General features: G+C 47.4%; 91 protein-coding genes and 3 pseudogenes (2 of these 94 running past the window's edge). 74 read left to right on the top strand and 20 right to left on the bottom strand.

Annotation, left to right across the window (positions count from 1 at the left end):
* Together DCMF_RS22870 and DCMF_RS30550 are read left to right on the top strand one after the other, a co-directional pair.
* A protein-coding gene (locus DCMF_RS22870; RefSeq protein WP_236860095.1) for an MFS transporter crosses the window boundary here: on the top strand, positions 1-204 show its 3' end. 1044 nt of this gene lie to the left of the window's left edge; the window shows 204 of its 1248 coding nt (coding positions 1045-1248); its start codon lies beyond the left edge, outside the window; its stop codon occupies positions 202-204.
* A gap of 378 nt (positions 205-582) precedes the next feature.
* Positions 583-915, top strand: a pseudogene (locus tag DCMF_RS30550) (transposase); the annotation flags it as partial.
* Between the two features lie 122 nt (positions 916-1037).
* On the opposite strand, the gene DCMF_RS22880 reads toward DCMF_RS30550, so the two are convergent.
* Positions 1038-2198, bottom strand: coding sequence for a HEAT repeat domain-containing protein (locus DCMF_RS22880; RefSeq protein ID WP_148136569.1), 1161 nt, complete (start codon positions 2196-2198; stop codon positions 1038-1040).
* A gap of 65 nt (positions 2199-2263) precedes the next feature.
* The gene (locus DCMF_RS22885) at positions 2264-10048 is read right to left on the bottom strand and encodes an RHS repeat-associated core domain-containing protein (RefSeq protein WP_148136570.1); all 7785 of its coding nucleotides are present in this window, start codon (positions 10046-10048) and stop codon (positions 2264-2266) included.
* 382 nt (positions 10049-10430) lie between these two features.
* Between DCMF_RS22885 and DCMF_RS22890 the strand changes: the two genes are divergently transcribed.
* Complete coding sequence (locus DCMF_RS22890) at positions 10431-11066, top strand: isochorismatase family protein (protein WP_148136571.1); 636 nt, start codon at positions 10431-10433, stop codon at positions 11064-11066.
* Here the strand turns inward: DCMF_RS22890 and DCMF_RS22895 are convergent.
* Positions 11061-12476 (bottom strand): MFS transporter, encoded by a 1416-nt coding sequence (locus DCMF_RS22895; RefSeq protein WP_148136572.1) that lies wholly within the window; start codon positions 12474-12476, stop codon positions 11061-11063. The genes DCMF_RS22890 and DCMF_RS22895 overlap by 6 nt on opposite strands.
* A 110-nt stretch (positions 12477-12586) precedes the next feature.
* Complete coding sequence (locus tag DCMF_RS22900; protein ID WP_148136573.1) at positions 12587-12904, bottom strand: demethoxyubiquinone hydroxylase family protein; 318 nt, start codon at positions 12902-12904, stop codon at positions 12587-12589.
* Between the two features lie 222 nt (positions 12905-13126).
* On the opposite strand from DCMF_RS22900, the gene moaC reads away from it, so the two are divergent.
* From moaC to nagA, 9 genes are all read left to right on the top strand, one after another.
* Positions 13127-13624 (top strand): cyclic pyranopterin monophosphate synthase MoaC, encoded by a 498-nt coding sequence (gene moaC / locus DCMF_RS22905; protein WP_148136574.1) that lies wholly within the window; start codon positions 13127-13129, stop codon positions 13622-13624.
* On the top strand, positions 13612-14052 hold the full coding sequence (locus DCMF_RS22910; RefSeq protein WP_148136575.1) for an MOSC domain-containing protein: 441 nt from the start codon (positions 13612-13614) through the stop codon (positions 14050-14052). The genes moaC and DCMF_RS22910 overlap by 13 nt, the downstream gene beginning before the upstream one ends.
* Positions 14045-14536, top strand: coding sequence for a MogA/MoaB family molybdenum cofactor biosynthesis protein (locus tag DCMF_RS22915; protein WP_148136576.1), 492 nt, complete (start codon positions 14045-14047; stop codon positions 14534-14536). The genes DCMF_RS22910 and DCMF_RS22915 overlap by 8 nt, the downstream gene beginning before the upstream one ends.
* A gap of 120 nt (positions 14537-14656) precedes the next feature.
* A complete protein-coding gene (locus DCMF_RS22920) occupies positions 14657-15367 on the top strand; it encodes an N-acetylmuramoyl-L-alanine amidase (protein ID WP_148136577.1) in 711 nt (236 codons plus the stop codon).
* 171 nt (positions 15368-15538) lie between these two features.
* A complete protein-coding gene (locus tag DCMF_RS22925; RefSeq protein WP_148136578.1) occupies positions 15539-16033 on the top strand; it encodes a methylated-DNA--[protein]-cysteine S-methyltransferase in 495 nt (164 codons plus the stop codon).
* A gap of 45 nt (positions 16034-16078) precedes the next feature.
* Positions 16079-17482 (top strand): AmmeMemoRadiSam system protein A, encoded by a 1404-nt coding sequence (gene amrA, locus DCMF_RS22930; protein WP_148136579.1) that lies wholly within the window; start codon positions 16079-16081, stop codon positions 17480-17482.
* Positions 17483-17491: 9 nt separating this feature from the next.
* Positions 17492-18355 (top strand): AmmeMemoRadiSam system radical SAM enzyme, encoded by an 864-nt coding sequence (gene amrS, locus DCMF_RS22935; protein WP_236860096.1) that lies wholly within the window; start codon positions 17492-17494, stop codon positions 18353-18355.
* A gap of 68 nt (positions 18356-18423) precedes the next feature.
* The gene (locus DCMF_RS22940) at positions 18424-19380 is read left to right on the top strand and encodes an aminopeptidase (protein WP_148136580.1); all 957 of its coding nucleotides are present in this window, start codon (positions 18424-18426) and stop codon (positions 19378-19380) included.
* On the top strand, positions 19381-20517 hold the full coding sequence (nagA, locus tag DCMF_RS22945) for an N-acetylglucosamine-6-phosphate deacetylase (RefSeq protein WP_148136581.1): 1137 nt from the start codon (positions 19381-19383) through the stop codon (positions 20515-20517).
* Between the two features lie 128 nt (positions 20518-20645).
* On the opposite strand, the gene DCMF_RS22950 is transcribed toward nagA, so the two are convergent.
* Positions 20646-21941 carry an IS110 family RNA-guided transposase gene (locus DCMF_RS22950; protein ID WP_148134993.1) on the bottom strand — a complete coding sequence of 432 codons (1296 nt, stop codon included), beginning with the start codon at positions 21939-21941 and terminating at the stop codon, positions 20646-20648.
* A 375-nt stretch (positions 21942-22316) separates the two neighbouring features.
* On the opposite strand from DCMF_RS22950, the gene DCMF_RS22955 reads away from it, so the two are divergent.
* Positions 22317-22808: a YajQ family cyclic di-GMP-binding protein gene (locus DCMF_RS22955; RefSeq protein ID WP_148136582.1), complete on the top strand. Its 492-nt coding sequence runs from the start codon at positions 22317-22319 to the stop codon at positions 22806-22808.
* A 162-nt stretch (positions 22809-22970) separates the two neighbouring features.
* Here the strand turns inward: DCMF_RS22955 and DCMF_RS29375 are convergent, their stop codons facing one another.
* Together DCMF_RS29375 and DCMF_RS22960 are read right to left on the bottom strand one after the other, a co-directional pair.
* Complete coding sequence (locus DCMF_RS29375; protein WP_214658832.1) at positions 22971-23135, bottom strand: hypothetical protein; 165 nt, start codon at positions 23133-23135, stop codon at positions 22971-22973.
* Positions 23128-23310, bottom strand: coding sequence for a hypothetical protein (locus tag DCMF_RS22960; RefSeq protein WP_148136583.1), 183 nt, complete (start codon positions 23308-23310; stop codon positions 23128-23130). The genes DCMF_RS29375 and DCMF_RS22960 overlap by 8 nt, the downstream gene beginning before the upstream one ends.
* A 192-nt stretch (positions 23311-23502) precedes the next feature.
* Here DCMF_RS22960 and argC point away from each other — a divergent pair, with 192 nt between their 5' ends.
* From argC to DCMF_RS22990, 6 genes are all read left to right on the top strand, one after another.
* Positions 23503-24543: an N-acetyl-gamma-glutamyl-phosphate reductase gene (argC, locus tag DCMF_RS22965; RefSeq protein WP_148136584.1), complete on the top strand. Its 1041-nt coding sequence runs from the start codon at positions 23503-23505 to the stop codon at positions 24541-24543.
* A gap of 42 nt (positions 24544-24585) precedes the next feature.
* Positions 24586-25827 (top strand): bifunctional glutamate N-acetyltransferase/amino-acid acetyltransferase ArgJ, encoded by a 1242-nt coding sequence (gene argJ, locus DCMF_RS22970; RefSeq protein WP_236860097.1) that lies wholly within the window; start codon positions 24586-24588, stop codon positions 25825-25827.
* Positions 25828-25925: 98 nt separating this feature from the next.
* Positions 25926-26816 carry an acetylglutamate kinase gene (gene argB / locus DCMF_RS22975; RefSeq protein ID WP_148136585.1) on the top strand — a complete coding sequence of 297 codons (891 nt, stop codon included), beginning with the start codon at positions 25926-25928 and terminating at the stop codon, positions 26814-26816.
* A 15-nt stretch (positions 26817-26831) separates the two neighbouring features.
* Positions 26832-28019 carry an acetylornithine transaminase gene (locus DCMF_RS22980; RefSeq protein WP_148136586.1) on the top strand — a complete coding sequence of 396 codons (1188 nt, stop codon included), beginning with the start codon at positions 26832-26834 and terminating at the stop codon, positions 28017-28019.
* A gap of 27 nt (positions 28020-28046) precedes the next feature.
* Positions 28047-31253 carry a carbamoyl-phosphate synthase large subunit gene (carB, locus tag DCMF_RS22985; RefSeq protein ID WP_148136587.1) on the top strand — a complete coding sequence of 1069 codons (3207 nt, stop codon included), beginning with the start codon at positions 28047-28049 and terminating at the stop codon, positions 31251-31253.
* 155 nt (positions 31254-31408) lie between these two features.
* Complete coding sequence (locus DCMF_RS22990; protein ID WP_148136588.1) at positions 31409-32617, top strand: argininosuccinate synthase; 1209 nt, start codon at positions 31409-31411, stop codon at positions 32615-32617.
* A 234-nt stretch (positions 32618-32851) separates the two neighbouring features.
* Here the strand turns inward: DCMF_RS22990 and DCMF_RS22995 are convergent, their stop codons facing one another.
* Both DCMF_RS22995 and DCMF_RS23000 read right to left on the bottom strand, forming a co-directional pair.
* Complete coding sequence (locus DCMF_RS22995) at positions 32852-33487, bottom strand: hypothetical protein (RefSeq protein WP_148136589.1); 636 nt, start codon at positions 33485-33487, stop codon at positions 32852-32854.
* 69 nt (positions 33488-33556) lie between these two features.
* The gene (locus DCMF_RS23000; protein ID WP_214658833.1) at positions 33557-34465 is read right to left on the bottom strand and encodes a LysR family transcriptional regulator; all 909 of its coding nucleotides are present in this window, start codon (positions 34463-34465) and stop codon (positions 33557-33559) included.
* Between the two features lie 239 nt (positions 34466-34704).
* Here DCMF_RS23000 and DCMF_RS23005 point away from each other — a divergent pair, with 239 nt between their 5' ends.
* The 3 genes from DCMF_RS23005 to DCMF_RS23015 all read left to right on the top strand — a co-directional run bounded on the left by DCMF_RS23005 (position 34705) and on the right by DCMF_RS23015 (position 36799).
* Positions 34705-35847, top strand: a complete 1143-nt coding sequence (locus tag DCMF_RS23005) for a sodium ion-translocating decarboxylase subunit beta (protein WP_148136591.1) — start codon at positions 34705-34707, stop codon at positions 35845-35847.
* Between the two features lie 24 nt (positions 35848-35871).
* A complete protein-coding gene (locus DCMF_RS23010) occupies positions 35872-35997 on the top strand; it encodes an OadG family protein (protein WP_236860098.1) in 126 nt (41 codons plus the stop codon).
* A 124-nt stretch (positions 35998-36121) separates the two neighbouring features.
* On the top strand, positions 36122-36799 hold the full coding sequence (locus tag DCMF_RS23015; RefSeq protein ID WP_148136592.1) for a TerC family protein: 678 nt from the start codon (positions 36122-36124) through the stop codon (positions 36797-36799).
* Between the two features lie 59 nt (positions 36800-36858).
* On the opposite strand, the gene DCMF_RS23020 is transcribed toward DCMF_RS23015, so the two are convergent.
* Positions 36859-37470 (bottom strand): DedA family protein, encoded by a 612-nt coding sequence (locus tag DCMF_RS23020; RefSeq protein ID WP_148136593.1) that lies wholly within the window; start codon positions 37468-37470, stop codon positions 36859-36861.
* 456 nt (positions 37471-37926) lie between these two features.
* Here DCMF_RS23020 and DCMF_RS23025 point away from each other — a divergent pair, with 456 nt between their 5' ends.
* The 25 genes and pseudogenes from DCMF_RS23025 to DCMF_RS23145 all read left to right on the top strand — a co-directional run bounded on the left by DCMF_RS23025 (position 37927) and on the right by DCMF_RS23145 (position 73663).
* Positions 37927-39684 carry a formate--tetrahydrofolate ligase gene (locus tag DCMF_RS23025; protein ID WP_148136594.1) on the top strand — a complete coding sequence of 586 codons (1758 nt, stop codon included), beginning with the start codon at positions 37927-37929 and terminating at the stop codon, positions 39682-39684.
* A 259-nt stretch (positions 39685-39943) separates the two neighbouring features.
* Positions 39944-40756, top strand: a complete 813-nt coding sequence (gene pylD / locus DCMF_RS23030) for a 3-methylornithyl-N6-L-lysine dehydrogenase PylD (protein WP_148136595.1) — start codon at positions 39944-39946, stop codon at positions 40754-40756.
* A gap of 164 nt (positions 40757-40920) precedes the next feature.
* On the top strand, positions 40921-42675 hold the full coding sequence (locus DCMF_RS23035) for a sigma-54 interaction domain-containing protein (RefSeq protein ID WP_148136596.1): 1755 nt from the start codon (positions 40921-40923) through the stop codon (positions 42673-42675).
* A gap of 565 nt (positions 42676-43240) precedes the next feature.
* Entirely contained in the window at positions 43241-44722 is a 1482-nt protein-coding gene (gene mttB, locus DCMF_RS23040) for a [trimethylamine--corrinoid protein] Co-methyltransferase (RefSeq protein WP_148136597.1), read from the top strand.
* A gap of 382 nt (positions 44723-45104) precedes the next feature.
* Positions 45105-46499, top strand: a pseudogene (mtbB, locus tag DCMF_RS23045) ([dimethylamine--corrinoid protein] Co-methyltransferase).
* A 30-nt stretch (positions 46500-46529) separates the two neighbouring features.
* Positions 46530-47174, top strand: coding sequence for a corrinoid protein (locus DCMF_RS23050; protein ID WP_148136598.1), 645 nt, complete (start codon positions 46530-46532; stop codon positions 47172-47174).
* 195 nt (positions 47175-47369) lie between these two features.
* Positions 47370-48845, top strand: a pseudogene (mttB, locus tag DCMF_RS29845) ([trimethylamine--corrinoid protein] Co-methyltransferase).
* A 158-nt stretch (positions 48846-49003) separates the two neighbouring features.
* Positions 49004-50602, top strand: a complete 1599-nt coding sequence (locus tag DCMF_RS23065; RefSeq protein WP_148136601.1) for a BCCT family transporter — start codon at positions 49004-49006, stop codon at positions 50600-50602.
* Between the two features lie 187 nt (positions 50603-50789).
* A complete protein-coding gene (gabT, locus tag DCMF_RS23070; protein ID WP_148136602.1) occupies positions 50790-52136 on the top strand; it encodes a 4-aminobutyrate--2-oxoglutarate transaminase in 1347 nt (448 codons plus the stop codon).
* 149 nt (positions 52137-52285) lie between these two features.
* Positions 52286-53539, top strand: a complete 1254-nt coding sequence (gene larAH6, locus DCMF_RS23075; RefSeq protein WP_148136603.1) for a nickel-dependent malate racemase, LarAH6 family — start codon at positions 52286-52288, stop codon at positions 53537-53539.
* A gap of 506 nt (positions 53540-54045) precedes the next feature.
* Positions 54046-54678 carry a cobalamin B12-binding domain-containing protein gene (locus tag DCMF_RS23080; RefSeq protein WP_148136604.1) on the top strand — a complete coding sequence of 211 codons (633 nt, stop codon included), beginning with the start codon at positions 54046-54048 and terminating at the stop codon, positions 54676-54678.
* A gap of 4 nt (positions 54679-54682) precedes the next feature.
* Positions 54683-56167 carry a trimethylamine methyltransferase family protein gene (locus DCMF_RS23085; RefSeq protein ID WP_148136605.1) on the top strand — a complete coding sequence of 495 codons (1485 nt, stop codon included), beginning with the start codon at positions 54683-54685 and terminating at the stop codon, positions 56165-56167.
* A 45-nt stretch (positions 56168-56212) separates the two neighbouring features.
* Positions 56213-56845 carry a cobalamin B12-binding domain-containing protein gene (locus tag DCMF_RS23090; RefSeq protein WP_148136606.1) on the top strand — a complete coding sequence of 211 codons (633 nt, stop codon included), beginning with the start codon at positions 56213-56215 and terminating at the stop codon, positions 56843-56845.
* A gap of 31 nt (positions 56846-56876) precedes the next feature.
* Complete coding sequence (locus DCMF_RS23095) at positions 56877-58343, top strand: trimethylamine methyltransferase family protein (RefSeq protein ID WP_236860100.1); 1467 nt, start codon at positions 56877-56879, stop codon at positions 58341-58343.
* 128 nt (positions 58344-58471) lie between these two features.
* Positions 58472-60478, top strand: coding sequence for a hydantoinase/oxoprolinase N-terminal domain-containing protein (locus DCMF_RS23100; RefSeq protein ID WP_148136607.1), 2007 nt, complete (start codon positions 58472-58474; stop codon positions 60476-60478).
* A gap of 217 nt (positions 60479-60695) precedes the next feature.
* Complete coding sequence (locus DCMF_RS23105) at positions 60696-61493, top strand: methyltetrahydrofolate cobalamin methyltransferase (protein WP_148136608.1); 798 nt, start codon at positions 60696-60698, stop codon at positions 61491-61493.
* Positions 61494-61532: 39 nt separating this feature from the next.
* On the top strand, positions 61533-62948 hold the full coding sequence (locus DCMF_RS23110; RefSeq protein ID WP_148136609.1) for a trimethylamine methyltransferase family protein: 1416 nt from the start codon (positions 61533-61535) through the stop codon (positions 62946-62948).
* Between the two features lie 654 nt (positions 62949-63602).
* Positions 63603-65225 carry a BCCT family transporter gene (locus DCMF_RS23115; protein WP_148136610.1) on the top strand — a complete coding sequence of 541 codons (1623 nt, stop codon included), beginning with the start codon at positions 63603-63605 and terminating at the stop codon, positions 65223-65225.
* Between the two features lie 757 nt (positions 65226-65982).
* Positions 65983-67599, top strand: a complete 1617-nt coding sequence (locus DCMF_RS23120; protein WP_148136611.1) for a BCCT family transporter — start codon at positions 65983-65985, stop codon at positions 67597-67599.
* A 311-nt stretch (positions 67600-67910) separates the two neighbouring features.
* Positions 67911-68297: a prenylated flavin chaperone LpdD gene (gene lpdD / locus DCMF_RS23125; protein ID WP_148136612.1), complete on the top strand. Its 387-nt coding sequence runs from the start codon at positions 67911-67913 to the stop codon at positions 68295-68297.
* A gap of 23 nt (positions 68298-68320) precedes the next feature.
* On the top strand, positions 68321-70093 hold the full coding sequence (locus DCMF_RS23130; RefSeq protein WP_148136613.1) for a UbiD family decarboxylase: 1773 nt from the start codon (positions 68321-68323) through the stop codon (positions 70091-70093).
* 15 nt (positions 70094-70108) lie between these two features.
* Positions 70109-70621 carry a nitroreductase family protein gene (locus DCMF_RS23135; protein WP_148136614.1) on the top strand — a complete coding sequence of 171 codons (513 nt, stop codon included), beginning with the start codon at positions 70109-70111 and terminating at the stop codon, positions 70619-70621.
* Entirely contained in the window at positions 70590-70727 is a 138-nt protein-coding gene (locus tag DCMF_RS29385) for a hypothetical protein (protein ID WP_214658837.1), read from the top strand. Before DCMF_RS23135 ends, DCMF_RS29385 begins: the two co-directional genes overlap by 32 nt.
* A 225-nt stretch (positions 70728-70952) precedes the next feature.
* Complete coding sequence (locus tag DCMF_RS23140; protein ID WP_148136615.1) at positions 70953-71822, top strand: hypothetical protein; 870 nt, start codon at positions 70953-70955, stop codon at positions 71820-71822.
* Positions 71823-71884: 62 nt separating this feature from the next.
* Positions 71885-73663 (top strand): ASKHA domain-containing protein, encoded by a 1779-nt coding sequence (locus tag DCMF_RS23145; RefSeq protein WP_236860101.1) that lies wholly within the window; start codon positions 71885-71887, stop codon positions 73661-73663.
* A gap of 443 nt (positions 73664-74106) precedes the next feature.
* Here the strand turns inward: DCMF_RS23145 and DCMF_RS23150 are convergent, their stop codons facing one another.
* Positions 74107-74769, bottom strand: coding sequence for a DUF1638 domain-containing protein (locus tag DCMF_RS23150; protein ID WP_148136616.1), 663 nt, complete (start codon positions 74767-74769; stop codon positions 74107-74109).
* 143 nt (positions 74770-74912) lie between these two features.
* Here DCMF_RS23150 and amt point away from each other — a divergent pair, with 143 nt between their 5' ends.
* The 3 genes from amt to DCMF_RS23165 all read left to right on the top strand — a co-directional run bounded on the left by amt (position 74913) and on the right by DCMF_RS23165 (position 78846).
* Positions 74913-76907, top strand: a complete 1995-nt coding sequence (gene amt, locus DCMF_RS23155) for an ammonium transporter (RefSeq protein WP_148136617.1) — start codon at positions 74913-74915, stop codon at positions 76905-76907.
* A complete protein-coding gene (locus DCMF_RS23160) occupies positions 76879-77523 on the top strand; it encodes a response regulator (protein ID WP_148136618.1) in 645 nt (214 codons plus the stop codon). Before amt ends, DCMF_RS23160 begins: the two co-directional genes overlap by 29 nt.
* Before the next feature lie 108 nt (positions 77524-77631).
* Positions 77632-78846, top strand: a complete 1215-nt coding sequence (locus DCMF_RS23165; protein ID WP_148136619.1) for an ammonium transporter — start codon at positions 77632-77634, stop codon at positions 78844-78846.
* Positions 78847-79110: 264 nt separating this feature from the next.
* On the opposite strand, the gene nadE is transcribed toward DCMF_RS23165, so the two are convergent.
* Positions 79111-81012 (bottom strand): NAD(+) synthase, encoded by a 1902-nt coding sequence (nadE, locus tag DCMF_RS23170; protein WP_257790932.1) that lies wholly within the window; start codon positions 81010-81012, stop codon positions 79111-79113.
* 183 nt (positions 81013-81195) lie between these two features.
* On the opposite strand from nadE, the gene argH reads away from it, so the two are divergent.
* The 6 genes from argH (at position 81196) to mutT (ending at position 85421) form a co-directional block, all read left to right on the top strand.
* Complete coding sequence (argH, locus tag DCMF_RS23175) at positions 81196-82581, top strand: argininosuccinate lyase (protein ID WP_148136620.1); 1386 nt, start codon at positions 81196-81198, stop codon at positions 82579-82581.
* A gap of 70 nt (positions 82582-82651) precedes the next feature.
* Positions 82652-82852 carry a 4Fe-4S binding protein gene (locus tag DCMF_RS23180; RefSeq protein ID WP_148136621.1) on the top strand — a complete coding sequence of 67 codons (201 nt, stop codon included), beginning with the start codon at positions 82652-82654 and terminating at the stop codon, positions 82850-82852.
* Between the two features lie 78 nt (positions 82853-82930).
* Entirely contained in the window at positions 82931-83704 is a 774-nt protein-coding gene (locus tag DCMF_RS23185) for an Mrp/NBP35 family ATP-binding protein (protein ID WP_236860102.1), read from the top strand.
* Positions 83705-83794: 90 nt separating this feature from the next.
* The gene (locus tag DCMF_RS23190; RefSeq protein WP_148136622.1) at positions 83795-84082 is read left to right on the top strand and encodes a hypothetical protein; all 288 of its coding nucleotides are present in this window, start codon (positions 83795-83797) and stop codon (positions 84080-84082) included.
* 78 nt (positions 84083-84160) lie between these two features.
* Positions 84161-85006 (top strand): DegV family protein, encoded by an 846-nt coding sequence (locus DCMF_RS23195; RefSeq protein ID WP_148136623.1) that lies wholly within the window; start codon positions 84161-84163, stop codon positions 85004-85006.
* Between the two features lie 28 nt (positions 85007-85034).
* Entirely contained in the window at positions 85035-85421 is a 387-nt protein-coding gene (mutT, locus tag DCMF_RS23200) for an 8-oxo-dGTP diphosphatase MutT (RefSeq protein WP_148136624.1), read from the top strand.
* 148 nt (positions 85422-85569) lie between these two features.
* Here mutT and DCMF_RS23205 read toward each other — a convergent pair whose 3' ends face one another.
* The 4 genes from DCMF_RS23205 to DCMF_RS23220 form a co-directional block, all read right to left on the bottom strand.
* Positions 85570-90483 carry an S-layer homology domain-containing protein gene (locus DCMF_RS23205; protein ID WP_214658838.1) on the bottom strand — a complete coding sequence of 1638 codons (4914 nt, stop codon included), beginning with the start codon at positions 90481-90483 and terminating at the stop codon, positions 85570-85572.
* Positions 90484-90929: 446 nt separating this feature from the next.
* Positions 90930-91298 (bottom strand): metal-dependent transcriptional regulator, encoded by a 369-nt coding sequence (locus DCMF_RS23210; RefSeq protein WP_148136626.1) that lies wholly within the window; start codon positions 91296-91298, stop codon positions 90930-90932.
* A gap of 161 nt (positions 91299-91459) precedes the next feature.
* Positions 91460-92206: a 2-phosphosulfolactate phosphatase gene (locus tag DCMF_RS23215; protein WP_148136627.1), complete on the bottom strand. Its 747-nt coding sequence runs from the start codon at positions 92204-92206 to the stop codon at positions 91460-91462.
* A 101-nt stretch (positions 92207-92307) separates the two neighbouring features.
* A complete protein-coding gene (locus tag DCMF_RS23220; protein ID WP_148136628.1) occupies positions 92308-92982 on the bottom strand; it encodes a Crp/Fnr family transcriptional regulator in 675 nt (224 codons plus the stop codon).
* A gap of 107 nt (positions 92983-93089) precedes the next feature.
* Between DCMF_RS23220 and DCMF_RS23225 the strand changes: the two genes are divergently transcribed.
* Together DCMF_RS23225 and ltrA are read left to right on the top strand one after the other, a co-directional pair.
* Complete coding sequence (locus DCMF_RS23225) at positions 93090-93827, top strand: ATP-binding protein (RefSeq protein ID WP_148136629.1); 738 nt, start codon at positions 93090-93092, stop codon at positions 93825-93827.
* A gap of 473 nt (positions 93828-94300) precedes the next feature.
* Positions 94301-95719, top strand: coding sequence for a group II intron reverse transcriptase/maturase (gene ltrA, locus DCMF_RS23235; protein ID WP_148136630.1), 1419 nt, complete (start codon positions 94301-94303; stop codon positions 95717-95719).
* A 134-nt stretch (positions 95720-95853) separates the two neighbouring features.
* Here the strand turns inward: ltrA and tatC are convergent, their stop codons facing one another.
* Complete coding sequence (gene tatC / locus DCMF_RS23240) at positions 95854-96594, bottom strand: twin-arginine translocase subunit TatC (protein WP_148136631.1); 741 nt, start codon at positions 96592-96594, stop codon at positions 95854-95856.
* 263 nt (positions 96595-96857) lie between these two features.
* On the opposite strand from tatC, the gene DCMF_RS23245 reads away from it, so the two are divergent.
* From DCMF_RS23245 to DCMF_RS29390, 5 genes are all read left to right on the top strand, one after another.
* On the top strand, positions 96858-97616 hold the full coding sequence (locus DCMF_RS23245) for a GntR family transcriptional regulator (RefSeq protein ID WP_148136632.1): 759 nt from the start codon (positions 96858-96860) through the stop codon (positions 97614-97616).
* Positions 97617-97633: 17 nt separating this feature from the next.
* Positions 97634-98299, top strand: a complete 666-nt coding sequence (locus DCMF_RS23250; protein ID WP_148136633.1) for a cobalamin B12-binding domain-containing protein — start codon at positions 97634-97636, stop codon at positions 98297-98299.
* 251 nt (positions 98300-98550) lie between these two features.
* The gene (locus tag DCMF_RS23255) at positions 98551-99186 is read left to right on the top strand and encodes a cobalamin B12-binding domain-containing protein (protein WP_148136634.1); all 636 of its coding nucleotides are present in this window, start codon (positions 98551-98553) and stop codon (positions 99184-99186) included.
* Position 99187: 1 nt separating this feature from the next.
* A complete protein-coding gene (locus DCMF_RS23260) occupies positions 99188-100432 on the top strand; it encodes a uroporphyrinogen decarboxylase family protein (RefSeq protein WP_148136635.1) in 1245 nt (414 codons plus the stop codon).
* 9 nt (positions 100433-100441) lie between these two features.
* Positions 100442-100600: a hypothetical protein gene (locus DCMF_RS29390; RefSeq protein WP_214658839.1), complete on the top strand. Its 159-nt coding sequence runs from the start codon at positions 100442-100444 to the stop codon at positions 100598-100600.
* A gap of 27 nt (positions 100601-100627) precedes the next feature.
* On the opposite strand, the gene DCMF_RS23265 is transcribed toward DCMF_RS29390, so the two are convergent.
* The 3 genes from DCMF_RS23265 to DCMF_RS23275 form a co-directional block, all read right to left on the bottom strand.
* The gene (locus tag DCMF_RS23265) at positions 100628-100843 is read right to left on the bottom strand and encodes a Sec-independent protein translocase subunit TatA/TatB (RefSeq protein ID WP_148136636.1); all 216 of its coding nucleotides are present in this window, start codon (positions 100841-100843) and stop codon (positions 100628-100630) included.
* Positions 100844-100872: 29 nt separating this feature from the next.
* Positions 100873-101070 (bottom strand): twin-arginine translocase TatA/TatE family subunit, encoded by a 198-nt coding sequence (tatA, locus tag DCMF_RS23270; protein ID WP_148136637.1) that lies wholly within the window; start codon positions 101068-101070, stop codon positions 100873-100875.
* A 223-nt stretch (positions 101071-101293) separates the two neighbouring features.
* Positions 101294-101842 carry a pyruvate kinase alpha/beta domain-containing protein gene (locus DCMF_RS23275; protein WP_148136638.1) on the bottom strand — a complete coding sequence of 183 codons (549 nt, stop codon included), beginning with the start codon at positions 101840-101842 and terminating at the stop codon, positions 101294-101296.
* Positions 101843-102211: 369 nt separating this feature from the next.
* On the opposite strand from DCMF_RS23275, the gene fbp reads away from it, so the two are divergent.
* The 11 genes from fbp to nspC form a co-directional block, all read left to right on the top strand.
* A complete protein-coding gene (fbp, locus tag DCMF_RS23280) occupies positions 102212-103300 on the top strand; it encodes a fructose-1,6-bisphosphate aldolase/phosphatase (RefSeq protein ID WP_148136639.1) in 1089 nt (362 codons plus the stop codon).
* Between the two features lie 244 nt (positions 103301-103544).
* The gene (locus DCMF_RS23285) at positions 103545-104111 is read left to right on the top strand and encodes a helix-turn-helix domain-containing protein (protein ID WP_214658840.1); all 567 of its coding nucleotides are present in this window, start codon (positions 103545-103547) and stop codon (positions 104109-104111) included.
* Between the two features lie 29 nt (positions 104112-104140).
* The gene (locus tag DCMF_RS23290; protein ID WP_148136641.1) at positions 104141-106186 is read left to right on the top strand and encodes a hydantoinase/oxoprolinase family protein; all 2046 of its coding nucleotides are present in this window, start codon (positions 104141-104143) and stop codon (positions 106184-106186) included.
* Positions 106187-106189: 3 nt separating this feature from the next.
* The gene (locus DCMF_RS23295) at positions 106190-107941 is read left to right on the top strand and encodes a hydantoinase B/oxoprolinase family protein (protein WP_148136642.1); all 1752 of its coding nucleotides are present in this window, start codon (positions 106190-106192) and stop codon (positions 107939-107941) included.
* A 143-nt stretch (positions 107942-108084) separates the two neighbouring features.
* Positions 108085-109779: an ABC transporter substrate-binding protein gene (locus tag DCMF_RS23300; RefSeq protein WP_148136643.1), complete on the top strand. Its 1695-nt coding sequence runs from the start codon at positions 108085-108087 to the stop codon at positions 109777-109779.
* An 87-nt stretch (positions 109780-109866) separates the two neighbouring features.
* Positions 109867-110889 (top strand): ABC transporter permease, encoded by a 1023-nt coding sequence (locus DCMF_RS23305; RefSeq protein WP_148136644.1) that lies wholly within the window; start codon positions 109867-109869, stop codon positions 110887-110889.
* A gap of 1 nt (position 110890) precedes the next feature.
* A complete protein-coding gene (locus DCMF_RS23310) occupies positions 110891-111778 on the top strand; it encodes an ABC transporter permease (RefSeq protein WP_236860103.1) in 888 nt (295 codons plus the stop codon).
* Positions 111779-111781: 3 nt separating this feature from the next.
* Complete coding sequence (locus DCMF_RS23315; RefSeq protein ID WP_148136645.1) at positions 111782-112798, top strand: ABC transporter ATP-binding protein; 1017 nt, start codon at positions 111782-111784, stop codon at positions 112796-112798.
* A complete protein-coding gene (locus DCMF_RS23320; RefSeq protein ID WP_236860104.1) occupies positions 112782-113762 on the top strand; it encodes an ABC transporter ATP-binding protein in 981 nt (326 codons plus the stop codon). Before DCMF_RS23315 ends, DCMF_RS23320 begins: the two co-directional genes overlap by 17 nt.
* A gap of 159 nt (positions 113763-113921) precedes the next feature.
* On the top strand, positions 113922-115121 hold the full coding sequence (locus DCMF_RS23325; RefSeq protein WP_148136646.1) for a saccharopine dehydrogenase family protein: 1200 nt from the start codon (positions 113922-113924) through the stop codon (positions 115119-115121).
* A 14-nt stretch (positions 115122-115135) separates the two neighbouring features.
* Positions 115136-115343 carry the 5' end (the start) of a carboxynorspermidine decarboxylase gene (gene nspC, locus DCMF_RS23330; protein ID WP_148136647.1) on the top strand. It continues 932 nt past the right edge of the window, so only the first 208 of its 1140 coding nucleotides appear in the window; it begins with the start codon at positions 115136-115138; its stop codon lies beyond the right edge, outside the window.

Raw genomic sequence — 115343 nt, forward strand, 5'->3', positions numbered from 1 at the left:
GAATTCAGAGGGCGGGTAATGAGCTTATACACGCTTGCCAATTATGGTACGACCCCCATCGGTAATATGTTTGCGGGTAGTATTATTGAAAAAGGGGGACCGGGTATGGGATTTTTTATCTGTGGTGCAGTGTCAGGCATCTCCATCATCTTAACAATCCTTAAGGTTTCAAGTAAGAAACGCGCCAATTATTTGGCAGAATGACAGGGGGGACAGAGTTGCCGACATTGCCGAGCATTCCAAATAAGTTACGTCAAAACCCTATCCCTTCGACATAAATTCAGAACCCCGGAATACAAGAACTCAAAAATTATGAGTCGGGAGAAGAAAAGAGTATCAGAAATAAAAATGATGCGGAAAAATATATTAATGGATACCCCCAAACTAAATAGTATTTGAATGACTTTTTTAAAAAAACGGAATCAGATCAAAGAGATGAATTGATTCGTTAACTTAAAACAACAATCAAATTTTCTATTAGATAGCTGGCAGAGATGCTGGAGCTAGACAGAAATCTTACAACGGATTTTGTAGTGAGTCAGAGAACCGTCCCCTGACTCATACAGAAATTATGATGCCTGCAAAGAATGCGAATTTAAAAATAGATGTACAAAAAGCAAAAAAGGCAGAGTTGTATGCCGGCATGTAGATCGGGATTTTTTTGACACCATTGACTTACCAACCGAAATGAACATGGAAAAATACAAACTCCGCCAAATGATTGTTGAGCACCCATTTGGTACGATAAAACGAAGTTGGGACGCATATTATTTTCTCACCAAAGGGAAAATTTCTGTTACTGTAGAGATTGGGTTATCATTTCTATCCTATAACTTTAGACGGGCCATAAATATTCTAGGAACGAAAGAAATATTGGGATTGTTGATGGAAAGAAGAAAACCGATACTGGTATGAGTACCGGTTTCCCCTATTAATAAGTAATTTATTGTGGATGATAGACAGTTTTAGAGGCCCACACCTTAGAGTTTAGCATGACTTTTCACACGGCCTGCTGTCCCCTGATTCATGTGTTTTACTTAAAAATTGATGTTTTCCAAATAATCAATTCCTTTGAGGATTAGATTACGCACTTCTTCATTTTTTTCTTTAAGAAGACCATTATAAAAACTTTTTTTCATTTTATCAAGATTACTTCTATCCACTATTTCGGGAAGATAGTAAGCAGCCGCCATTCTAACTAAATAAGAACGACTATGAAGTTGCTTAAGTATTAGATCAAAAAACTCTGTTTGTCCTAGATAAAATAAACCAATATAGACCCTAAGTTTTGCTGCATTACGTTTTTCATTCTTTAACATGTTTTTTAATATATCTACAATATCACTATCACCAAGGATTCCCAATGAAACCGCTGCATATCCCCTTACTAACTCATCCTTATCACCAAGCGCATTAATAAGATGAGGTATCGAATTTTTATTTCCTATATCCCGCAATACCTCTGCTGCACGAATTCTCACCAAACTATTATCATCATTTAAACAATTAACACAAATCTCGTTTATTTCGGAATCCCCTTCAAAATAACTTAGTGATAATACAGCTTGAGAACGGATTATATAGTTTTTATTTTTTACTTGTTGTAGAAGAAATGTTTTTACCTTTTCGGATTGATTAAAATTGGCGAATTCCTTAATTATCAATATTTGGATATTTTCGTTTCCTTTTTCAAAAATGCTGATTAGCTCATCTTCAGCATTTTTAATTCTTTTTGATTTTAAGGCGGATACTCTAATTAATAATTTTTCTTCAAGAAATTGTAGATAACTTATTACAATTTCCCGTGCCTTTTTTTTTGCCTCACGTTCTCCGTTTTTAAATCGTGGATTAATTAACCACTGTTGATAATGAATCAACTCGTGTGTAATAGAATTTAGGGTTGCTGCAATTGCACTATATTTTCCCATTTGGCATACCAAATCCTCGAAATCTCCTGTTGCAACCTTTATATAAGGTTTTTCTTCTAAACTATAAGGACCCCAGAAAACGGCACTTACCAATTCTTTTGTTTGTTTAGTCGTAATTTGATAATTATTTGTTAAGAAAATTGTTAATTGAATTGGGAATTCCATATTCCCTCGAATCCATTTAACAAAATTGATGCTACCCCGTCTTACATCATAATTTACACCTTTTTCATATTGAACATAAAGGCCACCCGCATTATTATTTTTCATAAAGCCTCCAAATGATTGTTTAAGTTATCACATTTTTGATTCCAGAAATTTACAAAATAAATTACTTATTTTCTAATATACTTTTGATGATCTTTAGACGGAGTATGTTTATTGGGTCTTATTGGCCTATCCTGTGGTTTGTTTGATTTGTCTTTCCACTTCTTTTCAGGGTTGTTTTTCTTTTTTTCGATTCGTTCCCTTCCCTGTTTTTTCATTCCGATGTCGCCTTTAACTATACTTGTAATCGCATCCTTAATTGCCTTCTCAGTTAATTTATAAGAAACATAAATTATTGTAATCACTACGGCTTCTACAACTATAACTGTATTTTGTGCAGCATTTTGAAAATTTCCATCCGGGTCAACATTATTTACCGGATCATTCCCGCAATAAGTGTACAAGTTAAGTGTCTGAGGATCTTCATGCTTTATATATTCAATGGAATCTTTCGTCAAGAACCTGCCCAATGCCGGGCTATAGTATCCGCTCTTTAGATAATACAATCCTGTTTCATCATCAAAGTAGTAAGACGCATATCGGAAAGGCTGTGTTAAACTACCGGAATAGGTGATCTGATTCCCCCAGGGATCGAAATGGTACTGAGCAACGATATTTCCGCTTGTATCCGTTATAGATTCTATATCACCTCTCAGGTTGTTATGCACGATATAAGTAGTGTTGTTCTTTTTCAGCCCGATAAAGGCGCTGGATGTATCGTAATAGTAGTAATTGGTACCAGAAGGCGTAACCTCTCGTACGAGATTCCCGGAAGCATCCCAGCTGTAATTGGTTGTCCCCTGGCTGGATCCCACATATACGGTTTTGCTCCTTCTTAGACCATCATGATTGTAGGTGTAATCGGCTATCAGGCTATTGTCGGATGCTTTCTTCACCTGGATCAGTTGATTTAGAGCGTTGTAGCTGTAAATGTAGGTGCCGTCTCCGGTCATGTTACCGTTGTTGTCATAGGTATAACCGGTGTTGGTGATTTGATTTGCGCTATTGTAGGTGAAGGTCCGGCTTCCTTTAGTCAACAGGTTTCCGGCATGATCGTAGGAATAATTCTCCTGGATGCTATTTCCGCTCGTAGGACTATAGCGCCAATAAGTTAGCCTGCCGTCTGCATCATAACTGAAGGAGTCCGAACCTACCCATGAGGTGTACGAGGAGATAGTCCCATCATTGTTATAATCGTAATTGTAATTATACTGTCCGGGAAAACAAGGATCCTGAATTTTTATGCACCAGCCGTTTGCCAGATAGCTATATTTTCTATAGTTATAACTGCCGGGATATCTCACCTGGAAGACCCGTCCGTTTTCGTCATAATCGTAGTATATGTATGAACCGTCAGGCAGATTTATAAACAGTAATTCGTTATCACTTCCGTAGGCGTATTGGCAGCTACCCATGCCACTTGCTGTTAAGGAAGTCAGGTTGTTACTTTTATCCCACTGATAAGTTAAACTATATCCGAAATTATCTGTGGTACTGGTTAGCCTATGGGCTCTGTCATAATCACAGGAAAAACTGTTGTTGTCCTGGTCTGTTACACTGATTAGTTCGTTGGCATTATCGTAGGTATAGGTGAAATATTTTCCATTGCCATAGGAAGTTTTAATGAGACGGTTGGCGTTATCATAATCGAAGTGCTCTGTCAGACCGTTAGGCAGCAGGATGTCCGTAAGATTTCCGCTGCGATCATAAGTATAGGTATAGTTTCGGCTTAATGGATCGGTTAATGTGCCTAATTTATTAAGATTATTCGGCCCGTAGCCCGTTAAATAGGTATTGTCCGTGGGGGAGGAACTTCTGGGATCCCGGGTACTGGTACAGTTATCTGCGGCGTCATACCCGTAGTATGCCGTATGGGACAATGGATCCGTCACCTGGATAAGACGGTTTAGGTTGTCGTAGCCGTAATATGTTGTCCGGTTTCGGGCATCGGTAAAGCTGAGTTCGCTGCCGGTGTTGATATTATAGGTGTAGTTGTTTTGCTTTCCTAAGGCATCTTCGGATGTTGTAATGTAGTTTTTTCCTGTATAGTTTCCATTGGCGGAATCGTAGGTATATTTTTCACTGTTGCGCGGTACGAGTTTTACGGTGTCAAAGTAGATGGTTCCGCTGCCGTCCAGGATCCCCTGCACCCGCGCGTACCGGGCATTGGCCGGGGCCGAGGCTAGACTGGTGAGCATGGTGAAGTCCTGAGTCCCGGTGACATATCCGGTCTGGACGGTTGAGCCGGTGATCAGGTTGTTTCCTGAGTCGTAGTAGTCAATTTTGTAGCAGGCGCCGTTGCCCGTAACATTGCTGGTTTTGACCATTCCGGAAAAGGTAAGGGGCTCTCCCCCATAGACCGGGACGTTCTGGTATATGGTTCCTGCTGCTTGAATTTTTAGTGAATACGCTCCCCCCCAGACCGCTTCGCTGGTCACGGTGGGAGTTGTTCCGGTATAGCTCCAATTATCCAGACTTTCCTCAAAGCCGCTGTTTTCTACGGAGTTAAAATTGCTTAAAATATATCTGCCGCTTGAGTACCCCGTGTCCTCCAGTTGCACCCCGTCTATCCAGACGGTTCCGCTCGCATTGGAGAGGCCTATATAAACAGTTACGGCCTCTGCTGCGGAATTGGAAGTGAGATTAACCGGCACAGTACCACTGCCCCAAATATACCAGTATTCCCATGCCCCATTTACATATAGCAGTCTAATGAGGACTCCTCCATCACTACTGGAAGGCTGGACATTATCAAGTTTGATGTCGGCTCTTAAAACCAGTTTATCTCCTGTACTGATCCCGCCCGCCCTCTGGTAAAACCGGTCTGTAGTGGGGGTGTCACTACTGATTTTGAGGGCAGAGTTGCCGTGGGAATTAAATCCTTCCAGGCTGACGCTGGCCGCCCCGGCAAGCCTGCTCCAGCCGGCCAGGAGGTTGCTTCCCGTCCCGGGGATCTCCATGCTGCCGTTCTCCAATAGGTTGTAGGTGCCCAAGATGGTGGGGCTGTACTCAATGACATTGCCGTACTGGTCATATTTCCTCCCGTTGGACTCTTTGATGTCAGGGGTGGCTGTGGAGAGCAGTTCTCCTTTGTTGCTGTATTTGTATGAGGTAGTACGACCGCTCCCGTCTACTTCCTGGAGAAGTTGGCTGTAGCTGTCGTAAGTCATGGTTTCGATGATGTTGTGGCTGGAACTGCTGTCTACAGTGATGGTTTTACAGGTGATGTTGCCATTAGTGTCATACTGGTAGCTGGTCGTCCCCTTGGCGTCCTGGCTCTGCATAAGGTTGTTGGCGGTCCACGTATACTGCCAGTTATGACCCAGGGCATCCTGGTATTGGGTTAGATTACCTGTGTTGCTATCGTGAGAGAAAATGGATGTTTTGTTTCCCGGGTCGGTCATCATGGTGAGAATGCTGTTTCCCTGAAGGGCCTGGGAAAAAGAAGTCTCATAAACATCCTGGCCGTTGGTCCGGGCATCTCTTAACCGCTGTATTTGTCCGTTAGGGTCGGAGTAGAAAGAGGTTACCCGGTTTAAGGGGTCTGTAAAGGTTAAGACGTGGCCGTTGGCATCATAACTTAAGTTAAACGTTTTGTTATCTGGGTCAGTAACAGAGGTAAGATTACCGTTTTGATATCCGAACTGGTAAGAATGGTTGGCTGGATCGGTGACGGAACTGATATTCCCCAGACCATTATATGTATAAGTAAGTTTCCGTCCGGAGGGATCGCTAACCTGGTAGAGCCGTCCGTTGCTGTCGTATGTAAATGTTGTAATGTTGTTGTTTCTGTCTGTGAACTGGTTCGGTTTTCTGTTTACGTAATTATATGTGTTTTTATATTTGTCGAAAATGGTAAAATTCCCGGTACTGTTTTTCTGCAGGGTGAGATAGACTCCGGCCGGAGCAGTATAGCCGCCGCTTCCGTTGGGAGTGAAGGTATAAGCACCCCCATCTCCTTTGTTATAGGTGACGCTTCCATCCTGATTTTCTACCAGGCTGGTGTTATTGCCGAAGGTCCAGGTTTTACTTATGGAGTTGTAGGCGATGTTTTCTCCAATGGCCAAACCTCGGCCGGGGATAGAGAAGAGGGGTTTGGTTAGAATCAGGTTTTGGTTCCAGGTATTGACCGAGGCGTTCCATCCTCCACCTAGGTTCATGGAGGTATAATTCCAGTAGGATTCCATTCCTGGGCCGGACTGTACTGTCGTGTATCCGCTGGTTCCACCATCGAAATTCAGTTTAAAAGTCGTAAAGATATCGAGCGGGAAAGGCTGATTACTTTGATAATTTGCTAAGATGTCCGAATCGGAGCGGGCGATGGATGAGATCCGGAAGTCATCTAAGATGCTATCGAACTGATTCCCGCTGCACCAACTGCCGATGTAGGCCGTTGAGGTAAATTCAGAGGGTAGATAGGCTGGAGCAACCGAGCCTTTTAGCACCCCATTTAAGTATCCATACCCTCCCACTCCTTGCTGCCATTTAACTCCGAAGCAATACCAACCTGGAGTAGTGATGTTACCTAATGATACGGCACTGCTGGACCCTGCCGCATTAGAAAATAGCACTTCCCATGAAGTTGATAAGGGCAGTCTCCTGATTGAGATCTGATTAAGCTCTGCATAAGGTGAACTTTGTACTGTGGCAACTGAGAAAGGCATCGTCCAACTCTGAATACTGGCCGAGTGTTTACCGTTGGGGTCGATGTATGCCCACTGCTCAATCGTTCCCTGATCTGGGTTTAATATACGGGATGTGGGGATGGTAAGTATTTCATCATTACGTGTACCCTCTATATAAGACGTACAGTATGGTTTTCTCTCCACCTGACACTCGTCTATATAAATTGTTAGGTTGGGTATAACATAAATTCCCCATGTTGAAGCGGTAGTTGTATTTTGAACATTTTCTTTTTTACATAGGTACCAACCATGATCTACTGCTGTAATGCTATCAAAATATTCCTGAGTATTGTTTACAACTACATGGATATCTGTCATTTGTAACGGTAATCCATCAGCTCGTTTAACATAATAACTTTGAGAATAATACAATTGATCCGCTTGGGGTGGGCATTGATATATGAAGGAACCTTCTTTTCCCCCGGAAAGTTGACAACCTACACCACCTATTCTTCTAGCAGTAGATGTCCTTAATTGAGGATAATTTGCACCCCCAAAATCAAAATCAGGCCACTTTCCATCTTCAAAGCTAGGATTGTCAAAAAAGTTTCTAGTCCCTTCTTCTATCGTAATACTTTGGTTAAACTTTCCTGCCTCATAACGGGGTGTGCCGGATGTTACCTCAGTGTTGTCCTGCTTATAGGCTTTAGAAGAACGGGTAAAGATGGCATTAGTTGAATTAATAGTGGGATTTGCATGTAAAGTGTTGTTAAAATTTAACTTACAGGTAGTATATGTATCTACCGGTAAGGGCTGATTGCTCTGATAGGCGGTTAACGCTTCGGCAGCAGTGCGGGCACGATTGGAAATGCGGAGATCATCGATGATGCCGTTGATCTGTGTGCCAGCCAATTCCTGATCGTATCCGATGGTCATTATTGCTGGCAATGTTCCAACAGGCTCGACATATGAAATGTCAGTACCGACTTGAGTGCCGTTAACACATAACCTCAGTACGCTTCCATTACCGGAAAAACTGACAGAATAGCTATTACCAGCCGCTAAAGGCACACTTAAAATGGTACCGTACCAAGTTCCCCCTGTATGAACACCACCATATACTCTACCGGACGGATCTATGAATATAATATAGTCATTGTTAGCATCGATTTTACACCTCCACAACCTGGCGTAACGATTTGTTGTGTTTTGAGGACTACTCGTTGGCGTAAACGTTAATTCTACTGCCCAATTCCCTTTCTGAAATACCCCGGCCGTTGGGATTGTTAAGGTTTCTGGTGAACGGGTGGTACCACTGGGAAGCCATGATGTAGCATAGGATTTTTGCTCAATTTGAGGACAAACCCAATCGATATACACAGTTTCATTTAATTCAACAGTTGGACAACGAAAACTCCAATATTTATTATCGGTGCGATTGGAAGCATCGTACCATTTAGCTGAGCTTCTTTTCCATCCATTGCCTGCATCGTAAGTTCCGATATCGGTCCAGCCGGGAACATTACTGGCAATACCTCCTACCTCCATTGTTTTAGAACCGGCTTGCCGCCAATAAATGCTTGCAGTATATGTATTCCCGCCGGAATACGTCCTATAGGACCCATATACCCCATGACTCCACATTTCAGTTCTGAGGCCATCCCGTGCAGCAATGGTTTTTGGCTTCATTGATAATCTGTATACAGGTTGTCCCATATAAGTTTCACTTAAAGCAACAAGTGAAGTTTCAATATCGGCACCATAGTTATTGTAAATGTACAATGCTTCAGACCAAAGATTGGTTGTCCCTTCTTCTATCATAATCCCCTGATTAAACTTTGTCGTCTCATATCGGGGGGTACCACTCGCTACCTGAGTTCCATCCTGCTTGTAAGCTATAGAGGAACGGGTAAAAGTGGCATCAAAGAGATTGATCGTTGGATCAATGATTACAGGATATGCAGCATGTTCAAGCCAATCAGCATCAACCGAAATTAATAATCCTTCTTCAACAAATTCCATTGTAATATTATCACAGCGATTGCCTTCACTATCTATTGCATAACTTTTGGGGATATAGAATAAAGGCTGCTCTGAGTCGGGATCGGAAAACATGATGATTGAATCGGGTATTACCTGATAAACAGCATTGCTGACACTCAGTTGAAAAGCAAATTCATTCTGTCCGGTGTATCTGTTGACGATTAATTCTTCTTTAAGCCGTAAGGGTTCAACTGTATATCTTAGATCTGTCTCAGGATAGATATCTTCATATATAATACTGTTTTTATAGACCGTACCAGAAACAGAATCGGCATTCTCAGGACCTAACGTCAAATTTGCGTCTTGAAGAGAAAATTGGAGGAGATTGCCTCCTGCCCGGCGGGAAAAGCCTGCGGAAAAATATCCTCCCTTGTTATGGATGGGGAAGGAATCGTCTAATGCATCATAAACCCGGTTGACGATGCTTTCTTGATTTAAGTCTGCCGGTGAGGAGAGTCCTTTACCATAGACACTGCGATATACCGAATCGGAAACACTGGATTCGTTTTGATCGCTGTTTTCCGGTAAGTCGGCGCTGATCAGATTCAGGTCATTTTCATCTATCATACCTTCTTCTGACGTCCTGATGCTGAATGTATTTGGTGAATCATAAACACCTTGGTATCCTAAACCCTGAATAATTGAGCTGCCATTGTTTTGGTCGATAGGTTGATCCGGTATATGTTGATTTATCACAGCGTTATTAGGCGTGAAAGGAACTGGCTTTTCGACCACATCAGGCATATGGATCACGTGCCGCATAAAGACGCCGTCCGTTTGCACATCCTGTTTATCAGGGGTCAGAGATGCCTGAAAGGCGGGATAATCAATTTCTTTATCAATTATTGCAGGTATTTCAGGGTTCAGATCTTTTGCGTAGACACTCTCGCTTAGGCTTTCTTGCAGATCGGGAAGTTCAGGAGAGAGAGCTGTTTGAGATGTACTGGGTTTAAGGGAAGCAACCAGTTGATCGGCTAATCTATACTCTGCTATCCATTTCTCAAAGGAACCGGTTACAGCCGAACTATCTGATACACTGCTAATGTTTGCAGCGTATGCGTTTGGAATAAATGCGACATTTGAAGCCAGCAGCGCCAGTATGGTTATGATACCGATAAATTTCTTCCCGGCCCTCAGAGCCGGTTTTTTATTAAATATTTTTAAACATATTCTTTGCTTTTTCATCCTAAAGCCTCCCCGAAATCCTTTTCCTCCTTTTTTCTGCTTTTTTGTATGGTTTCCTTTCAGATTTCTGGAATTATTTTCCGACAGTTTTTGACTATTTTCGATTCAGTGTGTAGTTTAATTAAGTTAAAGGATTAAAAGAGTGGCAGGAAATAAGAATAGAAAAGAGAATAGTTTCAAAGACCAGCATGGTAATATGTTCTTCGTGGTACCATACCCAATACCCTTAGATTAACTAAAAGTCCAGCAAAATAAAACAATTTTATGTATACTTGTATACAGATAAGATAAAGAGGTCGTTGAAAAGGCACCGTCTCTGTCGCTGGCACAATAATATTTAATGCTTTGTAAATGAGTTTTTTAGAAAAGGAGGTAAATTGCCATGACCGATTCTATTTCGGAAGAAACCATGGATATTTACCAAAAAAGCGGAATTACGGGGCGTCTGGGATTTGGAAAGAGACCGGCAATTATTGTGGTTGATTTTTCTCAGGGTTTTACCAACTTAGAATCTCCTCTTGCTGCCAATTTGGATAAGGAAGTAATGGCGACCAAAAAACTGATTGATGCGGGCAGAGCAAAGAGGGTACCGGTTATTTTTACAACTGTAGGCTATGAGGCGAATCTGAAAGACGCCGGATTATGGCCGAAAAAAATCCCCAGCCAGAAGTACTTGATCTTGGGCACAAAGTTTGTGGAAATTGATCCCCGGTTAGAACCTATGCCCCAGGATACGACGATAATAAAAAAAGGAGCTTCCGCATTTTTTGGCACGAACCTTTGCGCGATCTTAGCATCTCAGCAGGCAGATACTGTTCTGATCACCGGGACCACTACAAGTGGATGTGTCCGTGCCACCGCAGTCGATGCGATTCAATATGGGTACTACACCATCGTTGTAAAAGAGTGTGTGGGGGATAGAGCAACCGGCCCCCATGAAGCCAGCTTGTTTGATATGGATAGGAAATATGCAGATGTAATTTCTTTGGAAGAAGCGATTAATTATCTGAAGTCATAACCCATTATTTAGGGTGTATCCGTCCTCTTGTCCGGTTCCCGGATGTACTTTTCCCCTGGCGCTGGAAGCAAAGATTCCCCCAAAACAGATCAGGGCAAATACGATAAAGGCAATGCGGGAACTTGAGACCAGTTTGCCGGCAAAGGCAGGGGTAAGCTGCACATTTCCCACAAAAAGAGCCATGACAAGGGTGACGATGGCCATACTAATTGCCTGGCCGATCATACGCATGGTTCCCATGGTGGATGAAGCGGTGGCGTAGAACCTTTTATTCACTGACCCCATTATCGCACTGCTATTGGGGGAGGAAAAGAGGGCAAACCCGGTGCCCAGCAAAGCCAAATTTGCTGTGATGAGCCAAACCGGTGTGGTTTGGGAAATAAAGCAAAAGAAGACCAGGCCCAGAGTGGTTAAGGCCATGCCTGCAGTGGCAAGAATACGCGGTTCTACTCTGTCGGAAAGGGTGCCGGTCACAGGAGAAAGAAGGGCCATAATGACAGGCTGAAAAAGAAGAATCAACCCTGCCATCTGGGAGTCATAGCCCTTTACCTCCTGGAGATAAAGGGAAAGCACGAATCCTACGGCAAAGGTGGCGCTGTAATTGATCAATGCGGCCAGGTTAGAAAAGGCAAAAGGCACGTTTTTAAACAGTGTCAGATTCAGGATGGGATCCTTGATCCTCATTTCATACCAGGCAAACAGGACCAATACAATGATGCCCAGAACGAGCAGGTACTTGGCGGAGGGTGCGGTAACTACAGATGAGATGCCGTACATAAATGAAATCAGACCGGCAATATAAAGAAACGCGCCCAGATAATCAAAACTTTCTTCCGCTCTCCCCGCCCAGGCCCCTTTTAATTTGGTGACCGTCATGCCGATGGCAAATAAAGCGATGAGAGTGGTAAAGAAAAAAATGGACTGCCAGCCAAAATGATGGTTTAACGTACCCCCAAGGACCGGACCTAAGGATAAGCCCGTATAGACTGTGGCGATATTAATGCCTAACACCTTGCCCCGTTCCTGGGGAGGAAAAACAGAGGTTAAAATAGCCATACTGATACTGAAAATCATGGCGCTGCCGATTCCCTGAAAAACCCGGAAAACTAATAAAGCCTGCATAGACCAGGATAATCCGCACATAAGGGAAGAGAAGGCAAAAAGAATAATGCCCAGGGTAAATATTTTTTTTCTGCCGATGATATCGGCCAGCCGGCCAAAGGGTACCAAGAAGGCAGCCGATGCTAAAATGTAGCTTGTAGCGACCCAACTGAGAAATAGGGAACTGCTGTTAAAGTATTTTCCCATGGCCGGGATCGCCAGATTTATTGCACTTCCCATAAAGGGCGTTAAAAATGAGGCCAGAGTTACTACGATTAGAGTGTATTTTTTCATGCGTTCCGTTTCCATCTGCACATCTCCCAAATCAAGATATTTCATACTATATCATAACGCAAAAAAGAGAGATAGGAAATAAAAAAACAACTTCCTAAATCCGGAAGTTGTTTTGGACCGGTTCTCTACTGCATGGGTTGTTGAAAATTGCTTGATTGTTGTTGCTGGACCGCTTGTCTGCCCTTCTCAAAACTCTGTTCTTCCGTGGGGCTTAAGACATAGAGAAGTTGCTGGAGTTCCCCCACATGCTGTTTTTCTTCGTCGGCAATGTGATAAAGCACTTTTTTGACTCGTTCGTCTGTAGTGGCCAGAGCATGGGCTTCGTAACCGATAATGGCCTCCAGCTCACCGGCTATATCTACCCGAATGGCTTGAATTAATTCCTGGGCACTCAATGTTCGGGCAGGCACAGTTGCCACGAAAGGGTTACCTAATATTGCCATGGTTTTTCCTCCTGAGTTTTTTGTTAGTCTCCGCCTCCGGGACGGATTTTATGCAATCCGAAGGAACAATTTGGGATTTCTGCCCGCCGCCGGTTTTCAAGAAGGAAAACCGAAGTCATTGTGGAAAATAATAAAGTTGAGTTGAGAAATCTTGCTTGCATGGGATATTAATCATAAACATCAGGAAAAATCGAGGGAAGCAAATGAAAAGGGGGGAATGTTTTGAGTAAATTAACCCACCTGAATGAGCAGGGCAGAGCCCGGATGGTTGATGTGAGTGCAAAAGGCGATACGGTAAGGGTTGCGGTAGCCAGAGGAGAAGTTCTTATGAACCTTCATACCTTAACATTGATTAAAGAGGGAGCGATATCCAAGGGGGATGTGCTGGCCGTATCTCAAGTGGCGGGAATTATGGGGGCGAAAAAAACCCCTGATTTAATTCCTATGTGCCATCCCCTGTTGCTCTCCGGGATTGATCTTTCTTTTTTGGTCAATGAACAGGAGAGCAAGGTGGAGATTGAGGCAACCGTTAAATTGACCGGAAAAACCGGGGTGGAAATGGAGGCATTAACCGCCGTTTCCCTGGCTGCCCTGACCATTTATGATATGTGTAAGGCCGTGGATAAAGAAATGATGATCGGCAATATCCGGCTGATAAGTAAATCAGGCGGGAAAAGCGGAGAATTCCGAAGGGAAGGTGAAGGGGCATGGGAAAAATAGTCGCTGTGTGCACCAGTGAAAAAAAGGGGACCCGGAAGAAAAACGTAGGCCAGGGAACACTCTTGGAAAATTTCGGCCTGGAAGGAGATGCCCACGGCGGACCCTGGCACCGTCAGGTAAGTCTTCTGGCCCTGGAGAGTATTGAAAAAATGCGCGCCAAGGGATTGGACGTGAACCCGGGTGATTTTGCGGAAAACCTGACTACAGAAGGAATTGAATTAGTGTCCCTGCCTATCGGAACGCAGATCCAGGTGGGGAGCCAGGTGAGGGGAGAAGTAACCCAGATCGGCAAAGAGTGCCACAACCGGTGCGCCATCTACTATCAGGCCGGAGACTGTGTGATGCCGAAAGAAGGAATTTTTATGAAAGTGCTGCAGGGGGGACCGGTAAAAGTCGGAGATACCGTGGAGGTGATATCCCATGATTAAAATAGGTGTCATTACCGCCAGCGATAAAGGGGCGAGAGGAGAACGGGTGGATTTAAGCGGACCCGCCATCAAAGAAATGGTGGCTTCTATCGGGGGGGAGGTTATTGCCTATGCCATTGTGCCGGATGACCAGATCCTGCTTCAGGCCAAACTGAAAGAATATGCGGACGAGCTGAGAGTGGACCTGATTTTTACCACCGGGGGCACCGGGTTTTCCCCCCGGGATGTCACACCCGAAGCCACACTGGCTGTGGTGGACCGTCTGGCCCCGGGAATTGCGGAGGCGATGCGGCTGGCCAGCCTGAAGATCACTCCCAAGGCCATGCTTTCCCGAGCCACGTCAGGTATCAGGGGTAAAACCTTAATTGTAAATTTGCCGGGAAGTCCGAAAGCGGTGAAAGAATGCCTGGAAGTGATTCTGACCGCATTACCCCACGGCATAGAGATATTGCGCGGCGAAGCCCAGGAATGTGCCAGACCATAAAAAGCCCTTAAGGGCTTTTATGGGTATCCGGGATCTTAGGGATACCCATACATTTATTTCGCTTCTATCTTTTCTCTTGCGCGCATAAGATAGTAACGTATGGGCAAGGGAGGGGTAGATATGCGCTTGATCTTTTTTCACACCGTAAAAATTCCCAGGTTCTTGATACCTGCATTAATTTTTCTTACCGCTTTGACTGTGACAGGATATTATTATATTTCGGCATATCTGCTGCACGCCGAGATTGATGCGATTTCCTGGTCCATCGCCAATAAGGTGATCGTGGTGGATCCGGGGCACGGTGGCATCGACCCGGGGGCGGTAGGCCCTTCCGGTTCCCTGGAAAAAGACATCAATTTAGCCATTGCCAAAAGACTTTCTTTGATTCTGAGCCAGGCCGGGGCAGTTGTTATTATGACGAGAGAAGATGACAGCAGTTTTAGCCCGAAGAAAAAAGCCGACCTGGATGCCCGGATCGCTTTGGCGGAAAAACAACAAGCCGATATTTTTGTCAGCATTCAGGGAAATGCCATTAAATCATCCCGCTGGACGGGGGCCCAGACCTTTTATCACCCCCGGTCTGAGGAAAGTAAAAAACTGGCTGTGTGTATCCAGCAGGAAATGGGGAGAATTCTAAAAAATACCAACCGGCTGGCCCGGCCCCATACGGGAGCCTACATTCTGAATCAATTAAAAATCCCCACGGTGGTGGTGGAAGTGGGCTTTATGTCAAACCCTCAGGAAGAAAAAATGTTGAATGATACCTATTACCAAGGGAAGGTGGCCTGGGCTGTTTATGCGGGCATCGTCAAGTATTTTAGTGAGCAGTAAATTAGCTAACTATCAATATTTTTAGTCAAGACTTTTACCCTACATTTTGTGGGGTTTTCTTTTTGGAAAGATTTTCTCATCTAAATAAAACCATTTATGTTTTTTGCAGGATTTTTTTTATCCGGGAAGAAGTGTTCTCTTAATTGATCCTGGGCAAAGGAGAGAAGTTAGATGGGAGAAAAAGTACAAATTTCCCTCAGCTGGGGTGTCATGGATGTGATATGGGATCAAAAGAAGGGAATCCGCTATCTGTCTTTACCGGAGCCGGCACAAAACAGTATTTCGGCATTAGAGGGCGAGATTTTAGCATTAAGAAATGCTTTAGAGGAATATTTTCAAGGGAAAAGGAGAGAGCTGGATTTTCCCCTGGACCTGTCGGGCCTGCCCCCCTTTCAACGGAAGGTGCTGGAAGCGACGGGAAAGATTCCTTATGGAGAGACCCGGTCCTATCAGTGGGTCGCTCAACAGGCCGGTTCCCCCCGGGCCTGCCGGGCTGTTGGAGGTGCCCTGGGGAAAAACCCCGTACCAATCTTAATACCCTGTCATCGGGTTGTAGGGTCCGACGGGTCGCTGTGCGGCTTTTCCGGTCCCGGCGGATTGGACCAGAAAAAGAGATTGCTGGAATTAGAAGGGATTAAGGTGGACAAACAGGGAAAGATAAAATAGGGAGCAACCGGCCCCTGAAAGAGAGAATTTTAAGGAGGTCTTGTGATGAGTATCCTGTGCGGATTAATTTCTCCCCACCCGCCCATTGTGGTGCCTGAAGTGGGAGGAGAGGAGTCGAGGCAAGTGATTGATACGGCTTCCGCTCTGGCGAAAGCGTCTTTGGGGATCAAACAACTGGATCCGGAGGTGCTGATTTTTGTCACGCCTCACGGTACGGTTTTTCAAGACGCTGTGGCCGTATCCGCTGTTTCTGCCTTGAGGGGCGGGCTGGAACGATTTGGCGCCCGCCATACCCAATTTGAATATGCCAACGATACGGAACTGGCAGAGGAAATAATCAGAACGGCAGTAAAAAAAGGTATTCCCGCCGTCGCTCTGGATCATGAACTGGCCAAGGAATATGGCGCTTCCCTCCAGCTGGACCATGGAATTACCGTCCCCCTCTATTTTTTGAACAAGGCGGGAGTGGCATGCCCCATTGTGCCCGTGTCTATGGGTTTTTTGCCCTTTGAAGAATTATATCAGTTTGGCACCGGAATCCGGGAGGCGGTAGAGCGGCTGGGACGCAGGGCCGTTTTCGTGGCCAGCGGGGATTTGTCCCACCGCCTGACTAAAGATGCTCCCGCCGGTTTCCACCCGCGGGGTCAAGAGTACGATCTATTACTGGGTGATCTTTTGCGCAAGCAAGATATCGAAGGAATATTAAAAATGGATCCAGGGTTAATCGAATGTGCCGGCGAATGCGGGATCCGTTCCTTTATCATCATGCTGGGCGCCTTTGACGGATATCGTTTAAAGATTGATGTGCTGTCTTATGAAGGTCCTTTTGGGGTAGGATATTTGGTAGCCCAGGTTACCCCGGAAGAGTTCAGCCCGGACAGGCAGCTGGCAGAAAAACTGTTTCACGAGCGGCGGAGCGTGGTCAAACACTTGCGGGCCGGTGAATCGGAGCCGGTAGCGCTAGCCCGCCGGGCCCTGGAGGAATACATAAAAAGCGGATCCATCATTTCCCCTCCGGAAAAATTAAACGGGGTGCAAAAACAAAGGGCAGGGGTGTTTGTGTCCTTGAAAAAACATGGCCAGCTGCGGGGCTGCATCGGCACCATTGAACCGACTCAGGATTCGGTGGCCCAAGAGATCATTCAAAATGCCTTAAGTGCAGGAACCCGGGATCCCAGGTTTCATGCCGTCACGTTAAGAGAATTGGATGATCTCACTTATTCCGTGGATGTCCTGCATCCGGCGGAAGCTATTTCCGGACTGGAGGAGCTTGACCCCAAGAGATATGGCGTCATTGTAAAAAGCGGACGAAAATCCGGGTTGCTCCTTCCCAATTTGGAGGGGATAGACAGCGCGGAAGAACAGGTGGAAATCGCCAGGAATAAGGCGGGCATCCGGCCGGGAGAGCCCATAGAATTGGAAAGATTTGAAGTCGTCAGGTATTATTAGAGGTGTAGGATGATGCGGGAAGGCATGTATTACCAAACCAGGGAAGATGGATATACGGCGTGCGCATTGTGTCCCCGGGGATGCGTGATTAAACCGGGTGGGACTGGGTTTTGCCGGGTGCGCCAAAATCGGCAGGGCATCTTATATGCCTTAAATTACGGAAAATATACTGCCCTGGCTTTAGATCCCATCGAAAAAAAGCCTTTGTACCACTTTTTTCCGGGCAGCCTGATTTTATCGATTGGGACATTCGGGTGCAGTTTCCACTGCTCCTTTTGCCAGAATTGGCAGATTGCCCATGCCGCCACCGACGGGGAAGAGGTATCGCCCCAAAGGCTGGCCGCTTGGGCGGCAGAAGCGGCAAAACAAGGGTCCATCGGCGTGGCATACACCTACTCGGAGCCTCTCATGTGGTATGAATTTGTTTTGGAGGCGGCCCAAGAGGTGAAAAAGGCCGGGTTAAAGAATGTGCTTGTCACCAACGGTTTTATCCGCCCGGAACCTTTTTCTCGCTTATTGCCCTTTATTGATGCTTTAAACATTGATGTGAAAGGTTTTACCGGGGAATTCTATCAAAAAATTATCAAAGGGGAATTTGAACCGGTGCTGGCCGCCGCGGAGATGGCCTCCCAGGCGGGAAAACATGTGGAGATTACCACCCTGCTCATTCCCGGGTTAAATGACTCCGGGGAAGAATTGACCCAGTTGGTGGATTGGATCGCGGGGAGTCTCGGTCCGGAGGTGCCCCTCCATTTTTCCCGGTATTTTCCCAATTACCGGCTGGATTTGGCGCCGACCCCGATTAAGACGCTGGAGGCTGCACAAGCATTGGCACGTCAAAAACTGCAATATGTTCACTTGGGAAATGTTTGAGGGAGAGACGGAACCGTTGTACAATTTGATCAGGAAACATATTCTTGGGCGAAAGGGAGAGAAAAACCATGAATGAACAGCTAAAATCAGCGGCAGAGATCGCTTTGCTGCGCTGTATGGGTGCCAGACCGGAGGAAAGAGTGCTCATCGTCACGGATACCCACCTGCATGAGTTAGGTTATATTTTTTTTGAGATGGCGCAAAAAATAGGAACGGAAGCCTTATTAATGGAAATGCTTCCCCGCTTTTCCAGCGGAGAGGAGCCCCCTGCCGCTGTCGCCGCCGCGATGAAGGAGGCGGATGTGGTACTGATGGTGACGGAAAAGTCATTATCCCATACCGGGGCAAGAAGGAACGCCAACGCGGCAGGAGCCCGTGTCGCCTCTTTGCCCGGTCTCACCGGAGATATGATGGCACGGGCCCTCAATGCCGATTATGAACAGATCCGTCTTTTAAGTACAGAGATCAGTAAGTTATTGACGAAAGGCCGGACGGCGAGATTGACTTCTCCTGCCGGGACGGATATCGTTTTCGGACTGGGAACCAGAGAAGGCCACGGAGACACAGGAATCTACCAGGAAAAAGGGATGTTCGGAAATCTTCCCGCCGGCGAGGCTTATATTGCTCCCATAGAAGGCAGTGCGGCCGGAATTTTAGTGGTGGACGGATCCATGGCCGGAGTGGGAAAATTAAGGGAGCCTATTGTGATCAAAGTGGCAAAGGGATATGCCATCGATATCAGCGGAGGAGAAGAAGCCCGTCAGCTTAACCTGCTTTTGGAGCCCCACGGCCGGGATGCCCGGAACATTGCGGAATTGGGGATTGGTACCAATCACCAGGCCCGGCTTACCGGGGCGGTGCTGGAGGATGAAAAGGTCTTGGGTACGGTACACGTAGCTTTAGGTGACAACCATACCATCGGGGGTGTGGTGGAAGTATCCAGCCATTTGGATGGTATTGTTTTGCAGCCCACCTTGGAGATTGATGGCGATGTTCTGCTCAAAGACGGGCAGATGATCAAATAAATGAGGCTGGTCATCGGTAATGTTTCTCTGGTCTTGCCGGGAGAAGTAATTTCCGGCCAGGAAATAGTAATAGAAGACGGATTGATGATGGATTACGGATGCACCGGCAAATTTTCCGGTGTAAAATGGGATGGAGAAGGAGGATTTTTGCTTCCCGGCCTGCTGGATCTACACGTCCATGGGGCCATGGGGTACCACTTTTCCGACGGGGCAGGATGGGAAAAAATATTGGCTCACCATTTAAAGGGAGGGACCACCGGCTTACTGGCCACTACCCTTTCCGGCCGGCCGGATGAGTGGCAGGCGGCCGCCCACACCGCAAAGGCCGGGAGAGAGAATTTGCCGGATATTCTAGGCATCCACATGGAAGGGCCTTTGATCAATCCCCAAAATGCCGGCATCCATCAAGGCCACAGGCTGGGCAGGGAACTGCTGCCTGAGGTAAAAAAATTCATTGAAGAGAATCACCCCCTGGTCAAATTGATCACGCTGGCCCCGGAATTGCCGGGCATGGATTTATTTATACCCTGGCTGGAGGAGAAAAAGATTGTGGTCAGTGTAGGCCATTCCCAAGCTGATCTTTCCGCTTTTGAAGATCATATCAGGTCCTGCCTGACCCGAGCCACCCATATTTTTAATGCCATGGCCCCTTTTCATCACCGGAATCCGGGTGTGGCCGGCGCATGTTTGCTGAACCCCAAAATCACCGTGGAAGCGATTGCGGACGGCATTCATCTGCATCCGGACACCGTCCGTCTGGTTTTCGCACTCAAAGGATACGATAAGATGTCTCTGGTCACGGATGCGGTAGCTTTAAGCGGGTTACCGGAAAACAGCAGGGGTAAAATGGGGCATCAAGAGGTGCGGCTGGCAGGGAACGGGGTTTATGACCGGGAAGGAAATCTGGCCGGCACAAATCTGACCATGATGGAGGCAGTAAAAAATACGGTGCAGTATACGGGTTGCCCTCTATGGCAGGCGGTTTATATGGCCAGCGTCAATCCGGCTAAAACCTTGGGCATTTTCCACCGGGTGGGATCCATTGACAGGGGCAAACAAGCGGATTTGGTTTTAATCGATAAAAGCTTTCAAGTAAAAAAGGTGTGGATGAAAGGACAGCTGGTTTTTTCTAATTAAGAAAGACATCTGGTGATATGTCAAGACAATATCTAAATATTCTTGTCTTGGGTTTTGTAAAAAAGGGTATAGCAAACAAACCCGTCCTTAAAAGCATCAAAAAAACAGGACTAAAGGTTTGTATTTAGTTAAGTGGTTGCTTCAACAGCTCCTCTCGTTGAAATATAGAGTTGATTATTGCGTAGCAGTGCATAAATCAACCTGACAAGTTTTCGTGAAGTCAGTGCGAGTGCTCTTTTATGCTGGAAGCGAGTCGCTTCATTACGTTTTTTATGGTAGAAAGCTGTGTATTCGGGATTATGGTTTTTGATTAAACTCATAACGGCTTCGCCCAAATAATAGCGAAGATACTTATTACCTGATTTAGTCATGTAAGTAATATCGCTGGTAAGGCGTCCGGATTGCTTTTTACGCCATGTAAGCCCAGCAAACTTTGCCAGCTTTTCTTCCGATTTGAAACGGTCAATAAAACCAATTTCAGCGATAATACCGGCAGAAATCACAGGCCCAAAGCCAGGTATTGACAGAAGACATTGATAGCCGTTGCTTGATAAACCTTTTACTGCTTTTTCAATAGCAGAATCAATTGTCTTAATTTCCTTCTCAAAAGACTTAATGCAGTTAAAGGAAGCAGCAATCGCAGCGTTTAGCGGTTCATACTGCGCTTTATCCAAACGGTAGGAATCACGTGCAGCACGTTGAAGCAGCTTAGCCTTGGCTTCAGGATCAGAAAAACGGCTTTTACCTTTTTCGCAGAGAAAATCAATAAGTTCTTCTACTGGAGCATATGCAATTTCATCCGGTGATAAATAGTCAGTTAGAACTGCAACAGAAGTTGCACCAAACCTATTGGAAAAAGGATTATCTTCTTTATCTCTTGGATTAAGGACAGCTAGTTCGCTGAATTTAATAAAAATGTTGGTAAGGATATAGGACTTTTCCCTAGCGAGGCTCTCAACCAAATGAAGTCTTACTCTGGTTAGTCGTTGTAGGGCAACGAAAGCAGAACCATTAAAGGGCTCAGAGGTAATCTTGCCGGTTCTTGCAAAATCGGCAATACCATAGGCATCGTTGGGGTCAGTCTTATCCATATCTACAAAAGTATTCTGATAGGCACTTGTCACCTTGGGATTCAGGCAGTAAACCTTGATATTCAAAGCTGCCAGCTCCGGCGACTGAAAAAGATAATTGCAAAGGTGGAAGCTGTAGAAAGAAGTAGCTTCCATTGCAGTGACCACATGAGTAGCTTTGGAAGAAACTGCTGTACGAAGGATCTCCGAAGTGATCAATGAAGCTCCAGATAAATTGTTGTTAAAAGAAACAGAAGCCAGTTGATTTCCAAAGAAGTCAAGAATGACAGCATGGTGAGCGCGTAAGCTCACATCTATACCGATAAAGAGTGTTGATAGCAATTGCTTTTTCATGGTAACACCACCTTTCGTAAGAGAATATTGGAATTACCAAAAGGAGCCTCCTTGGTTCAAATGCATCAACACCCTCGCACAAATCAGAACTCTGTCTGTTGGCTGTCATGCCGGCTGCTACCCACAGCGCCAAGCAGGCAGGAACAACACCTGGGTTTGAAGTTAACAAATTGAACAAGGGAACAGTCTTTCTTTGAAGTCACCATACGGTGCAACAGGATGAATAAGAACTAACCTTTCTGTAACCCGAAGAAAATTATACTTCAAGAAGACCCCTTCTGATAATTCCAATTCAGTTTTCTTATGCAGTCATTTATGGATTGGAATTATAACTAGAAAAATGACTGTAAATATATAATACGAGGATGGATAATTGTGGCGAAAGATGAGTCTTTTGATATCGTGTCCAGAGTAAACATGCAAGAGGTAGACAATGCGGTTAATCAAACGAAAAAAGAAATTTCCCAGCGATATGATTTTAAAAACAGTAAAGCACAGGTAAACATTGAGGATAACGGGATCAAAATCATTGCGGAGGATGATTTCAAACTCAAGAGCATTATTGATATTCTGGAAACGAGACTGATCAATCGAAAGGTTGCGGTGAAGAATTTGGACTTCGGAAAGGCGGAGGAGGCCAGCGGCGGCATGCTGCGCCAGATCATCAAAATCCAGCAGGGCATTGAAACGGAAAAGGCAAAACAGATTGTCAAGGATATTAAAAATCTGAAATTAAAAGTACAGGGACAAATTATGGAGGACCAGGTCCGGGTATCGGGCAAAAGCAGGGATGACCTGCAGGCAGTGATTCAATTTCTCAAGCAAAAAGATTATAATTTGGAATTGCAGTTTATCAATTACCGGTAATCAAATTCATGCGGACAAATATATGATTGAGGATACGCAAAAAGGGCTAAAAGCCCTTTTTTGTACTTTCAGAATTTATAAGTTTTAAAAGGTTGAAAGTATAAGTGCAACTAAGGCTTGCGCCGTCGCCAGAGGCTTGGCGCAAGCCAAGTTTTCTAATAATTAAAGGTTGCCCAGAAAAGCCTTTTCCATGCTTTTAAGGCCGATCCGGTCTTTGGATCTCTTCGGGCATCCCTTGGGGAATTTTCTTGCTCCGGGTGGACGAAGATCCAGATCACATTCCCCGGTGCCCAAACGAAAAGGACAGTCACATAACATGTCATGCATGGCCCTGATCTCCTTGGTCCTCTTTGGTAATGTCTTTGGAGGATTCTTCCTTGTCCTCGTTATGTGCAGCCATTTTTATCAGAGGTTTTCGCAAAGTGGCGCCATTAAAGAAAAGGATAAATGAGCTGCTGATCAGGAACAGTAAAACAAAGGCAACAATGAACCACAGACTCATGAAGAAAAACCTCCTAAATTTAAGTTTAATAATAGTTTTTCCAGATGACAAAATTCTAAACTTTTTCGTAAAAATAATGTTCTAAAAACCGTTGATAAATTATACATTTACATGTATAATTATAAAAAGTTTTTAACTCTAAATTTGCAGAACGTTATTACAGGGGAAAAGGGTATCGAGGGGGAATGTGGCATGGTGAAAGTCAGTATCATCGGAGCTACCGGGTATGCAGGAGTGGAGCTAGTTCGTTTATTGGCGCTTCATTCGGAAGTTGAGTTGATGTTTCTCACCTCTCAAACATATTCCGGGCAAAAAATACAGGATGTCTATCCTCATTTGAGAGGATTTGTTGATAAGGAATTAAGAGAACAGAATATAGAAGAAATTGCCGAAGGGTCCGATCTGGTGTTTTTGGCCTTACCCCATGGGCATGCCGTAGCTGTTGCGGAAAAAGTTTTAAAGATGGGGAAAAAGGTAATTGACCTGGGGGCGGATCTTCGTTTCCGGGATACCAAAACCTATGAAGCATGGTACAAGGTTAGCCATGAAAACCCGGTTCTGTCCCGGGATGCCGTTTACGGACTGCCGGAAATCAACCGGAACAGGATTAAAGAGGCCCAGGCTGTCGGCAACCCGGGCTGTTATCCCACCAGTGCTGTACTGGCCTTGTATCCTTTAATCCGTCAAAATATCGTGGACGTAAAAACCATTATTATTGATTCCAAGTCAGGGGTATCCGGGGCCGGGCGAGGCCTGGTGCTGGGCAGTCTGTATCCGGAATGTGCGGAAAGCGTAAAAGCATATAATGTGGGAAAACATCGGCATACGCCGGAGATCGAGCAAATCTTGAGTGAACTGGCGGGAACGGATGTGACCGTGTCGTTTACACCCCACTTGATTCCCATGACCCGGGGTATTTTATCAACTGTCTATGCCGGCCTGACATGTGCGGCCAAGGATATAGATATAGAAGGGTTATACCGGACCTGTTACCGGGATGAGTATTTTGTCCGGGTTCAGCCGAAAGGGGTTTGGCCTCAGACGAAATGGGTCACGGGAACAAATTTCTGTGATATTGGGGTGGACATTGATGCCAGAACCAACCGGGTGGTCGTGACCGCGGTGATTGATAATCTAGTCAAAGGGGCCGCCGGTCAGGCGGTACAGAATATGAACCTCATGTTCGGTATCCCGGAAAAAACCGGCTTGGATCTGGTGCCCCTCTATCCATAAGAGAGGAAATAGGGGTTGGGGGACTGGACGGAGAATTAGAAAATGGGGGATGAAATGATGGAGATAAAAATAATTCCTGGTGGGATTACGGCGGTGACCGGTTTCATGGCAGCCGGTGTTCATGCCGGGATTAAAAAGAGCAACAAGGAAAAGCCCGATGTGGCGGTGATATTTTCTCAGGCTCCTGCTGCCGTTGGAGGCGTTTTTACCCAAAACCGGGTGAAAGCGGCGCCGGTGATCTTATCACAGAAAGTAACGTCGGCGGGCCGGGCCCAGGCGGTGGTGATCAACAGCGGAAATGCCAATGCCTGTACCGGTAGGGAAGGAGAAGAATCGGCCCAATTAATGGCCGACTGGACTGCCCGGGGATTAAGGATCCAAGAAGATCAGGTTATCGTAGCCTCTACCGGAGTAATTGGGCACCAGCTGCCCCGGGATATTGTCAAATCCGGCATTGAAAAGGCGGTGGGGGCTCTCTCGGCCCAGGGAGGGCATGATGCCGCCGTGGCAATCATGACCACGGATCTGTTTTGCAAAGAAATTTCGGTGCAAGTTCCCCTCGGGGGAGCGACGGTGAAATTTGGCGGTATGTGTAAAGGATCCGGCATGATTCATCCCAATATGGCGACGCTGCTGGCCTTTATTACCACCGATGCTTTGATTGAGCCGGCTGCACTGCAGCAGGCCATGAAAAATGCGGTCAACAAGTCTTTTAATATGATTACCGTGGACGGGGATACCAGCACTAATGATATGGCGGTAGTGCTGGCCAACGGTGCCGCCCGGAATGAAAAGATTACCGTGAACAGCCCCCTTTTCCATGATTTTCAGGAGGTTTTGGATTACGTCTGTATTGCATTGGCAAAAATGCTGGCCAAAGACGGAGAAGGAGCAACTAAACTGATTGAGGTCCATGTTAAGAATGCTTTGAATGAAGACGACGCCAGGACGGTTGCCAAAGCGGTGGTTTCCTCCAGTCTGGTGAAATCAGCCTTTTTCGGGGAAGATGCCAACTGGGGCCGGATTTTATGTGCGGCAGGATACTCCGGAGCAGCCATTAATCCTGAAACAGTGGATATTTGGTTGGAGAGTAAGGCAGGCAGGGAAAAAATGGCCGATCAAGGGACCGGACAGGTTTTTGATGAGGCCAATGCCAAAAAGATTTTGCAGGAAAAAGAGGTTCGGGTGGTCATTGACTTGCATCAGGGCAGTGCGGAAGCAACCGCCTGGGGTTGTGATCTGACCTATGATTATGTAAAGATCAATGCGGATTATCGAACCTGATCTGATCGGGAACCGGGATCCGAAATATACTGAAGCAAAAGATTGGTACAGAGGAGCAAAAGAGGATACCTTTTTGGGAAAGGAAAGATGACATCAACATGTACACGCCGATAGAAAAAGCAAATATATTAATGGAAGCCTTGCCTTACATACAAATGTTTCATGGCAAGACTATCGTCATTAAATATGGCGGCAATGCCATGATCAATGACGATTTAAAAAAAGCCGTGATGAATGATGTGATTTTAATGAAGCTGGTGGGTATGAATCCGGTGCTGGTACACGGCGGAGGCCCGGAAATAAGTCAGTTGCTGAAAAGATTGGATATTAAGTCCTGTTTTGTAAACGGTCTCCGGGTTACCGACGAGGCCACCATGGAGATTGTGGAGATGGTCCTGGTGGGAAAAGTGAACAAAGGAATCGTCGCTCAGATTAACCAGTATGGGGGCAAAGCGGTTGGGTTATCCGGAAAAGACGGCCAATTGATTGTGGCCCGCAAACAATTTGCCATCACGGCGGATGCTCATGGCAACGAAATAGAAGAGGATATCGGGCTGGTAGGGGAAGTGGAAAAACTGAATACCGATATTATCGATGCCATAGTGGAAAAAGGCTATATCCCGGTCATAGCTCCCATTGGAGTGGGCGTGAACGGTGAGAGCTACAATATTAACGCCGATACGGTAGCCGGCGACTTAGCCGTCGCTTTGGGCGCTGAGAAGCTGGTACTGTTAACCGACGTGGAGGGAATTTTTACCGATGTGGCAGATAAGTCGTCGATTATTTCTTCCCTGAGAAGTGATGAAGTGGACGGATTGATCAAAGAAGGAATTATCGCCGGGGGGATGATTCCCAAGGTCCAGTGCTGTGTCAAGGCCCTGGAAGGAGGGGTCAAACGCACCCACATTATCGACGGCCGTATCCCCCATAGTATTTTGTTGGAAGTGTTTACCAACCATGGCATCGGCACCATGGTGGAAAAAGCGTAAAAGGAGGCACAGGCGATGAATAATGAAGAAATTGTGGCGGAAGGCAAAAAATATGTCATGAATACATACGGCCGTTTACCGATGGCCATTGTCAAGGGAAAGGGAGCTTCTGTCTGGGATGCGGACGGCAAGGAATATCTGGATTTTGTGTCCGGCATTGCGGTCAATAATGTGGGCCACTGTCATCCCAAGGTGGTTCAGGCCATTGCCGCCCAGGCGGAGACTTTGTTTCACTGCTCCAACCTGTATTGGATTGAGCCTCAAGTCAAGTTGGCCAAGATCTTAGTAGAAAACTCCGCCTTTGACAAGGTGTTTTTCTGCAACAGCGGGGCGGAAGCCAATGAAGGGGCGCTCAAACTGGCCCGGAAATATGCCAAAAAGCATCTGGGCGAGGATAAATACGAAATCATTACCATGAAAAAGTCTTTTCATGGGAGAACGCTGGCTACGCTGACGGCCACCGGGCAGGACAAATTTCATAAAGGGTATGAACCCCTGCCGGAAGGCTTTCAATATGCTCCTTTTAACGATTTGGACGCTCTTCAGGAGGCCATCGGTCCCCATACCTGCGCGGTGATGCTGGAGCCTGTCCAGGGAGAAGGGGGCGTGATGCCGGGTGAAGAATCCTTTATTAAAGGTGTGCGGGAATTGTGTGACCGGCATCACTTGCTTTTTATCGTTGATGAAGTTCAGTGCGGGTTGGGAAGAACGGGAAAGCTGTTTGCATATCAACATTATGGTGTGGAGCCTGATATCATGACCCTGGCTAAAGCTTTAGGGGGCGGGGCGCCTATCGGGGCTTTACTGGCCAAAGAGGAAGTGGCCAATGCTTTTCAGCCGGGTGATCATGCTTCTACTTTTGGAGGCAACCCCCTGGTTACAGCCGCCGGAGTAGCCGCTCTGACGGCAATTCTGGAAGAAGGTATGGTAGATAATTCAGCGATGGTAGGAGAGTATCTGATCCATAAGCTGGAATGCTTAAGACATAAATTCGATTTTATTAAAGAAGTAAGAGGAAAAGGATTACTGGTGGGGGTGGAGTGCGCGAAAGAAGTGGCTCCCGTAGTGGCGTCCTGTCAAGAAAAGGGTTTGCTGCTTTTGAGTGCAGGACCCCATGTGCTGAGATTTGTGCCTCCCCTGAATATTACCTTTACCCAGGTGGACCAGGCGGTGGCCATCCTGGAGCAAGCATTTGACAGCTAACAAGGAGCATCGACAGGAGGAACAGCAATGCCGATCAAGGCTGGAATAAAAAAGGTGCTGGTGATCGGGTCCGGACCGATTGTGATCGGTCAGGCGGCAGAATTTGATTATGCCGGCACCCAGGCATGTAAGTCTCTCAAAGAAGAAGGGCTGGAAGTGGTTCTGGTGAATTCCAACCCTGCCACGATTATGACGGATGCCCATATGGCCCACCGGGTTTATATTGAACCTTTGGACGGGGAAACCCTGAGCCAGATTATTGCCCAGGAACGTCCGGACGGGCTGGTGCCCAACCTGGGCGGCCAGACCGGGTTAAATCTGGCCGTGGAACTTGCCGCTGCCGGGGTGCTGGAGCAGTACGGCGTGGAATTATTGGGCACTTCCGTGGCATCCATCAAGAAGGCAGAGGACCGGGAACTGTTTAAAGCCACCATGCTGGAGATCGGAGAACCGGTGCCGGAGAGCACCATCGTTACCGATTTAGATGCGGCGGTGGTTTTTGCCCGGACCATCGGCTATCCCATTATCATCCGGCCCGCCTACACCCTGGGTGGCACCGGCGGCGGTATCGCCAAAAACGAAGAGGAACTGTTGCGTATTTGTGATTTAGGATTAAAAAGCTCTTTGATTGGCCAGGTGTTATTGGAACGCAGTGTAGCGGGTTTCAAAGAGATTGAATATGAAGTGATGCGGGATGCGGCAGACAATTGCATTACCATCTGCAATATGGAGAATTTTGACCCCGTAGGGATCCACACCGGAGACAGCATTGTGGTGGCTCCTTGTCAGACCCTATCGGACAGGGAAAACCAGATGCTGCGCCGGGCCTCATTAAACATCATCCGGGCTTTGAAAGTGGAGGGGGGCTGCAATGTGCAGTATGCCCTGGATCCCGCCAGTATGAAATATTATGTGATTGAAGTGAATCCCCGGGTAAGCAGGTCTTCCGCTTTAGCCAGCAAGGCCACCGGCTACCCCATCGCCAAGATTGCGGCGAAAATTGCCGTGGGACTTACCCTGGATGAAATTGTCAATCCGGTGACGGGCAAAACCTCCGCCTGCTTTGAACCTGCTTTGGACTATGTGGTGGTGAAGGTACCCCGGTGGCCTTTCGACAAGTTCGGTTATGCCGACCGGTCCCTGGGTACTCAAATGAAGGCGACGGGCGAGGTGATGGCTTTGGACCGCACCTTTGAAGCCGCTTTAAACAAAGCCGTGCGTAGCCTGGAAATCGGCGTCTATGGTTTAAGGACCCGCGATTCTTTTCAATGGACGGAAATGGAAATGGAAGATCGGATCATCCGGGCCACCGACGACCGCTTGTTTGCCATTGCCGAGGCTTTTCGCCGCAAATGGACGGTGCGGGAGATCCATTTCATTACCGGCATCGACAAGTGGTTTCTCCACAAGATTAAGGATATTATTGCCCTGGAAGAGAGAATTCAAAAGGAACAATTTACTGCGGAACTCCTTCTGGAGGCAAAACGTCTCGGCATGTCGGACTATCAGATCTCCAAATTAGCCGGGATTCATACCCAGATGATCCGGGACATCCGGAAAACCTATCAGATGCAGCCGGTTTACAAGGTAGTGGATACCTGTGCCGCAGAATTTCAAGCGGCAACCGCTTATTATTATTCCACTTATGAAACGGAGAACGAAAGCATCCATTCGGAAGGTAAAAAAATCCTCGTACTGGGATCGGGACCCATTCGGATCGGCCAGGGCATCGAATTTGATTATTGTTCCGTGCACTCTGTGTGGGCCTTGAAAGAAGCGGGAATTGAGGCCATCATCATCAACAATAACCCGGAAACGGTCAGTACCGATTTTGATACTTCCGACAAATTATATTTTGAGCCCTTGACCCTGGAAGATGTCTTCAATGTGATCGACCAGGAAAAACCGGCGGGGGTGGTGGTTCAGTTTGGCGGCCAGACCGCCATTAATCTGGCCCCCGGCTTGGAAGAACACCAGGTGCCCATTTTAGGGACTCCCGTCAAGTTTATCGACATGGCGGAAGATCGGAAAAAATTTGAAGCCTTGCTGCGCAGTCTGGATATTCCCCAGTCCAAAGGAGCGGCGGCTACCGGAATCCAGGAAGCGGTGCTGATTGCCAACAACTTAGGCTACCCCGTATTGGTCCGTCCTTCCTATGTCATTGGGGGAAGGGCGATGGAAGTGGTGCACAATGAGAACGACCTCATCAACTACATGGAAAATGCGGTTCAGGTCAGTCCCAAGCATCCCATCCTGGTTGACAAATATATTTTGGGCAAAGAGGTAGAAGTGGACGCCATCAGCGACGGGATTGATGTCCTGATTCCTTCCGTGATTGAGCACATTGAGCGGGCCGGGGTCCATTCGGGAGACAGTATGGCTGTTTTCCCGCCTCAAACTCTGAGCCAGGAAGAAATAGACCAGATTATCGACCATACGGAAAAGATTGCCCGGGCCCTGCATGTGCAAGGTTTGGTCAACATCCAGTATGTGGTGAAAAACGGCCGGGTCTATGTGCTGGAAGTCAACCCCAGAGCTTCCCGGACGGTGCCTATTTTAAGCAAAGTCACGGGAGTACCCATGGTAAAAGTAGCCACCCAGATTATGCTGGGCCACAGCCTGAAAGATTTAGGCTACTCCGGGGGATTGTGGAAACAACCGGAATTTGTTACCGTCAAAGCACCCGTGTTTTCTTCGGAAAAACTTACCCAGGTAGATATTTCCCTGGGGCCGGAAATGAAATCCACAGGGGAAGTATTGGGCATTGACCATCATTTTGGCCGGGCCGTCTACAAAGCGATGCGGGGCGCAAAGATGCGTCTGGAGCCCAAGGGCCAAGTCCTGTTTTCCCTGGCCAAAAAAGATTTATCCGAGTCCATTGGCGTGGCTAGAGATTTTTTCGCGGCCGGATACCAGTTGGTTGCTACCGGGAACACGGCGGACGCTTTGAGAAAAGCCGGCATGGAGGTAGAAAAGGTGGATCTGGTTCAACACCTGGATGACCTGATGAAAAGAATTGCCCAGGGCGAGATTGTTCTGGTGATCAATACCCCGACGAAGGGGAAAATGATGGAACGGTCCGGATTTAAAATTCGCCGTACCGCGGCAGATTACCGCATACCCTGTTTAACGTCCCTGGATACGGCCCGGGCTTACCTGATGGCCGTGGAAGCAGTGAGGGAAGGGACGCCGGAGTGTCTGCCGGTCCAGCATTACGTAGCGTTACAGCAATGACGGGATAAAAGAGCTTAAAGCTTATTTTATACTTGTCAGAAATATAAATCTAAAGGTAACAAGTATAAGTGCAACTAAGGCTTCCGCCGTCGCCAAAGGCTTGGCGCAAGCCAAGTTTTCTAATAATCAAAAATTACCGGGGGAGGAAAAACAAAATGTCAAAAAAAATTGTTCTTGCGTATTCAGGGGGACTGGATACATCCATTATTATTCCTTGGCTGAAGGAGAACTATGGCTATGAAGTAATCGCCATGGCGGCAGACGTAGGTCAGGGAGAAGAACTGGAACCGTTGCGGGAAAAAGCAATCAAAACCGGTGCCAGCAAGATTTATATTGAGGATGTCAAAGAAGAGTTTGTCACCGACTTTATTTTTCCCACATTAAAAGCCGGGGCGATTTATGAACAGAAATATTTGCTGGGCACTTCCTTTGCCCGTCCCCTCATCGCCAAAAGACTGGTGGAAATTGCCCGTCAAGAGGGAGCGGAGGCGATTTCCCACGGTGCTACGGGAAAGGGCAACGACCAGGTGCGTTTTGAATTGACGGTCAAAGCATTGGCCCCGGACCTCAAAATTATCGCTCCCTGGCGGGAATGGAATATTCGGTCCCGGGAAGATGCCATGGACTATGCGGAAGCCAGGGGGATCCCTGTTCCTGTGACAAAGAAACGTCCCTACAGTATGGACCGTAATTTATGGCACTTGAGCCATGAAGGAGGAGATTTAGAGAACCCGTGGAATGAGCCGCTGGAAGACCTGCTGATGATCATTACGCCACCGGAGAAGGCTCCCGATAAGCCTACCTACATAGAGATAGACTTCGAAAAGGGTATTCCGGTAGCGATCAACGGCGAGGCCCAAAAACCACTGGATCTGGTCTTATATTTGAACGAAGTCGCGGCAGCCAACGGGGTAGGTATTGCGGATATGGTAGAAAACCGGCTGGTAGGCATGAAATCCCGGGGCGTTTATGAGACCCCTGGAGGCACCGTGCTTTATAACGCCCATCGGGAGTTGGAGTACCTGTGCTTGGATCGTCAGACCTTGCATTTTAAAGAAATCGTGGCGGCGAAATATGCCGAACTGGTCTATGACGGCGTCTGGTATGCGCCGATCCGGGAGGCATTAGATGGCTTTGTAGACAAAACTCAGGAATTTGTTACCGGGACTGTGCGCATGAAACTGTACAAAGGAAATTGCACGCCGGCCGGTACGAGAAGCCCCTATTCTCTTTACAATGAGGAATTCGTCACTTTCGGCGAGGATCAGGTATACAACCAAAAGGATGCGGAAGGATTTATCAATCTCTTCGGTCTTCCCTTAAAGGTACGGGCCTTGATGATGCATGGAAAAAATAAGAAGTAAGCTGTAAAAAATACAAAGGGCAGTGTGCTGCAGTAAGCGGTGCACTGCTTTTTTTTATGGAGTTTTCTGATCAGAATTAGCAGACAATTTTTTCCGGTCCCGGATATGACCGGGAAACCGCTATGTTTTTTCTCAAGGGAACAGAACCTTAGAAATACCTTTTTGGTGTGCTGTTATAGTATAGGTGTGAGAGGAATAAACCTCTGTTGTTTCAGATTCTAGGGGCGTTGGCTTTTACTCTTCAGATGTTTTATTAAGTTTTTCAAGTACTAGCCCGAGCACAATTCCCCATAGAATTATTGCCGCTAAGTTTGACAAGAGCCCGGGAAAAGGTTGTTTACCTGATAAGACCGGTACCCTGTAGAAATTGACGACGATTTTAAAAAAGAACCATAATATCATACTATAAAGGGTTGATTTGATCATCAACTCTCTTGAAGTAATTAAGACAAGTAAGTGGGCAAAAATAGCCCCAAGAAACGCATCCCATATTAACTGTACGAATAGACTTATTACCCCTTGGAAAGCGGCTGGTGGCCTGGACCATGTTAACAAAACTGCTGCCCAATCCAGAAACCGGATCTCTGTGATATGAAAAAGATAATAATCCGTTAGATTCCAGATATTCATAGCGATACCGGCGACTGCTCCAGCCACCAGTCCTCGACAAGTTCGGTCCATATCATCATCCTTTCCCATCTCTAGAAGCTGATGAAAGATCAAGATAAAGCAGAAAAGTTGTTTAAGAGTACGAAATTTATTATTTTCAAATATTTTTAAATCGATACGCTTTGCTTGCTTAATTGCAGTTGGTCTCCTACCTCCTGTTCCTGTGGTGCGGCTCTTTTCAAAGGCACGGAAATAGCGCATAAGAATTTTTCTTATGCGCAAATTTATAAAATATACACCTTATTGCAGATGATAAAAGGCTGAGAGAAACTATTTTGGGGGAATCCTTAAGTCATACATTCTGGTTCTTACCATCTCCATGAGCTTTTTCACAGCAGGGGATAAATATTTATTCTTGTGATAGATCAGGCTGTAAGGATAGGACCAGCTTTTGCCTCTGATGCGTAATTCTTTAATTAACCCTGACTTTAGCTCAAAGGATACCGCGGAATAGGGCAGTAAAGATATGCCAAGATCTGCTGAGATTGCTTGTTTGATGGCGTCTATGCCGCCAAATTTCATGGCGATCCGGGACGGGATTTTCATCTCTTGAATAAAGTTTTCCAAAAATTTATGCAGATAGGAGTTTGTCTCATGGGAGACAAAATTGATGTCCGCAAAATCAGACGGTTTCACAAATTCTTTTTCCGAAAGCCTGTTGAGGGGAGAGGCAGCCAGGACCGCTTTATCATCCATCAGTTTTTCGATGCAAATAGAGTGATTGTAGGGTAAATTCCCCCCGTTGACGGCGAAGTCTACCTGGCCGTTAATGACCATGTGGGCAGTTTCGTCCGTATTGGCAATATGCAAATTAACTTCAACTTTTGGATATAAACTTTTAAATTCGCCGATTATTTTGGGCAAAATGTAAGCACCGGGAGTGTTGCTTCCGCCCACATTGACGCTGCCGATAATACATTCAGTTTTATTGAGCAGAATATGCTCCGCTTCGTCTACCAAAGCAAATATTTGTTGGGTGTAGCCGGATAATAATTTGCCGTTTTCATTTAAAGCGATTTTATTACCCACCTTGTCAAATAGTTTCATCCCAAGCTGGCCTTCCAGCTTTTTTATTTGCACAGACAAAGCGGGCTGGCTGATATGCAAGGATTCGGCAGCCTTGGTAAAACTTCCCTGTAAGGCAAGCACGTGAAACAGTTTTAAGTAATGTAGGTCCATATCACATATTCCCCCCATTTTTCAATTGCCATAGATAAAAACGTCCCTTAAGCTATAGTACCATTATACTATAACTCTAAGTTATGCTGTGATTAATTTTTATAAATTGGAACTATAGAATTTTTAGGCATATACTGTATATGCCGTAAAGAATACTTACGCAGATAGGAGGGAAGAGGTGCAGAGATTTTAATGGGTGTGGTATGAAAACAGACTACAGAGTAAAGGGAGAATAGAACATGGAAGAGTTGTTTCAAGGAATTTTATTATTTAAATGGCAATGTTTGGTGATGTACGCAATCGGGGGAATATTGATTTACTTGGCCATAAAAAAGGACTATGAACCTATGCTGCTGCTCCCCATGGGGTTTGGCGCCATTTTAGTAAATATTCCTTTAAGAACAATTTGGGAATTCGGGGGAGAGCCGGGAGTTTTGCAGATATTTTATAATTCCGGGATTTTAACGGAAATCTTTCCCGTACTGATTTTTGTGGCGGTAGGCGCCATGTGTGATTTTACCCCTCTTTTAAAAAATCCCCGCATGATTTTTTTTGGTGCGGCAGCCCAATTCGGCATATTCTTCACCATGCTCACCGTTTTACTGATTGGGGCACTAGGGGTGGAGTCCTTCCAGGACTTAAAACTCGCCGCGTCAATTGGGATCATTGGGGCCGCCGATGGACCGACATCGATTTTCGTGGCGTCTAAATTCGCCATGCAATGGTTAGGGCCCATCTCTGTTGCGGCATATTCCTATATGTCCCTGGTGCCGATTATTCAACCGCCGGTGATTAAAGCCATTACCACGAAAAAAGAGCGGATGATCCGAATGAAATATACTGAGGAAAAAGTTTCCAAAACCGTGTTAATTCTTTTCCCCATCCTGGTGACCGTCATTGCAGGAATTATTGCACCGATCAGCGTTCCCTTAATTGGGCTGCTCATGTTTGGAAATTTGCTCCGGGTGGCGGGATGTGTGGAACGGTTATCCCAGGCAGCCCAAAATGAACTGGCGAATCTTGTAACCTTGCTTTTGGGGATTACCATTGGGGCCAGTATGCGCTATGAACAGTTTTTACAGGTGGAAACATTGATGATTTTGGGTTTAGGACTGGTTGCTTTTATCTTTGATACCGCCGGCGGGGTATTTTTTGCCAAATTTATGAATTTATTTACGAAAGAAAAGGTGAATCCCATGGTGGGAGCGGCGGGAATTTCTGCTTTTCCCATGTCGGCCCGGGTGATCCAAAAGTTGGCCCAAAAAGAAGACCGCACCAATTTTGTTTTAATGCAGGCCATCGGCGCCAACGTAGCCGGCCAAATCGGCTCGATTATCGCTGGCGGTATGGTCCTTGCCCTGGTGCCTTATTTGCTGAAGTAATGAACACGTTAGGGGGTATGAAAAGTGGATCTAGTCGGATTGGGTTTGGAAGTAATGGGAATGGGCCTGGCCGGGGTATTTGTCGTCCTCATTCTCTTCTATTTTATGATCAAACTTTTGATCAAGGTTTTTCCTCCTAAGGAAGAGTGATAAGTGGGGTTGAATAGCTGTAATAGATAGCCCGGGCCTGCAGATATTTTTTGCATCAAGGTAAGTCTCTGAAAAGAAAAGATTTTCTTGTTCAGCTCAATTTTTTCATAGGGGGGCCGAAAAAATGTGGGAAGTTTTAGGGAAGATTTTTTCCATTACGCTGATTGATTTAGTGCTAAGCGGAGATAATGCGGCAGTGGTAGGTTTGGCGATTCGAAATCTGCCGGACAAAATGCGCAGAAAAGCGGCCTTGTTTGGGGCGGGGGGAGCTGTTTTTTTGCAGGTTACTTTGGCTTCCATAGCCACTTTTTTGATGAAAGTCAATTATCTGAGCGCCATTGGCGGCGTAATACTAATCTTTATTACCTATAAATTGATTAAACCAGGGGGAGAAGAAGAGGCAAACGTCAGTGCTTCGGACAAATTTTGGACTGCAGTAGGTACCATCGTGGTAGCGGATATTTCTATGGCCTTTGATAATATTATGGGCGTAGCCGGAGTGGCGGAAGGAAATGTTTTGTATATACTTTTTGGCCTGTCCATGTCCATTCCAATTTTGATCTTTGGGGCAACCTGGTTAGCCACCCTGATGGACAAGTTTCCTATCATTATTTATCTGGGGGCTACGGTCCTGGCCCACACTGCCTCAAGCATGATCATCCACGACAAAGCCCTCCATCTCACCAAATTTATCGGAGAAATATGGGCTACGGCGATTCCCTGGTGCTTAGCGATTCCTGTGCTCATTTATGGAATCGTCGTAGTTCGAAGGATGAAGCGGTCTCAAGTGCCAGGCACTTAACCTATCAATATGGGAACATTATTTACCCTCCTGCGCAGATGGACGCAGGAGGGTATTTTTTAACTTTCTTTTTTATACCATTTTTTAATAATCAAGAGAATCAGTAATGCGATGACGAGAAGGGAAACATAATCTAATTTGTGAAAAATGGGTAAAATGTCCTCCCAATGTTCCCCAAGTTTCATCCCCCCATAAACAAAGGCAAAATTCCAGGGGAAGGATCCCAGCGTGGTAAAAATAATAAATCTCAGTAAATTCATTCTACAGATACCGGCAGGAAGAGAAATGAAAGTTCGGATCCCCGGAAGTAACCTGCTGATAAAGATCATATATTCCCCATAGCGGTTAAACCAGTATTCGGTTCTTCTCAGCCTGTTCGGGGAAATGTGAATGTATTTGCCATATTTTAAGATAAAGGGACTTCCTCCCCAGTAACCCACGGCATAAGCAATTAATGAGCCCGCCAGATTTCCCAAAGTACTTGCCATGACCGCCTCAAACAAGCTCATTTTTCCCAACCAGACTAAATAGCCCGTAAATGGCAGGACCACTTCACTGGGTAGCGGGATACAGGCGCTTTCAATGGTCATGCCAATGAAAACACCAAGCAGGCCATATTGTTCTATGAACGGTTCAATGATGGCAAATAGATAATTTAAAATGCTTTCCATAGCATCTCCTACGATATTTTTTCGGTACTGATGTTATATTATACCATAAATGACCCCATTTGTAGGAGGGCTTTTTTTGATGTTAATTGTCATCCTTGCAAGGATCTGAATAGTTCTTATTCGTATAGCGGATGTTTTTTGGGACATGATAGGATAAGATATAGTTTTTTTATTTTTTTGAAAAGTTAAATTTTTAGTTGCCGGTTAAATAAAAGAGGATTTTAAAGTCTCTTGGAGAAAGATTCCAAATAGAGGTTATGAAAGAAGGCATGTGATTTTTTGCACAAAAAAGGGAAAACTGTCAATCAGCAATATATTTAACTTTTCGCAAAATATTATCACTTGTCTGAAAATAGAGGAAAAGAATAAAATATTAAACAAATATAGGTAAAAGATAAGGCAAAATGGGTAAAAATTATTTATTAGTAAGGTAAAGAATGAAAGGAGAGAAACAGAATGCTTGACCCGACCCAATTTAAAGACTGGCAGATTGCTGAAGAAGCGGAAAAGACTATGCTTTCCCCGGAACAGTGGCAAGAAAAACTTGGTTTGGAAAAGGGTGAGATGATTCCTTTCGGAAAGACGCCCAAACTTGATTTTATCAAAATTATGGACAGACTGAAAGACCGCCCGGACGGAAACTTCGTCGAGGTTACCGCGATTACGCCGACTCCCTTAGGAGAAGGAAAATCGACTACATCATTGGGCCTAATTGAAGGATTGGGTAAGAGAGGAATGAATGTGGGCGGCTGCCTGCGCCAGCCTTCCGGCGGACCTACCATGAATGTGAAAGGAACCGCTGCCGGCGGCGGCAATGCGCTGCTGATTCCCATGACGGAATTTTCTTTGGGCCTCACGGGCGATATTAATGATATTATGAATGCCCACAACCTGGCGATGGTTGCTCTCAATGCCAGAATGCAGCATGAAGCGAATTATAGTGACGCCGAATTAGCGAAAAGGAATTTAAAAAGACTGGATATTGATCCCAAAAACGTAGAAATGGGCTGGATTATCGACTTTTGTGCCCAAGGACTGAGAAACATCATGATCGGACTGGGCGGCAAAAAAGACGGCTTTACCATGCAGTCTAAATTTGGCATTGCCGTTAGTTCCGAGTTAATGGCTATTCTTGCTGTGGCCAGAGATTTGAAGGATTTACGGGAAAGAATTGCCGACATGATCGTTGCTTACGATAAGTACGGCAATCCTGTTACCACGGCTGATTTGGAAGTAGACGGCGCTATGGCCGCCTTCATGCGCAATACCATTAATCCTACCCTGTGCTATACGGTTGAGCATCAGCCTGTACTCGTTCATGCCGGTCCTTTTGCCAATATTGCCATTGGCCAGTCTTCCATTATCGGGGACCGGGTAGGCTTGAAAATGTTTGATTACCATATTACAGAGAGCGGATTTGCTGCCGACATCGGATTTGAAAAATTCTGGAATGTCAAATGCCGCTTAAGCGGATTGACCCCGAATGTTTCCGTGCTGGTCTGTACCGTGCGTGCCCTCAAGATGCATGGAGGCGGCCCTACCGTAGTTCCCGGTCGTCCCTTGCCGGAGGCCTATACCAAACAGGATTTAGGCCTGGTAGAAAAAGGCTTGGAGAACTTGCTCCACCACTTGAAGAACGTGAAGAAATCCGGGATCAATCCGGTGGTTTGTATTAACAGCTTTGCTACCGATACCAAGGAAGAGGTGGCACTGATTAAAAGAGCCGTGGAGCAAGCCGGCGGACGCTGCGCCGTTTCCGAACACTGGAGATACGGCGGCGACGGAGCTCTTGAGCTTGCCGATGCAGTTATTGACGCTTGTAAGGATCCGGTTAATTTCAAATGTCTCTATCCCATCGAAATGCCCTTAAGACAGCGGGTGGAAATAGTTGCCAAAGAAGTATACGGTGCGGACGGTGTTGATTGGGCTCCGGAAGCGGAAGCAAAAGCCAAGAGATTTGAATCTGATCCCAAGTATGCCGATTTCCAAACCATGATGGTGAAGACCCATCTCAGCTTGACCCATGATCCTACTCTGAAAGGTGTGCCGAAAAACTGGAGATTGCCCATCCGTGACGTACTTGTCTACGGCGGCGCCAAGTTCCTTTGCCCGATGGCCGGCACGATCAGCTTGATGCCGGGAACCGGTTCCGATCCGGCCTTCAGAAGAATTGATATTGACGTGAATACCGGAAAAGTAAGCGGGTTATTCTAATCTGAAATATTTCTATCCCATAATCAGGAGGTCTTTTTGAGACCTCCTGATTTTTTTACCACCTTATTTCCTCTCTTCTGCCTGCAGGCAATCAATATTGATTTCATTGATTTTCCCGGTAACCGGTACCCGGATCCCGAATTTTTATATTTCCAAATGTTTTTGTGATAAAAATAAAGGATTTTTTCTGGTTTTGTACAAATACCTTAGGAGAGAAAATAATCGCTGATTTTTTATTTTGGCAAGAGGGAGAAAAAACATGACACGGCTTACTGTAAAAGACATTGATGGGCTTGATCAGGGGTTTTCCGCCTATGATAGGGAACTAATTGAAAAGACCGGTATGACCTTAGGTGAAATTGCCTGTTTTTCCGCAGGAATTTCCCCCCAAGAGTTTCAGGAAGCAGGGGAAGATTACCGGGTTGCCGTCGTGCCGATCACAGCCGGCGAAGGGATCATTGGCGGATTCGCCCAGTCTGTGCAAGGGATCGTAGCCAGTTTAGGGTTTCAAGTATCGGTAACCCGGGAGACGGATGTGGACGGCATCTTTGAGGCGGTGTCTTCCGGCAGTGAAATCATTTTTATGGCGGATGATGTGCGCTTTATCGCCATAAATTTACACAACAAAAGAATAGCAGATAATGGGGAAGCCACCGGCAGGGGCTATGTGGCTGCTCTGAACGGAATGGCAAAAGACCTGAACGGGTGCGAAGTATTGGTTTTAGGGTTTGGTCAAGTGGGTTCCCCGGCGGTAGAATTTCTTTTGGAGTTGGGAGCCAAACCCGCTGTTTATGATATTGACGAGGAAAAATTACATCACATAGATAAAAATAAGGTTCAAGTGGAAAAGGATTTAAGGGCAGCGTTGCCTAAATATCACTATCTTATCGACGCTACACCGGAAAACAGTTTTATCGCCCCGGAGCTATTAGACGGGAAGGCAAAAATTGCTGCCCCGGGAATTCCCCTGGGACTTACTCCGGAAGCATATGGGAAATTTAAGGGCGCAACCATCCATGATCCTTTACAAATCGGAGTAGCAGCGATGCTGGCTTTGGCAGTAAAGCCTTAAATAAACGTGGGGGGTGGATCGGCAGGATCGCATAGACTCTAAATCTATGTAGCCGGGTGTAACTCCCGGACTCCCCGCCATACCTGAAAATGATTTGTTTTATCGTGCCTTGAGACTGTTTTGACGGGTTCTGTCCAGGTTAAGCGGAGCAAGGAGTGGATAAAATGATTAAGCTTGCAGATATTTCTCATGACGATTTTTTTCTTTTGCCCTCCGGGGCAAAAGTGGCCGATGTTCTGGAAGATATTTTAGATCATCACACCCAATATATCATTCGCTGCTCAGAGAAAGAAGTTGGCGCAGTCTACCGGACATCTGTTTTATTGCGGGAAGCTCTGAAAAACGGCTCCGGTTCCCTGGGGGAAAATATCCTGGTCAGTGAGAGATTTGCCGTGATTCAGGAGGGGGATTCTCTCCTGGATTTATTGGCTTTGGAGGATCATCCTGATTTGATTGTTCTGGTCAATGAGGGAACAGTTCCCGTGGGGATGATTGACGGGTTGGAGGCAATTCGGAAACTGCTCCATGATTTTTATGGGATGATACCCGGGACAAAACTTTCTTTGCCGGAATACCGGGATATTGTGGAGCAACTGGAAGAAGAGATATTCGTTACCGATGGTGCCGGATTTATTTTATATCTGAACCCGGAAGGGGAAAAAGTTTGCGGCGTGAAACTGGAAGAGGTGATTGGAAAGCACGTCAGCGATTTGGAAAAGGCCAAGATTTTTACGTCCAGTACCACCGTTGAGGTGCTTAAAACCAAGAAGAAGGCCAATTTACTGCAAAAGCTGAAGTCCGGAAAAACGGTTTTGGCCACGGGCAGACCCATTTTTGATCAGAAAGGCCGGCTCGTCCGGGTTTTAAGTACCACGAAAGATGTCAGAGAGATCAATCATTTAATGGAACAGATTGAACAAAAGAACAAAGAGATTAAGCACAAAAACCAGGAGCTGACTTTGTTGCGGGAAAGTATTTTTGCCCAAGACAACTTTGTGTGCAAAAGCCCTAAAATGACAGGAATTAAAGATACCATCATCAAAATTGCCCCGACGGATATCACTGTCCTGATTCAGGGAGAATCAGGCGTGGGAAAAGAAGTGGTGACAAAATTAATTCACAATTTAGGCCTGAGAAACAGGTACCCTTTGATCAAGATCAATTGTGGCTTAATTCCGGAAAATTTGTTGGAATCCGAATTATTCGGTTATGAGGGCGGGGCTTTTACCGGGGCGAATAAACATGGGAAATTAGGGAAAATCGAATTAGCCAACCAGGGAACCTTATTTCTCGATGAAATTGGCGAGATGCCCTTAAGTCTCCAGGTGAAGCTGTTGGAGTTTTTGCAGGACAGAGAGTTTACCCGGGTGGGAGGCACGCAAAAGATAAAAATTGATACCCGGGTGATTTTAGCCACCAACCGGGATTTGCAGACGATGGTCAATCAAGGCCGCTTCCGCCGGGATCTTTTTTACCGCCTCAATGTCCTGCCCATCAACATTCCTCCTTTAAGGGAGAGAGTGGAGGATATTCCGGTGCTGGCGGAATATTTCCTGGATCAATTCAACAACAAGTATCAAATGAATAAAAAGTTGGCCCCGGACGTGATCGAAGCATTTTATGAGTATGATTGGCCGGGCAATGTCAGGGAATTGGTCCATTTTATTGAGAGAATCATGGTGATCAGTGATGCGGATTTCATTACCCGGGACATGTTGCCGGAAGTGTTCGGGGGAAATCCGTCTCCCCGCCAGACCATTATCTGCACCGACCTGATTCCTTTGAAAAAAGCGAAAAATGAATTGGAGGCCCAGCTCATCAAACGGGCTTACGAGATCTATAAATCTACCTATAAAGTAGGAAAGGTATTAGAGATCGACCAGTCCACGGTGGTGAAACTGCTTAAAAAATATAGATAATCCAGATCCGGAAAAAGGCATCGCGAAAATCCCTTTGTTTGATGATTCTTCAGATGCCTTTTTGTGATCGTGAATCGGAGAAATCCTCTCTGATGATTTATTTCATGATGCAATGAAAAAATTCATCGGCGGGGATTGGTTATTTGTGGGGCCAAACGTGATCATGACAGGAAAAAATCCTTCTCACTAATGAAAATTGTCATGGGATTAGGAAAATTCCGTCTTTTATGAAAGGCTTTTTGCGCTCTCGAAAAAATTCATTTCTTTGGTACTCAGCCCTTGAACTGCCGGGGTTTTCCCTTTTTGCGTTTCCCGAAAAACGGAAACCGAAACCGTCAAATCCCGAAAGTTTCGAGGGCTTTTTCTATTATTTCGTGCTTGGCATATTTTTTGCTTTATTCTAAGGAAGTGGAAGAACAGTTGATGAAGAAAGCCTATAGTATTTATCAAAGCCCCTATAAAGTGGGCGAGGTATTGGAGATTGATCAATCTACGGTGGTAAAAATATTAAAGAAAATATAGATAAACCCAACTTAAAACTAAAAACGGGCGGAGGTAGAAGTTCATGAAAAGAAGTGAAAAATCCGGCATTGAGATCGGCACGGGGTTTGGCTTGAAGTCTTTTTCCCCGGACCAAGTAGAGATGCTTCATGATGCTACATTAAAGGTGCTCCAAGATACGGGAATCAAAGTAGAAAGCGATGCGGCGGCGGAAATATTTTCCGGGGCCGGTGCGCAGGTAGAGCGCTTTTCCAATTATTTTACCGTGAGAATCCCTTCCTATATTGTGGAAGACTGCATCCGCTGGGCGGCCCGTCCGGGAATTTTTTACGGCCGGGTTCCGGAAGATGACTTTCTTGCGGAGCCCCATCGGGTTGGGTTTGCCACCTTTGGTGAATGTATTCAAGTGATCGACCCCGTGACCAGAAGGGTGAGGAAGTCTACCAAAAAAGACTGCGGGGATATCTCCCTGATTTGCGACTATTTTGACGAGATCAGCGTCATGGAACGGCCTTGCTGCTCCTCGGATATGCATCCGGAGACACAGCCCCTGCACAATTTGGAAGCCATTTTTACCAATACTTCCAAACCGGTGTTTCTCGCCGCTGTGAACCCGCGCAATTGCAGAAAAATGGTGGAGATGGCGATCGTCTGTGCCGGAGGAAAGGAAAACTTCCATAAACGTCCCTTCCTAAATATTTTTGTTTGTCCTACCAGCCCCTTGCTTTTAGTGAAAAATTGCTGCGATGTGATTATAGAAGCGGCCGGATTAGGGGCGGGCATTGCTATTATTCCCATGGCTTTAGCCGGCGCCACGTCGACAGCGACTTTGGCCGGGACCATCGTCACCCACAATGCGGAAGTATTAAGTGCTCTTGCCTTGGCCCAGCTGACGAAAAAAGGCTGCCGTTGTGTTTATTGCGGTGTGAGCACGATTATGGATCTCCGGCTCATGGTGGGCCCGGTAGGTGCTCCGGAACAGGCTTTATTGGCTTCCGGGGCCGCAAAACTGGCCCAATATTATCGATTACCCAGTTGGATCGGCGGCGGTGTGTCGGACAGTAAACTGCCTGATGCCCAAGCAGCTTATGAGTTTGCCCTTAACGCTTTAACCGGCGCTTTGGCCGGAGCGAACATTGTCTATGGCGCAGGTGTGCTGGAATTAGGCCTGACCCAAGATTATGCCAAGCTGGTGCTGGACGTGGAAGCCATCCGGTCCATCAAAAGAATCATGAAAGGCGTGGAAATTACCGATGAGACCCTGGCCTTGGATGTGATCCATCAGGTTGGTGCCGGCGGAGAGTTTCTCACCCACGCGCATACCTTTCAGCATATGCGGGAACAGTCCCAACCGGCCCTTTTTGACCGGAAGACCCGGGATTCCTGGCTGAAAAGCGGAGGAAAAGATGCTGCGGAACGGGCTTACGAAGAGGCCTTACATATTTTGGAGAACCATCGGCCCAAGGTCCTACCTCCGGGGGCAGCCGGTATCATGAAAGAAATTATTGCTGATTATGAAAAAGAACTTGGTGTGGCCGGAAAATAAAGCAACGGCAATGAAATTTTTCATGAAAGGGTATGATTTTTTTCATCTGTATTTTCTGATTATTTTGGCTTAATTAATATTTCCATCTGCGCTGCTTGCTCAAAAATAATGAATAATTTCATTAGACCGATCTCTCCCGGCGGAAAAAGGGCCGGCAGGAAAGGCCGCAAGATACCAAGTGGATTGGCAAAGGTTTTGCTATAGGTATGAAACAAGTCAACATAATTTGGGGACATTCCTCGTTACAAGAGTCAAAAGGTAAAAAACAAGATGTTTGCCCTTTTTTCCCGACTCTAGCTTATCTTTCTTTCCTGCTTCCGGCTTCTTGCATCTTGCTTCTTGGATGAGGTGTGTTCCCTAACATTTAAAGGAGGTAAAAGAATTGGATAAGTTTTTTACCAGGATGGGGGATGGTTCCGCGGTCTGGATGAGCGAGGAAGACATTCGCTGGGACTTGGAAGAGGGCATGAAAGATGCGGCAGACCGGGGCAAAATTCCTGAGCTGACCGATGATGAAATGCAACAATTATTTGAAATAGTCACCCATCCCTTAAAGAATGTAAGCTGTGCCCGGGGAAATGAGGCCGTGGTCACCTTTGATGCCGGAACCTTAAAGCTGCCTGTGCGGGCAGGGCTTCCCATGGACCGGATGACCACCATTCTCACCCATGAAAGGGCCTTATGCTCGGATACCATGGAGCTTTGCACCACGGACTACAGTTATAAATCGATTAAGAATTTTGTTCATGAAGAAGCCATGTCTATGGAACTGGCCCAATTAAACAGCATCATCCCGCTGTTTTACGGCGCCATGCCCAATCTGGGCCAGTACACAAAACCGGATGGCCCCATTGATAACTGGTCGGAACTTTTACCGATGGCAAAAATTGCTGAAGCACGGGCCGCGCAAGAGGAAGCGATTGAACATGCGGTGCGGGATATGGTCTTTATTGCCAGCGCCCTTTACGAAGAAGGCGGGGCAGACGGCATCAACTTTGACACGGTAGGCGCGTCAGGAGACGGAGATGTTCTGGCTACGCTCAAAGCAGCCCAAATCCTCAAGGGAAAATATCCGGAAATACCCATTGAAATCGGCATGTCCGGAGAATTTGTCTTGGGGATGCACGGCCAGTTGGCTTTTGACGGTACCAGATTGGCGGGGCTTTATCCCCACCAGCAGGTCAAGGTTTGTGAAAAGGCCGGCGCCACCATCTTTGGTTGTGTGATCAATACCAACAGCAGCATGTCCTTTGCCTGGAATCTGGCCCGAACGGTCACCTTTACCAAAGCCTGCGTAGAAGCGGCCAGCATTCCGGTTCACGTGAATGCCGGGATGGGTGTGGGCGGGGTGCCCTTGACCAATACTTCTCCCACCGATGCTACGTCCCGGGCCTCAAAGGCCATTATTGAAATCGGCAAGGCGGACGGGTTGTAGATTGGTCATGGCGATGCCTACGGGATGGCCGTGATGCATGAGGTGACCACAGGCATGGGCGGAATACGTACTGCCGGAGATCTGGTAGCACGGATGCAGATGCTGAAGGGCATGAAATTGAAGGATGCGAAAGAATATGTAGCAGGGAAACTAGGGGTTGACCTGTTCGATCTTTCCGATTCCTATGTGATGAAAGAGCTGAGGGAACAGCTGGATATCGGCACTGTGCTGGACCGGGCCAACGCTTCTTTTGGTATGGAAGCCAAGTTCAACATCGCCCGGGTCCTGGATATTCCCATCAATTCGGTAAATAAATTTAAACGAAAAGTTGGCATGGTATAAATCAGGAAGATAGAAAAAGGAGGAAGGAACATGAGTCGTGAAGCTTTGATTCAAGAAGCCATTGATACTATTCTGAAATATGACAAGGAGCGGGCGGTGCAGATCGCCCGGCAAGTACTTTCCGAGGGGCTGGATCCGGTGGATATTCTGACCAACGGATTCAGTGTGGGCATCCGGCAGGTGGGAGATCTTTTCGGCCGGGGCGAGGTTTTTCTTCCCGAACTGATGCTCTCCGCGGATGTGATGAAATCTGTCACCGGTGCCTTCGAAGGTGCCATGGACGGCAAGGCGGCCCAGAAAAAGGGGAAGATGATTTTTGCCACCGTGGAAGGAGACGTCCATGACATTGGTAAAGGGATTGTGATCTCTCTCATTAAGACCCAAGGAATAGAGATCATTGACTTAGGCCGGGATGTTCCGGTAAGCAAAATTATTGAGAAGGCGGTAGAGGTCGATGCGGATTTAATCGGCACCAGCGCTTTGTTAACCACCACTTTGGTGGAACAAAAGAAATTGGAAGAGGAGCTTAAGAAGCATGGCCTGCGCAATAAGTTTAAGACCATGGTCGGGGGAGCCCCGGCTACCCAGCGCTGGGCGGACCGGATCGGCGCCGATGCCTATGGAGAAGATGCGGCCGATGCCGTGAACAAAGCCCTGGCATTATTAAACGAATAACGGATGAAGAGTAGAAGGCCAGTTACAGCTTCAATCCTCTGGATAAGGCCGTGATGGGTTTTGTCTACGGGACCCAAGCCCTCCTGAGCAAAGATAAATTCTGCATGGGTTATTTGACCGCCCATAGAAAAGGAATGTACCAAGAGTAATTGTGGTAAGAGATCAAACCGGATCATTCTTTTGGAGGTGAAAGGAGTGTCACGAAATTTACACGCAGGATTTCATCGCATCGACGGTTTTGGCATCAATGTTTTTTCCCGGGACGAATTGTATGCCGTCCACTGCGCTACTTTGGATGTGCTGCAGCATGTGGGAGTAAGAGTGGACAGCAAAGAAGCCCAGGAAATTTTCGCCGGCGGGGGAGCTACGGTGGACCCTCAGACCGACATTGTGAAAATACCTCCCTACATGGTGGAAGATGCGCTGCGTTGGGCTCCCGGCACCTTGCTGCTGGCGGCCCGGGACCCGAAAAAGGATTATATTTTGGAGAGCAACCGGGTGGGATTTGTCAATTTCGGTGAAGGGGTCAATATCATCGATCCTGTGACCCGAAAGTACCGGCCTACCAACAAAAGGGATGTGGCCAACGCCGCCTTGATGAGCGACTATTTATCGGAAATGGATATTTCCTATCGGGCCGTGGTAGCCCAGGATCAACCGGGGCATGTGCAGTCCCTCCATAATGCGGAAGCCATTTTTCCCAATACCGCCAAACACTTTTTCATCGGCGCGGACGGTGTGAAAAACGCCCGGAAGCTGATTAAGATGGGGGCGGCCCTAGCCGGCGGTAAGGATAAATTAAAAGAAAGACCCCTGATCAGTTTCAACGTCTGCCCCACCAGCCTTTTAAAACTAATCCCCGAGTGTACGGATGTGGTCATGGAAGCTGCCCGGGCCGGGATTCCTGTGAATATTATTTCCATGGCCATGGCCGGAGCCACCTCTCCCGTAACCCTGGCAGGAACTTTAGTGACCCATAATGCGGAAGTGCTGGCAACCATCGTACTCAGCCAGTTCACATGCAAGGGCGCTCCCTGTATTTACGGAAGCTCTACGACGATCATGGATATGCGGTATACCACCGCACCCGTAGGGGCGCCGGAACTGGGCATGATTAGCGCGGCGGTGGCCAAAATGGCTCAATATTACTTGCTGCCTAGTTTTGTCGCGGGCGGGTAGGCGGACAGTAAAGTGCCTGACGCTCAAGCAGCTCATGAAAAAACCCTCACCGGTCTTTTGGCTGCCCAGGGTGGCGCCAACCTGATCTATGGGGCCGGGATGCTGGAGCTGGGAATTACTTTTGACTTTGCCCAATTTGTTATGGACAACGAGATCTTTAAAATGATCAGAAAAGCTGTGGGCGGCATCCGCGTCACCGATGCCGACATGGCGGTGGATATCATCAAGGAGATCGGACCCGGCGGAGAATTCATCAGCCATGCCCATACCTTCGAGAACTTTAGAAAAGAGCAGTCCCAAAGCAGATTAATTGACCGCACCATGCGTGATACCTGGTTGCTCAGCGGAGGAAGGGACCTAACGGAGAGAGCCTATGAAGAGGCCAATCATATCCTGAATACGCACAAGGTGGCCCCTTTGGCTCCCGGGACCGAAGGTACGATCCGGTCTATTGTGGAAGAGGCGGAGGAGGAGTACGGAATAAAAAGGTGATCCTCGATTAACAGGCGAGGGAAGATAAAAGAGGGGACCCTGCCTGCTATGACGATAGAAAAATAAAAAGGAAAGGAGTGATGGATGGAAGCGGCACAATGTGTTCAGTCCCTCAAATAAAATGATTTATTAATCAGAGAAAAAAGGGAGGACAGTACATGGAACAACAACAAAGAAAATTGCAAATTGACTGGAGAGTGTTTTGGCCTGCATTAATCGTGGTTTTAGGCGTCAGCCTTCCCCTGGCCATTAACCCGGAGAAAGGCGGAACGGTAGTAAATGCTGCACTGGCATTTTGTACCGGCAAGTTCGGTTGGTTATTCCTTTTGTTTGGTATGTTTTGCTTCGTCCTCTTAATGTGGCTGGCCTTTGGCCGGTATGGCAATGTAAAAATGGGCGGTCCCACTGATGAACCGGAATTTTCTTATTTTAGCTGGATCGCCATGCTGTTTTGCGCCGGGATCGGCAGCGGGATCATGATCTGGTCTGTGATTGAACCCATCTATTATTTGGCCGGACCTCCCCTCAACGTGGAAGCCGGTACCTTTATGGCAAAAGAATGGGCTCATGTGTACGGCCAGTTCCACTGGGGGTTCAGCGCCTGGGCGATTTACTGCCTGCCTACCATTCCCATTGCTTATTATGTCTATGTGCGGAAAGAGAATTCCCTCAAAATGAGCGTTACCTTTAAAGACTTGTTCGGGCCGAAAGTAGTGGACAGCTGGATCGGGGTCGTTATTGACGTGATCGTGATGTTTGGTTTGATTGGTGCTGTAGGCACCTCCCTGGGATTGGCCGTTCCTGTGGTATCGGCCCTGTTCCATGAAATGTTCGGGATTCCTCAAGGGATGGGATTAAACCTTCTGATCATCGCCCTGTGGACGGCCATGTTCGGCACCAGTGTTTTCAAAGGGTTGAGCAAAGGGATAAAAGTGCTCAGCGATATTAACATTTATTTGGCGATTATTCTTGCTGTCTTTGTACTGTTTGTGGGGCCCACGGTATTTACCATGAAGCTTTGGACCAATAGTATGGGACTGTTGTTCTCAAATTTCTTCCATATGAGCTTCTGGATGGATCCCATTAATCAGGGCGGTTTCCCGGAAGGCTGGACCGTATTTTACTGGGCCTGGTGGATTGCTTATACGCCCATGATGGGTCTTTTCGTCGCCCGTATTTCCAGGGGGCGAACCATTAAAGACATCGTTATTGCCGAGTGCCTCTGGGGGACTCTGGGCTGCTGGCTGTTCTTCGGTGTAATCGGCGCTTATTCCATCTATGTTGATATCAATGGAATCGTACCTGTTTCCCAAATTTTAGCTGATCAAGGATCTCAGGCCGCGATTGTGGCAGTGATGGGCTCTTTGCCTCTCGGCAAGCTGGTGATGTTTGTTTACCTGACTTTGATCTTTATCTTCCTGGCCACCACCCTGGATTCTTCAGCCTATACTTTAGCATCCGTGTGTACCAGAGACATCCGGGGAGATGAGCAGCCTGCTACCTGGAACCGGGTATTCTGGGCTCTTTGTATTGGTTTGATTTCCATTGGTTTGTTGGCGGTAGGCGGTCTGGGGCCGGTACAGACCTCCAGTATTGTATCGGCACTGCCTTTAATGCCGGTGCTGTTCCTCCAGGTAATTTCCTTTATGAAAGCGATTAATAAAGATTTTGCCCATCTGAAACCAAGACCGATCGCCATTGATTATCAACCGGAAGCAAGCTCTCAGGTCTCTCAGTCCTCAAATATCAGTGCCTAAAGAGTTCGATGAAGAAGTATGTTCATGGCAGGCGGTCCTTACCCCCGGCTTGGGGGTAAGGATCATGCCGCCGGAATAGTTTTGGAAAATTGCAGATGATCCGTCTGTTCATCATATGTAAGGCTGTTTTGCCCCCCATTGTAGGTTTGTTTAGGCAATTTTAATATAAATCAAGGAGGTCATCAAAATGTTAACAGGAAAAGAGCTGGCAAAGGTCTCGCAGGAGCAAGGAGAAAAAACCAAAGAGTTGTTGGGAAAAGTAAAGGAGAATTTGTCCAGAGGTTTGTCTGTGGGGAATGAAGTATTTGCTGCCGAGGCAAAAGGCGCTGTGATACAGGACCTGGATGGGAATACTTATATTGACTTTTTTGCCGGCGTGGGCGTACTCAACGCGGGCCATCGTCCGGAACCGGTGGTGGAAGCCATTAAAGACCAGGCGGACAAATACCTGCATACTTTCTTTCATCAAGTGATGCATGGGCCCTATGTAGAATTCAGTGAAAAGCTTCTGGACCTGGTACCAATTAACGGTCCCAAGAAGGCTGCCTTATTTAACAGCGGGGCGGAAGCGGTGGAAAATGCCGTCAAGACCGCCCGTTTCTATACCAAAAGGCAGGCTGTGATCTGTTTTGAATCCGCTTTCCATGGCCGCACCTTACTTACTATGACCCTGACCAGTAAAGTGAAACCCTATAAATATGGTTTTGGGCCTTTCGCCCCGGAAATCTATAAAGTTCCTTCCGCCTACTGTTATCGCTGTCCCTGGAACTCCGCCTATCCCGGCTGCGGCATGCATTGCCTGGAGCAGTTCCATCACTTCTTTAAAGCCGAGGTAGACGCGGCCGATGTGGCGGCGATGATCATTGAACCGGTCCAGGGGGAAGGAGGCTTTATCGTACCGCCGAAAGAATTCTTACCCGGATTAAAGAATATCTGCCAAGAGAACGGCATTGTCTTCATCGCTGACGAAATTCAAACCGGATTCTGCCGCACGGGAAAGATGTTTGCCGTGGAGAATTATGGCGTAGAACCGGATCTGATCACCTGTGCCAAATCCATGGCGGCCGGGATGCCGGTCAGTGCTGTCGTGGGCAAAGCGGAAATTATGGACGCGCCGGATCCCGGCCAGTTGGGCGGAACCTACTGCGGAAATCCCGTCGCCTGTGCCGCCGGTATCGCTACCCTGGATTATTTAAAGGCGGCCAACTTGAATGACCGAGCAAGTGCAATCAGCAAGTACACCTTAGGCCGGCTGGGGGCAATGCAGGAGAAATATCCGGAAATCGGTGACGTGAGAGCTTTAGGAGCAATGATTGCCCTGGAATTTGTGAAAGACAGGGGCACCAAGGAACCGGATAAAGACGCCGTGGGCAAAATTGTGAAAGAATGTTTCAAACGGGGCTTGATTATTATTTCCGCAGGTGTCCTGGGCAACGTGATCCGCATGCTCATGCCTCTGGTGATTACCGACGAGCAGTTGACGCAAGCCCTAGATATCCTGGAAGAATCTTGTGCCGTAGTATTGAAAAAATAAATGACGCATGCTTGAAAGGAATGCTGAATAGTTACGGGTAAAAAGTTTCAATTTATCGGGTATGTGATTATAATAATGATTACATACCCTTACTTTTATCCAAAGGATGAAAATGGTGATAGGGGTTCTATTTGTCGGAGGTGTGTCGTATGGAAAGTATTAACCTGGGATACGGGAAAACGCAGCAAAGGGTAGACATTCCCCAAGGCAATTTATTAGGTTGCCTGCGTCCTCATGATATTCGGATTCTAAATGCAGAAAAAGAGATCGTGAGGGCGCTGGAAAATCCCATCGGAACAGCCCGCTTGAAAGATATAGTTGGACAAGGGGACCGGGTGGCGGTGATGATTAGTGATATCACCCGGCCCTGCCCCAGTGCTTTGCTTCTCCCTTATGTCTTAGATGAGCTGAATCAGGGCGGAGTGCCGGACCAAGATATCGTCGTCGTGTCCGCCCTAGGATCCCACCGTCCCCATCGGGTAGACGAGATGAAACGTCTGGTGGGTCAGGTTTACGACCGGGTTACCTGTATAGATTCCTGGGGGAAGGAAGATGATTTTGTGGAAGTTGGCGTCAGCACCCGGGGGACCCCCTTTCAGGTATTCCGGCCGGTGGCGGAGGCCACGAAAAGAGTTTGCTTAGGAAACATTGATTATCATTATTTTGCCGGTTACAGCGGGGGAGCGAAAGCTATTGTTCCCGGGGTGTGCACCCGGGCCACCATTCAGGCAAATCACCGCATGATGCTGCATCCCGCCGCCAAGGTAGGAGTCCTGGCGAACAACCCGGTTCGGGAAGACCTGGAGGAAATCATAAAATATCTCTCTCTGGATTTTATCTTAAATGTGGTGCTGGATGAAGAGAAAAACGTGATGGCGGCAGTGTCCGGTCATTTCCAAAAGGCCCATCGGGCCGGTTGCGAAATTTTGGACCAAGCCTACCGGCTGCCCATCAAAGAATTGGCCGACGTGGTGATTACCTGTCCCCATGGTTTTCCCAAGGATATTAACGTATACCAGGCGCAAAAGGCCTTGGACAATGCGCGATGGGCGGTGAAGCCGGGGGGAATTATTATCTTGGTAGCAGAATGCAGTGAAGGTTTGGGAGAGGAAACCTTTGAAAAATGGCTTCAGGAAGCAGAAAAACCGGAAGATATTATCGGGCGCATTTCTCGGGATTTCCGTTTAGGCGGTCATAAGGCGGCGGCAATTGCCGACATGGCCAGGCAATATCGCCTCTACCTGGTTTCCGGTTTAGCAGAGGAGACGGCAAAAAAATTATTCATGACGCCTTTTTCCCATGTCAATGATGCCCTTCGGCAGGCGCTTAGCCAAGTGGGTTCTGAGGCAAAAATATGGGTAATGCCAACGGGCGGGACGACGTTGCCTCAATTAACCGTCTAGCTTGTGTTTTCTAAAAAAACAGGGACCTGGGTTTGGGGATTTTGGTTTTGGAAACGGCATCCTCCATTCCGGGTCCCTTTTTCTACATTCTGAATATAGAAGTGACGGGGATCGGCAAGTAAGGTGATTTTGACGCCTAAAGGCCTCTCGCGAATCGCCGGTGCGATGCGAAAAATTTGTCGAATTTTCCGATAGAGGTTTAATTAACTGTTAAAGTACAAATTGTTTATCATCGGTACTTTACTAATAAAATTTTTGAATGAAAATAGAGGAGATTTGATAATTCGCGTAGAATATAGTTTACATCAGAAAAAGACCACAGAAAAACATGTTGTATTTAATAATTATTTGAGAATTGGTGACATTATTTAAGACGACGAAAAAATTACCTTTCCTTAATTTTTTGACAAAAAAAATTAACGTTTTAGAAAGGGGGCAGGTATCCGGAAAATAAGAGAACCAGCTATATCTGTAAGGGATACTAAGTTAAGGGGGATTTTTGTTTTATGGCAAATTATGAAGACTTGTCAAAACAGGTAATTGCGGGTAATCAAGCCAAAGTAAAAGAGCTGACCCAAAGCCTGGTTGATGGAGGGGACGCTCCCCTTGAAATTATCAATCAAGGCCTGATTGCCGGGATGAACGTAGTTGGTGCCCGTTTCAAAAACGGGGAAATGTTTGTTCCTGAAGTACTAATGGCTGCTAAATCCATGGCTGCCGGGATCGAAATTGTCAAACCCTTGATCGCAGCCGAAGATATGCCTTCCATTGGAAAGGTGCTGTTAGGTACCGTGAAAGGTGACCTGCATGACATAGGCAAGAACCTGGTAGGGATGATGTTGGAAAGCGGCGGGTTTACCGTCATTAATATGGGCATCGATATTTCTCCGGAACAGTTTGTGGCAGCGATAAAAGAATACAAACCGGATGTTTTGGCGATGTCGGCTTTGCTTACCACGACCATGCTGCACATGAAAGACACCATTGAGTTAATGAAAGAAGAAGGCCTGGCAGACAAAGTAAAAGTCATCGTTGGTGGGGCACCTATCTCTCAGGACTTTGCGGATGAAGTCGGCGCCGACGGTTTTGCCCCTGATGCCGCATCTGCAGTGGATCTGTGCAAAAAGCTTTTAAGCTAAAGTTTTGAAAGAAAGAAAGGAGAGAAGACAGTTGTATACAACAAAAAGTAATTATTCTCGGGCCAATTATGAGGTAAACCAAACCACATTATGGAAAATGCTCAGTGAAGACCAGTGTGAACAAATTGTCATGACTGCGTTAGAAGTTCTGGAAAGGACGGGCGCAGAAGTATTAAACAAAGAAGCATTAGAGATATTTGAAAAAGGTGGCTGCTGGGTAGACGGAAACAGAGTGCGCATTCCTTCCTCCTTATCCGAGTGGGCGGTGCGGACGGCTCCCTCCAGAGTAACGCTCTGTGACAGAAACGGCAAACGGGCTTTAAGTTTAGAAACAACCAATGCCTATTATGGACCGGGACAAGACAATGTGAACATCGTTGATCCCATGACGGGGGAATTGAGAAAACCGGTAAAAGCCGACGTTGCTACGACCGGATTACTATGTGACGGATTAAAGAACATAGATTTTGCCATGAGCAATGGCCTGCCCACAGACGTCGATGCAAATGCGGCCGAAGTACATGCCTTCGAAGCATTGGTCACCAATACCACCAAACCGATCATACAAAGCGTGAAAAATGTCAAACAAGCCCAAGCCATTGTGGACATTGCCAGTGCAGTGGCAGGGGATCTAAGAGAACTGCAAAAGAAACCTTTCGTAGCCCTCTATTTCGGCACAGAAGGCACCCTAATTCATTCTGAAGAAACCTTAGCCAAAGTAATCTTTGCCGCCAAGAACGGCATACCCTTTGTGTATGCCACCAAATTAATCGCCGGGGATACCGCTCCCGCCACTTCAGCCGGAGCGATCGTCGTTGCTCTTGCCGATGTATTGGTAGGTATTCTGCTTAGCCAGTTAGTGCGCCAAGGTGCTCCCGTAATTGCCGGCGGTTTCTTCACCATCAATGACACGGCGAACGGCATCCTTCCCCAGGGAGCGCCGGAAGTAAGCCTGATGGGAACAGGAATGAGCAACGTGCTTCGTTATCTCCGCATCCCCAGTTTCGGCTTTGCCGGTGCTACCGATGCCAAACACAGCGATGCCCAGATGGGATTAGAATCCGCCTTCTCCGTCCTCCATGCCGGTATGTGCGGCACCAACCTCATTCACGGCTGCGGTCAGATGGAATACGGCTTGACCGGTTCCCTGGAACTGCTTGTCATGAACATAGAAGCCATCGGCATGACCCGCCGGATCATGAAAGGCGTAGAAGTCAACGAAGAAAGATTATCCCGGGGCGTCATTGATGCGGTTCAGCCTGGGGGACATTACCTAGGAGAAGAACATACCCTCAAATTCTTCAAATCCGAATTCTGGTGGCCCGCCTTAATGAACAGAAACCGGATTGACGACTGGACAGCCATGGGAGCCAAATCCATGGGACAGCGCGTCAAAGAAAAGGCCCAAAGCATCATCAAAAACCATCAACCCGAAAAATTAGCTGAAGAAACACTGGCCAAAATCAAAGCCATTGTAGACAAAGCATAATTGGATAAAGAAAGAAAAAGCGTTTGATAGGGAGGTAAATATAAAATGGCAAATTTCGAAGAACTGTCCAAATACGTGATCGCAGGAAATCAGGCAAAAGTAAAAGAACTGACCCAAGGCCTGGTCAATGAAGGAGTCGCTCCTTTAGATATCATCAACCAGGGACTCATTGCCGGCATGACCATAGTCGGTGCCCGCTTCAAAAACGGTGAAATGTTTGTTCCTGAAGTATTAATGGCAGCCAAATCCATGGGTGCCGGCATTGAACTGGTCAAACCCCTCATCGCGGCCGAAGATATGCCTTCCATCGGCAAAGTACTGCTGGGTACTGTCAAAGGCGACCTGCATGACATTGGTAAAAACCTGGTCGGCATGATGCTGGAAAGCGGCGGATTTACCGTGATCAATGTAGGAATCGATATTTCACCGGAACAATTTGTCAAATACATCAAAGAACACAACCCGGATGTATTAGCCATGTCCGCATTGCTGACCACCACCATGCTGCACATGAAAGACACCATCGAATTAATGAGAGAAGAAGGATTGCGCGATAAAGTAAAAGTCATCGTCGGGGGAGCCCCCATCTCCCAAGATTTTGCAGACGAAGTCGGCGCCGACGGTTTTGCTCCTGATGCCGCTTCCGCAGTAGACCTGTGCAAAAAGTTATTAAGCTAAATTTCTGTAGTAAAGAAAGGAGAGAAAAAAGTTGACAACGCGAACGAATTTCAAAGCTTATGCCAGTTCCATGATGAACGTATTCTCACCTGCCCAGTGCCAAGAATTAGTATGGGCTGCTGAAGAGGCCATGTGGCGAACGGGGACAGATTTTTATGATAAAGAATCCTTAGAAATCATGAAAAAAGCCGGCTGCTGGGTAGACGGCAAACGGGTTAGAATTCCTGCCCACATCACCGAGGCAGCCTTAAGATCCTGCCAAAAACACGTCGTCTTATGCAACAGCCGTACCGGCGCCCGGGAACTCTTCGTAGAAGGCAACAACTCCTACTTCGGTTCCGGTCCCTGCACGCCGTTCACGAGAAACCCCTTCACCGGGGAAAGACACCGGGCGACCAGACAATCGGTAGGCTGGGCCACCAAAGTATTAGACGCGCTGCCCAACATCGACTATGCCATGTCCCTGGGGATTGTACAGGACGTACCCCTATTAATATCCGACCGGCACGAATTTGAACAACAGATACTTCATACCGAAAAACCCATCATCACCGTATGTGTAGACCAGTGGGGCCAGGAAGACTGCATCAAAATGGCGGAAATCGTCGCCGGCGGCGAAGAAGAACTGCGCCGGAATCCCTTCATCTGCTTATATGCCGAACCAATTTCCCCCGGCATGCACTGCCGGGAAGCTGCCCAGAAACTAGTCATGGGCGCGAAAAAAGGACTGCCCACCATTTACACCCCATGCATCATGGCTGGCGGTACAGCTCCTGCCACCATGGCCGGTGTAATGGTCCAAGGACTATGTGAAAGCTTAAGCGGTCTCGTACTCAGCCAGTGCACCCGGGAAGGCGCTCCCTTCATCATGGGTGGTGTATACACCATTCTTGACATGGGATCCACCATCTTCTCCTACGGGGCACCGGAACTGCACCTGCTCCTGGCCGGACTGGCCGATGTAGCCCACTATCTGCAGATTCCCATGTTTGGCACGGCAGGGTGCACCGACTCCTGCATCATCGACGAGCAGGCCGGTATCGAAGCCGCCCTATCCATAGCCATGACCAACATGTCCGGAGCCAACCTCAACCATGACACCGGATATTCCGAATACGGCACCACCTCCAATCTGGACCTGGTTGTTGTCGCTGACGAGGTTCTGGGTATGGCCAGAAGGTTAACCAAAGGGATCCGGGTAGACGATGAAACCCTGGCCCTGGATATCATTGAAAAAGTAGGACCGGGCGGTAAATTCGGCGCTGAAGAGCATACCCAAAACCACATGGAAGAAAATTATGTACCGCGCTTAGTGAACCGGGCTGCCCGGGACATCTTTGAACAAGCCGGAGGCAAGACCTTGACCCAAGTAGCCAACGAAAAAGTCCGGGACATCATTAACTACCATGAACCGGCTCCGCTGCCCAAAGAGATCGCGGCGAAGATTAGAGACATCGTGGAAAATGCTGTCGGCCATATGCCGGGAGAAGATGAGTAAAACAAAAATAGGCTGCCTGTTTGTACAGGCGGCCCTTTGAAACAAGTGCAAAATTCAGGTGGGGGTTTTTGACCCACCTGAATTTTGACACATTTCGTAATTTCATCGAGGTTTGAGGGGGAAGGACAATGTCACTAGTACTTGGTATAGATACTGGAGGTACTTACACCGACGGTGTCGTGGTGGAGCTAAAAAGCAAAGAGATCTTAAAAAAGGCCAAGGCTTTAACCACCCGAGAAGATTTGTCCGTCGGCATCCGTAACTGTATCAATAATTTGGAATTTGAAGAATTTAACAAAATTAGTGTGGTATCTCTTTCAACAACGTTAGCGACCAATGCCATCGTGGAGGGCCGTGGGTGTGAAGTCGGACTGCTCATGATCGGACATGAACCTATTTCTAAGCTCCCTATCGAGCATTTTTCGGTACTGCCCGGCGGACATGATATTAAAGGCCGACCTCTCAGTGACCTCGACCTTGAACTGACCCGTAAGGCAATTAGTGAATTTAGGGGCAAAGTAGATGCCATTGCCATCTCCGGATATTTAAGCGTGCGAAACCCGGAACATGAAATCAAGGTAAGAGAAATGGTGCGGGAAATTCTGGACCTGCCTGTGGTATGTGCGCACCAGCTTACGACATCTTTAGGGTTTCATGAGAGGACTGTCACCGCGGTTCTTAACGCCCGGTTAATTCCCATTATCGCGGAGTTGATTGAATCCGTCCAACAGGTGCTGGAAGAAAGACAAATTGAGGCTTCTGTCATGATTGTCAAAGGAGACGGCTGTTTAATGAGCGAGTCTCTGGCCCGGGAGAAGCCCATTGAAACCATTCTCTCCGGACCGGCCGCCAGCATTATCGGCGGGACTTTTTTGACCCAAACTCCGGAGGCTCTGGTGCTGGATATGGGGGGAACTACCACGGATATTGCCATTTTAAAGAATGGCGTGCCCCGGATCAACCAGGAAGGGGCGATGGTGGGCGGATGGCTTACCAGGGTTCTGGCTGCAGAAATTTATACCTACGGACTGGGCGGAGACAGTTATATCCAGTTGACCAAGGACAGGGGTATTGCGGTGGGTCCCCAGAGGGTTTGGCCCCTTTGTGTCGTGGCCTATCGGCATCCTTCCCTGGTGGAGGAATTAAAGGTAAGCTTTGAAAAAGATTATGATCTGATGTTTGCTCAAGCCACCGACTGTTTTATGTTTTTAAGACATGCTACGGCAGAGAAACTTACCGATCTGGAGGAAAAAGTAATTTCCATTCTTCAGGATGGTCCCCGAAGCCTTTATTACCTTGCCCAAAGGCTGGAAATTGACCCTAACCTGTTCAATCTGCAGCATCTGGTAAACCTGGGGGTTGTGGCCAGAATATCGGTTACACCCACGGACATCCTTCATGCGAAAGGGACTTACGACCAGTGGAACAGGGAAGCAGCCCAAGTCGGTGTGGAAATTCTTGCCCGAAGAATGGGCGTAACACCACAAGAGTTTATTGATATGGCTTCCGAGACCATTGTCAACGATCTTTGCCTCACCTGCCTGCAGAGCTTAGTGGGCTGTGAGGGGGAAAGCATGTGGCTGAAGAAAAATGATGACGTGATGTATTTGATTAAAAAGGCCTTGTCTCCTGCCAAAAATCAGGTATTTGACTGTTCCTTTAAGGTAAAAATGCCTGTAGTGGGAATTGGGGCACCGGTACGCGCCTGGCTTCCTAAGATGGCAGAAAAATTAAACACCGAGCTGGTGATTCCTGAGCATGCGGAAGTGGCTAATGCAGTAGGCGCGGCCACCGGGAGAATTATGGAGACCGTCAAAGTGCTGATTAAACCGGGAGAAGCCGGCAGTGGATATCTCTTGCATACCTCTTGGGAGCGAAGACCCTTTGAAGAGCTGGAAGAGGCAGTAGAATATGCCTTGGATGAGGCTAAGAAAAGGGCAGTTCTGGCGGCGGAAAAAGCGGGCGCCAAGAATTATGAGCTGGTTGTCAACCATGAAGACGTTTATGCCAATGCCAGCATGATTGAAAATGATATTTATGTGGAATCACGGATAGAGGTAACGGCAGTAGGGCGACCTGAATGGGAAAGGGAAGAGGAAAAAGAGAAATTTTTTGTCGACACCATTGGTTGTTGAAGCAAGGTCTTAACTTGCTAAGTGATTTTCTTAGCAAGTTTTGGAACTGCAAATGCATGACTTAATTGGCGTTGGACTCCCGAGGCGGGAGACTTACGCCAAGTTAGTCAGGTAAAAACTGTATTTGCCCTAAACTGTTCTTAGTGGCATAATAAATGATCATAAGGGATCTATCAAAGACAAAAGAGAATAATGGTTACGAGGAGGATATCTTAGCATGTTAATAGTGGGAGAATTGATTAATACCAGCCGGAAAGCGATCAAACCTGCGGTAGAAGCCAGAGACGCCGCTTTTATCAAAGATATGGCCCAGAAACAGGTGGATGCCGGCGCCGATTATGTCGACGTAAACTGCGGTACTATGGTTTTCAACGAAGAAGAAACCATGGCCTGGTTAGTGGAAACTGTGCAGTCCCAGGTGACCGCACCGCTCTGTATCGACAGTCCCAACCCCAAAGCTTTGGAAGTAGGGCTTTCTTTATGCAAACACGGCCAGCCCATGATTAATTCCATCACCGCGGAAAAAGAACGTTATGCTACCATCCTGCCCTTTGTCTTAAAATATAAAGCCAAAATCGTCGGTCTGTGCATGGATGACTCCGGAATGCCGGAAACTGCGGAAGACCGCTTAAGAATTGCCGACAGGCTGGTGGGCGACATGGTTGCCGCCGGGGTACCGGAAGACGACATCTATCTGGATCCCCTAGTGAAGCCGGTAAGCACGGGAGACAAAGCCGGTTTGGAAGTCCTGGACACCATTTACGGGATCAAGCAGAAATACCCCAAGGTCCACGGCATCTGCGGCTTGAGCAACATTTCCTACGGTTTGCCCAACCGGAAAATCTTGAACCAGGTCTTCATGATCCAAACCATGACCATGGGCATGGACGGCTACATTCTGGACCCATTGGATAAGACCATGATGGGATTTGTATATGCGTCCCAGGCTCTCTTGGGCAAAGACGAATTCTGCATGAAATATTTGACGGCACACAGGAACGGATTGTACGAATAAAAAGTTTGCTTCTAAAAAGATCTTAGGAGGTGCGGCTGGATGACTGTACGTGGTTGGAATGTACTCAGTCAACAGGATATGGAAAGTATTCATGAAGCTACGTTAACCATCCTGGAGAAAACAGGGGTCAACGTAGGCTACGAGCCTGCCTTGGAAGCGTTCAAAAAAGCCGGTGCCCGGGTAGATGGGGAAAGGGTTTATCTCCCCAGGGCCCTTGTGGAAAAGAAAGTCAAGGAGGCCCCCAGTGAATTTACCCTTTATGCCCGTAATCCGGAAAAAAATATTACCATCGGGGGAGATCATTTTATTACCGCTCCCGGATACGGCGCTCCCTTCGTGACAGATTGGGATCACAAAAAACGTACGGCAACCTATGCCGATTACGAAAACTTTGCCAAATTGGCCGGAGCCAGCAAAAACCTGAGCATGACCGGGGGAGTTCTGGTAGAGCCTTCCGATATTCCGGATGAGATCAGACATGCCAAAATGCACTATGCCTGCATCCTTTATTCGGATAAATGTTTCATGGGCAGTTCATCAGGAGCCAAGAAGGCTGTTGACAGCATAAAAATGGCCCAGATCCTCTTTGGTCCCGAGCATTCTCTACTGGAAAAGCCTGCCTTAATCAGCTTAATCAATACCATTACCCCTTTGACCCTAGATGAGCGTCAAGCGGGCGGATTGATGGAATATGCCAAAGGGGGACAGGCATGCATTGTCGCCGCTTTGTCCATGGCAGGCGCCACATCTCCTGCTTCCCTGGCTGGGACTTTGGCCGTGCAAAATGCGGAAATCCTTACCGGGATCATTCTAGCCCAGATTGTGCGACCGGGCGCACCTGTGGTATACGGTTCCACGTCTTCCATTACGGAAATGAAGTATGGATCATTGACCATCGGCGCTCCCGAAACGGCTCTGGTCACCAATGCTACCGCTCAAATGGCAGCTTTCTATGGAATTCCCTGCCGGGCCGGCGGCGGCCTGACAGATGCCAAATGCGTGGATGCCCAGGCAGGAGCGGAATCCATGATGAATCTGCTCACGGCGTCGCAAAGCGGCATCAACTTTGTATTACATGCCGTGGGTATCCTGGAATATTATATGAGTATGTCTTATGAGAAATTTATTGTCGATGATGAGAATTTAGGCATGGTATTGAGGTTCAGACGGGGCATCGAAGTAAATGAAGAAAGCCTTCCTCTGGAGATGATTCATCAGGTGGGTCCGGGAGGTCATTTCTTGGACCAGGAGCATACGTTTAATACCTTTAGGAAGGAATTCTGGAAGACCAGCATTTATGACAGAGGAACCTATGACAACTGGCGGCTGTCAGGGGCACCTGCCATCAACGAAGTAGCCCATAAAAAGTGCGGGGAAATATTATCTCAATATCAGCCTCCCGCTTTAGACTCGCTCATCGATAACCAACTGAAAAAGTTTATACAAAATTTGTAACGGTCTGAACAGAACGAGCCATAGCAAGGTAGTGGGAAGTTGCCCTAGTGAAGAGAGCTTATTACGATACTTCCCACTGCTTTACTTTTGAGTCAGTTTTAACTTAAAAAAGTTTTTCTTTGACTCAAAAAATAAGAGGATAATGAATTATTATGACGAATATTAAATACCAAAGAAAAACTTATAAAATCAACTGTTAAACTTTGTAAATATCCAGTAAAAAACTTTGAGTATTTCAGAGTGGACATGCTTCAACTGATTAACCTTGTTACGTACAGCAGATATGGTATCCTAGGAACCCGGCTACACTTCCTTCACTAAAAACGGGCACAATCTTATGTAAGAAATGCAGCCGGGAACACAAGTATCGGCACTAAAAGGGAATGGTAAACTTGGCAGGTGAACAATTCCTCTGTTTAGTGCTCGAATGTTTGGAGGTGGTTCAAGAACCCACAAAAAATGAAAACTAACTTTTTTAAACCCAAAAAGATAAAGCACATCATCTTAAGAAAATTATACAAGGGTAAAAAAATGATTACAAGGTATGTTCTTGTTTATAATGTTTAATATCTTGCGCTTTTCTTTGGATACCATCTGCTGCTGCGGGAAATAAACCATATCCTGAGGTATCCTAAAATGAAGGGGGATCTTTTAATGGATAGTCAGAAAAAAATCAATTTTACACCAAGGGCGATTAAAGAGTATACTCAAGATTGGGGTTTTTTGGGGCGTATTGACTCCGTAGTATTTATTATTTCGGCCGTTATTTGCTTCGGTTTTGTAATCTGGGGTTTCATAGATAACAAAGGACTTGGTGCCGTTGCCAGTGCTGCCCTGAACTGGACCATTAATTACACCGGCTGGATGTATATGGGCGGAGTTTTCTTCTTCGTGCTGTTCTGCTTTTATATGGCGTTTAGTAAATACGGAAAAGTGAAATTGGGCAAACCGGAAGACAAACCTGAATACTCGACTTTTTCCTGGTTCGCCATGCTGTTTGGCTGCGGAATGGGTGTAGGACTGATTTTCTGGTCCGTAGCCGAGCCCATGTATCATTTTATGAGCGGCCCCACCTATGCTGGCGCGCATGGAAGCACCCAGGCGGCAGAATGGTCCATGGCCATTGCCTTTTTCCACTGGGGACTGAGTGCCTGGGCCGTGTTCGTAGTAATTGGGATTGTTATGGGCATTATTATGTTTAAAAAAGGCTTGCCTGCTTTAATGAGCACCTGCTTGTACCCGATCCTGGGCGACCGGGTCTATGGTCCTATCGGTAAGCTGGTGGATATTGTTACCTTGGTGGCAACTTTCTTTGGTATGTGCACCACCATCGGATTAGGTACGATGCAGTTGGCCTCGGGTGTTAATTTTAATTACGGAGTTCCCCTTGGCAACGGGCTCAATATTGTTTTGCTGGCCATTGTGACGATTTGCTACCTTTGTTCTGCTTGCTTGCCCATTGACAAAGGGATTAAGCTTGGTTCCGACATCAGTATGATTGCCTGCTTAGCATTAATGGCATTCCTGTTTATCGTCGGACCCACCAAATATATCTTGGACAATTTTGTTAATGCTACCGGAATCTACCTCCAGAATATTGTGCAAATGAGTTTGTGGACGGATCCTGTGGAAAAAACTGGCTGGCTGGGCGGCTGGACCATTTTCTACTGGGCTTGGTGGATCGCTTGGGCTCCTTTCGTCGGTATGTTCATTGCCAAGATCTCTAAAGGCCGGACCATTAAAGAATTTGTTTTGGCTGCTTTGATCGCGCCGACTATTTTTGATATGATTTTCATGAACATTTTCGGCACAGCGGGTTTAAGCATGGAATTAACTGAAGCCACAAAAGGAGTCCTTTGGACGGCAATTCAAAACGATCTTTCCAGTGCCATTTACGTCTTGTTTAGTCAGTATCCCTTAATTGGCCTGGTTGCCCCGATTTTGCTCTTTGTCTGCTTTACCTTCTTTGTGGTGTCGGCAGACTCTTGTACCATTGTTTTAGGGATGCTGTCCAGTGGCGGCAACGACGAACCCAAGATCAGCTTGAAACTCTTATGGGGTGTTGCCATGGGTGTTTCCGCAGGGGTACTAATGAACATGGGCGGCTTAGGAGCCCTGCAAACAGCTTCGATCGTTGGAGCCTTCCCATTCACCATTGTGATGTTCTTTATTTGTTACACTACGGTGAAGATGTTGAAGTCCGATTTTGCGGATGAAGTTAATGCACCGGCTAAACTGTTGCCAGTTGCCGGGGCAAAAGAGAATACGGCTGTATAAGACCAACCGATTTAAACTGTAGAAAAAAAGGACTGTTTGGGAATTTTCCTAAACAGTCCTTTTTTTGGATAGATAAAAAAATAAGTCGAAAAGGACTTAAAATAATCCTGATCGGCACAAGGATTATTCATTTTTATGACGAATAGATTAAATATTAAAAAACCAAAAAAATCCAAATGAAAAACCAAAAAAATCCAGTAGTATGATCTTTAGAATACTAATAAAAGACACTACGTAAACATAACATAAGCAGTCGAGAAGATTACTTAACAGCGATACAGCGGTATAGTATCCCTAAAGATTCGGCCCCACCTACGTTTTTCGTCGATTAAGGGTGGAGCCGGAATCAGCCCAAAATCCGGCCATGAGCAAAAAGAAATTGCCTTTACTTGGCAGTGGGACAATTTCCTGCCATTGGCCGAGTTCTGTAAGTGGGGGGTGAGAAAAACCGCCACAGGAAAATTAAAAAAACTATTTGTAAAAGCTGTTTGTATTTTATCCGGATCAAGCCAGGTTCCTTTGGCGTTCTAATTATACAAAATTCGACATTCTTTTTCAATATAAAGTGACAGGATGCTTGTTTAAATTTTTGACTATGGGATACTAGCTGCTGTTCGAATACGCGATACTCACCCATTCCATAGGATGGGGAGCATGCGGACAAATATCCCCTTTTTTAATGGGAACAAATTGGAAAGGGAATTTGTTGTCTTAATGTTGTTTTAAATATATCCAGAGAAGAAAGGAGATTCTTTTGATGGAGACGCCGAAACAAACAGGTTTCAAACACAGGGATATTAGCGAATACACAAAGGATTGGGGATTGTTTGGTAAAGTTGATCCCACTGTGTTCATTGTGTCTGCGGTTTTTTTAATTGCCTTCACCCTTTGGGGAATAGTTGACAACAAAGGCCTTGGCACAGTGTTTGGCGCAGCCCTTAGCTGGACCATTAAATATACCGGATGGCTATATATGGGCGGAGTATTCTTTATTTTACTCTGGTGCCTTTATATGGCCTTTAGCAAATACGGCCAAATAAAACTGGGCAAGCCGGAAGATGTACCGGAATATTCAAATTTCTCCTGGTTTTCTATGCTGTTTGGCTGTGGAATGGGCGTAGGTTTAGTTTTCTGGGCTGTGGGTGAACCCCTGTATCATTATATGAGCGGTCCGACTTATGCCGGTGATCCGGCCAGTACTTCGGCTGCGGAATGGTCTATGGCCATCACGTTCCTGCACTGGGGACTGAGCGCTTGGGCCGTATATGTTGTAATCGGGATCGCCATGGGTATTTTAATGTATAAAAAGGGGCTCCCTGCACTGGTAAGTACTTGCTTCTATCCCCTTTTAGGTGACAGGATCTACGGACCTATTGGGAAAATAATTGATATTGTTACCTTGGTAGCAGTATTCTTTGGCCAGTGTACGACGATTGGCCTGGGTGTGATGCAGCTTTCTTCCGGGGTGAATTTCAACTACGGTGTTCCTCTGGGACTTGGCCTGAATATTGTGATCCTCTTCATTGTAACGGCTGTCTACCTGGCTTCCGCCTGCCTACCTATTGAGAAGGGTATTAAAACCGGGTCGAACATTAGCATGATTTGTACTGTAGGTATATTGCTTTATATGTTCCTTGCCGGACCTACCACTTATATATTGAACAACTTTGTCAACGGTACCGGACTTTATCTGCAGAATATTATTAAAATGAGTCTTTGGACAGATCCGGTCGGTCAAACGGGCTGGGCCGGCGGTTGGACCATTTACTACTGGGCATGGTGGATTTCTTGGGCACCCTTTGTCGGTTTGTTTATTGCAAAGATTTCCAAAGGCCGGACGATCAAGGAATTTGTTTTGGCTGCTTTGATCGCGCCTTCTTTCTTCGACATGATTTTTATGGATATTATCGGTTCAACGGCATTAAACATGGAACTTGTCGAAGCCACCAAGGGTGTCGTCTGGGGCGCGGTGCAAAATGACTTGTCCAGTGCTATTTATGTGATGTTTGATATGTTTCCGGGCGCTGTCATTTTGGCACCAATTCTCTTGTTTGTTTCCTTTACCTTCTTTGTTGTGTCAGCCGACTCTGCCACCATTGTGCTGGGTACTCTGTCCAGCGGCGGTAATAATGAACCCCGGACCAGCTTGAAGCTTCTTTGGGGTATTACCATGGCGGTGGCCGCCGGAGTTCTGCTGGTGGCCGGTGGTTTGTCGGCACTGCAGGGCGCATCTATTGTGGGCGCATTAGCTTTCACCATTGTGATGCTCTTCCTATGCTATTTAACGCCAAGAATACTTAGGGAAGACTACATGCATGAAGTCGAAGCTCGTCCAATTCGTGTTTCCGGTTCTAAGGAAAGCGCTTCCGTATAGGACCTGTCAGGAGACTCCAAATCCTGCAGCCGTAAGAAAAATAATTATTGATATTATGAGAAATTATTTTTGAAAGCGGCAGAGAAAATGGGGCCAAGGAACTTTTTAAAAGAGGAAAAGGGATCAGACAAACTTTTAATTTATCTGATCCCTTTTTATTGGCAGAAAAAAAGGGGTTTTTATTAGTTTGTTATGTTTACCTTTTATCTAAAGTTATCTATTTGATTATTTGGAGGGAAACAAGAAATATTGTTTAACTCTGTATCCGAGTGATATACTATGGGCATAAATCAGTATTATCTGGAGGTAGAATGGAAAATTTTACAATTGAAGCTGGGGAGGAAAATCATAAGGTTATATTATCAGTATCTCTTACAGAGCAAGGTATCAGTACCCTTCTTACCGGTGGTGACAGACCCCATGTAGGCGGCATGGTCCTGGCTGTTCCCCGGACCAGCTTGACCGGCTCCGGGATCAGTTCCGACGTGTGGATTGTACCTGTACCGGGACATAAGGATGTGACAGCGGCTGAGCAGGTGGCTACCGTGATTTGCCGGGAAACCGGAGAAGTGGTTGCGGTGACGGCAGGAATCCATATAGATGGTGCGACAGGAAAGGATCTGGAATTGATCCTGAAAAATGTTCAAGAGGGTGCTCGCCTTGCAGCAGCCGAATGTAAAAAGCGAAAAACAAAGTAAACAAAAAGGTCTTGGGGGAAGGAATGGATAAAAACCTGCGCAGTTTTATGAACAGGCTGGAGCAAGAAAGGGACCTGGTAAAAATTGGGGCGCCGGTGGATCCGCACTTGGAATTAGCGGAAATCCATCGCCGGGTCATTGGGGCCGGAGGTCCGGCTCTGCTTTTTACCAATGTGCAAGGCAGTCCTTTTCCGGTGCTATCAAATCTTTTTGGGACGAAGAAAAGGGTGGAAATGGCTGTGGGCTCCCGGCCGGAGAAAATGATCAATAATATGGTGGAATCTCTGGATAAATTAATGCCTCCTTCTGTAAAATCCTTATGGCAGGAGCGAAGGTGGCTGCGGGATTTGGCGCATGTGGGTTTAAAGAAAATTCCCGGTCATAAGGCTCCGGTAGTAGAGAGAAAAATTCCTGCGAATTTGAGGCAGTTTCCTGTGATTACCAGCTGGCAGCAAGATGGGGGCCCCTTTATCACACAACCCCTGGTCTATACGGAGGATCCCTTAACCGGGCAGCACAACTTAGGCATGTACCGGATGCAGGTTTTTTCCCCTGATGAAACCGGTATGCACTGGCAGATTCATAAAGGAGGGGGTTTCCACTATTATGAAGCGGAGCAGGTGAATCAGAGCCTGCCGGTAACGGTTTTTCTGGGCGGGCCTCCGGTGCTGACCCTGGCTGCCATCGCTCCTTTGCCGGAAAGGATCCCGGAATTAATCCTTGCTTCCTTTTTGTTAGGAGACAAACTGGATGTTACCCGACTTTCGGGCCATCCCCATCCTTTAATTGCAGAAGCGGATTTTGCCTTGCTTGGTCAAGTAGACCCGGGAAAGAGACGGTTGGAGGGTCCCTTTGGGGATCATTACGGCTATTATTCCTTAGCCCATGATTTTCCCGTATTTAAGATCAAGGACATTTATCACAGAAAAGACGCGGTATTTCCTGTGACAGTAGTGGGCAAACCCAAACAGGAGGATTACTTTATCGGCGACTACCTGCAAGAGTTGCTGGCCCCCTTATTTCCTTTGGTGATGCCGGGGGTCAAAGAGCTCTGGACCTATGGGGAGGCCGGATTCCATGCTTTGGCTGCAGCCAGGGTGAGAGAGAGCTACGAGCGGGAATCCTTGTCCTATGCCTTTCGCATTCTGGGAGAAGGCCAGTTAACACTGACAAAATTTTTGCTGCTCACGGACAGCGGGTGCAATTTGAGAAAATTTGACCAGGTGCTGGAAAATGTGTTGGCCCGTTTTGACCCTTCAAGGGATTTGCTGATTCTGAATGATACGTCTATGGATACATTGGATTATACGGGACGAAAATTTAACCTGGGCAGCAAGGCGGTGATGAAGGGAACCGGGCGGATCAAGAGAACGCTGCCCCGCTGTTATGAAGGCGGCCTTCTTCCCGGTATTGATGCTATCCAGGTTTTTTGTCCGGGCTGTCTGGTGGTATCCGGAAGGCCCTTTCTGGAAGCGCCAAAGCTAGGGGAGGAGGTGTTAGCACTCGGAAAAGAGCATCTTCGTGCATGGCCTCTCCTGGTATTGGTAGATGATGCGGAAAAAATTACGGACCAGACTACCTTCCTGTGGACGATTTTTACCCGTTTTGACCCGGCCTGGGATATTCATGGGGATTGTGAGATCCGGCAAAATAAAATATGTTATCAGGGGCCGGTTTTAATGGATGCCCGCATCAAACCGGATTATCCGGAGGAATTGATGCCCCGGGAAGATATCGTCGGAAAGGTTTCCCGGAGATGGAAAGAGTATTTCCCCAACCATCCAAATTACATTTAAGTAGAGGTGTTGTATGTGAATGAGGTTTTAAAAAGTATTTTCAGCCGGCGCAGTATCAGAAAGTATTCCGGCCAGCCCATATCCGACGAGATGGTGAGAGACCTGTTGAAGGCCGGCATGAGCGCTCCTTCCGCCCATAACCAGCGGCCCTGGCATTTTGTCGTCATCAAAAACCGGGATACCTTAAATCAGATCACCCGTTTTCACCCCTATTCATCCATGTTAAAAGAAGCAGCCTTAGCGATCCTGGTTTGTGGCGATAAAAAATTGTTTAAAACGGAAATTTACTGGGATCAGGACTGTGCTGCCGCCACGGAAAATATTTTACTGGCGGCCCATGGATTAGGCTTAGGCGCTGTGTGGCTGGGGATCTATCCCAAAGAGGTCCTGGTAAAAAGCATGTTGAAGCTGGTGGGCGCACCGGATGGGATTATGCCCTTTTCCCTGATTTCTCTCGGCTATCCCGCCGAGGAGCAAGCTGCGGGGGACCGTTTTGATGAGAAAAGAGTGCATCTGGATCAGTGGTAAGAAGAAAGCCTTGCGGGCTTTCTTCGGGATCCGGGTACCGGTTACCGGGATCCGGGAATACAAGGTTAAGCAGATACTCGTAGGGAATCTGGTGCTTGGCACTTAGTGGACTGCCTATTTTTGCGATTAAGTGAACAGGGTAAAAAAACTCTATATGCAACAACGCTATGATCAAAGAGAAATTAAAGTACGGTGCCATTATGCCGTGCTTTTTTATTTTTTCCCCGGTAACCGGTACCCGGTCCCCGGATCCCGAAAGGCCCAAAGGCTATCTTGTATGATAAGCCCGCTCTTTTGGCAAAATAGTAGTAAACATAACTGGAGGTAAGGTATGTTCGGCTTATTACACACCGGTGACTCATATAAGTCGCAAACAGAATATCTGGTATCCTGCACCCAAACCTATCTCAAGCTCTGCTACGGAAGCGCATGTGAAATATACGATCTGGCCTTACAAAATAAACAACTGGTCTCCTTTTTAATGATCAAACGGGACGGGGCAAAATCGCCGCCCAGAAAACTGGAAAAATATAAAAAAACGGATAAGCTGGAGGATGAAATCCAAGAGATGTATGAGGAACTTGTGGCCCATTCTTGTACGACAAAGTTGTATGCCACCTTTTCTTTAGAGTCTTTTATTAATGCCTTTACCACCTATCTGATCAACCAGAAAATTCTCAACAACGTGCAGGATGAAGTAAAAGAAGTGATCCTCCATACCATCAGCAGGTTGTATGACAAGCTGAGCACCCTGGATAAGTGGGAAGAAATTACCCACCAATTTGGTCAAAACAGGTTGAACAAATCGACCGTGCTTTGGAAAAGATTCTGTAATTTGTACAATTTCCGGGATAATATCGTTCACGATAAGCCGGTATTCATCTTACGGACAGGGGATGCCATTAAGATCAAAAAAGGGATGATTGCCCCTGTGCGCCGGGAGGAAGCGGAACCTTCGATGATCGCCCGTTACATTCATGATGCCTATCAGGCCTGTAAAATCCATGACGATATGATTCGTAAACTCTACACGATCACCGGGATCTCCGAGGAAGGCACGAAAACGGATTTTTTTGTTTTACCCCAAAATTACCACCGCAAAATAAAAAATGTGGTGAAAAGGCTGGAGGAATTGGAACAGGAATTGAGGGAAAGTGTCACCCCCTCCCTAAAACCTGAAGGATATCAAGAATTGATGTAGAACTAATAAAAATAGCAGGTGAACGACTTGATTGAATACTTTAAAGTTTGAGGTGTGTGGAGATGATGGAAAAATACAAGGTGATATTTTTGCCGGATAAAACAGAGGTTACCGTAGACGCCGGCATCAGCATTCTACAGGCGGCCGGAGAGGCAGGCGTAGAATTGGACGGGCCCTGTGGCGGAAAAGGGACCTGCGGAAAATGCCGGGTGCGTGTGATGCAGGAGAATGGTGGTTTTGAGTGGGCTTTAGCGTGCAGAACCCAGATTGAGCGGGACATGACGGTAGAAATCCCTCAGCTTGAGGTTTCATTACACCGCAAAAATGACCTTACCTTGTCCAGCTTTAATATCCGTCCCGATGCAGGGGTAACCAAAAAGGTGATCACGGTAAGCGTGCCATCCCTGGAAAACCAGCATCCTGATGCGGGCCGGTTATTAGACGCTTTGGGCGCTGATGCGAGCAAAATAAAACTGGAGGCTTTACGGTCGTTGCCTAAAGCGGTAAGGAAGAAAAAAGGTCTGGTCACAGCCGTGGTATCGGACCAGGAGGTGCTGGCGGTCGAGCCAGAGGATACCACGGATAAATTATATGGGGTAGCTGTAGACATCGGTACCACGACGGTGGTAGCCGCTTTAATGAACCTGCTGGATGGGGAAACCATGGCAATCGCTTCTGCCAGCAATCCTCAGAGTACCTTCGGCGCCGATGTCATTGCCCGGATTGAGCATGCCATGCAAAGTACAGGCCTGGATCAACTGAATAGAAGAGTGATTCAAGCCATCAACCGGTTAATCGGCAAATTAGCCAAGGATATGGAAATATCCCCCAAGGAGATCTATCAGATGACGGTGGTGGGAAATACCACCATGAGTCACTTGTTTCTAAAAACCGATCCCACCTATCTTGCTTCGTCTCCCTTTATACCTGTGGTTTCCGCACCGGTGCAAGTGGAAGCGAAAGAGTTAGGCATTGCCATTTCCCCTCATGCCCCTGTTTGGGTGGCCCCCAATATTGCCGGTTATGTGGGGGGAGATACCGTGGGCGTGATTATGTCTACGGAAGTATACCGGCGCCAAGGCACTTTTTTGGCCATTGATATTGGTACTAACGGGGAAATAGTCTTAGCCCATCATGGTCAGATGATTTCATGTTCTACGGCAGCCGGACCGGCCTTTGAAGGCGCCCAAATCAAATTCGGCATGCGGGCGGCCAATGGAGCCATTGAAAGGGTTGTCATTAACGACGATGTTGAGCTGAAGGTAATTGGACATACTCCGGTAAGGGGAATTTGCGGCTCAGGTTTGATGGACGCAGTAGCGGAAATGGTCCGTGTAGGCATCATTCAGCCCCATGGCCGGTTGGTTTCCCGTGAAGAGGCGGGGCATCTTTCTTTGAACTTGCAAGAAAGACTGGGCAGTGATGAGGCCGGCATGTACTTTGTCTTGGCTTTCCCCCAGGAAGCTCAAGGAGAAGCGGTAGTGCTGACGCAAAAGGACATCCGGGAGCTGCAACTGGCCAAAGCGGCTATCAGAGCAGGCATCCAGGTACTCTTAGAGCAAGCAGGGCTAAATTATGAGGATATCGATGAAGTTCTGCTGGCCGGCGCATTTGGAAGCTATATCAATAAATTCAGCGCCCTGGGTATAGGGCTTCTGCCGCCTATTTCCCCCGATAAGATCGTATCTGTGGGAAATGCCGCCGGAGCCGGAGCCAGGAAAGCCTTGATATCCCAAGAAATACGCAAGGAAGCGGAAACGATCGCCCGAAAGGTAACCCATTTGGAGTTATCCTGCCGGCTGGATTTTCAAGACCGGTTCGTTAATTCACTAGGCTTTTAAATTTAAACAATAAACGAACAAAAATTAGGGGAGGCGGAGCCTCCCCTGCTTTTTAGGGCTTCGGATGTTGCTTCCCGAACGGTAACCGGATCCTGATCCTCCCGGCAGACTTGTCTGAAAATAATTGAAAAATATTTTACATAATTTTCAAAAAAAAGCAAAAGATATAAGCGGAGGTGATAAAATGGCAGGCAAGGACAAAAATCAAAAACCGGCCAGCAAAGGCAAAAAAGAAGGATCCATGGACGCCGGGTTGATGAGAGGTTCCAAAACCAGGGATGACCGCGGGAATCTCTAATTTCAGTTCAACTAAACTAGGTGTAAACAAGTGGCAAGTTTAATTGACATAAGTCAATGAACAAGCGCAACAAGTGATGTTGCGCTTTTTTCATTGCATATCTTTTGTGGTACCCGGATCCTGAAAAAAAGCCCGCAGGGCCTTTTTAGCAATTGTGGCCTAACAATTCTTCCGTAATGGTTACTCCCGGCTCCACGAGTACGGTATCGAGGTTTTCCTTTCCCTGCACTAAGGCAGCCAGTAATGTGATATCTCCTTCAATTTCAGTTGTTTCCCAGCCGAAAAAGTCTGCGATTTCTTTTACTTTTTTCCGGTAATGACCTACATCTTTCATGCCGGGCGTAATAATCAATACGGCTTTTTTGTATCGCCCGTAAAGAGTATCAATCAGGCTGCGCGCGTTTTCCTCCCCGTATTTTTCCAGGTACCCCAAATACTCCGAGTAAGGGCTGCGCCCGTAATCCAGCCATCCCTGGCTAAAGTAATAGACGGCGGAATTTTCCCGGGAAAATTCCATATGCCGGTCATGGGAACCCAGAAGGAGTCCGATACAGTCATGGGTTTTGGGCAGTAATAAGGGAACCTTTGGGGAAACAAGATTAATTAACACATTAGAACACCGGTTATAGGTAAGAATGATAAAATCATAATCTTGACTGTCATGGATTATCTGTTGCAGCTTATCATGAAGCCTGGCCGGATTACCATGAAGGTCAAAGTCAAGAAACTCACAGTCGGTGTTTTCCGGAACTCCCAGCCATTTCACTTCGTTCATGGTGGAAGCACAACCTACAAGTTTGATTTTCATTATTTTCCCCCTTACGACTTCGGTGTTCATCTGGACAAATTTTTTAATTCGACGTATTCTTTCAATTGTCCTGCTATACGGGATCTTCTAATTGGAATTAAAAAATGTCAAAATAAATGGTATAATATTGCAAAAGGTGGCAAATGGCTAAGATTTCATTTGTGGGCAGGAAACGGAGGTCGGACGGCGTGACCGGGATTGATTATCTGTGGATCATTGTCAGCGCCTGTTTTGTGTTTTTTATGCAGGCGGGTTTCTTATGTTATGAAGTGGGCTTTGTCCGGCCGAAAAACATGGTCAGTGTGGCCATTGAGAATATTATTACCTTTGCTGTGGCAACGCTTATCTTTTATATTTGGGGGTTTGGCCTGATGTTTGGACCCACCTTTCATCACTGGGTGGGAGATGGATACTGGTTTTTAAACAATTTAAACGGCCCGTCGAATGCGGGGCATTCTGCCTTTGTATTTTTTCAGTTAATGTTTGCGGGTACGGCGGTGACCATTTTTTCCGGCAGCATGTCGGAAAGAACCAAATTGGACGGGCTGATTATCGCGGCGGTAGGCATGGCCGGGTTTGTCTATCCTGTTTACGGCCATTGGGTCTGGAAGGAAATAAGCTCCGGGAATCTCCCCTGGCTGCATCAATGGGGGTTTGTCGATTTTGCCGGCGCCACGGTGGTGCACGCTACCGCGGGATGGTTTGCCCTGGCGGGAGCGATGATGGTGGGGCCAAGGGAAGGCCGGTTTGATGTGGCCGGAAAAATTCAGAATCTGGGCCGGTCCAATATCCCTTTTGCTGTTCTGGGTACCTTTATTTTATGGTTTAGCTGGTTTGGTTTTAACGGGGGCAGTTTGCTGCAGTTTAATGAAAAAATCGGCTTGATTTTGTTAAACACCAATTTTGCCGCGGCGGCAGGTGTGGTGGGCGCTTTGTGCACGACCAGGCTGTTTATTAACGACCACAGTTATATGGAAGCCATTTTTTCCGGAGCATTAGGAGGGCTGGTGGCTGTTACGGCCGGCTCCAACATCCTGACGCCGGAACAATCCATTATTTTAGGTTTGGCTGCCGGCTCTCTGGTGGTTTTTTCCGCTCTGATGCTGGAGCGTCTAGGAATTGATGATGCCGTGGGGGCCGTATCCATCCATGCTTTTGGAGGAGCCGCGGGAACGATTTTACTTGCGCTCCTGGCGCCGCCGGAAGCGTTGCCCACAGGATCAAGAGCCATGCAGTTTTTGGTGCAATGCGCCGGGGTGCTGGTGAATTTCTTCTGGTCTTTTGGCATCGGCTTAGTGCTGTTTTTTCTGATCAAAAAGACGGTCGGTTTACGTGTCACCCCGGAACAGGAGAGGATGGGGCTCAATATTGTGGAGTACCGGGATATTTATTCCTGGGCGGATTATTTAAAAACCACTTCTTTCGAAAATATTACGGAGTATTTGAATTCTAAGATCCACCAGCAGAATTTAACCCTGAAAAAGCAGGCGCAGTTGCTGACGGCCACCCAGGAACAGGAACGCGGGAAAATCGGCCGGGATTTGCATGACGGAGTAGGTCAATTTCTCGCCGCCGCCAAATTTCAGCTGGGAATGATGCGAAACGATCCCAATATAGAGAATGATCCTTTGTTCCGGGATAACCTGAACCAGACGCTGAATTTAGTCGATGCCGCCATTGCGGAGATGCGCGGGGTGCTCATGAATCTTAGTCCTACCCTGCTCAAGGAACAAGGACTGGAAAAGAGCATCAAACACCTGGTCCATACCATGGAAACATCCAGCGGTTTGAAGGTGGAAATTGTCTGTCCGGAACCCCTGCCCAGATGGGATGAAGCCATAGAATTGAATATCTACCGGATCGTACAGGAATCCATTACCAATGTGATTAAGCATGCGCAGGCGACTAAATTAAAAATTATTATGGGCAAAATAAACGATCAAATATTTTCCCTGGAAGTTCTTGATGATGGGCAGGGCTTTGTGTATGAAGATTCCTACCACGGCATCGGGTTAACATCCATGCAAGAGCGGGCCGAGATGATCGGCGCCAAATTAGAGATCAACAGTATCTCCGGCAAGGGTACAAATATCGTTTTGGAGGTGCCCCTTGAAAAAAATAAGGGTGTTAATTGCTGATGATCATAAGATGCTTAGGGATCTGCTGGTGAATCTTTTGCGCCAGAAAGAGAATATTGAGGTCATCAGCGAAGCGGCCGACGGAAATGAAGCTTTAAATGAATCCCTCCGTTTACAGCCGGACCTGGTGATCCTGGATATTTCCCTACCCCGCCTGAATGGGATCGAAGTGGCGAAACAGCTTCAAAGCCAGGCTCCCGGCATTAAGACCATCATGCTGACCATGCATAAGAATGAAGAATTCGTCAAAAGCGCTTACCAGGCCGGGGTAAGAGCCTATTTATTAAAAGAAAACGCCGTGGAAGAGCTGCTTCATGCCATCGATGAAGTGATGGCCGGGGGCATCCATATTTCCGATAAAATCGCTCCTATCGTCCTTACCGGCTTCTTGAAAGGAACCGGCGATCAGAGGGGAGAAAGCACGATTTCTTTTCGGGAAAGAGAAGTACTGCAGCTATTGGCGGAAGGCTATTCCAACAAAGAAATAGGCGCTATTCTCAATATCAGTTTAAAAACCGCGGAAACCCACCGGGCCAACATCATGAAAAAACTGGGGTTCCGCAGTATTACCGATTTGGTGCTCTATGCCGTCCGCAATCATATTATTGAACCATAGGAACAGATACAGTAAAAATGAGGGGAAAGTCAGGGGTTTCCTGTATTTTGACAAACCAAATGCTGCCCTAAAATGATGGTAGATGATATATTTTAGGAGGGAATGCACATGGTGAATACAGGGGATACGGCATTTGTGCTGCTGAGTGCCGCTCTGGTCTGTTTAATGACCCCCGGCTTGGCTTTCTTTTACGGCGGGCTGGTGCGCAGAAAGAATGTTTTAACGATTATGATGCAAAGCTTTATTTCCATGGGAGTTGTGACGATTCTCTGGGTTATTTGCGGTTTTAGTTTGGCCTTTGGGCCTGACGTGGGCGGAATTATCGGCAATCTTAAGTATGCTTTTTTAAATGGGGTGGGAACAGCGCCCCAGGCTCCTTATGGCTCCACGATCCCATTTTTAGCCTTTTTTAGTTTTCAGGAAATGTTTGCTATTATTACGCCCGCTTTAATTACCGGTGCTTTTGCCGACCGGGTCAATTTTAAAAGTTATTTAATATTTTTAGTCGTTTGGAGCCTGTTGATTTATGTTCCCTTTGCCCATTGGATTTGGGGGGGAGGGTTCCTGGCCCAGCTGGGTGCCGTTGATTTCGCTGGAGGAATTGTGGTCCATACCAGTGCAGGCATGGCTGCCCTGGCCTCGGTCTTTGTGGTGGGAAAACGGATTAAGAAACAGGGTGAAGATTTGGGTCCCCATAATGTTACCTATGTGGCCTTAGGGACAGGGCTGCTCTGGTTCGGATGGTTCGGGTTCAATGCCGGAAGTGCTTTAGCCGCCAATGGTGTGGCATCTGCCGCTTTCGTCAATACGGATATTGCCGGTTCTTTAGCGATGGTTACCTGGCTGGTCCTTTCCTGGATTCAGGATAAACGACCCAGTTTTGTCGGGGCCTTGACCGGTGCGGTGGCGGGTCTGGCCACGATTACCCCGGCAGCCGGTTTCGTAGAACCTTGGGCGGCTGCCGTTATTGGGCTGTTGTCCGGATCGATCTGCTATGCGGCGGTGCAGTGGAGAATCAGGCTTGATTGGGATGATGCCCTTGATGTTTGGGGTGTGCACGGTGTAGGAGGTATGCTTGGTACCATTTGCGTAGGCATCTTTGCCAGTGCCAATGTCAATGGGATCAACGGTCTGTTCTATGGAGATACCCACCAGTTTTTGGTGCAGCTTTTGGCCACTCTTTTCGCCGGTGGCTATGCTTTCGGCGTTACCTATGCCGCCCTGAAAATCATTAATGTATTCAGCCCGGTCCGGGTAGGACAGAAGGAAGAAACAGAAGGACTGGATCAAATGATTCATGGGGAATCGGCCTATAACTTCTAAATTGATAGGGCGAAAAGCCCAAAACGCTTTTCGGGATCCGGGTACCGGTTACCGGGACCGGGGAACACCCCATAGACGACTTTTTGCAGCATAAGGGTGGCAGTACGTTATGCGCAACACGAAATTTTTCCGGTACTAAAATATGAAGCCGTTCTAAATACTCCTTCGGGGAGTTAGAACGGCTTATTTTTACGGTAATTTCAACATCCAGATTGTACCGGTGCCTGGTAGCCGGGACCCGGATCCCGAAGCCCTTTGTTTTTTTCATTGTCCGTTGATCAGGGCTTTTTTCATTTCCAGGTACTTTGCGGTAAAATAGGGTGCGTTTTGAGCTTCCCGGTGGTCAAAGCCGTAGGCCCTTCGGCTCACTGCCAGTATGGGGGGAGCCTGAATTCTCTTAGCTACTCCCATGCCGGTATATAGCTTCCACCAGCGTTCCAGGTCCTCGATAAATGCTTTGTGATGGGGGAAAAGATTTTTCACCAGTCCGCTCCGGCAGCCAATCTTTTCTTCCAGGGTACCGTCCAAATACCAGGTCAGGATATCTTCCGGCGTGGCCCGGTTCCAATGCTCCATGAAAGCCCGGAAAAGATAATCATGATAAGGGTATTGGATGGGATCCCCTTTCCCTTCATCTACCGCTTGATCAAAAGAAAGTTCCGCACTGGGCACCAGGTCGATCATTTTTTGCGGGATCACTTCCCGGTGGTAGATCTGTTCGTTCAGATATCTGGCCAAGGCGTAGACCTGATGCTTCCAAAGGTCTCCCAGAGCCGCCAAAAAACCGGCCTGGTCCCCATAGAGGGTGGAGTAACCGACCGTCAGTTCGCTCTTATTGGCATTGCACGTGAAGCCTCCCCCAAAGGAAGCTGCTAAGCCTGCCAGAATACGGGCTGACCTGTCCCGGGCCTGAATATTTTCCGTGACAAAGGAACTTACGGAAAGGTGAGAGATCTCACCGCTTTGTCTATTGTGAATGGGGCTTTGGTTAATTTGCTGAATGGTGTACTCAACAGCCTCTTGAATGGGCACAATGGTGTAAAGACATCCCAGGTTGTTTCCCAGTTGACCGGCCAGGTCCTTTGTGGTTTCCGAATTGTAGATGCTGGGCATGTTCACGAGCATCACATGGGCCGGATCCAGGACCTGGGTATAAAGACAGGCGTTTACCGCAGAATCGATACCTCCGGAAATCCCAATCACCACCTTTTGCATGCCGATGGCATGCAAAAAATGTTTTAAACCGTAAGTAAGAGCCTGATAAATATTGGAGATATCCCAGTCATCCGGAACGGAAAGGATGTTTTGGGAACCTGACTGCACGTGGTGATCAAAGTCAACGCAGGCCAATTGGGCAGAAAAGGCCGGACAAAAGGCCGTAACTTCACCTGCCGGATTGTAGACAGAACTAAAACCGTCGAAGGTATAAACGGTTTTTCCGTTGTTCTGAATACCCGTACTGTTCAAATAGATCAGGGGGATGCCGGTTTCTTTTACCTGCTGGGAGAAAACCCGGTTTCTTTTATTGTTTTTGCCCAGGGTAAAAGGAGAACTGGAAATATTAATAAAAATATCCACAGGACTGTTTTGAGACATCAGGGCCATGGGCTTAAGGGCATAATCATCACTCCATCCGTCTTCACAGAGCAGACAGCCTAAGCGTACCGGTTGCCCCTCGATGGTCACCTGTACAGGCTGGAGAAGCTGTTCTACAGGCTTGCCCAGCTCCAGAGCCAGTTGGGGGAGGCTGAAAAAATGCCTGCTGTCGTCAAACTCCCGGTAATTGGGGTGGAGGGTCTTAATCCGGAAGGGATAGGGGAAATTATCTTCTCCCCATAATTTGCCGTCTTTGGCCACAAAACAAGCGTTATATTTGCGTACCCGCCCGTCGTCTCCCGTTTTGTCCCAATCAATGCCCACGTTGCCGAAAACCACGCAGATTCCTGACGATTCCCGAACAATCCGGGTTCCCCATGCTTCACAGTCTCTCAGATAAGCCTGCTGTTCCCAGGTATCACCCAGTAAATAACCGGGAATGCACAATTCCGGAAATAGGATGATTTGGGCCCCTTTTTCTTTGGCCTGCCCCATCATTTGCTCCATGGTACGGGTATTCAAGTCAGGCCTTCCGGGGATAACTTCCATCTGTCCTAAAGCAATTTTCAAGGTTCCGATCCTCCATTTTTAGTGCTGGTGTTATTCTTTCCATTTTTTCGGCATCAAACAGTGAAATCCTTTTAGCATCCTAAAAAGGGAAATATTTTTCCCGAAAGAAAGGGGGGCATTTTCATTATTGACTAAATCTGGTATACTAATAAAAAATTTTGCGGAAATTTTGGAGGTTTTAAAATGAAATTATGGGGCGGCAGGTTTGCCAAAAAAACAGATAAGCTGGTAGAGGATTTCCATTCCTCGATTTCTTTTGACCAGAGGCTATATAAACAGGATATCATGGGGTCCGTGGCCCATGCTGCCATGCTGGGGAAACAGGGAATTATCAGCCAGGAGGAGGCTGATGTGCTGGTTGCAGGCCTGAAAACCATCTTGCAGGATATTGAGGCGGGGCAGGTTCATTTTGAAGTTGATGCGGAAGATATTCATATGAATGTGGAAAAAATCCTCACCGAACGGGTGGGCGAGGTGGGGAAAAAACTGCATACGGCCCGGAGCAGAAACGATCAGATAGCCTTGGACGTGCGCATGTATTTGAAGGAAGAGATCAAAGAAATCACAGGGCTTTTGCTGCACCTCCAGGAAGTACTCCTTGATTTGGCGGATCAGCATGTTCATACGGTGATGCCGGGCTATACCCACCTGCAAAAGGCTCAGCCCATTACTTTGGCCCATCACCTGATGGCTTATTTCCAAATGTTTTCCCGGGACATGGACCGCCTGCACGATTGTTACCGGAGGACGGATGTAATGCCCCTGGGGTCAGGGGCTTTGGCCGGGACGACCTTTCAGATTGACAGAGAATTCGTCAAGGAGCAGTTAGGCTTTGCCGCTATTACCGCCAACAGTTTGGACGGTGTCTCCGACCGGGACTTTGCCGTGGAATTTTGTGCTGCCGGTGCGCTGATCATGATGCATTTATCCCGGTTTTCCGAAGAAGTGATCCTATGGTCCAGCCATGAATTCCGCTTTATCACACTGGACGACGGGTTCAGCACCGGATCCTCCATCATGCCCCAAAAGAAAAATCCGGATGTGGCCGAATTGGTGCGGGGGAAGACGGGCCGGGTTTACGGAGATTTAATGGGTCTCTTAACGGCTCTGAAGGGGCTGCCCTTGGCCTATAACAAGGACATGCAGGAAGATAAGGAAGCTTTGTTTGACGCCATTGATACGGTGAAAAAGTGCCTGCTGGTTTTTGCTCCCATGATCGAGACCATGAAAGTGAATGAAAAGATCATGCGCCAAGGGGTAACAGGGGGTTTTATCAATGCCACCGATGCCGCTGATTATCTGGCCGCCCGGAATGTGCCTTTCAGACAAGCACATGAGATTGTGGGAAGACTGGTATTGTACTGCGAACAAGCGGGCAAATCCTTGGAAGAGCTAAGCATGGAGGAGTTAAAAGATTTTTCCCCTCTCTTTGGAGAAGATGTTTATGAAAAAATATCTCCTGAGAAGTGTGTGGAAGCAAGAAACGTACCGGGAGGGCCCGCTCCCGCAGCGGTGAAAGCGGCAATCAGCAAAGGGCGGCTGTATGTGCACGCATTCAAGGAAAGGTAACCCCCAGAGCCGGTTGATAAAGTCTTTTTAACGATAGCAACAGCATTCACTTGACAGACGAGGGATACTTATGGCAGGCGAAAAAGTAATTGCGCCCTATCTGATTGATGTGGAATTATGCCGGAGATGTATGAAGTGTCTTAATTTAGGTTGTCCGGGAATCGTAAGAATCGATCACAAAGTGGTCAGCAACCCCGGCGCATGCCATGGTTGCGGTCTCTGTGCCGAGGTTTGTCCGGTTCATGCCATTACCAAAGTCAATGATGAATAATATCATGGCGTACTTGCGAATCATAGACAAGGGTGTTAGGTAGAGGCTTTTCTAAAAAATCAATAGGAGTTGTGGTCAGTGTCGGCAGGTAAATTTTTGATTCCTCAAAACAGCAGAAGTAAAGTAAAAAATATTGTCGCCGTGATGAGCGGAAAAGGGGGGGTGGGAAAATCCTCCGTCACCGCACTATTGGGCGGCGACTTAACTAAGAAGGGGTATCAAGTAGGCATTTTGGATGCGGATATTACCGGACCCAGTATCCCGAAAATGTTCGGCATACACGCCCAGGTTGATCTCGTGGAGAACTTTTTTTTGCCCCCTGAAAAGCATGGGATCAAAATGATGTCCGTCAATTTTCTGCTGGGAAATGAAAATGATCCGGTGATTTGGAGAAGTCCGGTGATCATCCGGGCGGTGAAAGATTTTTGGGTGAAATGCGCCTGGGGTGATTTAGATTATCTGCTCATCGATTTACCTCCCGGCACGGGAGATGTTCCTCTTACCGTGATGCAGAGTATCCCTCTCCAAGGGATGATCGTGGTATCTTCTCCCCATGACGTCACCGTGATGATTGTGAAAAAGGCGATTCAGATGGCGAAGAAAGTGGGGATTCCGGTTTTGGCCCTGGTAGAAAACATGAGTTATTTTTCCTGTCCGTGCTGCGGGCAAACAACCCCGGTATTCGGCAAAAGTAAGGTCCGGGAAGTGGCCCAAGGGGCTGGGATCCCGTTGACGGCCGTTTTGCCTTTGGATCCCTGCCTGGCCATGCTGCAGGAAGAAGGAAAAATATTTGACTATTCCTTAAAGGAGGACTTGTCCGCTTTACTGGGCAGGAGGGAAGAACAAAAATAACAGGGCCAGAAAAATCATTTTCGGTTTCCGGCAGGAAACGACGCTTGAAAGAAGAATCTTCCCGAAAGGAGTAATCGTGGGAGTTGGGAGATGCCAAAAACATTTAACGGTATTTGGTGCGAAAAAAAGGTCTTGTGTCCCCAATGTCTTGTGCCTTCGGGCCCTATTATCAATTATGGTGCGGACCAGCAGGGATTTTGGTTTAAAGGACGCTGCCCCCATTGCAGTGCCGTGATTAAATGGTACAGGAAAACTGATTTGTCCGTCTCGGAGGCTACCTGGGCAGCGGGGATCCAGTTGAGTTTATTTGATGAAAAGGAAAAAAGCGCTGGGAAAAAGAAAGCCAGATTAGGACGGATGAAAAGAAAAAATGGTTGATAATTCTTTTTTTTCTGGGAAAAATAGGATGGGAAAGTTTGGAAAGAGCGTAGGATTAAATGAATCAGGAGGCTTGTGATGGCGGAAAAAATTGCGCTGGTAACAGACAGTACCGGTGATTTGTCAAAGGAGTATGTGGAAGAAAACAATATTCATGTCTTGCCCCTTAAAGTCGTTTACCGGGATAAGGAATATCTGGACCGGGTGGATATTCAACCCGACCAGGTGTATGAACGTCTTGATCAGGAAATACCGTCAACATCCATGCCTTCTGTGGGAGAAGTGATCGACCTGTTTTCCAGGCTGATCAAAGAAGGGTACAAAGAAATCTTGTCCATTAATATTTCCAGTGGGCTGAGCGGCACTTTTAATACGGTCCGTTTAGCGGCCAGCCATTTCCCGGGGGTAAAAATTGAAGTTTTAGACTCCAAGTCAATCTCCATGGGCATCGGGCTGTTGGTGCAGGAAGCGGCGTCTTTTATCAAAAACGGCGGGAATCTCACCGGTGCGGTAGAGCGCATGCATCAAATCCGGGATAACCTGAAAGTGATTTTTGTCGTGAAGACACTGGAGTATTTAAAGCGGGGGGGCCGAATCGGCTATGTGTCGGCGGCCATGGGCTGTCTGCTGGATTTGAAGCCTGTGATCGCGGTAAATCAGGAAGGGAAATATTTTACTTTGGCCAAAGTGCGGGGCCGAAAAAAGTCCCTGGAAAAAATTGTAGAAATAGTAAAAGAGGCTGCAGAGAAGAATAGACTCAGACTGGTGGTCATGCACGGGGATGCCAAAGAAGAGGCCAAATGCTTGTTCGAGGAATTGAAAAAGATTACCCGGATCAGTGAGATCCGTTTCGGAGAAGTGGGGCCGGTCATAGGGGTTCATACCGGTCCGGGCGTGGTAGGGGTGGCTTTTTATCCGGAATAAGGCTTGGCCCAGGTGAAGGAGGCAGGAAGTGTACATCATCGTTGTTGCGGCAGGAATCATCGAACACGAAGGAAAAATTCTTCTGGCCCAGCGTCAAGAAGGGGCTCACCAGGGGTTAAAATGGGAGTTCCCCGGGGGAAAGCTGGAGTTTGGAGAGACTCCGGAACAATGCCTGGTTCGGGAGATCCAAGAGGAATTAAACATAGAAATCAAAATCGACCAGCTGTTTCAGGTGGTTTCCCATGTGTATGGGGAGAGGCAGGTAGTGCTCATCTGTTATCGGTGTTCCTATCTTTCCGGCGCACTGGATGCCAAAGAATGCCATAATTTTTGTTGGGTGGAGAAAAAAGATCTCATGAATTACGACTTGGCTCCCGCAGATATTCCGGTGGCCCAAAACCTTTTAAAAAAGTGAAAAAGGCGGGGACGGCCTTCATGTTTTTAACGATCACCGAGCAAACTTCGAAAACACCAGGTGTCCCCGCATGAATTGTAAAATTTAGTTTTGTCTTTATATGGGCCAAATTTAGAACCTTGGCCCTAATCTTATTTAGAGAAGGATTCTACTTCCTCAATAGTTCCAGTAAGGCGCAGACCATTTTGGCTGTTTCCGCGCGGGTGGCCGGCTTTTGCGGATTAAAATTCTGTGCCGCGTCACCATTGATGATCCCTGCTCTGGCAAGCAATTCAATGCTTGACGCCGCCCAATCGGAAAAGCTCCCTGCGTCGGCAAACCCAACAGCCTCCTTCCCTGCCAGCTCCGCCATTTTATCCTCACCGACTGCCCGCACCAGCATTACGGCAATTTCTTCCCGGGTAATATTGTGATTCGGCTTAGCCGAACCATCCTCGTAACCGGAAATAATACCCGCTGATGCGGCAGTATTCATAAACTCGGCATACCAGGCAGTACTGTCCACATCTGAAAATAAAGCTGCTGAATCTCCTGCCTCAATTTCAAGGGCAAGAACGATTATCTTCATAAATTCAGCACGTGTTACTTTTCCTGCCGGGTCAAAACCGCCATCACCTCTCCCCGATAAGATGCCCATTTCGCTTAATTTTTCGATATAACTTACTGCCCATTCATAGGAAACGGGAATATCATTGTATATCTTTGAAATGGATGAGGTTTCCGCTGGTTTGGGTGCTTCATCCGTGGGCGCAGGTGTTGTAGGTGTTGTACTACTACTTGATGAAGGAGAACCACCGCCGGAAGAGCTGCCGGATTTTTTGGTAAATTTAGCAATCAATGTTGTATCACCGGATGCGGTAAAGGTGTAGGTTGCATTGGAAGATACCAAGGTTTCGCCAACGTACCAGCCGCTGAATTTGTAACCGCTGTTGGCTGTTGCGACCACTGTTACCTGGGAATTTTTCCGGTATGCACCACTGCCTGCTGCCGTACCGTTTCCTTCCGCCTGTACCGTGATTGTTACGTTGTCTGCCGTATTTAATGACACGAGATTTTTTTCCGTATCATATGCCCATTTATACAGGTCAATGCTTTCCGGCAGGGTTGTCGTGAATTGTTGGAGTGCTGCCGCTACAGTACCGTTATCGATATTTGAATTGAGCAGTTCGGCAAAGGATTTGTTTTTCATGTCGCCTGCCGTCATTTCCACCAAATTATCGGTAACCTGTCCGTCAACCTGTACCCCAACTCCTGTGGTAGGTATCGTTTCCCCTGCTGATGCAATTATGGCATCCTTGTTATAATAGACATGGGAAACCATGGCGATACCGGTATTTCTTCCGGCAAAGACGCCAAGATCCGTAGCGGGATAGGCAACCGAAGTAACATCCCCCATGGCATAGGAGTTAATCACAACACCGGCCTGCATTCCCGCCAGACCGCCTACCGCCGTTCTATTCACCTTATTGCTGGAGCCTGAAACATCACCCAGCACATAACAATTAATCACCGCCGTTCTGTTGTTTGAACCCATCATGCCGCCTGCTTCCGACCAATATTCCGATTCGTTTAGAGACGAAACCTTCACATCTATTCGGCAATTTGCGATGTAACCTCTGTATGTTTGGCCGATCAGTCCACCGGCGAAATTATTGCCTTCCTCCGTGGTCTTACTGTAAACCTCGCCTGTTACCGCACAATTGTCTATGACCGCACCTGCCGCATAGCCCGCAAGTGTTCCTGCAATTGTGGAAGCGCTGTTTTCCGCATAAATTGAGACATCTGTGAGTGTGAGATTTGAAATCTCAGCATTTGTGTCAAGAATACCAAATAAACCGATATATGCGCCATGGGCATATGCAGTGGGGTTTCCTATTGTTAAATTGCTGATCGCATATCCGTCGCCGTCAAAACTGCCGCAGAAAGCGTAGTCATCTCCGCCCATGGGACTCCAGTTTTCTCCGGCCAGAGAAATATTACCGGCAAGCTTGACATAGCGGCCTGCAAAATCCTCCCCTTCGTATGTTTCGTCGCCGCTTACATAGGCACCAAAGGCTTTAAGCTCCTCCTTCGTTTTAATGATGTAAGGGTCTTGCTCTGTTCCTGTGCCGGATGTAAAGAAATCAGGGGCAAAGGCAGTTCTGTAAATGCGGGTATCGCCGTATTGGGCTTTATATAAAGCAATATCGATGGCACCAAGGAGTGTTGCCGCGGCATTTGAAAATCCATCCTCCACTTCCACATCAATATCTGTGCTTTGGGTGGCCATAACCGCGTCAATGATTTTACCGGCGATCTCAGTAAAGCCGTCTTCTTCGCTATGGGACGTTACCTCTATTGATTTTATCTCATCTCCCGCATAGGGGCTTTCCTTATATGTTGTTATCGAGACATAGATATATGCGCCGTTTTCATTGCGTGCACGTCCGGTATAGGTTCCATCCTCGTAAACCCGCGGAATTTCTACTGCCGGTTGGATGTCGGCAACTGCACCAGTAGGAGTAACCATACCGCCTTGAAGCTCCCACTGCCTCAGCGCAACGCCGCTGGAAAGTTCAACCGGAAAGAGATCATAGTTACTGTTAAGAAGGGCGGCAAATTCCTCTTCTTGCATCTCTGACGGCGTCTTCCCTGCCACGTCTTTTATAATCCCGCCGTCAACCTCAACAGCAACGCCTTTGGCCGGAGAGATTTGAGCGCCCTGTACAATCTGAACTGCTTCTTCGTTGTAGTAAGAGTTGTATATTTCTCCAATACCTGTGTTTCTTCCTGTGATCACGCCGATATCCGTGGCTTTGGCTGCGGTGGATTGGCCGCCTGTGGCGTAGCTGTTTACAATGTAGCCTGCATTCATACCCGCCATACCGCCCACACAGGTAAGATTGTCGCCTGCCGAGGCTGCGCCGGTATCACCTAAGCTATAGCAGTTGGCGATCGTTGTTCTGTTGCTTAATCCGATCAGTCCGCCTGCTTCCGCCCAGTAATTTTCCGCTGCCCGGGCCGACACAGCGGTATCGGTCCAACTGTTGACAATGCTTCCCTGATAGGAAGAGGCTACAAGACCACCTGCCCAGCAATTACCTACAGTAGCAGCTTCTGCACGCAGAACGCCTGTGGCATAGCAGTTGTCGATAAGAGCACCCTGGGAATAGCCTGCAAGTGCTGCCGCAGAAGCAGAGGAACCGGTAAATCTCAAATATACCTGAGCGTCTGTGACACCAAGATCTTTTACCACAGCATTAGGGCCGAGAACGCTGAAGACGCCGGCATAGTATGCAGAAGGATCGCTGCTGGGATTGCTTTCCGAACCGATGGTGAGATGTTGAATTTCATTGCCATCCCCGTCAAAGGTTCCTTCAAAGGTATATGAGCTGGCGCCGATGGGGGTCCAGTCACCGTCAAGCTCGGTAAGGTCAATATCATTTGCCAGCTTGATATGGTAATTTTCATAATCCAGATCTGCATTTAAGGAATTTGCAAAGTTCTCCATCTGTTCCGGGGTTTCAATGATAAAGGGGTCGGCTTGGGAGCCGGTACCCGAGGCAAATATGGTCGGATTGGCAGATGGCGCGGCTGTTAGGCAAACAACGTCCGAGTCGGCATCATAAACCCATTTGTTGAGATAAATGCCCGCTGGCAAAATGCTGCGGTTGATTTCCGGAAGATTTTCATTCAATACGTCCGCAAAATCCTCAGACTCCATGAATGATTCGGTATATCCCTCTAGATCGGAGTAAACGGCATCTGATACTGTAGGGCCGACCGGGGCCACCTCATCCCGTTCTGCACCATTTACCGTTTGACTAGATCTGGTATTGTAATAGCCATATTGGGCAAACCCATTGCCCCCACTGCCGGTAATCTGTCCGTCTAAGGCGCCGATATACCTCTGGGTTGAGCTGGTATTGTTTATGGCGGTATCACCCATGGCATAGCAGTTATATTGCTTTCCGCCCAGCATCGCCGCAATTCCCCCCGCCATTCCCGCAAAGTTAGTACTGTTGGGTGATGACGCGGCGATGTCGCCCAGCGTATACGAATTGCAGATCAGGGTATTATTGCCGCTCATGCCGGTTAGTCCGCCCGCATAGGCGGAAGGGTTGCCGCCCGAAGTAGCAGAGATATCAACATCGGACCAGCAATTTGTCACCGAAGCATAGGTCATGGTTCTGCCCAGGATGCCTCCTGCAAAGCTCAGACTGGCGCCTGATGTTTCGGCGCTGATGATGTCACCTGCGACAGAGCAATTATCGATTACTGTACGATTATCAGCCGTGCCGCCTGCGCAATCACCCGCAATTCCGCCCAGGCGAACGACGCCGCCATTCGAATAAACCGACATCGATACACTCTCTAAATGGAGATTTTTTATTGTGGCGGTGTTGGCAAGAATAGAGAAGAAACCAGCATTCGTGTCCCCGCTTGCTTCCATGTCAATAGCAACATCCTGAATACGATGATCATCACCGTCAAAGGTTCCGGCAAAGCCGGCCGTATTGGTGCCTATGGGATCCCACTCATCCTCAAGGGTGAGATCTTTCGCAAGGACCACATACTGTCCTGCATAGGTTGTTCCCCCATCCACCGCAGCTCGGAATTCTTCAAGCTGGGTCACTGTCCGGATGGTATAAGGATCGTTCATGGTGCCGCTTCCTGTTGAAGCAAAGTCAACCGCTTGTGATAAGGCATCGCCAACCGCTTCTTTAATTCCCTTCGAACTATACGTGGCCGAGGTAACAGCATCCACCTCGGCACTTTGGGCATCTAATATTCTTTCAATCATGGTTTGGCTTGTGGTGGGCCAGCCATAAGCGCCATATTGGGTTGTTTGTTCTTTGCCTTCCAAAGCAACCGAGGTAATGATGCCGTCTTCAATCGTTACCGTTGCCGTGATCGTACCGTCTACCGTTGCATCCTCATGTCCCGTATAACCTATGCCGCTTCCGACATATGTGCCGTCATGGTAAACAGTGTCAGCTGGGGTTGGTGTGTAAAAACAAGAAAATAGCAGCGCAACGGATAGCATCAATGCTGTTGCTTTGTTTCGGACCCATCTTAACATTGATAAAACCCTCCTCTCCCAATTTAATAAGTAATTGTTGATACGTGTACTTTTTTCAGAGTCACCTCTTTTCCGGGGGATATTTGGTTTCACCATTAGTTAGTCCAGACTAACTAATGGTGAAAAAAATAATAGCCGGTGTCAATTTTAGCCCTGGGTTAGTCAAGACTAACCCAGGGCTAAAAAAATATGTTCTAACTATCTCAAAGTTAAAACAGGGGTTAGTTGCAACTAACGCATTCACTTTAACATATACGATTTATTTTATCAAGAAAAATTTTTCCTATATTTAGCACTTTACACGACATGGATTTTCAAAAATTGATCAAATACAACATCTCAAAAGACCAGCTAAATAAATTTGGAGCTACCAATTATAGATAGCTCCAACCAGCTCAGAAAAAAACATTTTCAGATTTAGTGTCAACACATTTGTTATCTGGCCATCACTTATGCTTATGGATATGCTCTTTCAGTTTTGCAAAGCTTTGCTCGCTAATCACATGCTCAATGGCGCAGGCATCCTCTTTGGCCACTTTTTCATCAACGCCAAGGGCAACCAAACATTTGGTCAGCACCAGATGCCGTTCATAAATTCTTTCCGCAATTTTAAGTCCTTTATCTGTTAAAGAAATGTAGCCGAATTCGTCCATGGTGATATAGTTGTTTTCTCTAAAGTGCTTCATCGCCACACTAACACTTGGTTTCGTAAAATTCATTTCATTGACGATATCAATGGAACGGACTTGCCCAAGCCGATTTTTTAATATGAGAATTGTTTCCAAATAGTTTTCCGCGGATTCTTTGATTCTCATCGGATCCCTCCAAATGGTTAAACATAACCAATTTAACCTGACTAACTTGGCGTAAGTCTCCCGCCTCTTTAGGCGGGAGTCCAACGCCAACTAAGTCATGCATTTGCAGTTCTAAAATTCAGATGGAGTAAAAGAATCTCCATCTGAATTAAGAACTTGCTTCAATATATCATAAGCCCTTTGGTAGTGTCCATGATTTTGATTACGCCCTTTTGCCAAACGGGCACAATGGGGTAAAAATCTTCCCGGGTACAGAATTCGATATCCTCTTTTAATCCTAAAGCCAATAAGCGTTTGCCGTGATACGTCTGAAATAACCCTTCCGCTAAATGATGCTGGTGCTTTTCATAAATATGCCGGGTCATTAAGGCACTATCGGAAATAAGAATTTCCGGGTTTCCCCGGGATACTTTATGCACAATGCACCCGGCGGCCAGGATATCGTCATAAGAAAATTTTCCCCCTGTTCCGGCACAGGCCAGAATGACATCATCTGTTTGTTGGGTCAATTCCCGGGCGACAGCACCGCTGTTGAGCAGGCTTCCCACCAGGAGTAATTTTGCCCCTGCCGCATTTAAGAATGCTTTCGTGCCATTGGTGGTAGTCATGATAATGATCTTTCCCGCCACCTTTTCCGGGGGATAGTCAAAAGGAGAATTTCCCAGGTGGAATCCGGGAATGATTTTTGCTTTCCTTTCTCCCCCCAGCAGGCAAGGCTTTTCCCCGGCACAGCCTAATATTTGAAAGGCTTCCTCTGGGGTCAGACAGGGGATGATTTCTTGGGCCCCGTTGGCCAAAGCGGTGACCATGGTGCTGGTGGCCCGCAGGACATCAATCACGACTACCGCATGGTTGGTGACCATTTGCGGTGTAATGCTGTCTCCCGTAAAAGTAACTTCAATTTTCATATAGGATTTTACCTCTCCTGTTAAATCTTCTCATAGGCTTTTATAACCTGTAAAAAGCTTTCCCGAGACCCTGATCCCGGAAAGCCTTTTGGGCTTTTTTATTAGAGAAATTCTTCCAACTGTTTGGGGTTGGGGATTTCGATCCGGTTTTTTTTAAAGCGAATTAATCCTTCGTCCCGCATTTTCATGAACTCCCGGGACAAAGAGGGGCGCTGGATGCCCATGTGTTCGGCAAGAGCTTCCTTGGATAGGTCCAATTGAATGACCAGGCTCTTTTGCTTTTTATGCTCTTCCAGGAGAAAGTGACATATTTTCTGCCGAATGGTGCCCAGGGATAGTTGCTTGATTTTCTGGTTTAACAGTAGAATTCTTTCCGATAAAAGTTCCATAAAGTTTTCCAGGGCCCGGGGATATTGGCTGCACAAGGCAACGATGGTTTCCCGCTGCACGAACAGAATCCGGGCCGGCGTGCGGCTGATAACGGTACCGGGGTACTGATGGTGCTGGGAAAAAATAATGGCTTCGCCAAAAATATTTCCCTGCCGAAATTGGGCCACTGTGACCGTTTTGCCGGAAGAATATATTTTTTGGATTTCGATTTTACCGGCCAATAAGATACCGAGAGCGGAGCAATTATCCCCCTCTACCGCAATCACCGCATCAGCCGGATAATCAACAATGCGGTTTCTGGGGCTTTTCATCATTTCCTCAATTTCCCCTATGCCCATATTTCGAAAAAGGAGGCAGTTTTGCAGAACAGAAAGATATTGTTCCATATCACCGGTTCCTTCAAAAAAATTTTTCTGTGTAACATTTGTTACATATTCCTATTTTAATATGTTTTAGAATCAAATTAAAGAATAAACGAAGGAGGAATACAAAAATGAAAAGAAAAATTGTTCATATTGACCAGGAAAAATGCACCGGGTGTGGTTTGTGTGTCAATGCCTGCCATGAAGGTGCTATTGAATTGGTAGACGGCAAGGCAAAACTAATCAGTGATATCTACTGTGACGGCTTGGGCGACTGCCTGCCCGCCTGTCCCGCCGATGCCATCCAGATTGTGGAGCGGGAGGCCGGTGCCTACAGCGAAGAGGCCGTTGAAGCCTTAAGAGTGAAAAAGGACGCGGTGGCCCCGGCCCCTACCTTGCCCTGCGGATGTCCGGGAACCATGGCAAAAAAGATTACCAGAGAAAAAACCGGGGTACCCCATGCCGAGACCGTAAAAGAATCAGCAAAACCGGATGAAAAAATTCCTTCCGAGTTGGCTCAATGGCCGGTCCAGTTGAAGCTGGTTAACCCGAAGGCAGATTATTTTAAAGGGGCCGACCTGTTGGTGGCGGCGGATTGCACGGCCTTTGCCTACGGGGACTTCCACCGGGACTTTATCAAAGGGCATACCACGGTGATTGGCTGTCCCAAACTGGATGACAACGAATTCTACAAGGAAAAACTGACGGAAATCCTTTCTGCAAATGAGATTAAGAGCATTACCGTAGTGAGAATGGAAGTGCCTTGCTGCAGCGGCATTGTCAATGCGGTAAAGGAAGCTATGCTGAGATCCAAAACCATCGTACCTTATCGGGAAGTGGTCGTGGGGATTGACGGCACCGTGAAATAAGTTTTATTCTCGAGGTTTCACCACGATTTAAGGGGGTGTAACGAAACTTTCGTTTTGTTACACCCCCTTCATGTGCGCCACGCATGACGCGTAACTAGGCGGTGAAAGTCCGCTATGGGGGCTGGCAGTTGCCAACCATTAGCCAATGGCAAGGGTGTCCTTCGCGAGGAGGAATCTGAAGGAAGCCTACGGCAAAGTTCCGACCCGAGGAACACGAATCGTATCAGGCATCCGAAGTGGGATGAGTCTGCATGACAAGACAAATCCAATAAACTGCACGGACACGGGGATGTAAATACGGCGGGTACATGGGATGAAAGTTACGTGTCTTACCGTGGGAGGTCTCACGGACGCATGGAACGAGTTAGCGAAATGCGGTTGAAACAAGATTTACCGTGAGAAGTCAGCAGATACCATAGTAGTAACGCAGTCGACGGCGTTATGAAGGGTTGAACCTAAGGAGGTGTTAGTCAATGAATGTTACCAAGGTCGGGATAAAAGAAAGCAGAATACCTTGCTGTGGCAAGGGCTGCTCGCAAAGAGATAGTGCGGAACACGAAGGGTATGCGGGAGCGCTCACCGACAGGAGGATAACTGAAAACAACAACACCAATGCCGACAGTGAAGAGAACGGACTTTTAGAGAGAATTTTAAACCGAGACAACCTCAACAAAGCATACAAGCAGGTTAAGAGAAACAAAGGCGCACACGGAGTCGATGGGATGGAAGTGGAGCATATTTCGCAATATCTCAAAGACAATGGAGAGGAACTCGTAAAGTTGGTTCTGGACGGAAAATATCGTCCTAATCCAGTCCGAAGAGTAGAAATACCCAAGGACAAGGGAAAAATGCGGACGTTGGGGATACCAACAGCAGTAGACAGAGTGCTGCAGCAGGCAATCGCACAAGTACTGTTACCCATCTTCGAACCCCAATTTGCAGAAACTAGCTACGGCTTCAGGCCGAAGAGAAGTGCTCATGACGCGCTGAGGAAGTGTAAGGAATACGCGAACGAAGGGTATACCTACGTTGTAGATATGGACCTAGAGAAGTTTTTCGATACGGTAAACCAATCGAAAATGATTGAGATACTGTCAAGGACAATCAGAGATGGTAGAGTCATATCCCTAATACATAAGTATCTCACGGCAGGAGCAGTAAACAGAGGGAGATTCGAGGAGACAGAACTTGGTCTCGTTCAGGGCGGAAACGTCAGTCCCTTATGTAGTAACATCATGCTGAATGGACTTGACCATGAACTGGAACGTAGAGGAATCAGATTTGTCAGATATGCGGATGATGTGCAACTCTTTGCAAAGACGAAAAGGTCAGCGCAAAGGATGCTGGAGCACATCCTACCTTTCATTGAGGACAAACTGCTTCTAAGGGTGAACAGAGAGAAAACGGTGGTTGCCTATATCGGCAAAGTTAAATTCCTAGGATACGGATTCTATCCATCAAAAGATGGAATCAAACTTCGTGTCCATGCTAAGAGCATCAGTAAGATGAAAGCAAAAGTAAAAGAGATCACGTCTAGAAGTAACGGACTCGGATACGAACTACTGAAACTTAAATTAAAACAATTCATAACGGGGTGGGTAAATTATTTCAAACTCGCGGATATGAAGAAGATGCTTGGGGCAACCGATAAATGGCTGAGAAGGAGAATTCGCATGTATATCTGGAAACAGTGGAAGAAAATCCGCACCAGATATGCAATGCTGAAGAAACTCGGACTCAACCATGACAATGCCATTAAGTTTGCGTGCACAAGAAAAGGCTACTGGCGGATCGCCAATAGCCACATTCTAAATGTCACCGTAACCGATGCCCGCCTCAGACAGGCAGGTTACGTATTTTTCTCGGATTACTTAAAATCTGTCCAGGTGTAAACTTGGGAACCGCCACTTGCGGAACCGCTTGAGTGGTGGTGTGAGAGGTCGGCTACTCAAATAATGGGTAGCCTCCTACTCGATTTATGATCCAAAAATTATCCTGACTGAACCGATGGCCCCCTCACAGGTGTTTACGATTTCTCCGGATGGGCCGGTACTTGTTTTTTCCGTGCCAGCCGGGAAATAAGGATAGAGATTTCATAAAGTAAAACCATGGGCAAAGCCATGAGGCACTGGGTCACCACATCCGGGGTAGGCGTTATAACTGCGGCAATGATAAAAATCAGCACAATGGCATATTTTCTTTTTTTCGCCATGGTTTTATACGTAATCAGGCCGATTCTTGTCAGTACAAAGGACAACAAAGGCAACTGGAAAACAAAACCGAAGGGAAGGAGTACACCGATGATAAATCCCAGGTACTTGGAGGCGCCCAGCATGGGGATAAAGCCCGACCCGGCGGTCATAATGAGAAACTTTAAGGCTACGCCTAAAACAAAGTAATAGGAAAAAGCCATGCCGGCGACAAATAAGATTAAAGAAGGGGGCACGATGAGAAGGAGATATTTTTTCTCATGGGTATGCAAGGCCGGGAGAACAAATTTCCAGATCTCCCAGAGGATCACAGGCAGGGAAAACAGGATCCCGGCAAAACAGCTGGCCTTGATCTTCACCATAAACCCTTCAAAAGGAGTTGTCATGACCAGTTTCAGGTCCATTTCCCGCAAAGGAGCGGTGAGAAAATCAAAAATCCGGTCCTGAAAGCCAAAATAAGCCGCGGTAGAGATGATCAGCCAGGCGGCTAAGGAAATAATCAATGTTTTGCGCAGGTCATTTAAATGCTCGTAAATGGTCATAGGTTTGTCAGTCAAGTTCATCTCTCCTTGTAGGGACTGGTTGCATCCCTCTCTTTAACATTATAGTCTCCGGTTAAATGAATGGCAAGATAGTGAAATCCACTCTGCCTTGGTATCCCTCTAGGTGAAGTATTTGCTCCAGACCTGGCAGGTATCCTGTGCTTTATCCCCGGTAAAATTCCAGGTGAATTCGAGATATGTAGCCGGGAAGATTGAAACCTGTATGGGGGTATGATAAACTAGTTGTATATACAATAAAACAACAAAGGTGTGCGCACATGCAGGATGAAACAATAGTTGATAAAAGTTCTATTATCCCTATTTACTACCAATTATTTAAGTATGTAGAGAATCAAATCCGCACTGGGGAGCTGAAACCGGGGGATGCTTTGCCCACCGAGATGGAGCTTTCAGAACGTTTTGATATCAGCCGGATGACCGTGCGCCGGGCCATCCTGGAACTGGTTACGGCAGGTATGGTTTATACGCAGAAAGGAAAAGGAACCTTTGTGGCCAAGCCCCGTCTGGATAATGTGGTTTTCGACCTGAATAATTTTTACGATGAAATCAGGCAAAAGGGCATGAAACCCTATTCAGAGCTTCTGGAAACAAAGATCATCAAGGCGGACGAGAAGCTGGCCAAAAGGCTGGGCATCGCTGTCGATACCAGATGCTTACTTTTTCGGGTAGTGATCTTTGCCGACGGTGAGCCGCTGGCCTATGAGACCCGCTATACAGTATATACCAAAAGTACACCTATTCTGGAATCGGAACTGAAGGATCCCTCCCTGTCCAATCTGGCTGCCGCCCACAGCGATACCGTACCGACCCGGTCCAAGAAGGTACTCATGGCATCTCATACCATTAATGAAGAATCAAAAGTACTTGGCGTCAAGCCGGGAACGCCGGTATTTCTCATGATTCAAACCATTTATGATGGGGACAATCACATTATTGCCTGGGGAAAAGCGATCTTTCGGGGCGACCGGTACAAACTGGTCAGTTATGAAGGATGGAATACGGAGGATATTAAATAGCCGGAGGGGGTTTCGTGATGAGTGATGTCTTGATCAACGCCATGGCGAATCTGGAAGAGGAAAAGACCCTGGCCCTTGTAAGGGAAAGAATGCAAAGCGGGGAGTCCGCTCTGGAAATCGTCGAGCAGTGCCGAAAGGGAGTAGAGCTGGTAGGCAAGCGGTATCATCAAGGCAGTTACTTTCTTTCCGACCTGGTGATGTCGGAAGCGATTTTTCAAGAAGTGATGAAACTGGTCGAACCCTGTTTTCCCGTGGCAGCCGACAGTATTGATCAGGATCAAGCCCCAAGGGTTGTGATGGGAACCATTGAGGGAGATATTCACGATCTGGGCAAAAATATTGTCATCTATATCTTAAGAGCGGCCGGTTATCAGGTCTGCGATTTGGGCGTTGATGTGCCGGCGGAAAGGTTTATCACCGCCCTTAAAGAGACCGGGGCCACCATCCTGGGCGTATGTGTCGTTCTGAACTTTTGCATCGAACCGGTGAAACGGCTCATTGATCTCCTGCGGGAGCAAGGGTTGAAAAATTACGTGCATGTGATCATTGGGGGCAGCCCGGTGGATGTATTTGTCAAGGATTATACCGGTGCCGATTATTATTGCAATAATGCGGTTACTGTACTGGAGATCTTTGATCAGATTTCTGGGGTGACCCGGATTCTGCCCTCCCATCAGCGATAGATCGTTTCTCGAAGGGAAAATTGTCAAATAACATCAAAATATGATTTAAAAAAATAGTTGACGGGATAAATTCATCTATTTTATAATTTAGGAGAAGATGTATAGACAACATAACAAAAATACATATATACACAATGATTTTAAAATCAGAGGGAAGGACCAAATTATTTTAGAAAGGGGTGATATATTCAGAGCCGGTACGACACTCGTTTTTGGGCAAACTCAAAATCTATCTGAATGGAGGAGCTTGTATGTCAAATAGTCTGGTAAATGCCATCGTTGAAATGAAGGACGGTGAAGCGTTAAAGCTGGTAGAGGAAATGTTGGCAAAGGGAGCAGATGTCAATGAGATTCTTTCCAGCTGCCAAGAGGCGATGGGAATCGTCGGCCAAAGATTTGAAAAACAAGTCTATTTTCTTCCTGAACTGATTATGGGCGGCGAAATTCTGAAAAGCATCACCCGGATGGTGAAGCCGAAGATGCAGGAAGTATCCGCCGAAGACAAAAACCGGGGCAAAATCGTATTTGGCACCGTGGCCGGTGATATTCATGATATCGGCAAAGACATTGTCATTTTTATGCTGGAAGTAAACGGTTTTGAAGTGATTGATCTCGGGGTGGACGTGCCTATCGAAAAATTTGTGGAAAAAATAAAAGAAGTGAACCCGGACATTGTAGGATTAAGCGGCTTTTTGACCATTACCTTCGACACCATGAAAGAAACCGTGGCGGCCATCGCAGGGGCTGGATACCGGGATAAGGTGAAAATCATGGTCGGCGGGGGAACCGTGACGGAAGATATCAAAGATTATGCCGGCGCGGACGGTTATGGGGAAAACGCCATGGATGCCGTAATCCTAGCGCAAAAATGGATGGGGGTGGAATAAAATGACCCAGGCTGCTGCGGAAAGAAAACAAAGGGTGGCGGATATCATTGCCTTAAAAGCGCCGAACCGGGTGCCGGTTTTTCTGCAAATCAACTATTTGGCGGCCAAATATAGCGGATTGACCTATCGAGACGCCTATTACAAACAGGACCAATGGCTGGAAGCTTTCGAGAAGTTCATTCTGGACTATACGCCGGAAATGTTCTTATCAGGGGATGCTCCGGTGATTACCCCCGGCCCCATCCATGATCTCTGGGGCACAGTGCAAATGAAGTGGCCGGGACATGAAATAGGCGTCAATGCCAGCCACCAGTTTGTGGAAGGAGAGTATATGAAGCAGGAGGAGTATGACCTTCTGCTCGATGACCCTGCCGATTTTTTGATCCGGGTTTATACACCCCGGGTGTACAAGAATTTAGCAGGATTAAGCATGCTGCCTCCCTTGAAAGTGTTTGTGCTGGGCTGCTACGGCGGGGGATTCATCGCCGGCGCATTGGCCCAGCCCCAGGTGACGGAGGCTTTGGAAGTGATGCTCAAAGCGTCTAAGATTGGGGCGGAATGGGGCATGAAATTTGCCGAATTTCATCAGCGCATGGACCAGATGGGTTTTCTTCCTTCCCACACGGCACCGGTGATCATCCCCTTTGATGTTATTTCCGACCTGCTCAGAGGGATGCGAGGGGCGATGATGGATATGTTCCAGGTTCCCGACAAGCTGATCGCCGCCCAGGAAAAACTTTTGCCCTTGTTGCTTGGGGCCGCGATTCAGGGAGCCAAGGCAAGCGGCAACCCCCGGGTGTTTATCCCCCTGCACCGGGGCGCAGACGGTTTTATGTCGCCCAAACAGTTCGAAAAGTTTTATTGGCCCTTCCTGAAGAAAATTCTCCTTGGCCTAATTGAAGAGGATCTGACGCCCATCCCCTTCTTCGAGGGAGTTTACGATCAACGGCTGGAATATTTACAGGAACTGCCCAAAGGAAAAATTCTCGGCTGGTTTGACCGTTCCAATATGGTCCGGGTCAAAGAAATGCTGAAAGACACCATGGCGATCACGGGAGGGATGCCGGCATCCCTGCTGCAGACGGGAACGCCGGAATCCGTGAAAGAATATACCAAGAAATTGATTGACACGGTGGGGAAAGATGGGGGATATATGATGAACTCCAGTACGGTTTTGGATGAAGCCAAACCGGAACTGGTCAAAGTATGGGTAGATTTTACCCGGGAATATGGGGTCTACCGGTAGAGGATTACCGTGATGTGTATGGAGGCCGGTCTGGACAGCCTGATCATGGACCCCAATGATGATCGCCTCATGGCGCTGATTATTGGGGCCCAGGCCCTGTTAAATAAGGATCCCTATTGTGCACGCTACCTGAAAGCATTCAGGCAGAATATGTTCGAAGTAAAATAAAGCAAAAAATGCGCCGTTAGGGCGCATTTAGTCTTTCGTATCTTCCTTATCTTCTTTTTTCTCCTCTTTTTTGGGTTCGTCCAGTACGCTGTTAAATTGCGTACTGATTTCCTGGGTAGCCCGTCTAAACTCGCGGATACCGCTGCCCAGGGTCCGGCCTAGTTCGGGAATTTTGCTGGGGCCGAATATAACCAGAGCCAGGATCAGAACCAGGATTAACTCTGATGGGCCAATGTTAAACACAGGCAGCACCTCGCTTCCAAATCTCTGTTTTATGAATTATTTTTGGGTGTGGTTCCCTGCTCGTGTTCATCTTCCTTGGAAGCAGCGCGAAATTCACGGAGACTCTGGCCAATAGCCTTGCCCACTCCGGGCAGTTTCCCTGCACCGAAGACGACCAAGGCCAAAGCAAGAATTAAAACCAGTTCCATGGGGCCAAGGGTAGGTAACAAACCCAAAATAGACTGCATGATCATTGTTTCTCCCTTCTTTCTTTTGAAAAGGTATGATGATAACATCCTTATGGAAAAAGCTAAAAATTGGGTTCTTCCCATACCTGATACTTAAAAGCATTCAGTGAAAGAGCGATTTTTCGATGAATGGTTATACTGTAAGTATAACCAAAGATAAAAGAAATTGAAAGGCTGTACAGTTGGTAAATATAAATAATATTTGAGATGGTCGTAAAACGACTTAATGTCCCCTGGGCATGCAAAGGATTTCTTTCACATTGGTATCAAAAATGTAGGCGGAATGGGCGGGGGTAAGCACCATGGCGGTGTCGGCGCCAAAACCTGTTCCTCCCACGACCACGACTTCCTCTCCGAAAGGAATCAACCCGGCGTCCAACGCCATTACAGCCACCTCAATACAGACTTTTACACCCTGGCCGAACATGCGTAAGGTACCGGCAATAATTTCCGCGGGATAAATTCCCTGGAATTTAAAACGCAGCGCTCTGTCCACACCTGCCAGAAGGTGGGTGGTGGTAAGAATCTTTACTCCTTGTCGCTGTAATGCTTCACGCATTTCCTGTGACATTTCGTCTTCTCCGGGCTTGCTATAGCCTACCTGGTGGGTGACGCAAATAATATTTAGGCCACATCCCAAAAACTTCTCCGCTGTTTCCCCGGAGCATGAGGCGACGACCACATGCTTGATGTTCAATTCCTGAGCCCTTTTTACAGCGATTTCTATCGTTTCCTGAGTATTCTGCTTTCCTTTTTTTTCAAATAGTTTCATGAAAAAGCCTCCTTTAAAGGTTAGGGGACACACCTCATCCAAGAAACAAGAAACAAGATGCAAGAAGCCAGAAGGAAGAAAGGAAGCTAGAATCAGGAAAGAAGGACAAACATCTTGCCTCTTGCCTCTTACCTCTTGACTCTTGTATCGAGGAAAGTCCCCAATTTACGCGCTAAATCCGGCGCAGGTTTTCCCTTTCATTTTATCAAATGTCACATGGAATGTCATTCCATTCCTGAAAGATTTTGATCGATAAAATATTATACTATAATTTGTAATTTTGCAGGAAATTGTATAACACATATTGAATAAACATTAAATATAGTATAACATAATTTGTTTTTATCTAAAAAGGAGGCTAATGCAAATATGGGGGAGAAAGTTTCATTATCCGTAATCAAGGCTGATATCGGAGGATTTGTCGGGCATTCTACGGTTCATCCCGAGTTAGTGATAAAAGCAAAGGAAGAACTGACCAAAAGCGGTATTTTAATTGATTTTTTTGTAGGAACTGTAGGGGATGATATCAACTTAATTATGACACATACCTTGGGTGTGGATCATGGGGAAATCCACAAACTTGCTTGGAATACCTTCTTGGCCTGCACGGAAGTGGCAAAAAAATTAAAATTATACGGAGCCGGCCAAGATTTACTTTCCGACGCATTTTCCGGGAATGTGAAAGGAATGGGTCCTGGTGTGGCCGAAATGGAATTTGAGGAAAGGAAATCGGAACCGGTTATTGTCTTTATGGCGGACAAAACGGAACCGGGTGCCTGGAACCTGCCTTTATATAAAATGTTTGCGGATCCCTTTAATACCATTGGTCTGGTCATCGACCCCAAAATGCACGGCGGTTTTTTGTTTGAGGTACATGACCTGATCCATCACAAAAAAGTGATTTTTCAGTGCCCGGAAGAGATCTACGATTTGCTTGTCTTTATCGGCGCCCCGGGCCACTATTGCATTAAGTCTGTTTATACCAAGGAAGGAGAGGTTGCTGCCACCTCCAGCACCCAGCGCCTGAATTTAATGGCCGGGCGGTACATTGGGAAAGATGATCCCGTGTGCATTGTCCGGTGCCAGAACGGGCTGCCTGCGGTAGGTGAAGCTTTGGAGCCTTTTGCCTATCCTCATCTGGTCGCCGGCTGGATGAGAGGGAGCCATGTGGGTCCCTTGATGCCTGTGGCGATGAAGGATGCGGTACCTAGCCGTTTCGACGGCCCCCCGCGGGCGGTCGCTTTAGGTTTTCAGCTGGCAGACGGGAAATTGATCGGACCCCAGGATTTCTTTGCTGATGTCAGCTTTAATGAGGCGCGAAATACAGCAAATCAAATAGCCAATTACGTGCGGCGCATGGGTCCCTTTGAGCCCCACCGGCTTCCTTTGAATGAAATGGAATATACCACCTTGCCGGATGTGATGAAAAAACTGAAAGACCGGTTCCAAGAACTTTAGGCGATTGATGAACTGAACAATAACAAAACCCTCGATCCCGGGTGCTTCTCTTTAAACACCTGGGATCGGGGGTTTTTTATATATCAAAAAAAATTCACAATCTAAGCAAATATCATGAAAAAATTAGAAAAGTTTAGTAATAATTGAGCATTTATTTCACTTAAACAGAATATGATTACTACAAAAATTTTAGTCAAATAAACACCGGGCCAAATTGTAATCTCAAATGAAATGGGGAGAAAATGTGAAAAAAGAAATTGGGCAAAAAATTAAGGAATTGCGCCTGGCAAAAGAACTCACTCTGAAGGATCTCAGCGAAAAAGCCGATTTGTCCATTGGCTTTCTTTCGCAGGTGGAAAGAGGAATGGCTTCCCTTACGGTGGCGTCCCTAGAGAAAATTGCCCAAGTTTTAGAAGTAGATCTGGCTTTTTTCTTTACCCTTCCCCAAAAGCATGAGGCAAACATTATGCGCAGTTACGGACAGGAAGTCTTTTCGGTAGAAGAATCAAAGTATTTTTACCGGCTGGCCAGTGACTTGGAAGGAAAATCATTGGAGCCCGTGTTGATTCATCTTTTACCCAACCAGGGCCGGGAAGAAATTAGCCCCTATTCTCATCAAGGAGAAGAGTTTGTTTATGTCTTGGAAGGAATCTTAACTGTTTTTATGGGTGATGAAGAGTACAAGTTAAACCCGGGAGATAGTATGCACATATTTTCCTCTCTCCCCCATGAGTGGGCCAATTTTACCAAAAAACTGGTTAAAGTACTCTGCGTCCGTACACCCGGCATTTTTCAAGGAGATAAAGGTTAAGCAAAAGATTTCGTGAGGAGGAAAAGAACGTGGGAAAATATAGAGTGTCTGTGGATATCGGGGGGACCTTTACGGACCTGGTATTTTACAACATGGAAACCGGAGCATATAAAGCAGGCAAGACCTTAACCACGCCCAAAGATCTCTCTGAGGCGGTTGTGAAAGGCCTGGACAGTGAAATCGCCAGTTATGGGGATATTGATTTTTTTGTCCACGGCACCACTTCGGGGTTGAATGCCTTTCTGGAGAGAAAAGGAGTAAAGGTGGCTTTAATTACCACCAAGGGCTTCGGAGATGTTTATGAGATCGGCCGGGGCAACAGGCCCGAGATGTATGACTTTACGTACCGGAAACCCAAGCCCTTAATCGACCGCATCGACTCCTTTGAAGTGGAAGAACGGATCCTCTCCGACGGTTCCGTCAGGACCCCCCTGGCCGAAGAGAGAGTAAAAGCGATCGGGGAAAAAATCAGGGAGAAAGCCTACCTTTCTGTGGCGGTATGTTTGATCAACGCTTACGTGAATCCGGTCCATGAGGTGGCGATGGAAAGGATCCTAAGAGAAATGCTGCCCGGAGTGTCCCTTTCCCTGTCCCACCGCATCGCCCGGGAGTGGCGCGAGTATGAAAGGACCAGTACCACGGTGATTAATGCCTATATTGCTCCTATTGTGCAGCGGTATTTGAATTTCTTGGAGACCAGGATGCAGCACAAGGGATTTGAAAGAAACGTGCACATTATGCAGTCTGGGGGCGGTGTGATCACGGCGGAGATTGCCAAGGAAACCCCGATTCAGACTTTATTGTCCGGCCCTGTGGGGGGTGCCGTGGGAAATAAGTCCCTGGCCGAACTGTCCGGTTACCGGAATCTCATCGGTGTGGATATGGGGGGAACCAGTTACGATGTCAGTTTGGTGATTAACGGCCGGCCCGACGTATCCACGGAAACCCGGTTGGAAGGATTCCCCATATTGGTGCCCATGGTCAACATTTATACCATCGGGGCAGGCGGAGGGAGTATTGCCTGGATCGAGGGGGGCGGACTCCGGGTAGGTCCGGTCAGCGCCGGCTCCGACCCGGGACCGGCCTGTTACGCCGGCGGGGGTACAGAGGCCACCATTACGGATGCCAACGTGGTTTTAGGACGTATTGACCCGGAGGGATTTTTAGGCGGGAGTATGGTTCTGGATAAAGAAGCGGCCCTCCGGGTGGTGAAAAAGGTGGCCGATCAATTAAATTTGGGGATTCAGGAGACGGCGGAGGGCATCTGTAAGATTGCCGACGCCAAAATGGCGGATGCCATCCGGCAGTTAACGGTACGGAAGGGCATTGATCCGAGAGAATTTGTTTTGGTGGCCTTTGGGGGCGCCGGGCCCATGCACGCCTGTCTCACTGCGGAGGAACTGAATATTGATACCATCCTGGTGCCGGAAATGCCGGGGACTTTCTCCGCCTGGGGGATGCTCCAGTCCGACATCCGGCAAGACGCCGTGCGCACCATGAAAAGCAATGCCGATAAACTCTCTCTGGAGAAGGTGAATGAAATTTACCAGGAAATGATGGCCGAGGTTTCTGCGCTGTTGCGAAAACAGGAGATCAGCAGCGAGAAATCCGGGTACCTGAAAACTGCGGATATGCGCTATGTGGGACAGGAGTATACGGTCCGGGTGTCTTTTGCGCCCGGCCTGATCACCGCCGAGTCTATGACCGGTTTAAAGGCTTCCTTCCATGAACTGCACCAGCAAATCTACGGGCACAACAACCCGGCCGGTGATGTGGAGATTGTCAATCTCCGGCTCGTGGGCATTGGCCAGCTGGATAAAAAGTTGAAGCAAAAAGTGCTGAAACAGGTTACGGGTGCTCCTGTGCCCAGAAAAACAGGCAGGGCAGTATTCTATGGCCGGGAGTTTGATACGGCAATTTACAATCGGCAGGAACTGCATCCGGGACAAGAATTTATGGGTCCTGCCATTGTGGAAGAATTAACCGCAACCACGGTAGTACCTCCCGGCTATCACGTGACCCTGGATGAGTACGGTCATATCCTGATCCAAAAAATGCCCAAGGGAGGAAACTGAGTGATGAGAGAGTCCGTATTTTTAGAAAACCCCATTACCACGGAAATTATCCGAAATGCCTTTTCCTCAGCGGCCAATGAGATGTGCGAAAGCCTTTTCCGCAGCGCCTATACGCCCATCATTTATGAGATGAAAGACTGTGCCGTCGCTCTTTTCAACGACAAACTGGAGGCCTTGGGACAGTCTTTAGGGGTACCCCTTTTCTTGGGCAACCTGGAGGAGACGATTAAGCTGACCATCGACTATTACGGCGGGGTAGATTACTTCCAGGACGGGGACATTTATATTTTAAACGATGCCTATTGGACCGGCACCCACTTAAACGACATCACCGTTTTTGCCCCTATTTTTTATCACGGGCAGCTGGTCGGTTTTTCTGCCAACCGGGCTCACTGGCTGGATGTGGGGGCCAAAGATCCGGGGGCGCCCATGGATTCCACGGTCATCTACCAGGAAGGGATCAGGCTGGGCCCCCTGAAAATTATGGACCGGGGTGTTTTATGCCAGGCTCTGGTAGATACCATCTGTCTCAACAGCCGTTTCCCTAAAAACGCCCGGGGAGACCTGAACGGCCAGATTGCCGCCTGTAAGACAGGGGAAAAGCGGTTTATCGCCCTCATCGACCGCTTCGGCTTAGACACCATCGGGCGGGCCTCTATCGATATCTTTCAGCAAACGGAAAATATGGAACAAGAGGTGCTCGCTAAAATACCGGAGGGCGAGTACGGGGCGGAAGGCTTTCTGGACAATGACGGGGTTGGTGATGAACCTGTGCGCATTCAAGTAAAGGTGACCATCAAGGAGGGGCAGATGTATGTAGATTTAGATGGGTCCGACAAAATCGTCAAAGGCAGCACCAACTGCGGTTTTGCCCAGACCGTATCCGCCTGCCGCATGGCCTACAAGATGATCATTCAGCCCCAGGCCCCGGTTACCGGAGGGTCTTTCAAAAGGCTCCATGTCAGCGCGCCCAAGGGGAGTATTTTTGCCGCGGAGGAGCCGGCAGCCTGTTCCTGGTATTTTTCCCACTTAGGGCTCCTGATCGATTTAATCCCCAAGGCTCTCCAGGAGGCTATTCCCGATCAGGTGGCAGGCGCCCATTACGGGGACTCCATGGTCTGCTATTTTTCCGGCCTGCACCCGGAAACCGGCGAGCTCTATATGCATGATGAACCCACTGTGGGGGGATGGGGCGGCCACGCCCGGGGGGACGGCCAGGACTGCCTGGTGAATGCCTCAAACGGGGATTTTAAGAACTTTCCCGTAGAAATTTTTGAAAACCAGTTCCCCTTACTGGTGAACCGCTACCAAATCAGACAGGACAGTGAGGGTCCGGGGCGCTACCGGGGCGGGCTGGGTGTGATCCGGGAATATGAGACGCTGGCGGAGGAGACGGCCCTTTATCTCTGGTTTGAAAGAGGCAAAATGCCTGCCTGGGGTGTGCGGGGAGGAAAGGATGCCCGGCCTCCCCAAATCACGGTTACCGGCAGCGACGGACGTATCAAGGCGGAATTTCTCAAGGTTAACGGCTATCCCCTGGGCAAAGGGTGGAAAGTAGCCATGTGCACCGGGGGCGGAGGAGGCTATGGGGATCCTTTTGAAAGAGATCCGGACCAAGTGCGGAAAGATTATCTTTGGGGCTACATTTCCCGGGAACATGCCCAAAGTGCCTATGGGGTAGTGATTAGGGAGACAGGTGCGCTGGATGAGGAGGTAACCTGCCGCCTGCGCAGCCGAGGCCGGGGTGGAATTTAAGTCAAGCAAAAGGGATTATTTTGCGTGAAAGCACCGGAAGGTTATAGAGAAAGGGAGTGTGATGCCGGAACAATTGAATCTACCGTAACTATTCATTATGGGGGAGCAGGAGGAACCATTATAAAATCCAGGGGGGAAAATTGATGAAAATTAAAACGGGTATGTACCGGAAACTCATTCTTTTGTTAACGACACTTCTGGTTTTGGTGTTGACCGCCGCCTGCGGGGATAAACAGGAAAAAACCAGCGAGCCTGCCGCCTATGTTCCCAAGCCTGAGGATTCCATGATCAGGGTCACCGGGTCCTTCCCTCTTTACACTGACCCTGGCGTAGGCAGCAATGCCATTGAGGCGGCGGCGCAAATTAATTTGTACGACGCTTTGGTTTTTGCGGATAAGACGGGGGAAATAAAACCTCACCTGGCCACCGGTTGGGAAATGTCCGAGGACGGCATGGCCTATACTTTTCATCTGCGCCAGGGGGTGAAATTCCACGACGGTTCGGAAGTAAAGGCCGATGACGTGGCCTTTAGTATGAACCGGATGCTCACGCTGGGCGAGGGGTTTGCCTATCTTTATACCCCTTATGTGAAAGAAGCTGAGGTGAAAGACGATTACACCGTTGTCTTTCATATGAAACAAACCTTTGGGCCTTTTGTGCCGGCCCTGGTCCGCATGTACGTGCTGAATAAGGATTTGGTAATGCAGCACCTGGAGACCCCCGGACCCTACGGGGATATGGGAGATTATGGGAAAAACTGGCTACTCACCAGTGATGCGGGAAGCGGTCCTTACATGATCAAAGAAATTAAACTGGAAGAATATTTGCTGGGACAAAAGTTTAATGACTATTGGAACGGGTGGGAGCCGGATGCCCCTGAGTTTTTTAAGATCCTGGGCGTCAACGATCCGGTGACGGTACGCACCTTGATGTCCCAGCGGGAATTAGAAATTGTTGACGAGTGGCAGTCTGTGGACAACATCAATGCCCTCAGCAAGATTGAAGGGATCGAAGTACCCCTCATGACTGCCGGGGCCATGGTTGATTTTGATTTGAACACCAAGAAGGCGCCCACGGATGATGTTCATTTCCGGAAAGCACTGGCTTATCTCATGGATTATGATGCGGCGACGAGTCAAATTTACCCGGGAACGAAACAGGCCGTCGGCCCGGTGGCTTCCATTTACAAAGGCCATGATCCCAGCCTCTTCCAATACAAATACAATAAAGAAAAGGCCCTGGAAGAACTGAAACAGTCCAAGTATGGGGATCAGCTGGACCAGTATCCGGTCACGGTAGCCTGGAGTTCCTCCGTGCCGGATGAAGAAAAACTATCCCTGGTTCTTCAGGCCAAAGCCGCGGAGGTGGGGATTAAGATTGATATCGTCAAGACGCCCTTTACTTCCCTAATCCAACAGGCCCAAGCCGTGGAAACCACCCCCAATGCCACCATTATGTATCCGGGGGACAGCTATGCCGAGGCCGGCGCCGTACTGAACCTGCGCTATCATTCCAGTACCTGCGGTACTTTCGTGCAGTTTGAATGGCTTCAGGATAAAGAGATTGACGCGGCCATCGAAAAATCTTTGTCCACATTGGATGAAGGGGAAAGATTCAAACAGTACGGGGAAATTCAGCAGAAATTGGTGGATCTGTGTCCCACCATTTGGGTACTGGAACTGCCGGAAAGAAGGGCTTATCAAGCAGCTTATGTGTCTTGGCCGGAAGCGGATGCCGCTAAGGACGGCACTTTAAATTGTCCCATTATGGGAAGATTCCTCTATTTCCATGATATGAAGGTGTATCCGGAAAAACGGGCCGCCTTGCAGAACAAATAACCGGTCTCTTCTTCCGGGCGGGGCTTGCCTTAGGGGCAGGCTCCCCCGGGGTGATTTTTTGAACTCCAAATTCAAGGGGGGAGTCCTGTGCAGAGTCGGCAATTTTTGCTTCGGCGCTTAGCCTGGTCTATTTTCGTTTTATTTGGTTTATCCGTGCTGATCTTTGTCATTGCACGTGTGATACCGGGGGACCCGGCCCGCATGGCGCTCGGACCGCGTGCCCCCCAATGGGCCATTGACAATTTAGTCAGGGAGTTGCACCTGAACGAGCCAATTTACATGCAGTACTGGCTGTGGTTAAAAGGTGTGTTTCATGGAGATTTGGGCATTTCTTTAGTTACCAGGCGGCCGGTGCTGGCGGATATCGTCGAATTTCTTCCTGCCACAGTGGAGATCATTTTAGTGGCTGCCATTGTAGAAACGGTGGGCGGTATTCTGCTGGGCGCTTTATCCGCCCGCTATTCGGGAAGCTGGTTTGACAGTGTGGTGCGCATCGTTGCTTATTTGGGTGTGGTCACACCGGCTTTTGTGTGGGCGATTATCTTTGTGCTGATCTTTGGATATCTTTGGCCGGTTTTGCCCATTATCGGCAGAATTGACCCCGGGATGGCATCACCCCCTTTCATTACAGGACTGATGACGATAGACAGCCTTCTGGCCGGGGATTACCGGGCCTTTCACAGTGCCTTTCTCCACTTAATCCTGCCCTCTTTTGCTTTAGCCATGGGCGGAATGGCTCAAGCGGCCCGAATTACCCGGTCCAGTATGTCGGACAATTTAGGCCGGGATTATGTGGGCGCCGAAGTTGCTTCCGGAATACCCCAGCGGTTGGTGATCCTGAAGTACGTATTGAGGCCCTCCTTGATTCCCACCGTTTCTATTATTGCTTTGGATATTGCGGCCATGCTGGGAAATGCCTTTCTGGTGGAATTGGTTTTCAATTATCCGGGGATCTCCCGTTACGGGATTAATGCCATGCTGACCAAAGACCTGAATGCCATCGTATCGGTAATTATGGTGATCGGCTTGGCCTTTGTACTGGTCAATATCGTGGTAGACGTGATTGTGGCTTATTTGGACCCAAGGATCAGATTGCAGGGGGGAAAATAAAGTGGATGGGAAGAATGGAAAAAAGAAATGGGCAGCCAGAAGAGAAAGTATGGGCCGGGCGTGGTATAAGTTTTCCCGCCATAAGCTGTCCCTATTTGGCTTGGCGGTGGTCCTGGCCGTAATCTTTATGGCCCTGTTCGCCCAGTATGTGGTACCCTATCCCAAGCATGCCGGGGCTTTTGTTGACTTGGGTCAGGCCGGGCAGGCGCCGGGAGGGGGGCACCTGCTGGGCACGGATCAATACGGCAGAGATGTGTTCAGCCGGATTCTCTTTTCCTTTCGCGGGGCCATCGTCATGGGCTTGGGGGTGCTGGTGGTGGCGGTACCTGTGGGCGTCGTCCTGGGTTTGATTGCCGGTTATTTTCAGGGATCCTTTGTGGAACCGTTGATCATGCGCACGGTGGATATCTTTTTGGCCTTGCCCCCCCTGGTTTTGGCTTTGGCAGTGTCGGCCGTGCTGCGCCCTACCCTTTTTAATTCCATGATGGCCGTGTCTTTTGCCTGGTGGGCCTGGTATACGCGTCTCTCCTACAGCATGGCTTCCTCGATTCGCAATGAATTCTATATTCAATCGGCAGAACTGATTGGGGCCGGCCAAATTCATATCCTGCTGCGGGAAATACTGCCCAACTGCCTGGCGCCTATTCTGACCAAGATGACGCTGGACATGGGGTGGGTGATTCTCATCGGGGCTTCTTTGAGTTTCGTGGGCATGGGGGAGCAGCCCCCCAAACCGGCTTTGGGCACCATGGTGGCCGACGGGGCCCAGTATTTGCCCCATATGTGGTGGCTGGCGGTCTTTCCCGCCCTTGCCATCATGATCATTGTCCTGGCTTTTAATCTAGTGGGGGACGGGGTAAGGGATATGCTCAGTACGGAGGAGGTATAAGAGATGGATGGAGACCCGATTCTCTCTATTGAAGACCTGCACGTATGGTTCAAGGTATACGGAGGCGTGATGAAAGTATTAGAGGGAGCATCTTTAACAGTAGGGCTGGGGGAAAGAGTGGGGTTGGTGGGAGAAAGCGGCTGTGGTAAAACCACCACCATGAAGGCTGTACTGAGAATTTTATCTAAACAGGCGGTGGTCCCGGCCGGGCGGATTTTGTTTCAAGGCCGGGATGTGCTGAAAATGAGGGGCAGAGAGCTTCAGGCCCTGCGGGGACAAAAATTATCTATGATCTTTCAGGACCCTACGGCATCTCTAAACCCAGTTTTTACCATTGGGGAGCAAATCAGGGATGCCATCAAATATTCCGGATTTGTGTCCAGGAACGGTCCCAAAGCCCGCGATATCGCCGTTCAGGCGCTCCGCGATTGTGCCATGCCGGACCCGGAGCGGATTATGAACAATTATCCTTTTCAGCTCAGCGGGGGGATGCGGCAAAGAGTGTGCATTGCCACCGCCCTCGCTACAGCCGGCAGTCTGTTGGTTGCCGACGAACCGACAACGAATCTGGACGTGACCATTCAGGACCAGGTCTTAGAACTGATGCACTCTTTAGTGCAAGAGAAAGGAACCTCCTTCATTCTCATTACCCACTCTTTGGGGGTGGCCCGGGAGATGACGGACCGGATTTACGTGATGTATGCGGGAAGAATGGTGGAGGTAGCCCCCACAGAGGTGATTTTTGAACATCCGTGCCATCCCTATACCCAGGGGCTGCTTCATTCCATTCCCAAGCTGACGGGTGAGGGCATGATGGAGGGCATTCCCGGCCGGCTGCCCAGTTATTTGAACCCTCCCTCCGGCTGCCGTTTTTATCCCCGCTGTGCCCAAGTGCTGCCGGAATGTCAGGCCCAAAAACCGCCTCTTTTTGAAATCGCCAAGGGCCACCAGGTGGCTTGTTTCCGGTATCAGAACCAAAGTGCCGGTAGCCCGGGGGAAGGATGTGAGTGCATTGGCTGAGGATGTCGTGGTCGTACACAATCTGCAGAAATACTTTCCTGCCCATAAAAAGAATTTGTTTGTCCGGGCGGTAGACGGCATTGATTTTACCGTGCGCAAAAACGAGGTGGTGGGGCTGGTAGGTGAGTCAGGCTCCGGTAAAAGTACCACTGCTTATCTGGTCATGGGCCTGTATGAACCTACCGCAGGCACCATTTCCTTTCAGGGACAGGACATTTCCCTTTCTGCAAAAAAGAGAGCTTTGACGCTGAAAAAAGAGATTCAGATTGTTTTCCAGGACCCGGGTACCTCTCTCAACCCCCAAAGAACGGTGGGCCAAATACTGGGCATGCCTTTGCGGGTGCACAAGGTGGTCCCGGAAAAGGATTTGGAGGAAAAGATTGCCTTGCTTTTGGATATGGTGGGTCTCCCGGAAGATTATATTTACAAATATTCCCGGACCCTGGGCGGGGGAGAGCGGCAGCTGGTCGCCATCGCCAGGGCCCTCGCCACAGATCCTTCCCTGATTGTACTGGATGAACCCACATCAGCTCTGGATGTTTCCGTGCAGGCAAAAATTATTGGTACGTTAATGCGTTTGAGGGAGCAGCTGGGGATGTCCTACTTGTTTATTACCCATGACATGAGCCTGATGAGAAATATTGCCGATCGGATTGCGATCATGTATCTGGGCAAGATTGTGGAAATGGCGCCTGCCCGGGACTTCTTTCAAAGGCCGCTCCACCCCTATACCCAAATGCTATTGTCATCCATTCCCGTGGTGTTGAAGGCGGAGCAGGAATTAAAACCACAGCGGATCCGTTCCCAGGGGGAGATTCCCAGTCCCGTGCATATTCCCCCGGGCTGCCGGTTCCATACCCGGTGTCCCCAAGCCGGCCCTATTTGTTTGCAAGAGGAACCTGAAATGATGGAGGCCTTTCCCGACCATAGAGTGTGCTGCCACCTTTGTCATAAAGCCAATTAACCCCCTTTTTTCAGCCGGACCCACGTGTCCGGCCTTCTTCTGGTGCCAGGCACTTAACTTATTAAGTCATTTTTTTATCGCTATTCTTGATTATTTGAGATATTCTTTGTATAATTCTCATTATTGAATTATTAAAAAAGAATTTGGGGGGGCGTTGAGATGGGAAAAGCTTTAATTATTGGCGCCGGTGGTGTTGCCAGTGTTGCGATACATAAATGTTGCCAGAATCCGGAGGTTTTCGAAGAAATCTGCATAGCAAGCAGAACTGTCTCAAAATGCGAAGCGATAAAAAATAAATTAGCCGGAGGCCGCACAAAAATTCATACTGCTCAACTTGACGCTGATAATACGGATATGGTAATTGACTTAATAAAGAGCTTTAGGCCGGATATTGTGATGAACCTCGCTCTCCCTTATCAGGACTTGTCAATTATGGATGCCTGCCTTGCAACTGGTGTTGATTATGTTGATACTGCGAATTATGAACCGCCAGATACGCCCAAATTTGAATATAAATGGCAGTGGGCATATCGAGAGAAATATAAACAGGCAGGTATCACCGGGTTGTTAGGGAGTGGTTTTGACCCCGGTGTTACGGGCGTTTTTTGCGCATATGCCCAAAAACATTACTTTGATGAAATTCATTATATCGATATTGTTGATGCCAATGCAGGCGATCATGGATATCCCTTTGCGACAAATTTTAACCCTGAAATTAATATCCGCGAAGTAACAGCTAAAGGCAGGTACTTTGACAACGGTGCATGGATAGAGACAGCCCCCCTTTCTGTGAAAAAGGTCTATGATCTTCCAGAGATCGGTCCTAAAAACATCTATCTGATGTACCATGAAGAATTAGAGTCTTTAGCTATTCATATCAAAGGAATCAAGCGCATAAGATTTTGGATGACTTTTTCAGACAATTATCTTAATCATTTACGGGTGCTACAAAATGTTGGCATGACCTCGATTGAACCCATTGATTTTGAGGGACATTCCATCATACCTTTGCAATTTTTAAAGGCGGTTCTTCCGGATCCTGCATCCCTTGGCCCGAGAACAAAGGGGAAAACAAATATCGGTTGTATTATTCAAGGTTTAAAAGACGGCAAGCCGAGGACCTATTATGTTTACAACGTTTGTGTTCATGAGGAATGTTATGCAGAAGTTGGTTCACAAGCAATTTCCTACACCACAGGGGTCCCGGCCATGATAGGTGCCATGTTAACCTTAAAAGGCATCTGGAAAAAGCCTGGTGTTTTCAATGTGGAAGAATTTGATCCGGATCCGTTTATGGAAGCTTTGAATCAATATGGGCTACCGTGGCAAGAGGATTTTTCACCCACTCTTCTTGATTGAGGTATAAATTAATTATGAACATTGACTTCGGCGCCTTACCAACACCCTGCTATATTGTTGATGAAAGACTTCTGATAAAAAATCTTGAAATACTGCATTCTGTACAAGAACGTACAGGATGCAGTATTCTTCTTGCCTTAAAGGGATTTTCCATGTACGCAGTATTTCCATTAGTGAGCAAATACCTAAAAGGTATCACGTCAAGTTCATTATTTGAGGCGA

Origin of the sequence: Candidatus Formimonas warabiya (assembly GCF_002777255.1) — a bacterium.
In the GTDB taxonomy this organism is placed as follows: Bacteria; Bacillota; Dehalobacteriia; order Dehalobacteriales; family Dehalobacteriaceae; genus Formimonas; species Formimonas warabiya.

Excerpts from the sequence above, each read along its gene's own strand:
- DCMF_RS22880 (WP_148136569.1), bottom strand. The coding sequence starts at position 2,198 with ATGAAAAATAATAATGCGGGTGGCCTTTATGTTCAATATGAAAAAGGT.
- DCMF_RS22885 (WP_148136570.1), bottom strand. The coding sequence starts at position 10,048 with ATGAAAAAGCAAAGAATATGTTTAAAAATATTTAATAAAAAACCGGCT.
- DCMF_RS22890 (WP_148136571.1), top strand. The coding sequence starts at position 10,431 with ATGACCGATTCTATTTCGGAAGAAACCATGGATATTTACCAAAAAAGC.
- DCMF_RS22895 (WP_148136572.1), bottom strand. The coding sequence starts at position 12,476 with ATGGAAACGGAACGCATGAAAAAATACACTCTAATCGTAGTAACTCTG.
- DCMF_RS22900 (WP_148136573.1), bottom strand. The coding sequence starts at position 12,904 with ATGGCAATATTAGGTAACCCTTTCGTGGCAACTGTGCCTGCCCGAACA.
- DCMF_RS22910 (WP_148136575.1), top strand. The coding sequence starts at position 13,612 with ATGGGAAAAATAGTCGCTGTGTGCACCAGTGAAAAAAAGGGGACCCGG.
- DCMF_RS22915 (WP_148136576.1), top strand. The coding sequence starts at position 14,045 with ATGATTAAAATAGGTGTCATTACCGCCAGCGATAAAGGGGCGAGAGGA.
- DCMF_RS22920 (WP_148136577.1), top strand. The coding sequence starts at position 14,657 with ATGCGCTTGATCTTTTTTCACACCGTAAAAATTCCCAGGTTCTTGATA.
- DCMF_RS22925 (WP_148136578.1), top strand. The coding sequence starts at position 15,539 with ATGGGAGAAAAAGTACAAATTTCCCTCAGCTGGGGTGTCATGGATGTG.
- amrA (WP_148136579.1), top strand. The coding sequence starts at position 16,079 with ATGAGTATCCTGTGCGGATTAATTTCTCCCCACCCGCCCATTGTGGTG.
- amrS (WP_236860096.1), top strand. The coding sequence starts at position 17,492 with ATGATGCGGGAAGGCATGTATTACCAAACCAGGGAAGATGGATATACG.
- DCMF_RS22940 (WP_148136580.1), top strand. The coding sequence starts at position 18,424 with ATGAATGAACAGCTAAAATCAGCGGCAGAGATCGCTTTGCTGCGCTGT.
- nagA (WP_148136581.1), top strand. The coding sequence starts at position 19,381 with ATGAGGCTGGTCATCGGTAATGTTTCTCTGGTCTTGCCGGGAGAAGTA.
- DCMF_RS22950 (WP_148134993.1), bottom strand. The coding sequence starts at position 21,941 with ATGAAAAAGCAATTGCTATCAACACTCTTTATCGGTATAGATGTGAGC.
- DCMF_RS29375 (WP_214658832.1), bottom strand. The coding sequence starts at position 23,135 with ATGCATGACATGTTATGTGACTGTCCTTTTCGTTTGGGCACCGGGGAA.
- DCMF_RS22960 (WP_148136583.1), bottom strand. The coding sequence starts at position 23,310 with ATGAGTCTGTGGTTCATTGTTGCCTTTGTTTTACTGTTCCTGATCAGC.
- argC (WP_148136584.1), top strand. The coding sequence starts at position 23,503 with ATGGTGAAAGTCAGTATCATCGGAGCTACCGGGTATGCAGGAGTGGAG.
- argJ (WP_236860097.1), top strand. The coding sequence starts at position 24,586 with ATGGGGGATGAAATGATGGAGATAAAAATAATTCCTGGTGGGATTACG.
- argB (WP_148136585.1), top strand. The coding sequence starts at position 25,926 with ATGTACACGCCGATAGAAAAAGCAAATATATTAATGGAAGCCTTGCCT.
- DCMF_RS22980 (WP_148136586.1), top strand. The coding sequence starts at position 26,832 with ATGAATAATGAAGAAATTGTGGCGGAAGGCAAAAAATATGTCATGAAT.
- carB (WP_148136587.1), top strand. The coding sequence starts at position 28,047 with ATGCCGATCAAGGCTGGAATAAAAAAGGTGCTGGTGATCGGGTCCGGA.
- DCMF_RS22990 (WP_148136588.1), top strand. The coding sequence starts at position 31,409 with ATGTCAAAAAAAATTGTTCTTGCGTATTCAGGGGGACTGGATACATCC.
- DCMF_RS22995 (WP_148136589.1), bottom strand. The coding sequence starts at position 33,487 with ATGCGCTATTTCCGTGCCTTTGAAAAGAGCCGCACCACAGGAACAGGA.
- DCMF_RS23000 (WP_214658833.1), bottom strand. The coding sequence starts at position 34,465 with ATGGACCTACATTACTTAAAACTGTTTCACGTGCTTGCCTTACAGGGA.
- DCMF_RS23005 (WP_148136591.1), top strand. The coding sequence starts at position 34,705 with ATGGAAGAGTTGTTTCAAGGAATTTTATTATTTAAATGGCAATGTTTG.
- DCMF_RS23015 (WP_148136592.1), top strand. The coding sequence starts at position 36,122 with ATGTGGGAAGTTTTAGGGAAGATTTTTTCCATTACGCTGATTGATTTA.
- DCMF_RS23020 (WP_148136593.1), bottom strand. The coding sequence starts at position 37,470 with ATGGAAAGCATTTTAAATTATCTATTTGCCATCATTGAACCGTTCATA.
- DCMF_RS23025 (WP_148136594.1), top strand. The coding sequence starts at position 37,927 with ATGCTTGACCCGACCCAATTTAAAGACTGGCAGATTGCTGAAGAAGCG.
- pylD (WP_148136595.1), top strand. The coding sequence starts at position 39,944 with ATGACACGGCTTACTGTAAAAGACATTGATGGGCTTGATCAGGGGTTT.
- DCMF_RS23035 (WP_148136596.1), top strand. The coding sequence starts at position 40,921 with ATGATTAAGCTTGCAGATATTTCTCATGACGATTTTTTTCTTTTGCCC.
- mttB (WP_148136597.1), top strand. The coding sequence starts at position 43,241 with ATGAAAAGAAGTGAAAAATCCGGCATTGAGATCGGCACGGGGTTTGGC.
- DCMF_RS23050 (WP_148136598.1), top strand. The coding sequence starts at position 46,530 with ATGAGTCGTGAAGCTTTGATTCAAGAAGCCATTGATACTATTCTGAAA.
- DCMF_RS23065 (WP_148136601.1), top strand. The coding sequence starts at position 49,004 with ATGGAACAACAACAAAGAAAATTGCAAATTGACTGGAGAGTGTTTTGG.
- gabT (WP_148136602.1), top strand. The coding sequence starts at position 50,790 with ATGTTAACAGGAAAAGAGCTGGCAAAGGTCTCGCAGGAGCAAGGAGAA.
- larAH6 (WP_148136603.1), top strand. The coding sequence starts at position 52,286 with ATGGAAAGTATTAACCTGGGATACGGGAAAACGCAGCAAAGGGTAGAC.
- DCMF_RS23080 (WP_148136604.1), top strand. The coding sequence starts at position 54,046 with ATGGCAAATTATGAAGACTTGTCAAAACAGGTAATTGCGGGTAATCAA.
- DCMF_RS23090 (WP_148136606.1), top strand. The coding sequence starts at position 56,213 with ATGGCAAATTTCGAAGAACTGTCCAAATACGTGATCGCAGGAAATCAG.
- DCMF_RS23100 (WP_148136607.1), top strand. The coding sequence starts at position 58,472 with ATGTCACTAGTACTTGGTATAGATACTGGAGGTACTTACACCGACGGT.
- DCMF_RS23105 (WP_148136608.1), top strand. The coding sequence starts at position 60,696 with ATGTTAATAGTGGGAGAATTGATTAATACCAGCCGGAAAGCGATCAAA.
- DCMF_RS23110 (WP_148136609.1), top strand. The coding sequence starts at position 61,533 with ATGACTGTACGTGGTTGGAATGTACTCAGTCAACAGGATATGGAAAGT.
- DCMF_RS23115 (WP_148136610.1), top strand. The coding sequence starts at position 63,603 with ATGGATAGTCAGAAAAAAATCAATTTTACACCAAGGGCGATTAAAGAG.
- DCMF_RS23120 (WP_148136611.1), top strand. The coding sequence starts at position 65,983 with ATGGAGACGCCGAAACAAACAGGTTTCAAACACAGGGATATTAGCGAA.
- lpdD (WP_148136612.1), top strand. The coding sequence starts at position 67,911 with ATGGAAAATTTTACAATTGAAGCTGGGGAGGAAAATCATAAGGTTATA.
- DCMF_RS23130 (WP_148136613.1), top strand. The coding sequence starts at position 68,321 with ATGGATAAAAACCTGCGCAGTTTTATGAACAGGCTGGAGCAAGAAAGG.
- DCMF_RS29385 (WP_214658837.1), top strand. The coding sequence starts at position 70,590 with ATGAGAAAAGAGTGCATCTGGATCAGTGGTAAGAAGAAAGCCTTGCGG.
- DCMF_RS23140 (WP_148136615.1), top strand. The coding sequence starts at position 70,953 with ATGTTCGGCTTATTACACACCGGTGACTCATATAAGTCGCAAACAGAA.
- DCMF_RS23145 (WP_236860101.1), top strand. The coding sequence starts at position 71,885 with ATGATGGAAAAATACAAGGTGATATTTTTGCCGGATAAAACAGAGGTT.
- DCMF_RS23150 (WP_148136616.1), bottom strand. The coding sequence starts at position 74,769 with ATGAAAATCAAACTTGTAGGTTGTGCTTCCACCATGAACGAAGTGAAA.
- amt (WP_148136617.1), top strand. The coding sequence starts at position 74,913 with ATGGCTAAGATTTCATTTGTGGGCAGGAAACGGAGGTCGGACGGCGTG.
- DCMF_RS23165 (WP_148136619.1), top strand. The coding sequence starts at position 77,632 with ATGGTGAATACAGGGGATACGGCATTTGTGCTGCTGAGTGCCGCTCTG.
- argH (WP_148136620.1), top strand. The coding sequence starts at position 81,196 with ATGAAATTATGGGGCGGCAGGTTTGCCAAAAAAACAGATAAGCTGGTA.
- DCMF_RS23180 (WP_148136621.1), top strand. The coding sequence starts at position 82,652 with ATGGCAGGCGAAAAAGTAATTGCGCCCTATCTGATTGATGTGGAATTA.
- DCMF_RS23190 (WP_148136622.1), top strand. The coding sequence starts at position 83,795 with ATGCCAAAAACATTTAACGGTATTTGGTGCGAAAAAAAGGTCTTGTGT.
- DCMF_RS23195 (WP_148136623.1), top strand. The coding sequence starts at position 84,161 with ATGGCGGAAAAAATTGCGCTGGTAACAGACAGTACCGGTGATTTGTCA.
- DCMF_RS23205 (WP_214658838.1), bottom strand. The coding sequence starts at position 90,483 with ATGTTAAGATGGGTCCGAAACAAAGCAACAGCATTGATGCTATCCGTT.
- DCMF_RS23210 (WP_148136626.1), bottom strand. The coding sequence starts at position 91,298 with ATGAGAATCAAAGAATCCGCGGAAAACTATTTGGAAACAATTCTCATA.
- DCMF_RS23215 (WP_148136627.1), bottom strand. The coding sequence starts at position 92,206 with ATGAAAATTGAAGTTACTTTTACGGGAGACAGCATTACACCGCAAATG.
- DCMF_RS23220 (WP_148136628.1), bottom strand. The coding sequence starts at position 92,982 with ATGGAACAATATCTTTCTGTTCTGCAAAACTGCCTCCTTTTTCGAAAT.
- DCMF_RS23225 (WP_148136629.1), top strand. The coding sequence starts at position 93,090 with ATGAAAAGAAAAATTGTTCATATTGACCAGGAAAAATGCACCGGGTGT.
- ltrA (WP_148136630.1), top strand. The coding sequence starts at position 94,301 with ATGAATGTTACCAAGGTCGGGATAAAAGAAAGCAGAATACCTTGCTGT.
- DCMF_RS23245 (WP_148136632.1), top strand. The coding sequence starts at position 96,858 with ATGCAGGATGAAACAATAGTTGATAAAAGTTCTATTATCCCTATTTAC.
- DCMF_RS23250 (WP_148136633.1), top strand. The coding sequence starts at position 97,634 with ATGAGTGATGTCTTGATCAACGCCATGGCGAATCTGGAAGAGGAAAAG.
- DCMF_RS23255 (WP_148136634.1), top strand. The coding sequence starts at position 98,551 with ATGTCAAATAGTCTGGTAAATGCCATCGTTGAAATGAAGGACGGTGAA.
- DCMF_RS23260 (WP_148136635.1), top strand. The coding sequence starts at position 99,188 with ATGACCCAGGCTGCTGCGGAAAGAAAACAAAGGGTGGCGGATATCATT.
- tatA (WP_148136637.1), bottom strand. The coding sequence starts at position 101,070 with ATGCAGTCTATTTTGGGTTTGTTACCTACCCTTGGCCCCATGGAACTG.
- DCMF_RS23275 (WP_148136638.1), bottom strand. The coding sequence starts at position 101,842 with ATGAAACTATTTGAAAAAAAAGGAAAGCAGAATACTCAGGAAACGATA.
- fbp (WP_148136639.1), top strand. The coding sequence starts at position 102,212 with ATGGGGGAGAAAGTTTCATTATCCGTAATCAAGGCTGATATCGGAGGA.
- DCMF_RS23295 (WP_148136642.1), top strand. The coding sequence starts at position 106,190 with ATGAGAGAGTCCGTATTTTTAGAAAACCCCATTACCACGGAAATTATC.
- DCMF_RS23300 (WP_148136643.1), top strand. The coding sequence starts at position 108,085 with ATGAAAATTAAAACGGGTATGTACCGGAAACTCATTCTTTTGTTAACG.
- DCMF_RS23315 (WP_148136645.1), top strand. The coding sequence starts at position 111,782 with ATGGATGGAGACCCGATTCTCTCTATTGAAGACCTGCACGTATGGTTC.
- DCMF_RS23325 (WP_148136646.1), top strand. The coding sequence starts at position 113,922 with ATGGGAAAAGCTTTAATTATTGGCGCCGGTGGTGTTGCCAGTGTTGCG.